This is a genomic window from Pseudomonas sp. ATCC PTA-122608 (assembly GCF_001952855.1).
Lineage (GTDB): Bacteria > Pseudomonadota > Gammaproteobacteria > Pseudomonadales > Pseudomonadaceae > Aquipseudomonas.
Genome location: NZ_LPNO01000035.1, coordinates 230,687 through 346,029 on the forward strand (window position 1 = coordinate 230,687; position 115,343 = coordinate 346,029).

A 115,343-nucleotide genomic window follows, 5' to 3' on the forward strand; every position below is an offset into this window, starting at 1 on the left:
TCGGCGGGCCCAATCGCGGCACGCTGTATGGCGATGACATGACCGAGCAAATGATCGGTATCCAGCAACAAGTGCCCAGCCGCGACAAGCGTAAGGCACGGGTTGAGTTGGCCTCGGCCACCGTGGACACGGCTGCCGCCGAAGGCCGGATCGAACGCTTGAACGTACGGCAGGCCACCGCCCAGGCGTGGATTCGCGCCTATTCGGTGGAACGCAAAGAGGCACTGTTCAAGGACTTCTATCAGCAGAATCGCCTGCTGCAAGACACCGTGCGTGCGCAACTGGCCGGTGGTCGCGGGCAGCCCTCCGACGCAGTGATCCCGAAGCAGGAAGCGGCTGACCTGGCCGAACGCGAAGATGAGCTGATCCAGCAACGCGCCCAGGCCCGCGCGGCGCTCAAGCGCTGGATTGGCCCGGCTGCCAGTGAAGCCCCCAGCGGGCAGTTGCCGAACTGGAAAATCGACACCACGGGCCTCACCCACAACCTGCATCAGCATCCGGTTCTGCAAGCCTTTGTACCGCGCACCCGCGAGGCCGAAGCCCGGCTGAACGAGGCCAAGGCGCAAAAGACCTCGGACTGGAGTTGGGAAGTGGACTATCAGCACCGTGGCCGTGAGTACGGCGACATGGTCAGCCTGCAATTCACCTTCGATTTGCCGATCTTCCCCGGTCGCCGGCAGAACCCCGGCATCGCCGCCAAACAGGCCGAACTCGACCAACTGGACGCCGAGCGCGAAGCCAAGACCCGTGAACACACCCAGGAACTCGAAGACGACCTGGCCAACTATCAACGCCTGGACCGCGCCGTGCAGCGCAGCCAGGACAGCCTGGTGCCGCTGGCCGAGGAGAAGGTGTCCCTGAGCCTGACGGGGTATCGCGCGGGCAAGGGCGACCTGATGAATGTGGTCAGCGCCCGCCGTGAGCTGGTCGAGGCACGCTTCAAACAGATTGATGCCATTGAGCAGCGCGCCCTGACCGGCGCCCAGCTGTATTTCGCTTACGGGGAACCCGCCAATGAATAACCGAATCGTGAATGTGGCCCTGCTGGGCGGCGTGTTGTTGCTGGGCCTGGGTGGCGGCTATTGGCTGGCGCAGATGCGCGCGGCACAACCGGCCATGGCCGGGGCGATGCAGGCGCCGGGAGAGGAAAAGGCGCTGTACTGGTACGACCCGATGTACCCGCAGCAAAAGTTCGACAAGCCGGGCAAATCGCCTTTCATGGACATGCAATTGGTGCCGCGTTACTCCGGTGGTGCCGAAGAGAGTGCGTCGATTCAAATCGATTCGAGCCTGACCCAGAACATCGGCGTACGCCTGGCGAGTGTCAGTCGCGGCGTGCTGGCGTCGAGTCTTGATCTGTCGGGGATCCTGACCTTCAACGACCGCGATGTGGCAGTGGTGCAGGCTCGCGCTTCTGGATATGTAGAGCGGGTTTACGCCCGTGCGCCGGGTGATGTGCTCAAGGCTCAGGCGCCCCTGGCTGACATTCTGGTGCCCGAATGGGCCGCCGCCCAGGAAGAGTTTCTTGCTCTGCGACATAGCGATCCAGGGTTGTTGACTGCCGCCCGCCAGCGCCTGCGCTTGACTGGAATGCCTGCCGGGTTGATCACGCAGATGGAGCGCAGCGGCCGGGTGCAATCGGTGATGACCATGACCACCCCGTTAGGCGGCGCGTTGCAAACCCTGGACGTTCGCGAGGGCATGACCGTTGCGGCCGGACAAACCCTCGCGCGAGTTAACGGCCTGGGCACCGTGTGGCTGCAAGTCGCTGTGCCTGAAGCCCAGGGCGCCGCATTGGCGGTCGGGCAAACCGTCGAGAGCCGTTTTGTCGGGCTACCGGGCCAGGTATTCAAAGGCACCGTCGCCGCAATCCTGCCTGCCACCGCCATGGACAGCCGCACCGTGCAGTTGCGAGTCGAACTGCCCAACCCTGACGGCAGGTTGCGTCCCGGCATGACCGCCCAGGTACGACTGGCCCAATCGACCGGGCAATCGGTGCTGTTGCTGCCGAGCGAGGCGTTGATTCGTACCGGCAAACGCGCGCTGGTGATGGTGGCCGAGGAGGGCGGACGTTATCGCCCGGTGGAAGTCCAGGTGGGCGCAGAAAACCAGGACCAGACCGTCATCCTCGCAGGCTTGCAGGAAGGCCAGCAGGTAGTCGCCTCGGGTCAATTTCTGCTGGACTCTGAAGCAAGTTTGAAGGGAATTACCACTCAGGCGTCCGACAGGTTTTCAAATGAAGGGTCCATGGACGGCATGAGCATGCAACCGGGAGCCCGGCCATGATCGCCCTGTTGATTCGCTGGTCGGTGGCCAACCGCTTTTTGGTGTTGCTGGCGACGTTATTCGTGACCGCGTGGGGCCTGTGGTCGATCCAGAACACTCCGGTGGACGCGCTGCCGGACCTGTCGGATGTGCAGGTGATCATCCGCACGCCATACCCGGGCCAGGCGCCGCAAATTGTCGAGAATCAGGTCACTTACCCGATGACCACCACCATGCTCTCGGTGCCGGGGGCGAAGACCGTGCGCGGCTTTTCGTTCTTCGGCGACAGCTACGTCTACGTGCTGTTCGACGAAGGCACCGACCTGTATTGGGCACGTTCGCGGGTGCTGGAATACCTGAGCCAGTTGCAGGCGCGCTTGCCGGCATCAGCCAAGCCGGCGCTGGGCCCGGACGCCACCGGTGTTGGCTGGATCTACCAGTACGCGCTGGTGGATCGCACCGGCAAACATGACCTGGCGCAACTGCGCTCGTTGCAGGACTGGTTCCTCAAGTTCGAACTCAAGACCCTGCCCAACGTCGCCGAAGTGGCGACCATCGGCGGCCAGGTCAAGCAGTATCAGGTACAGATCGATCCCCTGGCCCTGGCCAGTCGCGGTATTACCCAGGCGCAAGTGGTGGAAGCCATCGGCAAGGCCAATCAGGAAACCGGCGGCTCGGTGTTGAACATGGGCGAGTCGGAGTACATGGTGCGCGCCTCCGGCTACCTGAAAACCCTGGAAGACTTCCGTGCCATTCCCCTGCGGCTCGACGCCAACAACGTGCCAGTGACCCTCGGCGATGTAGCGACGATCCAACTGGGCCCGGACATGCGCCGAGGCATCAGCGAGCTGGATGGAGAAGGCGAGGCGGTAGGCGGCGTGGTCATCCTGCGCAGCGGCAAGAACGCCCGCGAGGCTATCGCGGCGGTCAAGACCAGGCTGGAACAACTGAAAACCAGCCTGCCCCCCGGCGTCGAAATCGTCACCACCTACGATCGCAGCAAACTCATCGACCGCGCCGTGGACAACCTCAGCCATAAACTGCTGGAAGAGTTTCTGGTGGTGGCGCTGGTGTGCGGGATTTTCCTGTGGCACCTGCGCTCGTCCCTGGTGGCGATCATCTCGTTGCCGGTAGGGGTGCTGATTGCCTTTATCGTCATGCGCTTCCAGGGGATCAACGCCAACATCATGTCCTTGGGCGGGATTGCGATTGCCATCGGCGCGATGGTCGATGGCGCGGTGGTGATGATCGAGAATGCCCACAAGAAAATCGAGGCCTGGCACCACGCACATCCGAATCGCGAATTGAAGGGCGAGGAGCATTGGAAGGTCATCACTGATGCGGCGGTGGAGGTGGGGCCGGCGCTGTTTTTCTGCCTGCTGATCATCACCCTGTCGTTTATCCCGGTGTTCACCCTGCAAGCCCAGGAAGGCCGGTTGTTCGGCCCGCTGGCCTACACGAAGACCTACGCCATGGCCGCAGCGGCAGGGTTGTCGGTGACCTTGATCCCGGTGCTGATGGGGTACTGGATTCGCGGGCGCATTCCCGACGAGCAGCGCAACCCGCTGAATCGCGGCCTGATCAAACTCTATGAACCGGCCCTCGAAGCCGTATTGCGCTGGCCGCGCATGACCCTTCTGGTGGCGCTGCTGATGGTCGCGAGTGCGCTGTGGCCGATGTCGCATCTGGGCGGTGAATTCCTGCCGCCGCTGGATGAAGGCGACTTGCTGTACATGCCTTCGGCGCTGCCGGGATTGTCGACGCAAACCGCAGGCGCGTTGCTGCAGCGCACCGACCGCTTGATCAAGAGTGTGCCGGAAGTCGCCCATGTGTTCGGCAAGGCCGGCCGCGCAGAAACGGCCACCGACCCGGCGCCGCTGGAAATGTTCGAAACCACCATTGAGTTCAAGCCGCGAGATCAATGGCGCCCCGGCATGACCCCGGAAAAACTGGTGAAGGAACTCGACCGCGTGGTGCAGGTGCCGGGGCTGACCAACATCTGGATTCCGCCGATCCGCAACCGCATCGACATGCTCGCCACCGGGGTCAAAAGCCCGATCGGCGTCAAGGTCGCGGGCACTAGCCTGATGGAAATCGACGCGGTAACCCAGGCCGTGGAAAAGGTCGCCAAGACGGTGCCCGGCGTCAGCTCGGCGCTGGCGGAACGCCTGACGGGCGGGCGCTACATCGACGTGGATATCAATCGCCCGGCAGCCGCGCGTTACGGCCTGAACATCAGCGATGTGCAGTCCATCGTCTCCGGGGCGATTGGCGGTGAAAACATCGGCGAGACGGTCGAAGGCCTCGCGCGTTTCCCCATCAACCTGCGCTACCCGAAAGAATGGCGCGATTCGGTGGCGGCGTTGAGCAACCTGCCGATTTATACGCCGTCGGGCAGCCAGATCACCTTGGGCACCGTGGCCAACATCAAGGTCACCGAAGGCCCGCCGATGCTCAAGAGCGAAAACGCCCGGCCTTCCGGCTGGGTGTACATCGACGTGCGCGACCGTGATTTGGCGTCGGTGGTGAAGGACTTGCGTGCGGCGATCAACCAGCAGGTGCAGTTGCAACCGGGCATGAGCCTCAGTTACTCGGGGCAGTTCGAGTTCCTGGAGCGGGCCAATGAACGCCTGAAGCTGGTGGTGCCGGCGACCTTGCTGATCATCTTCGTGCTGCTGTACCTGACATTCCGCCGGGTGGATGAGGCGCTGCTGATCCTCGCCACGTTGCCGTTCGCGCTGACCGGTGGGGTCTGGTTGCTGTACTGGCTGGGCTTCAACCTGTCGGTGGCGACCGGCGTCGGGTTTATTGCATTGGCGGGGGTGTCGGCCGAGTTCGGCGTGATCATGCTGCTGTACCTGAAAAACGCCTGGGCTGAACGCCAAGGAGGAGGGGACCAGGCCTTGCTGGAAGCCATCACCGAAGGCGCCGTATTGCGCGTGCGCCCCAAGGCGATGACCGTCGCCGTGATCATCGCCGGCTTGCTGCCGATCCTGTTGGGCGGCGGCACCGGCAGCGAAGTCATGAGCCGAATTGCCGCGCCAATGATTGGCGGCATGCTCACCGCACCCTTGCTCTCCCTCTTCGTCATCCCGGCGGCCTACCGCCTCATGCGCCGCCCCCGAACCTGATGGCTTACACATAACCTGTGGCGAGGGAGCTTGCTCCCGTTGGACTGCGCAGCAGGCCCATTTTTTGGGGCCGCTTCGCSCCCCAGCGGGAGCAAGCTCCCTCGCCACACTTAATCCTCTACAAATTCAGACCTCCTCAGTCCTGACCCACCGCTCCTCCTTGGCCGCCACCCGAATCGCCGCCGCCAACCGCTCAACCTCCCAAGCCGCTGCAAAATCCGTCCCATCGCTACCATTCCCAGCCAACGCCATCACCAACTCATGCACCTCCAGCGTCTTCAACTCGTTGTACCCCAACTGATGCCCCGGTGCCGGGCTGAACGCGGCATATCCGGGCAGCGAAGGCCCCGCCAGCAACCGCTGAAACCCATCCTGCCCAACCCGAAACAGCTGCAACTCATTCAACCGTTCCTGATCAAACAACAACGTGCCCCGCGTGCCACTGATCTCAAAGCTCAGGTGATTCTTATACCCATGCTTCAGCCAACTACTGCTCACCGTCCCCCGCGCACCATTGGCAAACCGCAGCAACGCATGCACCTGATCGTCCACCGCAATCTCCCGCAGCGTGTCACTTCCGGCAGTAGCAGGCCGTTGCCCATGCACCGTTTGCGTATCGGCACACACACTCAGCACATCCCCCACCAGGTACCGCGCCATCGACAGCAAATGACTGCCCAAATCCGCCAACGCACCGCCGGCATGCCCCACCTCACAGCGCCACGACCACGGCGACGATGCATCCGCCATGAAATCCTCGCTGAATTCCCCCTGAAAACTGATGATCTCCCCCAATTCACCACTGGCGATCAACTGCCGGGCCAGGCCAATCATCGGGTTGTGCTGATAGTTGTAGCCGACCCGCGTCACTACCCCGGCCTTGCTCGCCGCATCACGCATGGCTGCCGCCTGTTCCAGGCTCACCGCCAGCGGCTTCTCGCAATACACCGCCTTGCCCGCCGCCAGCGCAGCCATGGCCATCGGGAAGTGCAAATGGTTAGGGGTAGTGATGGCGACGACATCGACCTTGGGATCGTCGACCAACTGCTGCCAGTCGCCATGGGCCTGGGCAAACCCCCAGTCCGCGGCGCAACGTGTCGCGCGTTCGGTATCGGCATCGGCCAGGGCGGCCAGTCTGAGCTTCACCGGCAGCTCAAACACCGCCCGCGCGTTATTGAATGCCAGAGCGTGGGCACGCCCCATAAAGCCTGTGCCAATCAGGCCGATTCCGAGTTCGCGCATAGCCGGGTTCCTTCGAATTATTGTTTTGAGAAGGCTATTTATGGAATAAATATTCCCAAAACTCAATACATAGAATAAAAATTCATTTTCGAAGGTCACACTTCACCCCGTGGCGAGGGAGCTTGCTCCCGCTGGAGTGCGAAGCACTCCCAAGATATTGGGCCCGCTGCGCAGCCCAGCGGGAGCAAGCTCCCTCGCCACAACAGCCCCCTCCACGATCACCGCTGCTGATAGCGCTACATTCAGCAGTGGCTCAAACCCCCTCCAGTTAACAAAACATAACGTAGCGCCGATTGTCAGACGATTCCAAAGCCCGCTAGGATGGCCCAGCTTGCCCAAGGCGCTCTAGATTGCAGGTTTCAGGGCTCCCCGCGGCAAGACGACCTAACAATAATAAATGGGAGAAAGGTCTATGAGTGAGCCTGTCATGGGTGTGGTGTTTTTCCGCCCGAAGGCCACGCGCAGGGTCGCATTGCTGGCCACAGCGCTCTCGTTGCTGGGGGTTGTCGCGTTGTCGACACCGGCCCACGCCGCCACTGAAACCACCGCCGCAGCGGTGTTTGCCATTGATTCCCCCAAGGCTGCCAAAAGCCTGATGATCGACGTGGTGCACGCAGGCAAACGCCTGGTCGCGGTCGGTGATCGCGGGCACATCCTCTATTCCGACGACCAGGGCGCGACCTGGAGCCAAGCCAAAGTCCCCACCCGGCAACTGCTGACCGCGGTGTTTTTCGCCGATGACAAACACGGTTGGGCGGTGGGCCATGACGCACAGATCCTCGCCACCACCGACGGCGGCCTGACCTGGACTCAACAATTCCAGGACCTCAAGCGCGAAGCGCCGCTGCTCGACGTGTGGTTCAAGGACGCCAGCAACGGCTTTGCCGTGGGCGCCTACGGTGCGCTGATCGAAACCACCGACGGCGGCAAGACCTGGGATGACGTCAGTGACCGCCTCGATAACGAAGACCAATTCCACCTCAACGCCATCGCCCAAGTGAAAGACGCCGGGCTGTTTATCGTCGGTGAGCAGGGCAGCATGTTCCGCTCCCATGACGAGGGGCAAACCTGGGAAAAACTCGAAGGCCCCTACGAGGGCTCGCTGTTCGGCGTGATCGGCACGGCCCAGGCGCAAACCCTGTTGGCCTACGGCCTGCGCGGCAACCTGTTTCGCTCCACGGATTTTGGCAGCACCTGGGAACCGGTGGAGCTGAACGCCACCCGTGGCGCGCTGGAGTTCGGCTTGTCGGGCGCGACCCTGCTGGACGACGGCTCGATCGTAGTGGTGGGCAACGGCGGCAGCGTGGTGGTCAGCCACGATGACGGCCTGACCTTCAGCGTATTCAATCGCCCGGACCGCATTTCGCTGTCGGCGGTCACGGCGGCGGGCAACGGCAACTTGATTCTGGCGGGGCAGGGCGGCGTTCGCGTGGCGGGTCCAACTGGCGCCGAGCCGACAAAACAATAAGAAGGCGGGGACACCATGAGCAGTCATCACAACGACAAGGCCACGTTTCTCGAGCGCCTGATTTTCAACAACCGCCCGGCAGTGATCACGATCTGCCTGCTGGTGAGTATTTTCCTGTTCTGGCAGGCGACGTTGATTCGCCCGTCCACCAGCTTCGAAAAAATGATCCCGCTCAAGCACCCCTTCATCGAGAAGATGATGGAGCACCGCAACGACCTGGCGAACTTGGGCAACACGGTGCGCATCTCGGTGGAGGCCAAGGACGGCGACATCTTCACGAAGGAGTACATGGAGACCCTGCGCCAGATCAACGACGAGGTGTTCTACATCTCCGGCGTCGACCGCTCCGGGCTCAAGTCCCTGTGGAGCCCCAGCGTGCGCTGGACCGAAGTCACTGAAGAGGGCTTTGCCGGCGGTGAAGTGATCCCCCAGAGCTACAATGGCTCGCCGGAGAGCCTCGATCAGTTGCGCAACAACGTGCTCAAGTCCGGGCAGGTCGGGCGGCTGGTGGCCAACGATTTCAAGTCGAGCATCGTCGACATTCCGCTGCTGGAGTCCTACCCGGACCCGCAAGACCAGGGCAAGCTGCTGGCCCTGGACTATCGCAAGTTCTCCCATGAACTCGAAGACAAGATCCGCGACAAGTTCGAAGCACAGAACCCCAACGTCAAAATCCACATCGTCGGGTTTGCCAAGAAGGTCGGCGACCTGATCGACGGCCTGGTGATGGTGGTGATGTTCTTCGGTATCGCCTTCGTCATCACCCTGGTGCTGCTGCTGTGGTTCACCAACTGCCTGCGCAGTACCGTCGCGGTGTTGAGCACCACGTTGGTGGCGGTTATCTGGCAACTTGGATTGATGCATGCCCTGGGTTTCGGGCTGGATCCGTACTCGATGCTGGTGCCGTTCCTGATCTTCGCCATCGGTATTTCCCACGGCGTACAGAAGATCAACGGCATCGCCCTGCAATCCAGTGACGCCGACAACGCCCTGACCGCCGCCCGGCGTACGTTCCGCCAGTTGTTCCTGCCGGGAATGATCGCGATCCTCGCCGACGCGGTCGGCTTTATCACCCTGCTGATCATCGACATCGGCGTGATCCGTGAACTGGCCATCGGCGCCTCGGTCGGTGTGGCGGTGATCGTGTTCACCAACCTGATCCTGCTGCCGGTCGCGATCTCCTACGTCGGCATCAGCAAACGCGCCATCGAGCGCAGCAAGAAAGACGCACACCGCGAACACCCGTTCTGGCGCCTGCTGTCGAAATTCGCCAGCCCCAAAGTCGCGCCGGTATCGATTGCGTTGGCATTGGTCGCCTTCGGTGGCGGCCTCTGGTACAGCCAGAACCTGAAGATCGGCGACCTCGACCAGGGCGCGCCGGAGCTGCGCCCGGATTCGCGCTACAACAAGGACAACAACTTCATCATCAGCAACTACTCCACCAGCTCCGACGTGCTGGTGGTGATGGTCAAGACGCCGCCGGAAGGCTGCTCGCGTTATGAAGCCATGGCGCCCATCGACCAGTTGATGTGGAAGATGCAGAACACCGAAGGCGTGCAGTCGGCCATCTCGTTGGTGACCGTGTCCAAGCAGATGATCAAGGGCATGAACGAGGGCAACCTGAAATGGGAAACCCTGTCGCGTAACCCGGATGTGCTGAACAACTCCATCGCCCGTGCCGATGGCCTGTACAACAACAATTGCTCCCTGGCGCCGGTGCTGGTGTTCCTCAACGACCACAAGGCCGAAACCCTCGACCGCGCGGTGCATGCGGTGCAGGACTTCGCCAAGGAGAACAACAAGGAGGGCCTGGAATTCATCCTCGCCGCCGGTAACGCCGGGATCGAAGCCGCCACCAACGAGGTGATCAAGGAGTCCGAGCTGACCATCCTGATCCTGGTGTACCTGTGCGTGGCCACCATGTGCATGATCACCTTCCGCTCCTGGGCGGCGACCCTGTGCATCGTGTTGCCGCTGGTGCTGACCTCAGTGCTGGGCAACGCGCTGATGGCGTTCATGGGCATCGGCGTCAAGGTCGCGACCTTGCCGGTGGTGGCGCTGGGCGTGGGGATTGGCGTGGACTACGGCATCTACATCTACAGTCGCCTGGAGAGTTTCCTGCGCGCCGGTTTGCCGTTGCAGGAAGCCTATTACCAGACGCTCAAGTCCACCGGTAAAGCGGTGTTGTTCACCGGCTTGTGCCTGGCGATCGGCGTGGCGACGTGGATCTTCTCGGCGATCAAGTTCCAGGCTGACATGGGCCTGATGCTGACCTTCATGCTGCTGTGGAACATGTTCGGCGCGCTATGGCTGCTGCCGGCGCTGGCACGCTTCCTGATCAAGCCCGAGAAGTTGGCGGGGCAGAAGGGCAATTCGTTGTTCGCTCACTGATTCATCGCTGTTCGCCAAAACGCCGTGGCCTGTGCCACGGCGTTTTGCATTGCGCGGGCTTAGGTCGATGCAACGATTTGACCTATCATGGGGTCTTTCCTCTTGATGATTGATGGTTATGACTGCTGACACCGCTACCTTGCTCAATGCTTTTGAAGACTGCCAGATGGTTGAAATCGATGGCCTGCACACTTTCGATTTCAGCCTGGATGACCAGAAGTTGCTGATCATCTGCATGGACGGTCGTGACAAGAAGCACTGGAGATTCAGCCTGGAGCAGGTCAAGGCGGCGACCTTTGATCAAACCTTGCAAAGCTGGACCCTTACCGGTGACTCGGGCGAACACCGCCTGGTCTGCATGAGCGGCGTCACCGGCAACAATAATGACGAGGATGAAGCGGATGATGATGCGTAAATTCTGGCCCCTGCTGATGGCCGGCAGTGTAGGCGCGATGTCGGTCCAGGCCGCGCCGGTGGATACCTATGAATTGCTCGTCGGCAGCTACACCGCCGGCACCAGCGAAGGCATCTATCGCCTGCAGTTCGACAGCCGTACCGGGCAGTTCAGCGGCCAGCCGGTGCTCGCCGCCAAGACGGCCAACCCGTCGTGGCTGACCCTTTCCAAAGACCAGAAGCACCTGTTTGTGGTCAACGAAAACGGCCCGGGCCAAAAAGACCCGGTGGGGCGCGTCAGCAGCTACAGCATCGACCCGAAGAACCATCAACTGACCCTGATCAACCAGGTGCAGAGCCTGGGCAACGAGCCGACCCATTCCAGCCTGGCCAGTGACGGGCGCTACCTGTTCGTCGCCAACTATTCGGTGCTGGAAGACCCGGGCGGCAGCCTCGCGGTGTTGCCGGTAGATGCCCAAGGCAAGCTGTCGCCGCCAGTGCAGTTGAGCGGGCACCCGGCCAGCCGGGTCAACCCGGAGCGTCAGGCCTCCAACCACGTGCATTCGGTGGTGTCTTCGCCGGACGGCAAATACGTGTTTGTCCAGGACCTGGGGGCGGACAAGATCTTTGCCTACCACTACGATCCCAAGGCCAACCACGAACTGCCGCTGACCCCGGCCGATCCTGCGTTTGTGCAATTGCCACCGGGCAGCGGCCCGCGGCACCTGCTGTTCACCGCAGACGGCAAGCACGCGTGGCTGACCACCGAGATGAGCGCGCAAGTGGCGGTGTTTGACTACAACGATGGCAAGCTGACCCAAAAGCAACTGGTCAACTTTGCCGACGGCCAACCGGTGTCCGACAAGGCCGGCGCCGCGTTGCACACCTCAAGCGACGGCAAGTTCCTCTACGTGAGCAACCGAGGCACCGCCAACCAGATGCTGGTGTTTGCCATCGACCCGGCCACCGCGCAGTTGAAAGAGATCCAGCGCCGCTCGGTGGAAGGTGATCACCCGCGGGAGTTCGCCCTGGACCCCAGCGGCAAGTTCCTGCTGATCGCCAACCAGAAGAGCAACGAGATTGTGGTGGTCGAGCGCGACCCCAAGACCGGTCTTTTGGGCAAAACCGTGCAGAAACTGGCGATTGATGCCCCCAGCGACCTCAAGTTCCTGGTGCGACAATAAGCCACAGGCCCCGCACTGCGGGGCCTGACTTGCTGTATTAATACTATTAATAGCGGCTAGTGTTTCAATGAATTTCTAAGGCTAACCCCTCGGGCGTAAGTTTGGTTCCAAGGCCAACACAGGCCACCCAGCCAACCGAACACAAGGGTTACCGACATGAACTTCAATCTCTTCTCGATCATCGCCGCTTCCGCTGTTTCCGCCACCGTAGCGTTGCCAGCCAGCGCCAGCGTCGAAATCAGCAGCAAAAAAACCAGCACCAGCGCCTACACCCAGAAATACCTGCAACAAAGCGCCAACTTCTATGAAGCGCTGGACCACAAAATCCAGAACTGATCTTGAAGCTTACGAAGATCAAATGTGGGAGCGGGCTTGCTCGCGAAAGCGCCGGGTCAGGCTATACATGGGCTGACTGATACACCGCCTTCGCGAGCAAGCCCGCTCCCACATTTTGTCCTGCGACAGTCTCAGGGTTTTGCCATTACGGCGATGAACAAAGGCGATTCCAGGAAGCGCTGCAACCAGTCCTGCAATCGCGGATACGGCGCCCGTCCAAACCACTCCCGATCCACATGCGCAAACTGCCGCACAAACGGCGCCAGTGCCACATCCGCCAGGCTCAAGTGCCCGGTCAGCAAATACTCCCGCTGCGCCAGCAACCCCTCCAGCTTCGACAAAAACACCTCACCCTCTGCCCGATAATGCTCCATCGGCTGCTCCGGATAACGCTCGGCATACTTGTATCGATTCAATTGATGTTTGAAGCCCTGATCATTCTCTTCAATCAGCGCCTGCGTCGCCTCATCATCCCCAAGCAACCAACCCTCAGGATCGTTCTGCGCCAGTGCCCAGCGCATGATCGCCAGGCTCTCATCGATCACCCGGCCATCCACCCTCAGCACGGGCACCGTGCCTTTGGGTGACAGCGCCAGCATTTCAGCCGGCTTGGCCTTGAGACTGACCTCAATGATCTGCACCGCCACCCCCGAATACCGCAGGGCCATCCGCGCCCGCATCGCATACGGGCAGCGGCGGAACGAATACAACACCACTTCGCTCACTTGACCTCCAGGGTGCTCAAGCCATTGCCCTGGCGCTTGACCTGAATCTGCACCGGAATCCGCTCGTGCATTTCCTGCACATGGGAAATCACCGCCACCTTGCGGCCCTGGGCCTGCAAGCCGTCGAGGGCGTCCATCGCCAGTTGCAGCGACTCGGGGTCGAGGCTGCCAAAGCCTTCGTCGATAAACAGCGACTCAATCTTCAACGTACTCGACGCCATCGACGCCAGGCCCAAGGCCAGGGCCAGGGAGACGAGGAATGTCTCGCCACCCGACAGCGAATGCACCGAGCGCAGTTCGTCGCCCATCTCCGTGTCGAGCACCAGCAGGCCGAGCATGCTGCCGCCGCGTTTGAGGCGGTAGCGGCGCACCAGTTGGCGCAACTGCACGTTGGCGTGGTGCACCAGCAGGTCGAGGTTGTAGGCCTGGGCGATCTTGCGGAACGTATCGCCGGTGGCTGAACCAATCAGCGCATTCAGGCGTGCCCAGCGTTGCCATTCTTCGTAGGCCTTGGCGATCTCGGCCGCCAAGGCCTGATTAGCGTCCTGACGGCGCTGGTCGTCGGCCTGTTGGGCGCGCAGTTCGGCGCAATGTTTTTCGCCAATGGCCAGCGCGGCGTTGAGTTCGGCCAGGGCGCTGTCCAGGTGCTCGGCCTCAAGGTTGCCGTTGTGCAGTGCCTGGTGATCCTTGAGCCGCTGTTCGCGCTCTTGCAGCAACACCTTGGCCTGTTCGATGGCTTTTTCGCTGTGTTGCAGTTGCTGGCGTAGCTCGGCCACCTGCGGTTCATCGAAGGCCACCAAACGCGCCAGGCCTTCGTCATCGAGTTCCGGGAGCAACGCACGCCAGTCACTCAGGCGCGTGGTGAGTGCCTGGTGCTCGGTGTCCAGAGACTGTTGGCGTTCTTGCAGCGACTTGAGGTCGGCGGTCAGCTGGATCAGCTGGTTGCGGGTGTCCTGCAACTGTTGGTTGGCCTCGGTCTCATGCTGCCGCGCCTGGTCGACGGCCAGGTCCAGTTGCTGTTGCCAGTGTTCGGCGCTGGGGTATTCGCCCAGCAGGCCGGCGAGTTTTTCCTTGGCGGCGTGTTGCAGGGCGCTTTGTTCGGCGAGCTGTTTTTGCAAGGTCTCCAACTGTTGCTGACGATGCTGCTGGCGGTCCTGTTCTTTCTCGATGGCTTGCTGGCGCTGTAGCTGCTCGGCCAATTCTTCCTTTTGGTTATCCAACTGCTCCAGGCGCTGGCTGACCTGTTGGTCTAGCAGCATGAAGGTTGCCGCTGGCTCGCTGCGCAGGCCGTCGAGGGTCTCGGCCGGTAACAGGCTGGCGAAGGCGTTGAGCTCTTCGTCCAGGCGTTCGCGGTCGTTGGACAGTTCCCGTTGCTGGTCGATCAGTAACTGGCGCGCCTGTTGGCTGGCGTCCTGGGCGGCTTGCAGTTGTTGCTGCATGCGCCCGGCATTCTGTTGCAGGTTGAGCAGGGCACCTTGGCGTTGTTCATCCTGGGCGAGGCTCTGGCTGAGCTGGCTCAGTTGTTGGGCAAGCCAGGCATCACGCTTGGCCGCGTCCTGGTTGAACAACGAGGCTGACAACGGATGGGCTTCAAGAGCGGGCAGCAAAGCCTGCAACTGGCTGGCGAGTTGCTCCTGCTGTTGCAGGAACTCCTTTTGCTGGGCGATCAGGCCGCCCACTTCGCCGCGCAACTCAGTGAGTTTTTCCTTGAGTAGGTCGACGGCTTGCTGCGCGTTGGCTTCTTCGCTTTCGTCGTGGCGGGTCAGGCTTTGCAGCATCGCTTCGGGCTGGTGATACGGGTGCTCGACACTGCCGCAGACCGGGCATGGTTGGTCATCCTGAAGCTGGCCGCGCAATTCCTCGACACTGGCACTGCGGGCCAGGCGCTGGCGCTCCAGCAGTTGCTTGGTGACGGTCAGGGTCTGCTCGGCGACGGTCAGCTCGGCCTTGGCTTGCAGGCCGCTCTGGTTCAACAGTTCACGTTGTTGCTGGGCGACGGTCTGCTTCTGCGTCAGGGCCTGGCTTTGACTGTCCAGTTGCTGATGGCTGTCCCACAGCCGCGCCAAATCTTCAAACGCTCGATGTTGCTTGCGGTTGTCCTGAAGCAGGCTGCCCAGCAGCTGGATCTGTTCGGCCACCGCATGGGGTTCGGCGCCGGCTTCGTGGTACAGCAGGTCCAGCGCTTCGCGTTGCGCGGTCCACTTTTCGCCGAGGCGGGTGGCGCGTTCTTCCAGTTGCGGCAGTTCGGCCTGGCCTTTATTGAGGCGATTGCCGATCAGCATCAGCTGTTGCAAGCGGTCGCGGTAGGCGCTCCATGCATCGCTCAAGGGGGCGAGCGCGGCACTGCGTTCAAGCTCTGCGGCCAGCCGGTGCAGGCGCTCGGCGACGAGTTTTTGCTTGTCGAGCAAGCCGGTCAACGCAGCCTGGCCTTCTACACAGGCGGCTTCGCCCAGCTGTTTTTCTTCGCTGCGCTTGGCCAGCTCACGGGTCAAGTGGGCGAGGGTGGTTTGTTCCTCGAAAGCCTGACGTAGCAGGGGGACCGCATCGGCTTGTTGTTTCAGGGCCTGGGCGAGAGCGGCTTGCACGTCGGCCTGCTGCTGTTGCAGTTGGGTCTGGCGGGTGTGCAGCGCGGCTTGTTGCTCAAGGTGCTGCTGGATCTGCGCGGCGAGGGGCTGCAACTGCGTGGTCAGTTCAGCCTGGCGGGCGAAGTGATGACGTTGCGGCGCCAGTTGTTCCAGGCGGCTGAGGTCCAGGCGTTGCGGACCCTGGCTTTCCCAGTGTTGCTGGGCCTGGTGCAGTTGCTCGACCGCGCCTTGTTGGCGCTCCTGCCATTCCCGCAGTTCCTTGAGCCAGGTGTGCTGCAGCTCAAGCTGCTTGAGTTGCGCTTGCTGGGTCTTGAGTTGCGACTGCGCGGCAGCCAGCTGTGCGTCCAGCTCGGCGCGGGCCTCAGGGGCCAGCGGGGTGACGCCGGTGGCCTGGTCTTGCAGGTGTTTGTGGGCGTCCCGGGCGTCCTTGGCCTTATCGAAGGCGCGGCGGCCGAGTTGGGTGTAGAGCGCGGTGTCGGTGAGCTTTTCCAGCAGTTCGCTGCGCTCGTTGTCGTTGGCCTTGAGGAACGCACTGAACTCACTTTGCGCCAGCAACACGGCGCGGGTGAACTGCTCGAAGTTCAAGCCCAGGGCCAGCTCCAGCTGGGTCTTGTATTCGGTTTTCTGGCTGGCCAGCAGTTGCTCGCTGTCGAGGTCGATCAGGCTTTGGCGGCTGGCTTGCAGCTTGCCGCTGGCCTTGTCCCGGGCGCGGTTGGCTTCCCACCTGGCGCGGTAGCGACGACCACTGACCCCGACAAAGTCCACTTCGGCATAACCGCCGCCCGTGCCCCGACGTATCAGGGTGCGCGGGTCGCCGATGGAAATGTCGGTATCGGCATCCGGCATCTTCGCCTGGCCGGTATCGCCCAGGCGCGGCACGGCGCCAAACAGCGCCAGGCACAACGCATCAAGCAAGGTACTTTTACCGGCACCCGTGGGCCCGGTAATCGCGAACAACCCGGCACTGGCCAGGGGCTCGGCGGTAAAGTCGATTTCAAACGGTCCCGCCAGGGAGGCGAGGTTTTTCAGGCGAATGGCAAGGATCTTCATGGCTGTTCGCCCTCCTGTTGTACTTCCTGGAGCAGCACGGCGAAGTCCTTGAGGGTCTGTTCGTCCACTTCACTGCCGTAGCTTTCCTGCCAGGCGCGGCTGAACAATTCCTGGGGCGTGAGCTGGTCGAGCTCGATCAGGCGGTCTTCCTGGCTGTCTTCGCGGCCGCCCGCGCCTGCGTATTCAGCGGCGATGCGCACCAGGCGCACGGCCTTGCCTTGCAGGGCGTTTTCCACTTGCTGGCGCAGGTCGGGTTGCGGCTCGTCGAGGCGCACCCGCACTTCCAGCCAGGGTTGGCGCTGGGTTTCGGCCAGCAGGTCGATGTCGGGCAGGTCGGCCAGTTGCTTTAGGATGTCGGCCAGGGGCGCGGCTTCCAGGCGTTGCAGGTTGACCGAGCGCGGGATCAGGCGGGATTCGACGCTGACCAGGGTTTCGCCGTCCAGTTGCACGTCAAGGATCTGGTGCTGGTAGCCGATTTCCGAAAATGACAGTGGAATCGGCGAGCCACAGTAGCGAATACGCTCCTCGCCATTCACCCGCTGGGGTTTGTGCAAATGGCCGAGGGCCACGTAGCTGACGCTGGCATCAAACAGGCTGGCGGGCAGCGCTTCGGCATTGCCGATGATCAGGCTGCGCTCGGAATCTTCCGATACCGAACCGCCAGCCATGTGCGCATGGCTGATGGCAACCAGCGCCTGGCCCGGTTGGCGTTTGGCGTTAGCAGCGGCGATGAGCCATTCATGAACCTGGCCGATGCCCCGCAGGTAATCGTCCCCCAACTGCGCGCCGGTCACTTCGGCCGGGCGCAGGAAGGGCAGGGCCAGGCACCAGCCGGCGATTTCACCGTCGGCACCGGGCAATGGAATCAGCAGGCGTTCGACATCCAGTTGCCCGTCATCCAGCCACAGCACCCGCCCCAGGGCGTGGGTGCGCAGGCGGCGCATCAACGGTGCCGGCAGTTCGATACGCGAGCCGGAGTCGTGGTTGCCGGCGATCATCACGATGGTCAGCGCAGGGTTTTGCTCGTGGGCGCTGATGATGAAGTCATACAGCCGCTCCTGGGCCTTGAGCGGCGGGTTGACCGTATCGAAAATATCGCCGGCGATCAGCAGTACATCCGGGCGGTGCAGGCCCAACTGGCCCAGCAGCCAGTCGAGGAAGCAGGCGTGTTCGAAGTCGCGTTCCTGGCCGTGCAGGTTTTGCCCAAGGTGCCAGTCGGAGGTGTGAAACAGACGCAAGGCGATCTCCGTAAAAAAAGAGGGTGACCGCTCAAGACAGAGTGGCGGTACGCAGAACCGCCAATTCTACTTTGCAAATGAACCTATTGCGCGTACGCCCTGCTTTTTGTGGCGAGGGAGCTTGCTGTGGTGAAGGAGATTGCTGGTGAAAGGAGCTTGCTCCCGCTGGGCTGTGAAGCAGCCCCAAAACAGGCAAATGCGCTTCTTCCTGGAAAACCGCATCAGCCGGATAAGGGCCGCTTCGCGCCCCAGTGGGAGCAAGCTCCCTCGCCACAGAAAGCTGTCTCACCCTCATTGAGGTGTGTGGCGAAGTTAAACGTCGCGCATCAATAGTCCGAATCTCAGGTCCATCTCCGCCGGGATCGGCAAATACACCGTATGGCCGTCGCCCGGCGCCACCTCGATAGCCTCGCCCTTGGCGTTGTGCAGCGTGCTCAGGTCAAAGTGGAAATTCCCCGCCGGGGTCATCAGTTCCAGGTGATTGCCCACGGCAAACCGGTTCTTCACCTTGACCTCGGCCAGCTCGCCGCGCCGTTCACCGGTGAGCTCGCCGACGAACTGCTGGCGTTCAGACACCGAGCTGCCGTTCTGATAGTTCTGGTATTCATCGTGCACGTGCCGGCGCAGGAAACCTTCGGTGTAGCCGCGCTGGGCCAGGGATTCGAGGTTGGTCATCAAGCCGCGGTCAAAGTCGCGCCCGGCCACTGCGTCGTCGATGGCCTGGCGATACACCTGGGTGGTGCGGGCGCAGTAGAAGTGGGATTTGGTGCGGCCTTCGATCTTCAGCGAATGCACGCCCATGCGCGTCAGCCGCTCGACGTGCTGCACCGCCCGCAGGTCCTTGGCGTTCATGATGTAGGTGCCGTGCTCGTCTTCGAAGGCGGGCATCTGCTCGTCGGGGCGGTTGGCCTCCTGCAACAGGAACACCTGGTTGGTGGGGGCGCCGAGGCCCAGGGTCGGCTCGGGTGCGTACTGCTGCACGATGTCGCCGACGGCGTTTTCCACCGCCGGCGTCGCCTGGTATTTCCAGCGGCAGGCGTTGGTGCAGGTACCTTGGTTGGCATCGCGTTTGTTCATGTAGCCCGACAGCAGGCAGCGCCCGGAATAGGCCATGCACAGCGCGCCGTGCACAAACACTTCCAACTCCATGGCGGGGACTTGCTGGCGGATCTCGTCGATTTCTTCCAGCGACAGCTCCCGGGACAGGATGATCCGGCAGATGCCTTGCGCCTGCCAGAACTCGACGCTGGCCCAGTTCACCGTATTGGCCTGTACCGACAGGTGGATCGGCATGTGTGGGAAGTGCCGGCGCACCAGCATGATCAGGCCAGGGTCGGACATGATCAGCGCATCCGGGCCCATGGCGATCACCGGGGCGAGGTCCTTGAGGAAGGTTTTCAGTTTGGCGTTGTGGGGCGCGATATTGACCACCACGTAGAAGCGCTTGCCCTGGGCCTGGGCTTCCTGAATCCCGAGGGCGAGGTTGGCGTGGTCGAACTCGTTATTGCGCACCCGCAGGCTATAGCGCGGTTGCCCGGCGTAGACGGCATCGGCGCCGTAGGCGAAGGCATAACGCATGTTTTTCAGGGTGCCGGCGGGGGCGAGCAGTTCGGGGGCGATAACGGGGGGCATGGGTTCGGGTCGCAAAAGGGCGGCAGGGTAGCGGTGCCCGCCGCGACGTTTATTGATCCAGATCTAAGAAGTAGGGCACTCGCAGGATTTGCAGCGGACTAAGCATCAAGGTGCACACGAGTGTCCTGCGTTTTTTGAGATGGATCGGCCATGAATCAAACCAACCTGCAATTCAAAACCCTGCTGTTACTGCTCGCCTTGGTGACCATCGCGTTTATCTGGATCCTGCTGCCGTTTTACGGTGCGGTGTTCTGGGCGGTGATCCTGGGGATCATCTTTGCGCCGATGCAACGGCGCTTCCAGCAACGATTTGGCTGGAACCGCAACTTCACCTCACTGGCAACCCTGATGGTGTGCCTGGTGATCGCGATTCTGCCGGTGATTATCACCAGTGCCTTGCTGGTGCAGGAGGGCGCGACGCTTTACAAGAACGTCGAGAGCGGCAAGCTCGACGTTGCCGGGTATATCGAGCAGTTCAAGAACTTCCTGCCGCCGTATTTCCAGCACCTGCTGGACCGCTTCGGCATGGGCAACCTGGAAGGCCTGCGGGAAAAAATCGTCAAGAGTGCGATGCAGGGCAGCCAGTTTTTTGCGACCCAGGCGTTCAGCTTTGGCCAGGGCACGTTTGATTTCCTGGTGAGCTTTTTCATCATGCTGTACTTGCTGTTCTTCCTGCTGCGCGACGGTCCCGAGTTGGTGCGCAAGGTGCGCACCGCCGTGCCGCTGGCCGAACCGCAGAAGCGTCGCCTGCAATTGAAGTTCAACCGGGTGGTGCGGGCCACGGTGAAAGGCAACGTGCTGGTGGCGGTCACGCAAGGCGCATTGGGTGGTTTGATCTTCTGGTTCCTGGACATTCCCAGCGCGTTGCTCTGGGCGGTGTTGATGGCGTTTCTGTCGCTGCTGCCGGCAGTGGGCGCGGGGATTGTGTGGGGGCCGGTGGCGGCGTATTTCCTGTTGAGCGGGGCGATCTGGCAGGGCGTGGTGCTGGGGCTGTTCGGGGTGTTTGTGATCGGGCTGGTGGACAATGTGCTGAGGCCCATCCTGGTGGGCAAGGACACCCGTATGCCGGATTACCTGATCCTTATCTCAACCCTGGGCGGCCTGTCGATCTTTGGCCTGAACGGGTTTGTCATCGGCCCGTTGATTGCTGCGTTGTTTATGTCCAGTTGGGCGCTGTTTGTCGAAACCAAACCGCGGATTCAATTGCCTTAGGCATGAAAACAATGGGCCATTCTGACCGACAGGGCCTGGGCGGCTGGCAACGAGGTGAGTGGGCCGCTGACGGGTTCGCCATCGCGTACCAGGTACCAGCAGGCGAGCAGACCCAGCTCCCGAAGAGGGGCGGGAACGGCACTGCCGATGACGGACATGATTTGAATAGTGGGCATGACGACCTCCAATAAGTTATGGAGGTGACATTACGGGGTGCAGACCTTAAGTGAAAATTAACCTGCTCGATAGTCGACATCACTGTTATCGAGCGATCAATCAGTCGACAACCTGGTCAAGCATGTGCACCACTTCCTGTTCACTGAGCAGGCCCTTGCGCACCAGGTTTTCCGTCAGCAAGGACAGGAACTTGGCGTTGCGATGGCCTTCCAGGGCCTTGAGTTCGGTCAGTACGCTGTAGACCTTGCTGGAGGTGCAGAGGCCGGCGGTGCGATGGGGGTTTTGCGTGGGCATGGTCAATCGTCCTTGTTGTTATTGACTGGACAGTGTTGATAGTGGAGGCCTTTTAAGACACAAACATGACAGCGCAGACCCGGTTCGGGCAAGCGTCTATTGAGATCAATGATGTGGGATTTGGCCACAGCCATTGTCCTTATAACGACCTTGGCGAGATTTATTCAGACCAACAGGCCAAAAAAAGGCCCCGCTTTTAGGGCGGAGCCTGTTCGTGTGTGTGTCAGTTCATGCTTACCAGCCGCGACCGTAATAGCCGTGTGGAGGGCCGTAGTAGCCACGCGGTGGGCCGTAATAGACCGGTGCCGGGCGGTAATAAACCCGTTGCTGCACATACACCGGCGGTGGCGGTGCGTAGTAGACCGGCGGCGGAGCGGCATACACCGGCTGCGGCTGGACATACACCGGCTGTTGCACATACACCGGTTGCTGCTGGCTGGCGACAATCGAGCCGCCTACCACTGCACCGACTACAGCTCCCAGTGCAAGCGGGGCACCCCAACCACCACCGTGGGCGGAGGCCTGTCCTGCTATAGCGAGTGCACCGATAAGCAAGGCGATCTTGGGGAGTTTACGAATCATGGTCATTCCTCGGTTAGCCCCTGCGCTTGTGGTCTGCAATCAATAGACTCAAGGATTGTCGCGGGGATACTTTTAAGACAGCGTATTTCTGAAAAACAGCACAGCCGATAGGTAAAGGTTGTGTAAGGTCTGTATCGGCTGGCTTACACAAGCGGCCGGGCACAGTGCGTATGATTAACCACGACCCGCCGGCGCGGGTATTCCGTCTATCCGAAATCGCCTCTGGAATGGCTTCAAGGAGTTACCGATGCAGATGAACCCCAACAAGGACACCCAACTGTGCATGTCACTGTCGGCGCGCCCCGGGAACTTTGGCCTGCGCTTTCATAACCACCTGTACGAACAGTTGGGGCTGAATTTCTACTACAAGGCGTTCAGCAGCCAGGACTTGCCGGGCGCCGTTGGCGGCATTCGTGCGTTGGGCATTCGTGGGTGTGGCGTGTCGATGCCCTTCAAGGAGGCCTGCATTGCCTTGGTGGACGAGCTGGATGCTTCAGCGCAGGCCATTGCGTCGATCAACACCATCGTCAACACCAACGGCCATCTGAAGGCTTACAACACCGATTACATCGCTATTGAGCAACTGCTGAAGAAGCATGAAGTGCCCAAGGACTCGACCTTCGCCTTGCGTGGTAGTGGCGGCATGGCGAAGGCCGTGGCCAGTGCATTGCGCGATGGTGGCTACGCCAATGGCGTGATCGTGGCGCGTAATGAAGTGGCGGGCCCGGCGCTGGCCCGGAGCCTGGGTTATGAATGGCAGGCGGAGTTGGGCGCCTTGCGCCCGCAGATGCTGATCAACGTCACGCCGGTCGGCATGACGGGCGGGGCGGAAGCGGACCAGTTGGCATTTGAGGCCGACGCGATTGATGCGGCCGAAACCGTGTTTGATGTGGTGGCGATTCCCTCGGAAACGCCGCTGATCCTGCGGGGCCGCGCTCAGGGCAAACGCGTGATCACCGGTTTGGAAGTGATCGCCATCCAGGCCTTGGAGCAGTTTGTGCTGTACACCGGCGTGCGGCCGACGGATGAGCAGTTTCAGGCGGCGGTGGCGTTTGCCCGAAGCTGAGCATCACCGCTGACTGTATGGCGAGGGAGCTTGTTGTGGCGAGGGAGCTTGCTCCCGCTGGGTTGCGCAGCAGCCCCAAGAAAATGGGAGCGCTACGCACTCCAGCGGGAGCAAGCTCCCTCCAAACATTACTCCAGCCGCGACAGGCGCTCTTCCAGCGCCGCAATCCGCGCCTCCAACTCTTCGATACGCTCCAGGGAAACCCCGCTTCCGGCACTACGCTCCACCGAATTACCACGCGCCGACAGGATCGCTTCAATATCCGCCGGGTCGCCCAAGGCATGCATGTACCGGTCTTCCCGCTGTCCCGACTGACGGGGCACCAACAACGCCAACCCTCGGGCAATCAGGCGTTCCAGTTGGTGCACAACCTGCTCGGTGTCTTCAAATTCGTGCATGCGCCCGCTGCGGGTCAGCAGTTCGTTGACCGTCTGCGGCCCCCGCAGGAACAGCAGGCCGCTGAGAATCACCTGGGCCGGCACCAGCTCCAGCGCCTTGTCCACCCGATGCTCCCAGCGATCGGCGCGGCTGCCCATCACCAGCCGGGTAAACCCGCGACCTTCCAGGGCCCGCAGGCTCTGGCCGACCTGGCCCTGGCTGAGGTTCATCACCGGTTCGCGGCTGGTTTTCTGGTTGCAGGCGATCACCAGCGCGTTGAGGGTCAACGGGTAGGTTTCAGGGCTGGTGGCCTGTTTTTCGATCAGGCAACCCAGAATGCGGATTTCCGTGCTGTTCAGGCGCGGCTCTTCGGAAGTGGTGTCGTGCTCGGTGGTCATCGCGCTTTCCCTAATGCAGTGAGCCCACTAGCCTAATCCTGAAAAAATAAAAGACAAGCGGCGCTGGCGGCCGGCATGTCTATAATCGCGGCTGTTTCCAACCCTGCCACAACTGTCGAGACTGTCATGACTATTTCCCTGTACGCCGCTTCCCTCCCGGTCTTCAAGCAAATGCTCAACGCCCTGAGCGATGTGCTGAACAAGGCCGAAGCCCACGCCACCGCCAAGAACATCGACCCGAACGCCTTCCTGCAAGCGCGCCTGTACCCGGATATGTTCCCGCTGGTGCGTCAGGTGCAGATCGCCGTCGACTTCGCCAAAGGCGTTTCTGCCCGCCTGGCCGAGATCGAAGTACCGAAATACGACGATACAGAAGTGACCTTCGCCGACCTGCAAGCGCTGATCGCCAAGGTCCTGGCGTTTATCGACACCATCACCCCGGCCCAGGTCGACGGTAAAGAAGGCATCGAAATCGTCACTCGCCCTGGCACTCCTAAAGAGAAGCGCTTCAGCGGCCAGTCGTACCTGCTGAGCTACGGCCTGCCGCAGTTCTTCTTCCACATCACCACCGCTTACGCCTTGCTGCGTCACAACGGTGTGGAAGTGGGCAAGCGCGACTACATGGGCGCGTTCTAAGCCTCAGGCATAAAAAAGCCCGGGGCGGTTCATTCACGAACCGCCCCGGGCTTTTTTGTGCGCGTAAGGTTTACGCAGTCTGTTCTTCTTTGCCCAGGCACGCGGCAGCGGTGAACAGCACGTCGGTGGACGAGTTCAGCGCGGTTTCCGCCGAGTCCTGCAAGACACCGATGATGAATCCCACGGCCACCACCTGCATGGCGATTTCGCTGGGAATGCCGAACAGGCTGCACGCCAGCGGAATCAACAGCAGCGAACCCCCGGCAACCCCCGACGCGCCGCAGGCGCACACTGCAGCGACCACGCTGAGCAGCACGGCGGTGGGGATGTCCACGGCAATGCCCAGGGTGTGCACGGCGGCCAGGGTCAGTACGGTGATGGTGATGGCCGCGCCGGCCATATTGATGGTGGCACCCAGCGGAATCGACACCGAGTAGGTGTCTTCATGCAGGCCCAGGCGTTTGCTCAACGCCAGGTTGACCGGAATGTTGGCCGCCGAACTGCGGGTGAAAAACGCGGTGATACCACTTTCCCGCAGGCACATCAGCACTAGCGGGTACGGGTTGCGGCGCAGCTTCCAGAACACGATGGCCGGATTGATCACCAGCGCGACGAACAGCATGCAGCCGATCAACACCAGCAACAGGTGCGCATAGCCCAACAGGGCGCCGAAGCCGGATGTGGCGAGGGTCGAGGCCACCAGGCCGAAGATCCCCAAGGGCGCGAAGCGGATCACCATGCGCACGATCAGCGTGACGCCATTGGACAGGTCGCCCAGCACGGTGCGGGTGGTGTCGCTGGCATGGCGGATAGCTATGCCCATGCCGATTGCCCAGGCGAGGATGCCGATGAAGTTGGCATTCATCAGCGCGCTGATCGGGTTGTCCACCACGCTGAGCAACAGGCTTTGCAGCACTTCGCCAATGCCGCCGGGGGCGCTGACAGTCAGGTCGTGGGTGGCCAGTACCAGCGAGGAGGGGAACAGCGTGCTGGCGATCACCGCAACCACGGCAGCAGCAAAGGTGCCCAGCAGGTACAGGAACAGGATCGGCCGGATATGGGTTTCCTGGCCGTGCTTGTGGTTGGCGATCGAGGCCATCACCAGCACAAACACCAGGATTGGCGCCACGGCCTTGAGCGCCGAAACAAAGACCTTGCCGATAAACCCGGTGGCTTGCGCCACGTCGGGTAACAACAGGGCCAGCAGGATACCGGCGACCAGGCCGATGACAATTTGGGTGACCAGGCTGATAGACATCAGTCGCTGAAAGAGAGAAGGGGCAGCAGTCATAAAAAGGTTGTCTCTAGTTTTTTTAATAGATGCAGCTAAGGCAGCGTGAATCTGGCAGGGGCGAAGTCTAGCATCTGTAGGCAACGTCTTATTCGGGTGCGGCGTTCCGTCACCACGATGGGACACATTCTGTTAACATTGCCCATCCTCTTATTTCTTCTCTATCAGCGGGCCCTCCGGGCTGTCGTTGATGTCGCTGTTTTCTGGAGTTTTTGATGTTGTTTCCGATCCTGCTGTTGTCGGCAGCCGGTTTTACCGTGCTGACCACAGAATTCATCATCGTCGGCCTGTTGCCTTCTATCGCCCGGGACCTCGACGTGAGCGTGTCCCAGGCCGGGCTGCTGGTGACGTTGTTCGCCTTCACCGTGGCGGCGTTTGGCCCGTTCCTGACCGCGTATTTCGCGCGGTTTGAGCGCAAGCGGCTGTTTATCACGATCCTGATCATGTTCGGCCTGGCCAACACTCTGGCGGCTATGGCCTCGAATATCTGGGTCATGTCCCTGGCCCGGTTGATCCCGGCGCTGGGGCTGCCGGTGTTCTGGGCGCTGGCCAGCGAGACGGCGGTGGACATCGTCGGGCCGGATTTCGCTGGCCGTGCGATTGAAAAAATCGGCTTCGGCATCGTGTGCGCCACGGTCTTCGGGATCCCGGTGGGCACGCTGATTTCCGATATGTTCGGCTGGCGCACCGCCTTTGGCATTCTCGCCGTGGTGGCGTTTGCCAAGGCCTTGCTGCTGTTTATCTACCTGCCGAAGACCCGCGCAAAGAACGACCAGGTCAGCTTGCGCTCGCAGTTCAAAATCTTGCGCAGCCCGCTGATGCAGGGCCATATCCTGCTGTCGATCCTGGTGTTCAGCGGCATGTTCACCGCCTACACCTACCTGGCGGACATCCTTGAGCGCCTGGCGGGTTTCGATGGAACGGTGGTGGGCTGGTGCCTGATGGGCTTTGGCGCGGTCGGCCTGATCGGCAACTCATTGGGCGGGCGCATGGTCGACCGGCATCCGCTGATCGCGTCGATGGTGTTTTGCGGCTTCATGATCGCCGGCATGGTGGCGCTGGTGCCTGCCATCCATTCCACCGTCGGGCTGGCGGCGGCGATGGCCGTATGGGGCGTGACTCAGGCGGCTTTGTTTTTGGTCAGCCATGTGCGGCTGATGAAGGCCGCGCCTCATGCGCCGGCCTTTGCCGCCTCGCTGAACATCGCCGGGGCCAACCTGGGGATTGGCCTGGGGGCGTTGGTGGGCGGTCACGTGATCGACACCCTCGGCCTTGGCAGCCTCGGCTTTGCTGCGGCCGGTTTTATCCTGCTGTCGATCCTGCTGGCGCTGTGGCTGATGACTGCCAAGACCCGCGCCGTCTGCGCCTGAGTCCTCAGGGCAGGGCCGTAAACAGCTCCCGTCTTGCACCTTCGGTAATCGCCACGATGCCGGGGTGCTTGACCTTGCGCTCTACCGAGATCGCATAAAACGACTCGGTCACCGCATCCGTCTGGCCGATCAGCACCACGCCATATTGGCGTTCCACCTCATCGGCAATCACGCTGGGCGCGATAAAAATCCCGCTGCCGGATTGGCCAAAGGCCTGCATCAACGCACTGTCGTCAAACTCCCCGACAATCCGTGGCTGGATCTGCTGCTCGGCGAACCAGCGCAGCAAGCGGCTGCGCACTACGGTCTCCGCACCCGGAATCAACAGCGGCGCACCCTGCAGGCATTGTGGGAAATCGCCGCGATGCTGGTCAGCCAACGCCTGGGTCGCGAAAAAACTGATCCCGCATTCCCCCAGCTTCTGGCTGTAACCCTTGATGTCCAGGTGCGGGGGCATCGGGCTGTCGGAGATCACCAGGTCCAGGCGCTGGATCGCCAGGTCCGCCAGCAAGCGTTCGAGTTTGTCTTCACGACAGGTAATGCGGATCGGCTCGCTCAATTCCATGGTCGGCGCAATCAGCCGGTAGACGATGGACTTGGGCACCACATCCGCCACGCCGACCCGGAACAAAATCTGCTGCTCGTTGGGCTGGGTGCGCAGCATCGCCTCCAGCTCATTGCCCAGCTGGAACATCTGCTCGGCATAGGGCAGGGCCTGACGTCCGGCTTCGGTCAGTTCCAGCTGGCGTCCGAGCTTTTGAAACAATGCCACGCCAAACGTCTGCTCCAGCAGGCTGATCTGCCCGCTGATGGTTTGCGGCGTGAGGTTCAGTTGCTCGCAGGCGCGCACGATGCTGCCGGTCTTGGCGACGACCCAGAAGTAGTGCAGTTGTCGGTAATTGAGCATGGCGGCCAACAGTTCGTTAAAACCGAAGTATAAACGAAAAAAATACGAATTTTACTGAAGTGTTCATCTGCATAGAATGCGTCGCTATCGAGGGGCCACTACTTGGACCCAACGGTTCTAACGAGGAACGCATCATGAAACTCAATTCCCTGGGCGCAACGGCGTTACTTGGGCTTTCATTAGTCATGCTCAGTGGCTGTGACCAAGCGGAAAAAAGCGCGCAACAACTCCTGGGTAAAGCCTCCGAGTCAGCCAAGCAAGTGATTGACGACACTCATCAGGCCGCGGAGCAGGCGTTAAGTGACGCGACCAAAGGCTTGATTGCTCCGCCGGAACGCAAGCAGGACAAGCAGGACAACGAGGAACAGGAAGGCAACGCGCCTGAGTCCACCTCCCAAGAAACCTAATACCCGCACATCACACCAGGACTGACCTATGGAATACCTCTTACAACTGGCCGCCAGCCCGACCGCGTGGATCGCGCTGGCCACCCTGATCGTCATGGAGATCGTGCTGGGGATCGACAACCTGATCTTTATCTCGATCCTTACCAACAAGTTGCCGGTGCAACACCGGGCCAAGGCCCGTCGCATCGGCATCAGCATGGCATTGATCCTGCGTCTGGGCCTGTTGAGCACCATTGCCTTTATCGTGCAGTTGACCGAGCCGGTCATCGATATCCTGGGGCAGTCGTTCTCCTGGAAGGACATGATCCTGATCGCCGGTGGCCTGTTCCTGGTGTGGAAGGCGACCACCGAGATCCATCACAGCATGGACCCTGAGAAGGAGCATGTGGACAGCGGTGCACCGAGCGTGAGCCTGGGCTTCGCTTCGGCGATTGGCCAGATCCTGTTGCTGGACCTGGTGTTCTCCATCGACAGCATCATCACCGCCGTGGGCATGACCGAGCACTTGCCGATCATGATCATTGCCGTAGTGGTCTCGGTAATCGTGATGCTGGTGGCGGCCGAGCCGTTGGCCAAGTTCATCAACGAGAACCCGACTATTGTGATGTTGGCCTTGGGCTTCCTCATCATGATCGGCATGACGTTGATCGCCGAAGGCTTCGGCGCCCATGTGCCAAAAGGCTATGTGTACGCGGCCATGGCGTTCTCGGCGGCTATCGAGTGCCTGAACATGATGCGACGCAACCGGCATAAACGCCTCGCTGCCAAACAGTAAACGCTGACAAGAAAGGCCGGCTGCGCTCATCAGAGCCCAGCCGGCCTTTTGCTGTCTGATAGAATCCGTCCACTTGACGCCTTGAGGGATACCCATGAACGAGCCGATTCGCCTGACCCAATACAGCCACGGTGCTGGTTGCGGTTGCAAAATCTCACCTCAGGTACTGGAAGTGATCCTCGCCGGCAGTGGCGCGCAGAACCTCGACCCCAAGCTTTGGGTAGGCAACGCCTCCCGCGATGACGCCGCTGTATATGCCATCGACGACGAGCGCGGCGTGGTGTCTACCACCGATTTTTTCATGCCGATTGTCGATGATCCCTTCGACTTCGGCCGTATTGCTGCCACCAACGCCATCAGCGATATCTACGCCATGGGCGGCGATCCGTTGATGGCCATCGCGATTCTCGGCTGGCCGGTCAACGTGCTGGCACCGGAAATTGCCCGGGAAGTGATTCGCGGCGGTCGCTCCGTGTGTGACGCTGCCGGGATTCCCCTGGCCGGTGGCCACTCCATCGACGCCCCCGAGCCGATCTTCGGCCTGGCCGTCACCGGGCTGGTGGAAAAGCGCCACATGAAGCGCAACGACACCGCCACCGCCGGTTGTCAGCTGTACCTGACCAAACCCTTGGGTATCGGCATCCTCACCACCGCCGAAAAGAAGGGCAAGTTGCGCGAGGCTGACATCGGCCTGGCCCGTGACTGGATGTGCACCCTCAACAAACCCGGCAGCCGGTTTGGCAAGCTGGCCGGTGTCACAGCCATGACCGACGTCACCGGTTTTGGGCTGTTGGGCCATCTGGTGGAAATGGCCGACGGCAGCCAGCTAACGGCCCGCATCGAATACGAAAAAGTCCCACGCCTGCCCGGGGTTGAGTACTACCTGGAGCAGGGCTGCGTGCCCGGCGGCACCTTGCGCAACTTCGACAGCTACGCCAGCAAGCTGGGGCGCCTGAACGAACTGCACAAACGCGTGCTGTGCGACCCGCAAACCAGCGGCGGCCTGCTGGTGGCGGTCACGCCCGAAGGCAATGCCGAATTCCTCGCCGTGGCGGCGGAATTGGGCCTGAACCTTCAGCCGATCGGCGAACTGGTTGAGCGACAGACCAACGCGGTAGAGGTGTTCTGATGCCAATCGACATCACCGATTACCGCGACATCTTTCTCAACGACCGGCCGATGATGGATACCCGCGCGCCGATCGAGTTCATCAAAGGCGCGTTTCCCGGGGTGATCAACTTGCCGTTGATGACCGACGATGAGCGCGAACGGGTGGGCACCTGTTACAAGCAGCAAGGCCAGCAGGCGGCCATTGTTCTCGGTCACGAACTGGTGTCCGGGGCGGTGAGGGCGCAACGTATCGAACACTGGGCGCGCTTCGCCCGGGCCAATCCTGATGGCTTGCTGTACTGCTTTCGCGGCGGGATGCGTTCGCAGATTGCCCAGCAATGGTTGAAAACCGAGGCGGGTATCGACTATCCGCGAGTGGGCGGTGGCTACAAAGCCATGCGAACCTTCCTGCTCGACACCGTTGAAAGCGCCACTGCGCAATGCGACTTCGTGTTGCTGGGCGGCATGACCGGCACCGGCAAGACCGAAGTGCTCGGCCAGTTGAACAACGCCCTGGACCTGGAAGGCCACGCCAACCATCGCGGTTCCAGCTTCGGCAAGCGCGCCACGGCGCAACCCTCCAACATCGACTTCGAAAACCGCCTGGCCGTGGACCTGCTGAAAAAGCGTGCCGCCGGTATCGAGCAGTTCGTGGTCGAGGATGAGAGCCGCATGATCGGCAGTTGCGCGCTGCCATTGCCCTTGCACAAGGGCATGCAGGGCTTTCCGATGGTCTGGCTGGAAGACAGCGTTGAAGGCCGCGTGGAGCGCATCCTGAAGGATTATGTGGTGGACCTCTGCGCCGAATTTGTCGCGGTGTTTGGCGAGACTGGCCAGGAACTGTTTGCCGAACGCCTGACCCAGAGCCTGGGCAATATCCACAAGCGCCTGGGCGGCGAGCGCTTTGCGCGGTTGCACGCCATCATGCAGGACGCCTTGGCGGAGCAAGCTCGCAGCGGTGCGGTGGAGTTGCACCGTGGCTGGATTGAGGGGTTGTTGCGTGAGTATTACGACCCGATGTACGCCTTTCAGCGGGAAAGCAAAGGTGCGCGCATCGAGTTTGCGGGAGAGCAAGCGGCGGTGGTGGAGTATTTCCGGGACAGGCTCGCTCGGCGTAAGTAATTGATTGAGTTTGCCGGCCCTTTCGCGAGCAAGCCCGCTCCCACATTTTGACCGCATTCCTACTGGATAAACGCGGTCGAATGTGGGAGCGGGCTTGCTCGCGAAGAGGCCCTCGAACTCACCCACTCACTACAGGATAAACGCCCCGATCAGGCCACACACCACACCCATCAGCATGGTCAAGCCGGCCACAGTCACCAGCACCCGCGCATCGAAGTCCTTGCGCAGCATCAGCAGCGACGGCAGGCTCACGCTCGGCAGGGTCATCAGCAACGCCACGGCCGGGCCGGTGCCCATGCCGAGGGTCATCATGGTCTGCACAATCGGGATTTCGGCGGCGGTCGGGATCACAAACAACGTGCCGACAATCGCCAGCGGCACCAGCCACACCAGGCTGTTGGCCATGGCGCCGTCAACGTGGGGAAACAGCCAGACCCGCGCCGCGCCGAGGATCAGCACTGCCAGGATGTACACCGGAATCGTGCTCCAGAACAGCTGCCACAGGGTGCGCAGCCAGCGGCTCAGGAACGGTTCGGTTTCGGTATGGCTGGCCTGGGCCACCGCGTCCAGCGCCGCTTCAGGCACCTGCTCCGGCCGCGCGATGCGCTGCGCCACCAGCGACACACCCACCACCAGCACGATCCCGGCCACCAACCGCAGCGCGGTAAAGCCCCAGCCCAGCACAAAGCCCATGAACACCAGGGTTGCCGGGTTCAGCACCGGGTTGGCAATCCAGAACGCCAGCGCCGCGCCGACCGACACCTGTTGGCGGCGCATGCCGGCGGCCACTGGTGCGGCGCAGCAACTGCACATCATCCCCGGCAACGCGAACAGCCCACCGCGCAGGGTGGAGCCCAGCCCGGCACGACCAAACAGGCGCAACAGCCAGTCCCGCGGGATCAGCACTTGCAGCAATGAGCCAAGAATGACCGCCAGCACGGCGGCTTTCCAGATCGCCAGGAAATACACCTGGGCATAGGCCATTGCGGCGGCCAGTGGCGCGCTTTGCTGGTCATTGAGAATCGACGCGCCGATGCTGTGGTTGTCTGCCGCAATAAACGCCTTGGCGTAGTAGGGCGACCACTTCACGTAGTAGAGGCCGATGCAGGCCACCAGCAGGAACAGCGCTGGTTTCCACCAGAAGGACCAGCCCCGTGCAGGCTGGGTGGAGGAGAGGTTGGACATGTGGATGATCCGCAGCTGAGTCAATAGCGCAGCATCATACGCTGTGGCACTCAGATATCGGCGCTAACCTGCGTTGCATCCGGACAACTCTTCTCGCCGTTGTCCAGCCCTTGCTTGTAATTGCGGCTCAGCAGCGTGGCCTTGCCGTTGTGCCAGGTCAGCGTCAGCACGTACAAGGTGTCGAAATCACTGCCGGACCAATCGTCGGTAATCACATGCTTTTCGCCTACCGCTTCACTGGCCACCTTGTTGATCAACTCCGGCAGGTAGCCGTGGGACCAGGCGGTGTAGATGACGGCGTTGTGGTATTTGTCTTCCACCAGCTCGTCAGCGAGGGCGCTGGTGTCATTGGCCGAGAACTTGATGTTCACCGGCAACCCGAGCTTGATCGCGCTGGGGCTGATGGTCATCAATGGGCGAATGTAGCTGTAGGAGTTGTCTTTCTCGCCTTCCTCGACATTGCGGGTCGGGTTGGCGGCAAACACAAAGTCAGCTTTGCCGAATTTTTCCGGCAGGACGCTGGCCAGGTTCATCGCGCGGTTCAAACCCTGGCAATTGAGCTGGCCGAGGCCGCCGGCGGGTTTCTCGGCGTGGCGCAGGAACACCAGGGTTTGCACGCCGTCGACCTGCTGGGCGCGGCTGATTCTGGATTCCAGGGTCAGGCCGACCGCGGTGCCTACCAGCAATACCGGCAGCAGGATGTAGGAGTAGCGTTTCAGGCGTTTCGCAAGGCACAGAGGCTTGATAGTCATTGAGGCTCGAGTCTTCGTGCAGCGGGTTAAGGCGGACAAGCCAGGTGTTCCGTGTCGTGAAAGTGGCTTCCTTGGGGGCGCACTTAAGAGTGCGCCCGGGCACTTTGGTTCGTTCCGGGTGGACAATGGGGCGGCATCCCTGCCGATTGCAGGAGATTAACCGGCGGATGTTGCGGATTTAAGTCGGGTGCACGCCGACCGTTCAGCCACTACTATCAGGGTTTTAACAGGGCTTTTGCGATGAACTCACTGACAGACTTTCCCATCACCGCCAAATGGCCGGCCCGGCATCCCGAGCGCCTGCAGCTCTATTCCTTGCCGACGCCCAACGGGGTGAAGGTGTCGATCATGCTGGAGGAGCTCGGGTTGCCTTACGAGGCGCATAAGGTCAGCTTCGAGACCCAGGACCAGCTGTCCGCCGAATTCATGTCGCTGAACCCCAACAACAAGATCCCGGCGATCATCGACCCCAATGGCCCCGGCGGCCAGGCGCTGGGCTTGTTCGAATCGGGCGCGATCCTGATCTACCTTGCCGAAAAGAGCGGCGAGTTGCTGCCCGAAGACCCGGCGATGCGTTATGAGACGATCCAGTGGCTGATGTTCCAGATGGCCGGTATCGGGCCGATGTTTGGCCAGGTTGGGTTCTTCAACAAATTCGCCGGCGCGGCCTACGAGGACAAACGCCCGCGTGACCGCTACGTCGCCGAGGCGCGCCGCTTGCTGGAGGTTCTGGAAAAGCGCCTGCTGGGCCGCACCTGGATCATGGGCGACGAGTACAGCATCGCTGACATCGCCACCTTTCCGTGGGTTCGCAACCTGATTGGCTTCTACGAGTCCGGCGACCTGGTAGGCATCACCGACTTCCCGAACGTGCTGCGGGCGCTGGACGGGTTCGTCGCCCGGCCTGCGGTGATCCGTGGCTTGAACATCCCGGCATAAGGACCTGCATGCCTTCCTTCGACTTCAAACAGCTCGATGTCTTCAGCAACGTGGCCTTAAAGGGCAACCCGCTGGCGGTGGTGCTGGGCGCCGACAGCCTGAGCGACCAGCAAATGGCGGATTTCGCCAACTGGACCAACCTCAGTGAGACCACGTTCTTGCTCAAGCCCCGTGATCCACGGGCGGACTACCGCGTAAGAATCTTCACCACCCTGCAGGAACTGCCGTTTGCCGGCCATCCGACCCTCGGCAGTTGCCATGCCTGGTTGCAGGCCGGCGGCCAACCTGCAGGCGAAGAGATCATCCAGGAGTGTGAGATTGGCCTGGTGCGCATCCGCCGCCAGGGAGATGAACTGGCGTTTATTGCGCCACCACTGCTGCGCTCCGGCCCGCTGGAGAGCGAGTTGGTTGAGCGCGTGCGGCGGGGACTGGGCCTTGGCCCCGGGGCGATTGTGCGTAGCCAGTGGGTGGATAACGGCGCAGGTTGGCTGGCGGTCATGCTGGAGGATCGCGAGCAGGTACTGGCGCTGCATCCGGATTACTCGCAGTTGCAGGGTCTGGCCGTGGGCGTGATCGCCCCGTGGAACACCGGGCGGGACGGTGACGAGGCGCAATTTGAAGTGCGGGCCTTCATTGCCGGCGACGGTGCCCCGGAGGATCCGGCCACCGGCAGCCTGAACGCCGGTGTCGCCCAGTGGTTGCTCGGCGAAGGCCTGGCGCCCAGCCGCTATGTGGTCAGTCAGGGCACCGCCATGGGCCGCGCCGGGCGAATCCACGTCGAACAGAGCGGCGAGGAAATCTGGGTCGGCGGCGCGGTGGCCGTTTGCATTGACGGGCGTGTACAGCTCTAGATCAATGCAATTGTTACCGGGCCTGCAATAAACTGTTCCGCACTTGGCGTTTGTGCTCTGCGGTGCACGAGGCATAAGCTTTCGCCCCAACGTTTTTTCGTCCTGCCTTTTTCAGGAGCATCAATGTCCAGCCAGTTCCCCGAAGCCCGTCCACGCCGCCTGCGCCGCTCTCCAGAGTTGCGTGGCCTGTTCCAGGAAAGCGAATTCACCCTCAATGACTTGGTGCTGCCGATCTTCGTTGAAGAAGAAATCGACGACTTCGTACCGATCACCAGCATGTCCGGGGTGCAGCGCATTCCCGAGTCGAAACTGGCCGGTGAGATCGAGCGCTATGCGAAAGCCGGGATCAAGTCGGTGATGACCTTCGGTGTGTCCCATCACCTTGACGCCTCCGGCAGCGACACCTGGCAAGAGCGTGGCCTGGTCTCGCGCATGTCCTCGATCATCAAGGATGCGGTGCCGGAAATGATTGTGATGTCCGACACCTGTTTCTGCGAGTACACCGACCACGGCCATTGCGGCGTGATGCACGGCGCTGAGGTCGACAATGACCGCACCCTGGTCAACCTCGGCAAGCAAGCCGTGGCCGCCGCCCGCGCCGGTGCCGATGTGATTGCGCCATCCGCTGCAATGGACGGACAGGTCCAGGCCATTCGCCGTGCGTTGGATGAAGCAGGCTTCAGCCATATTCCGATCATGGCTTACTCCACCAAATTTGCCTCGGCCCTCTACGGCCCGTTCCGCGAAGCCGGCGGCAGCGCGCTCAAGGGCGACCGCAAGAGCTACCAGATGAACCCGATGAACCGCCGCGAAGCGGTGCGCGAGTCGTTGCTGGATGAGCAGGAAGGCGCGGATGCGCTGATGGTCAAGCCGGCCGGCGCGTACCTGGACATCATCCGCGACATCCGCGAAGCCTCGCGTTTGCCGGTGGCGGCGTACCAGGTGAGCGGCGAGTACGCGATGATCAAGTTCGGTGCCCAGGCAGGCGCGATCGATGAAGCCCGCGTGGTTCGGGAAACCCTGGGATCGATCAAGCGCGCTGGTGCGGACTTGATCTTCACCTACTTTGCGATGGACCTGGCACTCGCCGGGATCTAAGTAACCTGTGGCGAGGGAGCTTGCTCCCGCTGGACTGCGTAGCAGGCCCATTTTCAGGGCCGCTGCGCGCCCCMGCGGGAGCAAGCTCCCTCGCCACAAGAAGCCTGTTCGCGGCTGCTTGCAACTTAGCGCTGGGCAAACGCCAGGTTCAGCCCCAACCCCGCAAACGCCGCCGCAAAACTGCGGCGCAGCCAGTTCTGTACGCGTGGTGATTCGATCACTGCGCGGCGGAATACATTGGCCAGAAGGCCATAAATCACAAACACCGCAAACGTCATCGCCATGAACACACTGCTCAGCAACAGCATTTGCAGGGCGGGTGCGCTCGCGCCCGGGGTGACGAATTGCGGCAGGAACGCCAGGAAGAAAATCGTCAGCTTGGGGTTCAGGATATTCAGCAACAGGCCCCGCACCATCAGGCTGCGGGCGCTGGCAATCGTCGGTGTGTCGTTCATGGCAAAGGCCGAGCGGTCGCGCCAGGTGGCGTAGGCGAGGTACAGCAAGTAGGCGGCGCCGGCATACTTCAGGGCTTCGAACGCCAGGGCACTGGTGTGCAGCAGGGCGGACAGGCCAAGTACCGAGGCCAACAAGTGCGGGACGATCCCGGCGGTGCAGCCCAGCGCGGCGAACACACTGGCACGCTTGCCGGCGGTCAGCCCGGTGGACACCGTGAAGATGACGCCGGTGCCGGGAATCAGCACGACGATCAGGCAGGTGATCAGAAAGTTCAGGCTAAGCATGGCATCCAAACTCCTTGTAGGAGCGACGGGTGCCTGATCCTTTCACGTCCTGGTTTTTTTGGCGAGAGCAGCAGGTCGGCGAACCCCGGTTAGACTTACCGGTCGATATCTGCCAAGACTGGCCCATCGTCACCCAAGGAAGCCCCATGCATTCATCTCGCCTGATCCTGTGCCTCACCACCTTGCTGGTGCTGGCCGGCTGCTCCAGCCAGCGCACCCAGCAATTGCCCGAGCGCAGTGAAGCCGAGGTAAAGGCGCAGATCGTGCGGCTGATGCCGGCCAGCGTGCCGGATCGTGGCGGCTGGGCCCAGGACATCTTCACCGCCTTCAATACGCAGAAAATCTACCCCAGTACCGAAAACATCTGCGCCGTGCTGGCCGTGACCGAGCAGGAGTCCACCTATCAGGTCGACCCGCCGGTACCGAACATGGGCAAGATCGCCCAGGACGAAATCCTGCGCCGCGCCGCTAAAGTCCATGTGCCGGCGGTGCTGGTGCGCACGGCGCTGCAACTGCGCTCGCCCACCGGCAAGTCCTACGCCGAGCGCTTGAACGCTGCGCGTACCGAGCGGGATTTGAGTGGGATCTTTGACGACTTCATCAGCGTCGTGCCCTTGGGCAAGACGTTGTTTGGCGGCTTCAACCCGGTGCATACCGCAGGCCCGATGCAGGTCAGCATCGATTTCGCACAGAAGCAGGCGCGGGGCTATCCCTACAGCGTGGATGGCAGCATCCGTCGGGAAGTGTTTACCCGCCGCGGCGGCATGTACTTTGGCATCACCCATTTGCTGGGCTACCCGGTGAACTACGACCAGACGCTGTACCGTTTCGCCGATTTCAATGCGGGTTGGTATGCCAGCCGCAATGCGGCTTTCCAGGCGGCGGTCAGCCGGGTCTCGGGGACCACGCTGGCGCTGGACGGTGATTTGATCAACTACGGCTCGTTCCTGCCAGGCACCACCGAGCTGGCAGTGCGCTCACTGGGCAAGGCGCTGGACATGCGCAACCCGAGTATCCGCAGCCAGCTGGAGCAGGGCGAGCGCCTGGATTTTGAAGACACCACCCTTTACCAGCGTGTGTTCGCCCTGGCCGACAAGGCCGCCGGCAAACCGGTGCCGCGAGCCATCCTGCCGGGCATCGTGCTGAAGAGTCCGAAGATCACCCGCAACCTCACCACCGCCTGGTTCGCCAAGCGCGTGGATGAGCGTTATCAGCGTTGCATGAAGCGTTAGGGGCGGCGCTTGACCAACTTGCGCCACAGCCACACCCACAGCCACAGCACCGGGAAGGCCAGGATCACGAACGGCAATACATAGCTGGCGCGCTCCAGGGCGTCGGCGGTGCCGTCCACCAGGTTTTCGCCCAGGTTGCTGAACATGCGGCTCAGGCGTGACTGCTGTTGCAGGCCGTCGGAGGTGCTGAAATTCAGGGTCACGCGGTTGGTGTCCAGGCGACGCTTTTGGCCTGCGGCGGCCTGGGCCAGCTCCTGCAGGTCGTTTTCGATATTCGCCTGCTCCTTGCTCAAGGTGATCAGGTCGCCCACGGTGATGTCCTTGCGCTTGGCCAGTTCATCCAGGCGCTGCTGCTGGGCCAGCAACCGCTGCTGACGACGCTGCACATCGGCGACTGCATCGGCCAGGTCTTCGGCAGTGGTGATCCGCTGCCCCAGCTTGCCGCCTTCGGCCGCCATGGCCACTAACGGTTCAACGCCGGCAGGTGCAATGCGCAGCACCATCTGGCCGCCGTCGCTGTCTTGCTTGATACCGAGAATATTGCACGCGCCGAACCGCGCCGACTCGCAGGCTTCGCGGGTGGCCTGCATGCGCGGTGCGAGCAGGGCGACGGGCAGCGACAGGCTCAGCTCATGCTCGTAGGCCAGTTGCGCCCCGGCCTTGCCTTGTTCGCCGCTGATGACCGTGGCTTCGGAATGGCCTTTGGGCGAGCAGCCGGCCAAGACCAGCAGCATCAGTAGCAGAGAGGTTTTGCCGTCCGGATGGCGCATTGCAGTTCCTTGAGGTGTGCAAAAGTGGCGATTAAACCGGGTCCGGCAAATTAACGCAAAGTATCGTGAAGGATTTGCAGCGCTGATCTTGATAGTCGTCGCCCAAGGGCTGGGGTACACCTCAAGGCTCATTCCAGGGAAGAATTCGCCATGACCGCCCATGTTGTCCCCGAAGGTTTTGTCCCGTTGTCTCGCAGCAGCCCTTTGTTAGACCTGCTGGGCCCAGTGTACTGCCGTGGTGAAGGGGTGCAGCTGGAGATTGGCCTGCGTGCGGACAACCGCCATGCCAATGGGCGCGGCACCGTGCATGGCGGCGTGTTGGCCACCCTGGCGGATGTGGGGATGGGCTACGCCATGGCCTTTTCCAGTGAGCCGCCGCTGCCGTTGATCACGGCGAGCATGACTCTGGATTATCTCGGCGCGGTGCAGGTGGGGGAGTGGATCGAAGTGCGGCTGGAACACCACAAGCGTGGGCGGCAGATGGCATTTGCCACGGTCAGCGTGCAAGTCGGGGAAAAGGTGGTAGTGCGGGCAAATGCGGTGTTTGCGGTGCCCCAGGTGCGGGACTGACCGATCGCAGTCCTGTGGCGAGGGGGCTTGTCCCCCGTTGGGCCGCGCAGCGGCCCCTAAAACCCCGCGCTGAAGTTCTACCTGAAACACCGAGGTCAATGAACTGGGGTCGCTGCGCAGCCCAACGGGGGACAAGCCCCCTCGCCACAGCCGGGCTCGTCCATGTTGCTCGTTGAATCAGATGCGCTCGAGCGCCAGTGCGACGCCCTGACCTCCACCAATGCACAGTGTGGCCAAGCCTTTCTTGGCGTCACGCTTGATCATTTCATGCAGCAGGGTCACCAGCACGCGGCAGCCTGATGCACCAATCGGGTGGCCGATGGCAATCGCGCCGCCATTGACGTTGACCTTCGACGCGTCCCACTCCAGCTCTTTGCCCACCGCCAGTGACTGCGCGGCGAAGGCTTCGTTGGCTTCGATCAGGTCCAGGTCGCCCAGGCTCCAGCCGGCTTTGTCCAGGCAGCGGCGGGTGGCCGATACCGGGCCAATGCCCATGATCGCGGGATCGACGCCGGCGTTGGCGTAGCTGGCAATACGGGCCAGCACTGGCAAGCCGAGCGCTTTGGCTTTATCTGCGCTCATCAGCAGCACGGCAGCCGCGCCGTCGTTGAGGCTGGACGCATTGCCGGCGGTGACGGTGCCGTCTTTCTTGAAGGCCGGCTTGAGCTTGGCCAGGGATTCGGCGGTAGTGCCAGCGCGTGGTTGTTCGTCCACGGTGAAGGCCACCGGGTCGCCCTTGCGCTGGGGAATCAGGATCGGCGTGATCTCATCGCTGAAACGCCCGGCTTCAATGGCCGCCGTGGCTTTTTGCTGGGAGGCGGCGGCGAAGGCGTCCTGGGCTTCACGGCTGATGCCGTACTTGTCCACCAGGTTCTCGGCGGTGATGCCCATGTGGTAGTCGTTGAACGCGTCCCACAGGCCGTCGGTGATCATGCTGTCGATCATTTTCGCATGGCCCATGCGCAGGCCGGTGCGGGCGGCCGGCAATACGTACGGGGCCAGGCTCATGTTCTCCATGCCGCCGGCGATGATCACCTCGGCGTCACCGCAACGGATCGCTTGTGCGCCGAGGTGCAGGGCCTTGAGGCCCGAGCCGCAGACCTTGTTCAGGGTCAGTGCCGGTACGGCGTGGGGCAGGCCGGCGAGGATCGAGGCCTGGCGGGCCGGGTTCTGGCCGCTGCCGGCGGTGAGCACCTGGCCAAGGATCACTTCGTCCACCAGCGCAGGGTCGATGCCGGTTTGCTCCAGCAGGCGACGGATCACCGCAGCCCCCAGCTCCGGGGCCGGGATGCTCGCCAGCGAACCTTGAAAGCTGCCCACGGCGGTGCGGGTGGCAGCAACAATCACGACGTCTTGCATGGAATCTGTCCTCACTGGAAATGCATTTCTGGAACGTGGTCCGGGACGATCAGTTTACCGGCTGTCTTGCTGACGATCTCTTCAACACTGACGCCAGGTGCGCGTTCCTTGAGGACAAAAGCGCCATTTTCGATTTCCAGGTAAGCCAGGTCCGTCAGCACGCGCTTGATGCAGTTGGCACCGGTCAGCGGCAGGCTGCATTGGCTCAGCAACTTGGATTCACCGTCCTTGGACGCGTGGGTCATGATCACGATGATGTTCTCGGCACCGGCCACCAGGTCCATCGCGCCGCCCATGCCCTTGACCAGCTTGCCGGGGATCATCCACGAGGCGATGTTGCCTTGCACGTCGACTTCAAACGCGCCAAGCACGGTCAGGTCGACGTGGCCGCCGCGAATCATCGCGAAGGACTCGGCCGAGGAGAAGATCGACGCGCCAATGCGCGCGGTGACGGTCTGTTTGCCGGCGTTGATCATGTCGGCATCGATGGTTTCTTCAGTCGGAAACGGACCCATGCCCAGCAGGCCGTTTTCCGACTGCAGCATCACTTCCATGCCTTCGGGGATGTAGTTGGCCACCAGGGTCGGAATGCCGATACCGAGGTTGACGTAGAAACCGTCCTGCATTTCGCGGGCGACGCGTTGAGCCATTTGTTCGCGGGTAAGAGCCATTGTTTGTCTCCTTATTATTTGGGCTGGTGGATTATTTGCGGAGGGTGCGCTGTTCGATGCGCTTCTCGAAGGTGCCGCAAATGATCCGGTCGACGTAGATCCCTGGGGTATGGATATGCGCCGGGTCCAGCTCGCCCGGTTCGACGATTTCTTCGACTTCGACCACGGTGATCTTGCCGGCAGTGGCCGCCAGCGGGTTGAAGTTCTGGGCGGTGTGGCGGTAGATCACGTTGCCGAAGTGGTCGGCTTTCCAGCCTTTGACGATGGCGAAGTCGCCGGTGATGGATTCTTCCATCAGGTACGGGCGACCGTTGAATTCGCGGGTTTCCTTGCCTTCGGCGACTGGCGTGCCGACGCCGGTGGCGGTGAAGAACGCCGGGATGCCGGCACCGCCTGCGCGCAGTTTTTCGGCGAGGGTGCCTTGGGGGGTCAGGACCACTTCGATTTCGCCGCTGAGCAGTTGCTTCTCGAACAGCGCGTTTTCACCGACGTAGGACGCAAAGACCTTGCTGATCTGCTTGCCTTCCAGCAGCAAGCCCAGGCCGAAACCGTCGACGCCGCAGTTGTTGGAGACCACGGTCAGGTTGCGGGTGCCTTTGCGCTTGATTTCGGCGATAAGGTTTTCCGGGATGCCGCACAGGCCAAAACCACCCGCCAGCACCGTCATGCCAGCTTCCAGGCCTGCCAGCGCCTCTTCATAGGACGCTACGCGTTTATCAAAACCTGCCATATGCACCTCTTTTATTGTTTGTGGGCCAGCCATATGAACCGAGTGTTGCGCCGACGGATTGATTTGTTAAGTTGTTTTTTAAGGATGATTGATTTAAAAAACAGCATAGTCGTCAGCCATCGAGAGAAGCTTCATGACAGTTAAACAGATGCGCGCCTTTCTTGCCGTGGCCCAGACCCTCAGCTTTGCGGCGGCCTGTGAGCGTTTGCATCTTTCCCAGTCGGCCTTGAGCCTGACCATCAAAGGTCTGGAGGAAGGCCTGGGCGGGCGCTTGTTCAGCCGCAATACACGCAATGTCGCGCTGACCCCCGAAGGTGAATCCCTGCTGCCCCTGGCCCGGCGCCTGATCGCCGATTGGGACAATGCCGAGGATGAGTTGCGCCAGCGTTTCACCTTGCAGCGCGGTCGGGTGACGGTGGCAGCGATGCCGTCGTTTGCCGGGAACCTGCTGCCGCCGATCCTGAAGATTTTTCGGGCGCGCTATCCCCAGGTCAACGTGACGGTCAATGACGTGATCAACGAGCAGGTGCTGGAAATGGTCCGGGATCGCCAGGTGGAACTGGGCGTGGCGTTTGAGCCTACGGAAAGCTCGTCGCTCGTGTTTACCCCGCTGTATGTGGATCGCTTTGTCGCGGTAGTGCCCGGTGACTCGGCGTTGGCGCGCCGGTCCGATATCGACTGGCACACCCTGCTGGAACAACCCTTCATCACCTTGCAGCGCCCCTCCACGGTGCGGGTGATGCTTGAAGAACACCTGAAGGCGCTGGACATGAAGCTGCCGGTGGCCCTGGAGAGCCATCAACTGGCGACGGTGGGCAAGATGGTTGCCAGTGGCTTGGGTGTCAGTGCGGTGCCGGCGCTGTGTGCGCGACAAATGCAGGAGGCAGGTGCCCACTGCATCACCTTGAGCGATCCGGTGATTGAACGGCCGATTGGTGTATTGACCAAGCCCGGTCACGAACTTTCGGCGGCGGCCCAGGCCATGTTTGATATCTTTCGCGATGAAGCAGGGAAGGGGCGTTTTCCAGCTTTGCTGCAATAACAGCCGGCCATAAAAAAGCCTGCTCGTTTAAGCGAGCAGGCTCAAGTAATCAGTGCGTAGTTATCAGCAGTATCTGTCGATCACTTTAACTTGCGAATGGCCTTTAAGGTTCTGCCATTCGGTATTAAGCGTGTGAAAGACCTGCTCGATAAAGTTGCGATCGGCGGCGGCTTTCTTGCCGACATAACCCTGGCCGCGGCGGTACATCTTCAGGCGCGCTGCCAGTTCACGGTTATTCTTGTCGAACTCTTCTTCCACGGTATGGGGCGCCAGGCAGTCAATATGGACCTGGCCCGATTTACCAATCCAGAGGATATGGTCGTCGAGCGTGTCTTTCTGCGCTGCGAACATCTCAGCCAATTCATCGATAGTTGGTTGGTTGTTCAGATTCATGTGTAAGCCCCTTGACCAGTTGGCGATCTTTAGTTGATCCGTTAAAACTACTAAGTTGTCTCCGGCTCAGAAAACCGGGCGTCAGCGACTGTCTGCCGAATACGGGCAGGGTCTTGAACCGATGCATGTAGTCTTGCTGATGAACTGCTACGCAATGGTTTCATAACGAAGACAAGCAGCGTTTGAGCTCCTTGTACCGATCCTTTCGGGCCGGTCAGCTTCATCAATCTGCCTTGTGGGCAGTGCACATCCGGAAAAAACAGCTCGGCGGTCAGACGAGCTTGTTCAAAACGCTTGTTACCAACGCTCCCGATCCGGGAGACGCTTGAATCATGCAATTACAAAATGGTTACGTCAACGATTATGTAGTGATTATTTTTGAGCACTACATAAATCCCCGTGGGACGGGGATGAGAGCGGAAACCGTGACTTGAGCGTCATTTTCTGGAAGTCGAGTCGGGTATGAAAACTGTAGGAGCGAGCTTGCTCGCGAAGATATCGTCAACGATAACGCGGGGCTTCTGAGAGTCAGCGGGGCCCTCAGGTTTTTCGCGAGCAAGCTCGCTCCTACAGGAGGTGCTCCACCAACAACGGCAGCAGGCGCTCGCAGGAGGCCTCGATCTTGAGTTGCAGCAACTCATCGCCCCGTGTCTTGCCCAGATTGATGGCAATCACGGGCTTGCCCTGCTCAACCATCGCCTTGCACAACCGAAACGCTGAATACGCCATCAGCGACGAACCCACCACCAGCAATCCTTCCGCGTCATCCACCGCCGCCATCGCCTTGGCGGCGGTGCCCTGGGCGACGTTCTCGCCGAAAAACACCACATCCGGCTTCAGCCGTTGCCCGCCGCAATGGGGGCAGCGGGGCACCTGGAAGCGTCCTTCAAAGGCCGGGTCCAGCAGGGTGTCACCGTCCGGCGCCTGAACCGCGTCCACCCTTGCCAGGTACGGATTCTCAGCTTCCATCTGGCGCTGGATCAGATCCCGTTCGCTGGTCTGCTGGCAATCCAGGCACAGCACCCGGTGCAGGCTGCCGTGGAGTTCGATCACGTCATGGCTGCCGGCCTGGTCGTGCAGGGTGTCGACGTTCTGGGTGATAAGCCCGGTAATGCGCTGGCGCTGCTGCAAGCTGGCCAGTGCGATATGCGCCGCGTTCGGCTGTGCGACACGCACCCTCGGCCAGCCGAGCATCGCCCGAGCCCAGTAGCGGCGGCGTGCTTCCGGGGTCGCGAGGAACTCCTGGTACATCATCGGCGCCTTGCCCCGGCGCACGCCTTCGCTGTCCCGATAGTCGGGAATGCCCGAAGAGGTGCTGATACCCGCACCCGTCAGTACCAGGAAGCGCCGTTCGGCCATGGCCCGGTGCAAGGTAACGAGGTGGTCATCGACCTGATGTTGCAGGGTATCGAGCATGGGTTCCCCAATGATTATTCGCCGCGAATGTACTGCTCCAACTGCTTGATCAGGTCGGCCTGTTCGGCAATGGCTTCCTTGACCAGGTCGCCGATGGACAGCAAACCAAGCAACTCGCCGTTCTCCACCACAGGCAGGTGCCGCAGATGTCGGTCAGTCATGATAGTCATGCAGGTCTCTACAGTCTGGTGAGTGTCGACGGTGATCACCGGCGAATTCATGATCTCGTGGGCTTTGGTCGCCACCGAAGACAATCCATGGAGGATGACCTTACGGGCATAGTCTCGTTCACTGATGATGCCCACCACCTTCCCGTCCTGGAGCACTGGCAAGGCCCCGACGTTTTTCGAAGCCATCACGATCAAGGCCTCAAATACCGTATGGTCGTGGGGGATGGTGTGGACTTGCTGGTTTTGCTGGTCTTTGGACTTCAGCACTTGGGCAACGGTTTTCATGGAGGCCACTCCGGTGTTGTTATTGTTGGGAGGTTAGCAGGCCCTACAGAATCCTGGATGGCCTGCAGCAGGGCAAGGTCCAAAGCGGCATACATCCCGTCGAAAAACGTCATTGACGCGACTTTTCAGTGCCTCTCAGCCTTTGTTTGCCGGTTTCGCCGCCCGCTTCGGGCTGGTGGCTGTCTTGCGCTTGGCCGGTTTGCGTTTGTTTTTCCACGGTGCAGCGCCACGTCCTGCCGGGCTGGCCGGGCCGCTGATGGTCAGGCGCATGCCGGTGCAGCGGGTGACTTGCTTGCTCATCCACGCCGCTTGTTTGGCGACGAATTCTTCCAGGCTCATCTCTCCGCTTTGCACCATGTCCAGTGCTTGCTCCCAAATGGCCGTGGTGCCGGGGTCGGCGATTGCCCGGGGCACCGCATCGATCAGGCTGAACGCGGCAGGCGTTGCCGACAGCGCCTTGCCGTTTTTCACCAGGTAACCGCGATCCAGCAGGCCCTGGATAATCCCGGCGCGGGTGGCTTCGGTGCCGATCCCGGTGGTGTCCTTGAGCTTTTGCTTGAGCAGCGGGTCTTCCACCAGCTTGGCGACGTTTTTCATCGCCTTGATCAGGTCGCCTTCGGTGAAGGGCTTGGGTGGCTGGGTCCACAGGTCCTTGAGGTTGACCTTGGCCACGGGGTAGTCCTGGCCTTGAACCAATTTTGGCAAGGACTGCGGCGCAGGTACTTCACGGCCTTTGGCCGGTGCCAATGCTTCCGGCAATGCGCGTTTCCAGCCAGGCTCCACGATGACTTTGCCGACAGCCCGCAAGGCTTCACCGGCGCAGTCGAAATCGGCCTGGGTGCGGTCGTATTCATGGTTGGGCAGGAACTGCGCGAGATAGCGGGCGCGAATCAAGGTGTATACCGCGCGATGCTTGCCGGTCAGTTGCCCGACATCCTTGCCGGCGCCGGTAGGGATGATGCCGTGGTGTGCGCTGACCTTGGCGTCGTTCCAGGCCCGTGAGCGCCGTTGTGGGTCCATGTGCGGCATCAACGCGTTCACTGCCGGATCGGCCCGGCCCAGCGCCGCGAGAATTTTCGGCGCGTCGCCGTGCTGGCTAAGGGGCAGGTAGCCGCAATCGCTGCGCGGGTAAGTAATCACTTTGTGGGTTTCGTAGAGCGACTGCGCAACATCCAGGGTTTCCTGAGCGCCGAGGCCGAGTTTTTTCGAGCAGATTTCCTGCAAGGTGCCGAGGTCGAAGGGCAGGGGCGCCACGTCGCGCATCCGTTCGGTACGCAGTTTGATCAGGCGCGCACTGGCGGCGTTGCTCATGGCGTTGGCGGCGTCCCGGGCGACTTGAGGATTGAGGCAGCGGCCCTGATCGTCACAGGCGTCTTCTGTTGCGCGCCATTGCGCAGTGAAGGTGATGTTGTCGTGGAGCAAATCCACATCGATGGCCCAATAGGCGACGGGTACAAAGTCGGCAATGCTGCGGTCCCGGTCTACCACCAAGCGCAGGGTCGGGGTTTGCACCCGACCTACCGGTAATACGCCCTGATAACCGGACTGTTGGCCCAGCAGGGTAAACAGGCGGCTCATGTTCATCCCGATCAGCCAGTCGGCGCGGGAGCGGCCAAGGGCCGAATGGTAGAGGCTGAAGGTTTCCGCACCGGGCTTCAACGAGGCCAGGGCCTTGCGGATTGATGCGTCATCGAGTGCCGAGAGCCACAGCCGTTGGATGGGACCGCGATAACGGCAGTGCTCCACCAGTTCCCGGGCGATCATCTCACCCTCGCGGTCGGCATCGGTGGCGATCACCAATTCCTGGGCTTCCCCCAGCAGGCTCTTGACTGCCTTGAACTGGCTGGCGGTCTTGGGCTTGACCAGCATCTTCCACTTCTCGGGGATGATTGGCAGGTCGGCCAGCACCCAGCGCTTGTACTTGGCGTCGTAGCTGTCGGGCGGGGCGGTTTCCAGCAGGTGGCCGATGCACCAGGTCACGGTAACGCCTGAACCCAGCCAACAACCATCGCCACGCCGGGTCGCGCCGAGCACGGCGGCGATATCCTTGGCCTGGGACGGTTTTTCACAGAGGAACAGCCGCATGGTCACCACATTCGCTACGAAATTGAATGGGGAGCAGGATGGGCAATAAATCAGAATTGGGCAACTTTTATCTGGATGGATATACAGCAATTTGTGTGTCTGGTGCTAAACCCAATGTGGGAGCGGGCTTGCTCGCGAAGGCGGTGTGTCAGTACCAGACTTGTTGACTGACCCACCGCCTTCGCGAGCAAGCCCGCTCCCACACTGAATATCCAGTGTCAGCCGGATCGAAGTTTAGTTATTGTCGATATCCACGTTCTTGGTCTCTTTCAGGCAAATCAACCCGACGATCAAGCTCACCCCGGTAATTACCACCGGATACCACAGCCCATAGAAAATATCCCCGGTGTACACCACCAGCGCAAACGACACCGTCGGCAGGAACCCGCCAAACCAGCCGTTACCAATGTGGTAAGGCAGCGACAACGAGGTGTAGCGGATACGCGTCGGGAACAGCTCCACCATCAGCGCCGCCAGCGGGCCGTAGCACATGGCGGCGATCAGGATCAGTGCCACGATCAGCACCACCACCATGGTTTTGTTGACCTGCGCCACGTCAGCCGACTGCGGATAACCCGCCAGCGTCACCGCGCCTTTCAGGGCAGCCTCGTCGTAACCATCGATACGCACATCACCCACGCTCACCTGCACCGCACTGCCGGCCGGAGCGGCCGCGCTTTCGTACGGCAGGCCCTGTTTCACCAGGAAGGTCTTGACCTTGTCGCACGGGCTGTCAAAACGCGCCTTGCCTACTGGGTCGAACTGGAAGGTGCAGGTGGCTGGATCCGCCAACACCGTGATCGGAGACTGGCGGCTCGCGTGGTCCATCGCCGGGTTGGTGTAGTAGGCCAGGCCCTTGAAGATCGGGAAGTACAATGCGGTGGCCAGCAGCAGGCCGACCATCAACACCGGCTTGCGCCCCAGCTTGTCCGAGAGCCAGCCGAAGAAGATGAAGAACGGCGCGCCAATCACCACGCTGATGATCAGCAGCATGTTGGCCAGTGCGGGGTCCATCTTCAAAAATTGCGTGAGGAAGAACAGCACATAAAACTGCGCGGCATAGAACGTCACCGCTTGCCCGGCGTTGATGCTGAACAGCGCAATCAGCACGATCTTGAGGTTTTCCCATTTGCCGAACGACTCGCGGATCGGCGCCTTGCTGGCCTTGCCTTCCTCTTTCATTTTCAGGAACGCCGGCGACTCGTGCAGGCTCAAGCGGATCCAGGTGGAGATGCCCAGCAGCACGATCGACAGCAGGAACGGCAGGCGCCAGCCCCACACTTCGAATTGGTCACCGGTGAAGTAACGGCACGCCAGTACCACCAGTAGCGACAGCAACAGGCCGAGGGTCGCGGTGGATTGAATCCAGCTGGTGTGGAAGCCGCGTTTGCCCGCCGGGGCATGCTCGGCCACATAAGTGGCTGCGCCGCCGTACTCGCCGCCCAGCGCCAGGCCCTGGAGCATGCGCAGCGCTACGAGGATGATCGGTGCAGCGATGCCGATGCTTGAATAGGTCGGCAGCAAGCCCACGCAGAAAGTCGCCAGGCCCATCAGGACGATGGTGGCGAGGAAAGTGTACTTGCGGCCGATCATGTCACCCAGCCGACCGAACACCAGCGCGCCGAACGGGCGCACCACAAAGCCGGCCGCGAAGGCCATCAGGGCGAAGATAAACGCCGTGGTGTCGTTGACCCCGGCAAAGAACTGCTTGCTGATCACCGCCGCGAGGGCGCCGTAGAGGAAAAAGTCATACCACTCGAACACCGTCCCGAGGGAGGAGGCGAAGATGACTTTCTGCGTGTCGTTGCTCGAGCGTGCGCCGAGCGCCGGGTCCAGGGGTTGAGCGTGTTCTGACATTGGGTAGCCCTCACAGTGATTATTTATTGTTGTTCCACTGTCGGCGCCAGCATCAGCGCCGCTATTCCACTGTAGGAGCGAGCTTGCTCGCGAAGAATGCAAAGACACTGCGTTAATCCGGAATGCACGCGTTATCGTTGACGTTTTTCGCGAGCAAGCTCGCTCCTACAGGTCTAGCCGGTAAGGTAAGTTCAAGCCGGTAAGGTCAGTTCTTTCTCCGGTGCGAGGCTCCTTGTGTTCGGCGAAAGGATAAGCTGCGCGGCTTTTTCCGCGATCATCAGCGTGGGTGAGCAGGTGTTGCCGGAAGTTATGCGTGGCATGACTGACGCGTCGGCGATGCGCAGGCCGGGAACGCCGTGCACCCGCAGTTGCGCGTCGACCACCGCCTCCTTGTCGCTGCCCATGCGGCAGGTGCCCACCGGATGGAAAATCGTGGTGCCGATGCGGGCGGCGGCTTCCTGCAGTTGTTCGTCGGTTTGCAGTTCTTCGCCGGGCAGGTATTCCACCGGGTTGAATTGCTTCAGGGCCGGCGCCGAAACGATGCGTCGGGTCAGGCGAATGGCGTCGGCGGCCACCCGCAGGTCTTCCGGATGGCTGAGGTAGTTGGGGCGGATCAACGGCGCGTCTGCCGGGTTGGCCGAGCGAATGTCGATGCGGCCACGGCTTTGCGGGCGCAGGTCACACACCGAGGCGGTAAAGGCCGCAAAGGCGTGCAGCGGTTCGCCGAAGCGCTCCAGGGACAGCGGTTGCACGTGGTATTCGAGGTTGGCCGACGTCTGTTCCGGCCCGGAGCGGGCGAACGCGCCCAACTGGCTGGGGGCCATGGACAGCGGGCCGCTGCGGTCGTACAGATAGCGCAGGCCCATGCCCATCTTGCCCAACACGGTACCGGCGATCTGGTTCAGGGTGCGGGCGTTTTCCAGCTTGTAGATCAGGCGCAGTTGCAAGTGATCCTGCAGGTTGCCACCGACGCCGGGCAACTCGTGCAGCACCTCGATGCCCAAGGGCTTGAGCACGCTGGAAGGGCCAATGCCGGAGCGTTGCAGAATGCCGGGCGAACCCACCGAACCGGCGCACAGGATGATTTCCTTGCGCGCCCGCCATGTGACGGCCTGGCCTTGCTGGCGAGCAACCACTGAGGTGGCGCGCCCGTTCTCCAGCAGCACGCGGTCGACTTCAACCTCCGTCATCACCGTCAGGTTGGGCCGCTGGCGGATCGGTTTAAGAAACGCCTTGGCCGCATTCCAGCGCACCCCGGATTTCTGATTGACCTGGAAATAGCCGCAGCCTTCGTTGTCGCCCTGGTTGAAGTCGCTGATGCTCTCGATTCCACTCTGCTGCGCGGCATCGCGAAACGCATCGAGGATCGGCCAGTGCAGGCGCTGTTGTTCAACCCGCCACTCCCCGCCATCACTGTGGAATTCCGAGGCGCCGGCAAAATGGTTTTCGCTTTGCTTGAACAGTGGCAGCACATCTTTCCAGGCCCAGCCGGGATTGTCCTCGGCCCAGCCGTCGTAATCCCGGGCCTGGCCGCGCATGTAGATCATGCCGTTGATCGACGAACAACCGCCCAGCACCTTGCCTCGTGGATAGCTCAACGCACGGCCTTGCAGGCCTTCCTGGGCTTCGGTCTTGAAGCACCAGTCGGTGCGTGGGTTGCCGATGCAGAACAGGTAGCCGACGGGAATATGGATCCAGGGATAGTTATCGCGACCGCCGGCTTCAAGCAGCAGCACGCGATGGGCAGGGTTGGCAGACAGTCGATTGGCCAGCAGGCAGCCTGCGGGGCCGGCGCCTACCACCACGTAATCGTATTCAGCAGCTGCAGAATGCATCTGTGACCTCGCTTGTTTTTCTTATTGGCTCCATCCTAGTTGTTAGTTTTCGTCTTAAAAATGTTAGTTTTTACCCAGCTGCTGTGCGTTTTTAGACAGCGATGCTTTTGAGGTGGAGAGCGGAGGCGGCATGTTCGACTGGAATGATCTGCGGTTCTTTCTCGAGTTACAGCGTAGCGGACGCCTGCTCACGGCGGCACAACGTTTGAAAACTACTCACGCCACTGTGGCCCGGCACATCGAGGCCATCGAGAAAAGCCTCGGCACCGCGCTGTTCGTGCAGCACGCACAGGGATACGAACTCACGCCTTCCGGCGAAGCCCTGCTCAAACACGCCGAAGCCATGGAAAACGTGGCACTGCTGGCCGAAGAAGAACTGACCCATTCCGCCGCGCCCCTGGGCAAGATTCGCCTGGGCGTGGCTGAAGGTCTGGGGGTGATGTTTCTCGCCAGTCGCATGGGCGGCCTGTTCGAACGTTACCCGGGCCTGGAAGTGGAACTGCTGGCGGTGCCGCGCTTCGTCAGCATCCTCAACCGCGAAGCGGAAATCAGCATCCACCTGGAACGCCCCAGCGTCGACCAATTGGTGACCCGCAAACTCACCGACTACCGCCTGGCCCTCTACGCCAGCCGCAGCTACCTGGACCGTACGCCACCGATTGAAAAGCGCGAGGATTTGGCCGTCCATGCCTGGATCGATTACGTCGACGACTTGCTGTTCAGCCAGGAATTGAAATTCCTCAGCAGCTTCTGCCGCAACCCCAAAGTGGTGTTCCACAGCACCAGCGTGATCGCCCAGCACCAGGCCGCGCGCTCGGGGTTGGGGATTGCCGTGTTGCCGTGCTTCATGGCAGCAAGCGACCCGGATCTGGTGCCGCTGCTGCCGGGGGAGAGCATCCAGCGCAGCTACTGGATCAGCTCCCGGCGCGAGTTGCACAAGTCGGTAAGGTTGCGAGTGTTGTGGGATTACCTGGTGGAACTGTGCGCGCGGGAGCAAGGGGTTTTGTTGGGAGTTGATGTGTATTAAAACTCGCTCCCGGTTTGATCTGAAGCTAGTAAATAACTATTTACTTGCGCCCGCCGTGTTTTATAGTTGATAAATCAATGAGCTCCATAAGAGTAATGATTGATGATTGGTAAGCTTGAATTTCCTCGCTAGTCTTTTGCGAAATATTGTAAATGGTGAAGGGGGCAAATGATTTCATCTCAGAATAGAGCTTTGTTATTTCGCTCTTATCAATCCACGACGGGAGCAAATAGTAAGAAGGGAGCATGAATTTGTAATAAAGGCTGAGTGAGTTTTTTTATATCGTTCGTATTGTGCCCAGTCCTCTGGAGATTTTGTCCTGAGTTCTTCAAGTGTTTGATAAAAGCAATTTGTACCGACTTTAAGATCTCTGACGTAATGAATGTCAAAGAAAATTTCTGAAAGTAGAGTTCTGATTCGATGGGTTTCTTCGAACTGTGCTTTAGTAAGCTCCGATCCAAAAACTTCTTTGTTTTTTGATATAAAGAACAACGTACCAATGGCCAGCAATGCGACAAATAACTGACTAAGATTTCCAGCGTAGAGAGCAAAGGTTTCCATATTCTTCCTTGATTTGACGGTTAGGTATTGGTCGCCGTTGAGCGGGACAACCTCAACTGAGACATCGGACTTTGTCGAGGCCAAGCATAATGCCTTAAAGCGGAGGCTAATTGCCATCATTGCCTGTGTGATCCAGTCTCCTTAGACCTTTGCTCGCGGGGGTGATGTCAGCCCCTCAGCTCAAACTCGACACTTCCCAGCCGTTCGCCGTTCACCAGCACGTGCACCGCGTGCTTGCCGGGATAGTGCTTGCGTGTGGTCAATTCACGAATATGTTGGCCACGGCTGATGGCGTGATGTTCCCCGGCGCCCAGGGTAAACGCCTTGAGCTTGAACACCTTGGACGTACTGTGACCGGCGCTTTTCACATAGTCGATGGCGTAGTCGACCACCAGCTTTTGTGGGTTGTTGGCGATGGATTCCAGGCTGAAGGACAGGTTGATCCGGTCCCCCAGGTTAATCACCGCCGGTTCGACTTTCAGCTGATGGAGCTTCACCTCGGCCTTGGCCCCTGCACCCATGATCGTCAGCGCCCGGGTGTTGCCTTGCTTGATCAAACTGCGCAAGGCGTGGCGGGCGATCCAGGCGGTGTGGGGGTTGGCCAGGGACCAGCCTTCGATCAAGGTCAGCACCCAATCAGGATGGTCCTTGGTGATGTCGTTGAGGTGGTTGGCCACTGACTTGCGCACGTAGAGGCTGCTGTCGGCCTTGAGGTTATCGAGGATCGAGGCACACAGGTTAGGGTCGGCTTGCACCTCGGCCAGGCGAAACGACCACGGCAGGCGTGGCCGTGAACCTTCGCTGGCGAGGCGTCGTACGTGTTCGTTTTCATCCAGCGACCATTGCTGCATCACCGCCAGGGTGCGCTTGAAATCCTTCAGCAGAAAATACCGCACGGCAAACTCGGCAGAGCCGAAGGTGGTGAAGTACTTGAGCGCCGCCATGGAACGCTTGAAATCATCGCCGCCGTAGCTGGCGACGTAGTGGGGCAGGAACAGGCTGACAAAGGCACTGTTCAGCCGGGGCGCCAGGGCATACAGCAACTTCAGCGTTTGGGGGTAATCCAGCGGGATCACGGCGTGCAGGCTTTCGCTGACCCGGGCCATGCGCTGCATCACCGATAGGTCTGCCAACCCGGCCTTGGCGTGTTTGAGGAAGCCCTTGGCGTCGAACGCCGGGTACACCGCGGTCATTTCGGTGGCGATGTGTTGCAGGCGTTCGGCGTTGAAGATTTCCTTCAGGGCCGGGGCGCTTTGGTCGGTCATGGGCAAGTCCGCGGGTAGCCAGAGATGCCCAAGAGGCTAACCATCAGAGTCTAGAGATACCAGCGATATTCCCGCGCATGAATTTCCTGCTGGAATGCCAGGTGGTCCTGGCGTTTGTTTTCGCAATATACGTCGACAAACTCGGCGCCCAGGCCTTCGCGCAATGCCGGCTGATGCTGCATGGCGCGCACGGCCTCAAGCATCTCCAGGGGGAAATTCGTGCCGCTGTTGCGGTCTTCGTTCAGCGGTGCGATGGGTTCTTTGGCCGCCTCAAGACCGTGTTCAAGCCCCACCAGAATCGCCGCCAGTACCAGGTACGGATTGGCATCGGCACTCGCCAGGCGATGTTCGATGCGCAGGTTGCGCGGGTCGGATTCAGGGATTCGCACACATGCGTCGCGATCCTCGTAACCCCAGCACGCGCGGGTTGCCGCGTTGACCGTGCCGCCGAGGCGGCGGAAGGCGTTGTGGTTGGGCGAGAAGATCGGCATGCAATGGGGCAGCAGTTCCAGGCAGCCGGCCACGGCGTGGCGCAGCGGTTGCTGCTGATGGGCCGCCAGCAGGTTATTGCCCGCCGCGTCGTACAGGCTGACATGCACGTGCATGCCGCTGCCGGGGTGTTGCAGGTAAGGCTTGGCCATGAAGCTGGCGCGATAGCCGTGCTTGAGGGCCACGCCACGGGTGCTGCGGCAGAACAGGGCCGCCCAGTCAGCGGCGCGCAGGCCGTCTTCCAGGTGGCCGAAATTGATTTCGAACTGGCCGGGGCCGAGTTCGGCGGTGATCACCGTGATGTCGATGCCCTGGGCCTTGGCGGTCTCGACCATGTCGTCCAACACAGGGGCGAAACGCGACAGGCGCTCGATGTGCAGGTTGGGCTGGTCGTCGGCGTCATCGCTCAGCGGGTCGCGGGCGAATTGCGGCAGGCCGTCGCTGAGCTTTTTATCGAACAGGTAGAACTCCAGCTCAAACGCCACCACCGGGTGAATGCCTTTGTGGTACAGGCGCTCCAGCACTTTGGCCAGCACTTCTCGGGGTTCGAATTCGATGGGCGCTTCGGTGCCGTCGGAGGTGATCAGCATCTGCCCCAGCGGCTGGGCTTCCCAGCTCACCGGCTTGAGGGTGCCGGGCACCAGGCGGCGGTTGGCGTCGGGGTCACCGTCGTGAAAGCAATAGTCACCGATCTTGAACAAACCGCCCTGGGCACCCAGCAGCACTGCGTTCTGCGGCAGTTTCAGCGGGCTGCCGGCGGCGACCTTTTCCAGCATGTCCACCGGGTAGCGCTTGCCGTAGAAATGCCCGGGAATGTCCAGGGCAATCAGGTCGACATAACGCACATCGGGATGGTTCTGGCGAAAGGTCCGGACTTCGGCCAGCAGCGTGGAGGAATGGCTTTTCACGGATGACGCTCCTTGGTGTGCCTTCAGTTGTAGACCCACAGCACGCGGGCTGGCAGGTCAGTCAGGTTGCCGTAGCGGCAGTGGGCGAAACTGGCCAGGTGGAAGCTGTCACCCGGGCGCAAGGTAACCGAGTCGGCCTCGCCCTCAACCCACAGTGTTAACTCGCCTTCCAGTACATAACCGGCCTGTTCGGCACGGTCGCTCATGGTCTGTTCGCCACTGTTGGCGCCGGGGGCCAATAGGCTGTCGAGCATCGAGAACGCGCCGTGCATGCTCGGCGACACCAGGATGTCGGTGATGCCGTTGGCGTAATACACCGTGCGCCGTTCATTGGGGCGCGTGACCCAGTTCACGGCCTTCGGTTTGGACAAACTGTAGAAGTAGGTGGTGGGCACACCGAGGGCATGGCTGATGGCGGTCAGATCGGCCACGGTAGGGCGCGACAGGCCACGTTCAACCTGGGACAGGAAGCCCACGGAACGCTCGATCTTTTGCGCGAGTTGCGCCAGGGTGAGCTTCTTGTGCTTGCGCAGGTCGTGGATCAGGATCGCCAGGGCGTCGAGTTCTTCTTGCTTGTCCATAGGCGTTTCGTGAAATTCTTATTAAGAAATTTCATGAAAAATTACAGGATTAATTTCATGGAGGCAATGGGTATGGAGTTGGCGGAGCATTTACGCAGCCTGGAACAGGAGCTGCATCAATGCACCACCCGTGCAGATGCGGCGCGCTTGTCGGTGCTGCTGGCGGATGATTTCGTCGAATTTGGCGCCAGTGGCAATGTGTGGGCCAGCAAGGCCGAGGTGATCGAGGGGCTGCAGGATGAGATGTTTTCAGCCCGTAGTATCAGTGACTTTGCTCTGAAGATGCTGGCCGAAGGCGTGGCGTTGGTGACGTATCGCTGTCAGCGGGCGGCGACTGAGGCCAATGCGGCGGGGGAGTCGTTGCGCAGTTCGGTATGGCGCGTGAGCGGCGGGCAGTGGCAGATGGTGTTTCATCAGGGCACGCCGACGCGTCAGCGTGCACCTGTGTAAGTGTCGGCAGGTTCAGGCCGTGTGCTTGACCTCAAACCCGGACAGGCTGACATCATCACGATGCCCCAGCAGCTCGGCCACCACCGACGTCGGCGACTTGTGTTTGTAGGCGTTGTAGTTGTTAACCGAATCGTGGAACAGCTGCCGTGAGAACGCGACGCGGCTTTCCAGGCTGGTAATCTCCGCGGCGGGTGACGAGGCGTTTTGCGCGGTGGCCAATTGTTGCTCAGCCTCTTTGAATTGGCCGAAGGCTTTTTTGCAACGATCAAGCAGCGCCACCAGTTCCCGGTAGGTGCCGAACACGTAAAGCGCGAGCAAGGTGACAATAGTCACGAAAATGATGATGACGTGGGTACCAGTCATTGGACTTCCTGAGCAGCTGGAAAAAAGAACCAATCTTATCTGATTAATCGTCGCCTCGGTCGTTGGCCGTCCATCCATCCGCCGCTTCAATCACTTCGCTGAATGATTCTTCACGGCTGCGGTCGGAATCTTTACGCGTCATTCATTGAAGGAAGTGCCCATGAAGTCCAAATCCCTTGTTGCCTGCCTGCTGGTTGCCGCGAGCCTGTCCGCCGCGAGTCTCACCGTCCAGGCCGCGGATACCCCGCAAAAAACCGTGCAGCCTTCAAACATCAATACCCGCGACCTCAAGACGGGCGACCGCGCGCCAGACATTCTGATGCGTAAGGAATCGGCCATTGCCGACTGGAAGAAACGTGGCTTGAAGCAGCCGGAAGAAGACAGCCAGTGGGCCCGGGTAAACGACAAGTACGTGTTGCTAAAAACCACCAACGGCACGATTCTCGACATCACGCCGGTTAAAAAATAAGGCGTTCAGCGGGATGAGCGACCAAGTCCTTATCCCGCTGCATTTATTTTTTGCATAAATGCATAAATCAGCATTTATTTCGTCTCATCTTGCGTTAAGGTACATCCGCTTGCAGGCCGCAATGGCCTCGTTACCTTGATCAAAATGAGAGCAGGATGCTTGCCACAATAAGAAACTACCCACGTACCGTGAATCTGCTGCTGTCGGCCACGCTGATCCTCACGCTGGCCAAAGCCATCACGTTTCCGTACCTCGTAATCTACCTCACCAACCACTTCGCCCTCGATATCAGCCAGGTCGGCCTGGTGATCGGCAGCTCGCTGATCGTCGGTTCGCTGCTCAGTGTCTACGGCGGTTTCCTGGTAGACCGCATCAACAGTTATCGGCTGTTGCTCAGCCTGAGCGTAGTATTTGCCCTGGGGTTTATCGGCACGGTGCTGGCCCGGGAAATCTGGTCGTTCTATAGCTGCCTGATCCTGATCAACCTGGCGTACGCGGTGATCGACATTGCGATCAAGTCCGGGTTTGCCAGCCTGTTGCCGGAAGATGAACGCAGCGAAGCGTTTTCCATCAAGTACACGCTGACCAATATCGGTTATGCAGTAGGGCCGTTTTTTGGCGCGATGATAGCCAAGCTCGATATCAGCTTGCCGTTTATCTTGTCGGCCGTTCTGGGCCTTGGATTTTTCCTGCTGTATTGGCGTTGGGGCGACCGCACCTTGGCCACCGTCGACACCACGCAAAAGCCGGTGTCATTCCTCGCCGTGGGCCGCGTACTGCTGCGGGATCATCGGCTGGTGTGCTTCACCATCGGCGGCCTGCTCAGTGCCGTGGTGTTCGGCCAGTTCACCGCGTACCTCTCGCAATACCTGGTGACTACCACCACGGCTGAATACACCTACACGATTATCAGCGCGGTACTCACCACCAACGCCGTGTTGGTGATCACCCTGCAATACGCGATTGGCCGGCGGATTTCCCACCGTTACCTGAGCCAGTGGCTGATCTTCGGCCTGGGCATGTTCATGCTGGGGGTGATTGGTTTTGCCCTGGCGAGCAACGTGTGGTGGTGGATCCTTGCGATGGCGATTTTCACCGTGGGTGAAATCGTGGTGTTCCCGGCCGAGTACATGTTTATCGACCGCATCGCCCCGGACCATCTGCGAGGCATGTATTACGGCGCGCAAAACCTCTCCAACGTCGGCGCTGCCCTGGGGCCGGTGCTGTGCGGGCTGGTACTGGCCAGCCTGCCGGCCCACTACATGTTCTACATGTTGGCAGCGTTTATCGTCGGCGGAGGGGTGTTCTATTTTATCGGGGCGTCGTTGAAGGCCCGCTAAATACTGTAGGAGCGAGCTTGCTCGCGAAGGTCGTCAACGATAATGAGCCACGCCTGAATGAGCGCGGTGCCTGGGCGTTTTTCGCGAGCAAGCTCGCTCCTACAGTTACAGCGGGCGTAGCGGCAGGTCATCCAGCCTGAGTTTGCCAACGGTGTTGCTCTGCAATTCGTAACGCAACTCGTCGACCATCTTTTCCACTTCCTGCGGGGTCTGCAGCTTGTTGACGCTGATCCCGGTGACCACCAGGTCCACCCGGCCGCTTTCGGCATCGAAGACTTTGAGGGTCAACGAGGCGTCACGGCACAGGGTGAACTCGCAGGTCAGGGGCGACAGGGCCTCTTCAATGCAGTTGCGCAGTTGGGAGAGCGTAAACATTAGGGCGCTCCTCAGCGACGACGCAGCAACAGGCCCAGCAGCAGGCCGACACCGGCGACAATCGCTACGGTAGCCAAGGGTTTTTGCTTGGCAAAGTCGCCAACGGTGTCCAGCGCGTCACCGTAGGTTTGCTGCAATTGACCTGCGGCCTGGCGGGCCACACCTTCGGCCTGGAGACGTTCGTCACCGGTCAGATCACCCAGAAAACCTTGAGCCTTGCCGGCCACTTTTTCGACGGCGCCTTTGACTTGTTCGCTTTTCATGACGGATTCCTTAAAGGGCATGACATCTCAACAGCACAGGACCCAAAGCCCTGTGCCCACCCTTCAAGGTTAAGCAGTGCACCCTCGTGCAATAAGGCGAATTTGCACCGGTCGCACTAGTGCATTTGCACTCTATTTCGGTTTTTTAACCCGCAATTCACCGGCAAACAGCCCGCGCTCACGGGCCCAGACGATGGCTGCACTACGGCTATGCACCCCCAGCTTTGAGTACACCGTGGCCACATGGTTACGCACGGTGTTGGGCGCCAGTTTCAGGCGCGAGGCAATCTCCTTGTCGGCCAGGCCTTCGCAAATCAGGCCCAGTACATCGCGCTCACGGGCGGTCAGGTCGGTGAAGGAAATGTTCGGTACATTGGGGCTGTTGACGCTCTTGGCATTGGCCAGTTTTTCAATCAGCGTCTGGCTGAACCATGAGGCGTCCTGCATTACTTCCTCGATCGCGGCTACCAGTTCCAGCTCGGAGCGCTTGCGTTCGGTGATGTTCATCAGCACCAGCAGGTAGCAGGGCACGTCCTGGATGCTCACGGTGTCGGCAGACAGCACGCAGTCGATCAGCTCATTGCCTTTCTTGCGGATCTTCAGGTCGAGGCCGTCGAGGTTGCCGGCTTTTTCCAGGGTGGTGAACAGTTGCGTGCTCGCCTGGGGACTGTCGATAAAGTCGATGTCTTCGATGGATTTGCCGATCAGTTCTTCACTGGTATAGCCGGTGATGGTCATGAAGGCTTCGTTGATATCCACCACTTGGCGGTTGGCGGCGTTGCACACCAGGGTTGGCACCGGCGTCAGGCGGAAGGACTTGGCGAAGCGTTCCTCGCTCTGGCGCAGGGCGGTTTCGGCTTTGCGGCGCGGCTCCAGGTCGGTGAAGGAAAACAGCATGCAGTCTTCCTCATTCATGTCCAGCGGCTGGCCGGCCACGATCACCAGCTTGCTGCCGCCTTCGGGCAGTTTCAGCTCGGCTTGCATCTGCGGAATGGTCGCACCTTCCCCCAAGCGTTTCACGGCGAGGTCTTTGTTTTCGGCCTGCTCCAACACGTCCAGTTCGTACACTGAGCGGCCGATCACCTGGTCGCGGTTGTAGCCGGTCATCTCCAGGAAGCCTTGGTTGACCTTGATATAGCGCAGGTCGCTCAAGCGGCAAATCACCGCCGGCGCCGGGTTGGCGTTGAAGGTTTTTTCGAAGCGCTGTTCGGCGCTGGCCCATTCGGTGGCGTCGCTCAGGATCAGTACCAGCAACTCCGGCTCACCGGACGCGTCGTCGAGCACCAGGCTGCGCAGGCGGTGCACCCAGGTCTTTTCCTCGTCGCCGGCAGACGTGACTTCCACCACCACATCGCTGAACTCTTCACCGTCCGCCACCCGGCTTAACGGGTAATTCTCAAGAGCCAGGGGGTGATTGTTGCGATACCGCAAGGCAAAGCGCGCGGCGTATTCCTTGGTGTTGGCACCCAGGTCTTCGACGTTATCCACGCCATGCATCAGCAGCGCGGCTTCATTGGCCCAGAGGATGGTCTGGTCGGCCTCGGCGAGGATCACCCCATCGGACAAGCCGGAGATGATCTGCTGCAGTTGGCGGCGGTTGGTTTCTTTGGCGAGGACGGCCTGGCTCATGCTTTCTCCTGGGGTAAGTCGCATAGGAAGTACGACACCTGAGGCTCAGGATAGTGCAGAGAAAGTGCACGGCGCGGGGTGCGAATGCACCAGTGCGCCTAGTGCAATTGTGCCGAGACCGAAGGGTAGGTGCCTCGCCAAACTGGCCACCTACCCACTGTTCAAAGGATTTAACATGACCACTGTCTATGAAACCAACCGTTCGCTGTTTCGAGTCTCCTGGGGCTCGGTATTGGCCGGTAGTGCAATTGCCCTGGTGACCTATTTGGTGTTGAGCGTACTCGGCACCGCAATTGGCGCCAGTGCTGTAAACCCGATGGCGGCCGGTAACCCGCTGAGCGGTTTTGGTACCGGTGCCGGTATCTGGCTGTTCGTCTCGACGTTGCTGGCCATCGGTGCCGGTGCATTCGTGGCCGGGCGTACCGCACCGGATCGCGGCGGCCTGCATGGCGTGTTGAGCTGGACCATCACCACCTTGTTCACCACCTGGCTGCTCGCCGCGCTGGCCACCAGCGTTGTCGGTGCCGCGGGTAACGTCGTCGGTAAAGGGTTGTCGGCGGCCGGTAGCGGTATCGCCGCCGTGGCGCCGGGCATCAGCGACAGCGTCAAGCAGCAGTTGAATGAGCAGGGCATCAAGCTGGATTGGAACAGCCTGCAAGGCCAGCTCGACACGTTGCTCAAGCAGAGCGGCAAGCCTGAACTGGACCCTGCCAACGTCGAGCAAAAAGCCGATCAAGCCGCTGCGGATGGCAAGCAATCGGCCAACGATGCGGCGACCAACCCAGCCCAGGCCGGTGATGAACTGAAGCAGTGGTTCGAGCGCGTCAAGGCGTCCGGTGAGCCCGCCTTGAATGCAGCAGACAAGCAGGCGCTGGTTAACATCGTCGCTGCGCGTACCGGCAAGAGCCAGGCTGAAGCCACCCAGATCGTTGACAACTACGCCCAGGCCTACCAGCAGGCCGTGCAGAAGGTTGACGAGCTGAAGCAACAGGCTGAACAGAAAGCCCGCGAAGCCGGTGAAGTGGCGGCCAAGCAACTGTCCCGTGCGGCGTGGAGCACTTTGTTGATGTTGCTGCTGGGTGCGGCGTTGAGCTTCGGTGTAGGTCGCCTGGCGATCACTACACGTCGGGTGCCATTGGCCTGATCATGATGTGAGGTGCTGTCTGTGGCGAGGGAGCAAGCTCCCTCGCCACAATGCTTTCCCAGGCCATGTGGCTTCCTACGTCGACCCCGACTACATACACTACGCCTTGCGTGACTTGTCCGGTGACGCTAACCGGCCGCTCCGTGTACCGACCCCCGGCATCAGGGAAGCCTCCGCGCCGCTGCACCATCTGCTCCTGGCAAAAAAGTCTTTAGCTAACCCGACCTGTACATCGATCGCCGCCGCCAAGCGGCCCAGGCCGATCACTTGCAGCTGCTCGAATGCCTGGCGATTCCCCTCAGCCAGCCGAGCCTGCAACGCTCTTCCACCGAGCGCCGCGGCTGATGCCTTGAGCGTCTGAATAAAGAAAGGGCAGTTTTGGAAAGCGTCGCATTGTTGTCCTGACGAGCCACTCATTTCACGTTTCTAGCGTAAGACGAACGGTGTACCTACCTGTTAGATCTGACAGTAGACGGAGGGCAGTCATTGCCTTTAACTACATATGTCTTATAAAAATTCAATTCAGAAAATAGATTTTTTGTTTTCAGTTGATGAACGGTAGGAGATAACGTGATGAGTAATTCTTTATTGGCCGCTCCTAAAGCAACTAATGTAACTATTATTGGTGAGCTGATACCCGGCGGTTCAGTACGCGGCAGTTATTTCTTTGACGGTGCGGGAGCTGCTGAAGGAGACTCCAGTTATCGGTGGTATATTGATGAGGTTCCGTACGCACCAACCTCAAGATTGGACTTCCCAATTGGCTCAAATTTGGCGGGTAGAACACTGCGGTTTTCGGTGATTCCAAAGTCCGATTCAGGAGAGGCTGGGATAGAGGAAGTTTCGAATATATATAGAGTGGCGACGGGTTATCAAAATATCTCCGATGAGGAAAATAACAACAGCTTTATCAAGCAGCGTGGGAATTTTTCAATTTATAGTAATGAGCCAAGTGATCGAATATTTATTTCAAGTTCTGGCGCGTTCTCGGTTATGGATGGGGGCAGTCAGAGTATTATGGTTAAGGGAAGCGCTTCCTACGCTGGCACGCCAGCCCCAGAAATTTTACAGTACCTGAGAAATAATCCGGCTACCCGTATTTATTCGACCGAGAAGGATTTTGCCGCTCTTGTTCCGGTGTTGGGAAGCACTACGCGGTTGTTACTATGGGGCGCCAATATCGGTAGCATTCCACCTGGGTTGGAGTTGAATAACGTAAAGTTTGTATATGGCAACTCTTCCGCTTTTGCTTTCATTTATGATAATCCGCCTCCAGGAAAAAATACTATTGGTGCGTTTGGTGATCCCGCGAATGGCGGCGTAGTTCCAGATGATATTCAGCGAGCATTATTGTTCGATAAGCCCAAAGCCATTTATGCGACGTCGCTGTCTTTTACAGTTTTAACGGAAGCTGGACGTCTCTACGCATGGGGGAATAGGGATGATGGGGGATTTATATCGGCGACAGTTAGAACTCAGTTGGATCGAATTCAGGTTGAGCGAGTCATTAGTACTGCCGGCGCATTTTGTGCAATTGGCCCTGAGCGATTTTCTGACCCTAAAATCAAAAGTGTTGTGACGTGGGGCAATACCCTTACCGGGGGGGTTCTTAATCCTTCAGATATTGAAGAGATTCTTGATCAGGACGGAGTTGTCCAAGTTGTGGCCAGTCGTAATGCTTTTTGTGCGATCACTAAACGGCGTAGTAAAGCATTGGCATGGGGTGGAGCGGACGGTGGGTTGATGACTGAGGCGGCAAAGGCACTTGCCGCGCGTGGAGGCATCGTGATGTGCAAGGGGGCCGCTTGGGCGTTTTGTATGATTAACAGTTTTGGAGATGCCGAAGCCTGGGGCAGATCCGATATGGGGGGGGCCACGCCACCACTAGGTGTTGCGGCTGAAGGACCGAGAGATGCCGAACAGTTGCTTAACGAAAGTGGTGAAAAACCACGCATCGCGGCAATGTTTAAGGCGCTGAACGTGGATGGTTGGTACCAAAAAAGCTTAACGGCCGTCTCTCAGGCGTGCGTGTGTGACTCGGCAGGGAATGATGGGAATAGTTTGTATCGATTAACCACTGCTTCTGGAGTAATTACACTTTCCTCGAATGATACGAGTTTCTTTTTATGTGGTCAGAATATGGATGGTACGACTAATAGTTTGATTGCGTGGGGGAATGCAGGTTACGGTGGTTCGATTCCTCAAGCGACCAGACAAGTGCTAATGGCAAGTCAAATAGAAAAGATACATTGTTCAAATGGTGCGTATGGAATCATTAGTGCTCAAGGCAGTGTTACAGGGGTCGTAACTGTTTTTGGCGGGAACAATAATCAGAACGAAGCAGGGCAGATTCCAGATAACTTGCAGGCCTATGTAGAGTCTGGAGTTCAAGAGCTTTATTCCATTAAGCAAATGCCGCCACGAGCACCCACTACTGTACGATTGTCCTCCGCTCTCGTCGCTAGGCGCGTGGATGGAAGTTATGTTGTCTGGGGCGCGAAGAATCTTGTGGCCAACGAATTAATCCTGCCAAAATGATAATATCAAGTGAGTGGCGGTGTTTGGCATTTTTCGTGCGGCCTTGGTGTTTTTTTTGCATTAAGGCTTCTGCTCAGCCTGTCTTGTCTAAAATTGGCGGGAGGTCAAAATGATAATTAACAAAAAAACTGCGGCGGGCCCCATTGCCTCCAATCTGGAAGTTATTGGAGATGCATTAGTGAGAGCTACGGTGCACGGTACCTATACCTATGAAAGTAACGGTGGTAATCATGAGGGTGTCTCTCGTTTTTATTGGCACATAAATGGTGTTCGCTTAATTGAAGAGGGGCAGCTCGATATTAAGTTGAAAGCGTCTGATGTTGGTGGGTTTCTGCAGTTTTCAGTAGTGCCTGTAGCTTCGGGTGGGGTTGAAGGTGTGGAAGCCTTTTCGGATTATTATGAAATACGTTCTGGTTTTCAAGGCATAAGTGATGAGGAGAACGAATGGTGTTACTTGAAGCAGAGAGGTAACTTTTCGTTTCATGTGCCAGAACCTGAAGATAGGATATTTGTATCTACTGGGGGCGTATTTGCGTTACTTGAGCCTGTCAGTGGTGATGTGTTTTTGGAAGGTCAGAATGGTTGGGGATTGCCGGTGCCTCCAGAAATAATAAACTTTCTAAGAAATAATAAAGCGATCAAGTTGTTTTCCTCAGAGTTCAGCTTTGCTGCATTGGTGATAGTGGGTTCTACTAATCAGTTATTATGTTGGGGAGCGACGATCCCGGCGGTTCTACCTCCGCTTCAGGGAATCAAGTCCGTTTACAGCACACGCAGTGCCTTTGCTTTCATTTATGACAATCCTGTGCCGGGTGCGAATAGCATTGGAGCGATAGGTCCGCTGAACAACCCCGCTTCGACAGTGCCTCTGGAAATTCAGCAGGCACTGTGGTTTGACCCTCCTGAAGCTATTTACGCCGCCGATGATGCCTTCGCCGTACGAACCCGGGGAGGTCGCGTATATGCTTGGGGGCAGGCTAATAACGGAGGCTCTATTCCAGCAAATGTGCGCTCACAACTCAATAGGATGTTTATCACGCGAATCGTCGCAACAGCTGTTTCATTCTGTGCGATCAGTGATGAGGGCGACATTGCGGTATGGGGGCTGGCAGCGGGGGGAGGTACGATTGCTGCGGACCGTCTGGAGAGGATTCTGGATGACGGCGGAGTGCAGTCGGTCATTGCTGCCACTACTTCTTTTTGCGCGATAACCAAGAACCGTCGCAGGGCAGTGAGTTGGGGACGAGCTGCCGAAGGTGGTGATATGTCTGCGTCTGCTGCTGCACTGGCTTTGCGGGGAAATATCGTTATCTGCAAATCAACTCGATGGGCCTTTTTGATGGTTAACAGCAATGGTCAGGCGGAGGCTTGGGGGGATACCCGATATGGAGGGGCGCCGCTCACCTCTCAAATAAAAAGGGAATTCAAAGCTGCGTTCAAAGACACTCATCCGGTACCTGGTTTCCCCAATCGTAATTCGGATAAGGCTAGCGCCACAAGACGACATGGCAACGTTTCTTCAACTGTCACTACTGTTGATGGAAATATAAGTTTGTATTCCAATGATGTCAGTTTTTTCCTGTTGAGTCGCCATGATGATGGTCGGACCAATTCCATTGTAGTGACAGGCTTGAACACTCATGGAGGGGCAATGAGCCCCGCACTGCGGCAAGTCTTAATGGCAAGCTTGATTCGCGATGTTTATTGCACCAATGGTGCTTATGGTGTCATCACCACAGCCGGAGGAACAGATGGAGCAGTGTTGGTATGGGGGGCAACTCTGGCAATGGAGGATGCTGGCGAGATTCCCCCCGAGCTTGCGCCTTATCTGCGCAGCGGAGTAACAGAGTTGTACTCCATCAAACGCTTTCCCTATGTCCAAGTACCGCCGCCGCCGCCGCCTATTCCCCCGCGTCCGGATCCATCGTTTGCAGCGCGACGAGTGGATGGCACCTATGTACTTTGGGGCGGAAATGTAAGAAATCAGTATCTCGACCCACAGAAAGCAACATTAGTTACTCCCTAGCCTTCTTTCGAAAAAGCTTGGGGACGGCTGCAATAGCCCTCCCCAAGAGATCGAAGCTGGGAAGAATTATGAAGCACCTTACCGATGACGTTTTGCGCTTCGTTCCAGAACCTGGATCTCATCAAGGAAAAACGTAGCGGCGGTGTTAACGGAAAAATAGATGACTGCGTTCTGCGTTTGCGCAGGAGTTACTGCAGGAGTCGTAAAAGTATGGCTGAATTTTTCCCAGTTTCTGTTAGGCATGACCGTTTTAACGCTTGTCTCACCGGCAAAGGCAGTCGTGATACTTGACGGCGTGGTGCTGCCCGTCGTCTTGCAATAGAAACTAATTTCATACTGGGTACTGTTCTTTAAGCCAGCGTATGCTTTTTCTATTCCGGGCTCGATCAATTCGGCTGCTGTCTTGGAAGCCCGCCAACACACATTTTGCGCTCCATCAATGGCGAGTTCCCCCCGTACTGAAACTTTATTGGCCCAACTGTTCCAGTTGCGATTGTCGAAGCTCGTGAAGTCCCTGAGTGCTGGCGTCAGTTTCCCTACCTGTACTACGCGGCGTAGTGAGTTCATGGGTGAGCCCGTGCCTCGCGTGACGCTGTAAAACACCTCGGTAAGACGTTGTTGAAATCGCCGCAGCTGATTTCCTGGAACATCAAATGTCAGGTCGCTGCGCGGTGGTGAATCCCCTACAGGACGACTGTCAGTGTATTCGACAGTGTCGTCTTCGCTGCCTGACAACATCGCGATCGTCAGCGTGTCAGAAGGATGCCAGCTTGCTTGCCTGGGAAGACGAATGGTGATTATTGGGAGATTGGGGTCCAGTTCATTACCCATCTGCTGATCGATAGTTGGCGCCGGCCATTCGCTAACCTCACCAACTACCCTTAGGTGCAAGTTGTAGGAGCGCTTATCTGGTAAGTCACCAGCCTGTAGTAAGTAATGAACGACTACGGTTCCTTTGGCAATGGCGACGACCAGCGCATTGTCGATTTCGAAATCATAGGTACCAGCCTCTGATATAGGCTGGCTCGGTGTGGCCGGCACTGAGTTCCCATCCCTATCTTTGCCGGCCCAGATGAGGGATGCGAGCAAGTAATGCTGAGCATCTGATTCATCGATATCGATCTGGAGCCTCACATTCCAGCTACCCAGCTCTGCCAGACTGATAACGTCATGCTTAATGGCGGGAAATACTACACGAGGTGCATTGGGGCGTTGTACATTCAGGTGTACGTCCACTCTGGTTCGCGCCGACCAACGTGCCCATTCGTCCGGGTAGTTACCGGTCGGGCCAATGACCTGGAAAGCCACAGGTATGAAGTCACCGTTTCCTGCGAGAGCGATCAACGAGTAGTCAATGAGTACAGAGATATCTTCGTCGACTTCATCCACGGTAACTCGGCGTGACACAGTTTGAGATCCCCAGGCGACGAGGATGAGGTCGTATGCCGCCATATTTACCCAATGCCTGCAGACGATTTCTACACCTAATCTGGCGCGCTCATCGTTTACGCCATTCAGCACCACATCCTCAGGCAGTTCGAATATCAGATTCTGATTGCCTTCCTCATCGTCGTCGGGATCTCGTCCCCCGGGACGGCGCAGGTTGACTCGTAAGCGAAGCGGTTTGGTCTCACTCGGATTTCCACCGGGCCGCTTTACCTGGGCATATACCGGATCGGCCCAAAACTCACGTATGTAATGTGGGAATACAGTAAACGGTATGCAACTTAATTCCTCGTCACCCTCGTGAATGATGTTGGAGGCTACTGCTATGGGGTGGTCACCCCAGAACAGATGAAACTCTGTGCCGAGAGGACTGGAAGGGGGGCGTTGCATACGCACGGTCAAGGGATGTTCGACGTGCCGCAGACCAATACCACCATCGGCAGGGCCTGCGGGATTTTCAGGGGCGTCAATATCCTCCGCAATGGGGGGCTGCATTCCAGGAATCTCTACGGCTGGCAAAAGATCGATCTCTACAGGGGGAGTGGACATGATGGGATCCTCGGGATTCATAGGCTCCGGCTTATGGGCGGCTCGGCAAAATCAATCAGATACTTAAAGAAAAGTTCTGGCTACTGTCAGAACTTACAGGTGGCGATGAACAGAGGCTGTTGGCTTGAGTTGTTCGTCCTGATTTACGCGAGGCACCGAGTCCCAAGGGTGACTACGTGCCAGTGACGACTCATGGCGGTGTGTCCACCGGAATAGTGTCGCTTGCCCCTCTGCATCAAGCCCGCCGAACGAGTAAACTGCCCGCCTTTTTATCCTCACGATGAAACGGTGGGCTTTTGAACGCAGTAAAAACCACAGGGCTGTTATTACTCACCGCCTTACTGGCTGGATGCGGAACCTCGCCGCCCCGCACCCCCAACGACATCTGCGGCATCTTTCGCGAAAAGGATGACTGGTACGACGCGGCCAAAGTCACCCAGGCGCGCTGGGGCGTGCCGATCCAGGTGCCGTTCGCGATCATGTATCAAGAGTCCGGCTTCCGCCAGGACGCCAAGACCCCGCGTAAATATCTGTTATGGATCATCCCCTGGGGCCGCGTGTCCACCGCCTCCGGCTACGCCCAGGCCAAGGACGAAGTGTGGAGCGACTACCAGAAAAGCACCGGCCGCACCGGCGCCAGTCGCGAGGACTTTGACGACGCCATCGATTTTGTCGGCTGGTACATGGACAAGACCTACACCATCAACGGCGTGTACAAATACGATGCCTACGGCCAATACCTGAACTACCACGAAGGCTGGGGCGGTTATCGTCAGCGCACCTATGCGAGCAAAGCCTGGCTGATGCCGGTTGCCAGCAAGGTGCAAGCGCGTTCGCAGATGTATGCGGCGCAATATGCGGGCTGCAAGAATGATTTGGGGCGGGGGTTCTGGAGTCGGTTTTGGCATTGGCTTTGAGTGCGCGGGCATTCCATTGCCCGGCTTAAGGGAGGGTGGCTAAACGGCTAACCATCCCACCAATGGCACCACCATCAAGGTGCTCAACGCCATCGAGATGACGTTGCCGATATAAGGATGAAAGTGCGCGGGTAGCCGTCCTGCAATGGCGCAGGCCAGTGGCGGCGCAACCAGCGCGCCTAGCAATGCACTTGAACCCATCACCACCCAGCTGCCGCCATAGGTCAACACGGCCGCCGGGACCACCGACACCAGCGGAACATACGTGGGATACCAACCACGTTTGATCCACTGATGTCTCCAGATCACCACGCCCAGCGCAGACGTCAACGCTTGCGCGCCGATCAGATGCACTATCAGGCCAGATCCATAGGCCGGGCTCATCGGGTTCAGCGCATAAGCCAGTAACACGCCAGCCAATAAGCCAAGGCTGGCCAGCTCATTGCCAAAGAACGGCGCTTCGGAAAAGTCTGCCAATACCCTTCGCGCGCTCCACACCACGCCATAGCTCGGTGGCTTCAAGGGCGCAGGCTTTATCGGGGCTATGTAGTGGCTGCGCACCAGGATCGGCACGCGACGGCACAACACAAATGCAATCACACTGCCAACCGCCATCCCCAGCACATTTCCGATGACCACCGGCAAGCCCAGCGGTACGCAGATGTAATTGACGATCAACAAACACATCGGCGTGACCAGCAAGGCCCCTAGCACTGCGCCGTTGAGGGTGACTTTCCAGCCTCCGCCGAACATCAGCACCATGGCCGCCGGCAGCGAAACAAATGCTGCAAACGTCGGCTGCCAAGTGCTTGCAGTCACAGTCCATCCCCATAGCGCATTACTCAGCAGTAAACCGAGTAATGAGCTGGTCACCAGCCAGGGCCATAGCCCGGTGCCATACGAGATGGCAAAGCCTTGCCAGGACTTGCCTGTACGGCTGGCCCACCACGCCAGGTACGCGCCGCCAAGCAGGCCGAGTGAGGCCAGTTCATGTTTGTAGAACGCGACTTCGCTGATATCCCCCAGCACCCAGCGAAGCCAGGCGCTGGGGTGAGGAAGGCTGGTCACCATGTCGACATAGCCCGGCCAAGGGTGAGTCAGGGCTATCCATAGGATCAGCAATGCACTGGCAGCACCCAGGGCGATGACTGTCTTATCGGCTCGGGAGCAGTGTAGGGACGGTTTTTCTAAAAGGATTTCCATCATGGGCCCTCCGATCAGCGTGGCAGGGCGCGGTGCTGGGTATACCCGAGCATCTGGTCGTAAAGATCAGTACGCCGGTCCCGCTGCAAGTCGTTGAGGCTGTTCCAGATGGGTGCGCTGCGAGCGCTGGTGAGGTCAACATCGGCAAACAGGATCTCCTGCCGATTCGCCGAAGCCACCGCGCCGATGGGCCAACCGTTGGTTCCGGCAATCAGCGAACACCCGAGGTAACGTGCGTCGCGTTCCTCTCCGATACGGCTGGCAGCGGCGATAAACACGTTGTTGACGTGAGCAGCGGTCATCGTGAGGTACGACGCCATGCACTTCCCCGCGTCGTCGAACAACGGAGGCGGGGTCCATACCCAGTTGTTGAGGCTGCAAATAATATCGGCGCCTTGCTGGCTGAGGATGCGCGGCACCTCAGGGAACCAGATGTCCCAGCAGATCAACAGGCCTATGCGGCCTATGGGTGTTTCAAATACGGGGAACCCTACATCGCCAGGACTGAACCAGAGCTTTTCCAGGTTCCACAAATGGGCTTTGCGGTACTTGCCGATAAAACCGTCCGGCCCCAGCAGTACGGCGGTGTTGAACAACTGCATGCCGGAGATTTCGCTGAGGCCTGCCACCAGATACACCTGATGTTTACAGGCAAAATCCATCCAGGCTTGCACACTCGGTCCGCCCGGAATGGCCTCGGCGTGATCAAACGCATCCTGACGGCTGGAGAAGAAATAGCCACAGTTCGAGAGCTCTGGCAGCACGATCAGATTGGCACCACCGCCCGCTGCTTCCGTTGCCAACTCAAGGCTATGACGCAGGTTACGTTCCCGGTTTTCCATTCCGACCTGGGGATCGAACTGTATGACAGCTATGCGGACAGGGCTTGTTGGATCGCTCATTGCGGGTGACCTCTTATTTTTATGCAACCAAGGGTGGTTGTTTTTTTATAAGAGGTGAAATGATGAACGAGGGTAAGTCAGTTGCTTCCGCTTGGGTTGTAGGTCAGTTCCGGTAGGTAGTTTGCTAGAGGCATGGGGATCGTTCCCTCGCTCGGCGCGGGAACGATCGATATCCTTAACGCGGTTGTAAACAATCCACCGCCTGGTCAACCATCACGCGTGCCATATCCACCAGGTGCATTACTGAAATGACTAGTGCCCGCGACGTGCCATCCAACTGGTCGCCGGCTTGTTGGGCGGTGACTGATGCGCAGTGCAACAAGCTGCTGGTATGGGTGAGGGCGCTTTCAAAACTGGTATCGGGGTCAACGGAAAATAGCGCTGGTTCTTCAGTAACAATCTTGCTCATGGTTAAACTCCTAATCGACGTTAGAGAGCCGACACCATCGCTACTAAACGGGGTGGCGGCCGCACGCAGGTTAGTAGACCGGTGATTAGGACCCGGCGCACCCGTAGGTGCCCTACGCACGGCCACCATAACGCAGGGCCGAAAAAAAGCGCCTTGCAGAAGGGGGCGCCTTGCGCCTAATCACGTCGTGGGCTACTAAACCCGGTCACTGAATTGGCAGTGACCGCTGGAGACTAGCCATGTGATTTGAACGGCACAAGGGGGCAGAATTTTCTAGGAAGCTTCCTGCAAAGGAAAGAGAAATGTCACTGATTTGGCCTTTGACGGACGTGTAGTTGTCAGGAGTCAGGCATTCCATATCGGCATTCCTTCTCCTGAAAACGTAAACTGCCGTTCGTTTTTGGCCATTACCTGAATTAGCGCAAAGGGCGGCTGGCTTTCATCGATTAACCTACACCGGCTGCTGTGACAACGAGAGAACACGATGAGCAACGAACTTGAAATAACCGACGTCCGCCTAGGCGACGGCAAAGCCGTGGTCAAAGGCGCCCTGATCACCACGCAATACACCGGCACCCTCGAAGACGGCACGGTGTTCGACTCCTCCTGGGAGCGGGGTAAGCCGTTTCAATGCGTGATCGGTACCGGTCGCGTTATCAAAGGCTGGGACCAGGGGCTGATGGGCATGAAAGTCGGCGGCATTCGCACGTTGTTTGTACCGGCGCATCTGGCGTACGGCGAGCGATCGATGGGCGCGCATATCACGCCCAACAGTAATCTGCGCTTTGAAATTGAGTTGCTGGAAGTACTGACGCGCGACGATTGAGAAGGGATGAACATGGATGTTGTTGAAACGATGGCCTTGCCGCGCAGTTCGATAGCGGGCATTCGGGTGGTTGAGCTGACCCTTGAGGATGAAGCCGAGCTGCAGGGCTTTTTCGAGGCGGCGCCGGAGTATTTTCTCGCGGTCAACGGTGAGCCTGCCACGCCCACGGAGGCGCAGGATGAGTTGACTCTTCAACTGCCCGACACCTGGAGCTACACGCGGATGTACTGGATTGGCTATCGCAATGCCGAAGGGCAGTTGGTTGCGGTGGTGAATGTGGCGTCCGACCTGCTGGCGGCCGGGGTTTGGCATATCGGGTTGCTGTTGGTGGCCACGCCGTTGCATGGCACCGGTTTTGCGCGGCAGCTGCATGCGGATCTCCAGACGTGGGTGGTGAGCCAGGGCGCACGCTGGTTGCGGCTGACGGTGGTGGTGGGCAACGTCAAGGCCGAGCGGTTCTGGCCCCGGCTTGGGTATGTTCAGGTGCGGACTCGGGATGGGATCGAGATGGGGCGGCAGGTGAATCGGGTGTCCATTCAGGTGAAGGCCTTGGCGGGTGGGCAGATCAATGAGTATTTGGCGCTGGTAGAGCGTGATCGACCGTCCTTTGCGTAGCAGCTGTCGAGCCTGGGCGAGGCTGCGTTCGGCGCGACTCGGTGCTGTGTCTGGCTTGATGACCGCAGTGCGGCCGACGCTGCCTCGCTTAGGCTCGACAGCTGCTACGGGGGTGGAGGCGCCTACCTGAACCCTACCTGAAGAATCTTCCTAACCCTTTCGGGTGCGCTTTCCTACGGTTTACTCTCCTTAAATCGGAGCGTAAACTTCGCGCGTTTTCATCAATAGCGGAGACCCTCAGTGGGTACTTGTTCGAGTGACAGTCGTCGGCCGGTCTCGATAACCGGCACATACTTGGCAAGATAACGCGCATTTTTCCGATGCCGTTGTCTCGCCCAAAAGCGAGAAACGGCATCCCGGTAGCGGCCAGTCCTGGCCCGATTCCGAGTTCCCTCTCATCGACGCTGACCAGTACGTGATGCCCTGCATCGCGGTACTACGGACGCGCCTGTCGTTTGCGACAGGCGGGCCTGTCCTGTCGTGCCCGCCACTCGGCCACGGCACCGGACGGTCGTACCTGCCCGAAGGTTTCCTCGCGCAGGAGTGACACACCATGCAAGCAATCAACAACATCAACCTCAACTCACTGATCGACACGCTGGTCAGCCTCACCGCAGCCTTTATCCTCGGCGGCTTGATTGGTTTCGAACGTCAGTACCGCCAGCGCACAGCAGGCTTGCGTACCAATGTGCTGGTGGCGGTGGGCGCGGCGATTTTCGTCGACATGGCCAACCGTCTGGGCGGCGCGGAAGGGGCGGTGCGGGTCGTGGCCTATGTGGTCTCGGGCATCGGTTTTCTTGGTGCCGGCGTGATCATGCGTGAAGAGGGCAACGTGCGCGGGCTGAATACCGCAGCCACCCTTTGGGCATCGGCGGCGGTGGGCGCGTGTGCCGGTGCCGACCTGATCCTCGAAGCGCTGCTGGGCACGTTGTTTGTGCTGGCAGCCAACACCTTGCTGCGGCCGATCGTCAATAACATCAACCGCCAGCCATTGGACGTGGTGTCGGCCGAGGTCACCAACATTCTCTACGTGGTGGCCCGGCGTACCCAGCAAAAAGCGGTCTTGGCCTTGCTCGAAGCCGAGCTTGCGCGCTGCAACTACCCGGCCAGTGACGTGGACGTACGTCCCTTTGGTCCTGAAGAGGTGGAAATCGAGGCGACGCTGGCCGTGACCTCCGTAGACGGTGACGAACTGGACGCGCTGGTGGCGCGTATTTCGACCTCGACTCTTGTGGTACAGGCGTTCTGGAGCCCAAGTACCACCGACTAGACGACCTCCGCTCCCCGGCAGGCCGCTCTTTACTATGCTTTAGTGAGGAAAAGTCCTACATCGAGCTGGGACTATCCCTTCAGTTGCCGCGTCATTCCATTGGTAAGGTTGCGCGCTTGCGACTAGCCAGGCACGCCGGTGCCGCTTACCTATGGTTATGCGCGGTTCAAGTGGAGGGACCCGGCTATTGCTTGTAGGAATGTTCAGGGCCGTTCGTCGGAACTGTCATTTCTCACAGGTAGATAGGTCCCGTGTGATGTGTAACGGTGCTGAATTCTCCCAGGGGAGCCTTATGAGCAAAGCTTTAATCGTGGATGACCATCCATTTATCCGCGCAACCGTGCGCTATCTGCTGAGGCAGGAAGGTTTCGACACGATCTTCGAGGCCGGCAACGGCGCCGATGCCATGCAGATCGCCAGGGAAGAGCGCCCCGAGCTGATCATCCTCGACCTGGCGATGCCCAAATTGGGCGGCCTGGAGGTGATCAGCCGAATCAAGGCGCTGGGCCTGCCTTGCAAGATCCTGGTGCTGACGTCCTACCTGGCGGTGTTCTTCTCCACCCGCTGCATGCGGGCCGGTGCGATGGGGTTTGTCGCCAAGACCGGCGAGCTGGATGAACTGCAAAAAGCGATCAAGGCCGTGATGTCCAACTACAGCTGCTTTCCGAGCCTGCCCACCAGCTCGGTGCGGCGCGACGATTTGCAGTCCACCGAGCAGGACCTGGTGGCAGAGCTGTCCGACCGTGAGTTGACCGTGTTGCAGAAGCTGGCACTGGGGCTTGGCAACAAGGAAATAGCCGAGGACATGTTGCTCAGCCACAAGACCATCAGCACTTATAAAACCCGCTTGAAGGAGAAGCTGCGGATGTCGTCGGTGGTGCATTTGTCCAAGTTCGCCCAGCGCAATCACCTGATCTGAAATGAACAACTTCCGGGTCTTGTGGCTGAGTGCAAGTCTGCTGCTGGGCGTGTTTTGTACACAAGGCCTGGCCCTGGGTGAGCCACGCACCCTGTACCTGCTGGGGCACTCCATTCTTGAAAGCCCCACCGTAGAGCTGCAAGAGGCGGACTGGCGCTGGCTACGCGAACGGCGCCGCTTATTGATGGGGATTTCGGCGCCTGATTACGCACCTTTCGAGCTGAGCACCAGCGATGAGCTTGAGGGGATTACGGCGGATTACGCGGCGCTGATCGCCGATGCACTGAACATCACCATAGAAGTCAGACGCTACGACAATCGGGATGAAGCCATCAGCGCGCTCAAGCGCGGCGAGGTGGACTTTATGGGGTCTGCCAACGGTTACGAAGCAGCAGACTCGCAACTTGTGTTATCGCGCTCCTACGCCATGGATCAACCAGCACTTGTAACCCGCACAGGCGACAGCCAGACCTTGAGTGCCGACCTGGCCGGCAAGCGCGTGGCGATGTTCTATCACTACATGCAACCTGATGCGGTGCAGGCGTTTTATCCCCATGCCCGGCTACAGCTTTTTCCGTCGACCTTCGAGGGCATCGGTGCGGTGGCGTTTGGTCAAGCAGATGTTTACCTGGGGGACGCAATCAGCACCAACTACCTGATCAACAGAAACCACCTGAACAACGTTCGAATGGCGGATTTCTCGTCACTTGAAGTCAATCCCTTCGGGTTTGCATTCCCCCGTGACAACACGCGCCTGCAGTCGATCATCAACGCGGCGCTGGCCGTTATTCCGGTCAGTGAGCAGATGGAAATCCTGCGGCGCTGGAGTGCGGGTAATCTTGGGTTCCTGGGCGCGGACCGGTTGCGCTTGAGCGCCAGTGAACAGCGTTGGCTGGACAAGAACCCCAGGATAAAGGTCGCGGCACTCGACAAGTTCCTGCCGGTTTCATTTGTCGACAAGCAGGGCGCGTTCGAAGGTTTGAGCGCGGAGGTGCTGGCTCGCATCAGCTTGCGCACCGGGTTGAAGTTTGACTTCATCCCGGGCACCTCGATGCCCCAGCAAATCGACAAGGTCAGCGCGGGTGGCGCAGACATGATCGCGGTGGTCACGCCCAGCGCCGAGCGGACCGAAAAGGTGCGCATTACCCGACCTTACCTGATCAATCCGTTTGTGCTGGTCAGTCGCATTGATGACGGCACCCCCCTGACCCTGGAAGACATGGCCGGCAAGCGCCTGGCGCTGATTGGCAGCAATAGCCTGCAGGAGGGGATCGCCCGGGACTATCCCACCATCAAGTTCGTGGACGTCGAGAACCCTGAACACGCCATGGCGCTGGTGGCCAGTGGCGGCGCCGATGCTGCCGTCAATACCTTGATCAGCGCCCGCTACATGATTGCCCGCGAATACCGTGACCGGTTGCGGGTTACCAGCACGGTCGGCTCTGAGCCGGCCCGCATCGCTTTCGGTGTCAACCGCAGCCAACTGGAGTTGTATTCGATCCTCGACAAAGCACTGCTGAGCATCACGCCCCAGGAAATGGACGAGTTGGCCAGCCACTGGCGCAGCGAAGTGCTGGTTGAAGACAGCTACTGGGCGCGGCACCGCAATGCAATTATTCAAGGCTTCAGCCTCGCGGCACTGCTGTTGCTGATCACCCTCTGTTGGGCAATCTATCTGCGCCAGCTGATCCGCAAACGAGTCCAGGCCGAGCGCGCCCTGAGTGATCAGATGCGCTTTATGGGGGTGTTGATCGACGGCACGCCTCATCCGATTTATGTGCGGGATCGCCTCGGTCGGCTGATGGCATGCAACAGTGCTTACCTCGATGTGTTCGATTACAAGCTGGAGGATGTGACCGGTAAAACCGTGGTCGAGACCGACCCTGGCAATCGTCCCCAGGCCGAGTCTTTTCATCAGGATTACCTGCGCCTGATGGAGCGGGGCGAGCCGCAGATCCAGGACCGTGTGCTCAAGGTGCCGGACGGGACGGTGCTGACCATCTACCACTGGATGCTGCCGTACCGCGACGGTGATGAGCGGGTAGTGGGCATGATCGCCGGCTGGGTCGACGTCAGCGAAAGGCAGCACCTGCTGGGCCAGTTGCAGGAGGCCAAGGAGGATGCCGACGCAGCCAATCGCGCCAAGACCACCTTCCTCGCGACCATGAGCCATGAAATACGCACCCCCATGAACGCCGTGATCGGCATGATCGAACTGGCCTTGAAAGCCGCCGAGCAGGATCGGGCCGACCGTGATGCGCTGGAGGTGGCCGCTGATGCGTCGCGGGGCATGCTGGAGTTGATCGGCGATATTCTCGACATCGCACGCATTGAGTCGGGCCATCTGTCCCTGGCCCTTGAACCTTCAAACCTGCACGAGTTGCTGTCTTCCGTAGCACGGGTATTCGATGGGCTGGCGCGGGCCAAGGGCCTGCTATTGAAAGTGGAACTCGACCCGCTGATTGACCGATACGTGCTGGTGGACCCGATGCGTTTCAAGCAGGTGGTGTCGAACCTGCTGAGCAATGCAATCAAGTTCACTCCCCATGGCCAGGTACGGCTTGGCGCGTCCGGTTCGTCGGCGATTACCAACGGCTACCTGAGCCTCAGGCTGTGGGTGGAAGACACCGGCATCGGCATCAGTGTCGAAGACCAGAAACGTCTGTTCAACCCGTTTATCCAGGGCAACAACACCGCGCAATCGGCGCGCAGCGGTTCGGGCCTGGGCCTGGTCATCAGCCGCAACCTGTGCGAGATGATGGGCGGGCAACTGCAATTGAGCAGTCTGTTGGGGCAGGGCACCCGGGTGGACGTCACGCTGGAGCTGGAAGTCGCCGACGCGATCCTGAGACCGGCCGTATCCGTTGCCTTGGAAACTCCGCCGGTTCATGCACTGAGCATTCTGGTAGTGGATGACTACCCGGCCAACCGACTGCTGCTGGCCCGGCAGTTGAGCTTCCTGGGGCACCGAATCACCACTGCCGAAGATGGCGTCGAGGGGCTTGAGTTGTGGTTGTCCGGTCATTTTGACGGGGTGATTACCGACTGCAATATGCCGTTCAAGGACGGTTACGAACTGGCGCGGGATATCCGCACCCTGGAGCGTGAGCGTGGCCTGGCGCCTTGCCTGCTGTTGGGGTTCACCGCGAATGCCCAGCCCGAGGAGGCCGAACGTTGCCGGCAGGCGGGAATGGATGGCTGTCTGTTCAAACCCACCGGCCTTGAGGATTTGCATGCGGCTCTGGTGCTGCGAACGGCAACGCCTTCTGTGGCACCGGCCACCGCAGATGAGCCATCGGCAGACTTTGACTTGAGCCACCTGGAGAAACTGACCGGGGGCGATATCGACGCGGTAAAAGAATTGCTGGCGCCGTTGCTCGACAGCCTGGAAGCCGACCATGGGCAGTTGCTGATCCTGCAACGCAAGGCCGACTTTGCCGGCCTGCATGACTTGGCCCATCGCACCAAAGGCGGCGCGCGCATGGTTAAGGCCCAGGCATTGATGGAGTGCTGTGAGGTACTGGAAAACGTCTGTGAACGGCAAGCGCATAACGAGCTGGCCGGTACCGTCGACGACGTGGACGAAGCGCTCGCTCACCTGCATCACGGGTTGTCGGTTTATTGCAATCAGACTTGACCGGCGAGGGCTGTCATTCGAGCTATTTGGGACAACTCCTACATGAAGGTGGAACAAGCCTTATTTAGTCTTCGAGATATGTCTGGAAAATAGGCCGCCCAGTCCCTCACGAGCGCTCCTTGCTCAGGTGATCGCCATGCCAAACAAAGCACTGACCATCCTGATCGCCGATGAACAGCACCTTCAACGGCTGTACATCGAAAAAATGCTCAACCAATTGGGCTACTACCGCATCGTCCCGGTGCAAACTTTTGAAGAAGTGCTGATCCTCACGGCCATCCCGACGGAGCCGTTCGACGTGCTGATCATCAATGCCGGGTTGGCAGACAGCGAGGGCGGGGTACTGGCCTACCAGGAACAGCACCCGCAGATTCGCCATGTGCTGGTCTACGATATCCGCGACCTGGGCACGCCGGCCGCCACACCGACACTGCTGGTGCGCCTGCCGGGAGCGCCGGACAGCGTCAACCTCGAACACTTCATGGACATCATCGACCCGCCGCCAGCCACTTGTGGCTTGCGGGTACTGCCGTGGCTGCGGGAGTTGTCCCGCAGCCCTGCGGCTTAGTCCCAGTTCGGGGCGATGCCTTTGGGGCTGGTCAGCCGATGGTCACGCTCCAGGCCGGCGATCTGCGCCATATCGGCGTCGCTCAAGGTCAGCTCCAGCGCCTTGAGGTTGCTGGCCAGGTTGGCGCGCTTGGTCGACGACGGGATCACCGCGTAACCCAGTTGCATGGCCCAGGCCAGGGTCACTTGCGCCGGGGTTGCCTGATGACGTTCGGCGATCTGCTGGATCACCGGGTCCTTCAGCACTTCGCCGTAGGCCAGGGTCATGTAGGAAGTGATCTGGATGCCATGGGCCTTGGCAAAATCCGCCACGGTGCGGTTTTGCAGGTACGGGTGCAGCTCGACCTGGTTGGTCGCGATGTGCTCGGCACCGACGGCGGCAATCGCCTGTTTCATCAGGTCGACGGTGAAGTTGGAAATGCCGATCTGGCGGGTCAGGCCCTGGCGCTTGGCTTCCAGCAACTGGCCCATGAATTCGGCGACCGGCACCTGGTCTTCCGGCGATGGCCAGTGGATCAGGGTCAGGTCCAGGTAATCGGTCTGGAGCTTGCGCAGGCTCTCCTTGAGGCTGGGAATCAGCTGGCCTTCGGCGAAATTGGCGATCCAGATCTTGCTGGTGATAAACAGCTCGTCCCGTGGGATGCCGCTGTCGGCAATGGCCTGGCCGACGTCGGCTTCGTTCTCGTAGATTTGCGCGGTGTCGATGACGCGGTAGCCCAGCTCCAGGCCGGTGCTGACGGAGTCGATGACGACCTGGCCTTGCAGGCGGAACGTACCGAGGCCGAATGCGGGAATAGACATGAGTGACTCCTGAAGTGATGTGAACAATGGAGTCGAGTATCGACCCCTCGTTCCTTCAGAAAAACCGCTGAATCCGAAAAGGACTCTTTACCAAAAGTCATGAGTGGTGAAGAGCAAGAGCCAACACAGCTACCGTGACCACATAGGAAGCGACTGACGGATATTGCTAGAAATTTCCCACAGGAGTACAAATGTACTCCATGACGAATCTAACGCCCCGCCGTACCGCCATCCTGACCTTTATCCGCGACCGTATCGCGCAGCAAGGCCAGTCTCCCAGCCTCGCCGAGATCGCCGAGGCGTTCGGCTTTGCCTCCCGCAGCGTGGCGCGCAAGCATGTGCTGGCGCTGACCGAGGGTGGCTTTATCGAGGTCAACCCCAACCAGGCACGCGGCATTCGCCTGCTCAATCAACCGGCGCGGCCGGAGCTGCTGGACATCCCGGTACTCGGCCGGGTAGCTGCCGGCTTGCCCATCGGCGCCGACGCTGAAGTGCACAACCGCCTCTTACTCGACCCGGCCATGTTCGCGAAAACCCCGGATTACCTGCTGCGGGTGCAGGGCGATTCGATGATCGAAGATGGCATCCTCGATGGCGACCTGGTGGGTGTACGCCGCAGTGCCGAGGCCTTGAACGGGCAGATTGTGGTGGCGCGCCTGGACGGTGAAGTCACCATCAAGCGCTTCGAACACGTCGGCGAGCGCGTGCGCTTGCTGCCGCGCAACCCCGCTTATCAACCCATCGTGGTGCGGCCCGATCAGGACCTGGCCATCGAAGGGGTGTTTTGCGGTTTGGTGAGGCAAGGCTGATGGGCGCCGTCGTTGCACTGGACTCGCTGTTCAATGGCGGCCGGGTCTGGAAAGGCCGGCCCGCCGCGCCGCCTGCCAGCATCCATCCCACCGGGCTTGCGGCCCTGGATGCAGTGCTGCCCAGCGGTGGCTGGCCGGAAGCGGCGTTGAGCGAAATCCTGATGGCGAAGGAGGGCGTGGGCGAGTTGCAACTGGTGTGGCCGACCCTGGCGCGATTGGCGGCGGCCGGCGAGCGCATCGTGCTGGTTGCGCCGCCTTACACGCCGTACCCCCACGCCTGGCAAAACGCCGGGGTGGATGTGCGCCAGCTTTCCGTGATCCAGGCCGATGAACGTGACGCCCTGTGGGCCGTGGAGCAATGCCTGCGTTCCGGCAGTTGTGGCGCGGTGCTGTGCTGGCCGCGCAAGGCCGATGACCGGGCCTTGCGCCGCTTGCAGGTGGCGGCGGAAACGGGCCAGACCCTGGCCTTTGCCTGGCGTTCCTTGAACGAGGCCATCAACCCGTCACCGGCCGCCTTGCGCCTGGCGGTGGAGGCGAGCCCTGCGCAAGTGCGGGTGCTCAAGTGCCGGGGCGGCCTGGCCCATCCCGCGCCCATTGCGCTTGGGCACTGAGGTTGGCATGCGCTGGGTGTGTATTGTCTTCCCGCAATTGGCGCTGGACGGGGTGCTGCGTCTGCGCCCCGAACCGGATCAGCCATTGGCCCTGTTGGCCGGCACGCCCCAGCGGCGGGTGCTGCAAACCGTCAATGAGGCCGCCCGCAAACTCGGCCTGCGCCCCGGCCAATCCCTGACGGCGGCCCATGCCTTGACCAAGGCTTTTGCCTGCGCCGAATACGACCCGGCGCAGATCGAATACTGGCAGCAATTTCTCGCCGCCTGGGCTTACCGTTTCAGCTCCCAGGTCAGCGTGTATTACCCACGGGCGTTACTGTTTGAGATCGAGTCGAGCCTGGGCCTGTTCGGGCCCTGGCCATTGCTCGAAGCGCGCTTGCGCAAGGAACTGACCGACCTCGGGTTTCGCCACCGCATCGTCGCCGCGCCGAACCCGGCGGCGGCACGGATTCTGGCGAATGCCTACGACGGCCTGGCCGTGGCCGATGAGCAAGGCCTGCAACAAGCCCTGGCGCCGATCCCCATCGATCGCGCCGGCCTCGACCCGCAAGCCGCCACCGCGTTGTCGCGCATGGGCCTGCGCACCCTGGCCCAGGTGCAGGCATTGCCCCGGCATACCCTGGCCCGGCGTTTCGACGCGGCGCTGCTCAAACACCTCGATGCACTGTGCGGGCAACGGCCCCTGGCCCTGGCGTTCTACCAACCGCCGGACCAGTTCGATGTGCGCATCGAGCTGAATTTTGATGTGCTGTCCCACCAGGCTTTGCTATTTCCCTTGCGCCGTTTGACCGGCGATTTATCGGCGTTCCTGTGTGGCCGCGACAGTGGCGTGCAGCGCTTTGACCTGCACCTGGAACACGCCGCAGAACCCGACAGCGTGATCAAGGTCGGCCTGCTCAGCGCCGAGCGTGACGCAGCGATGCTGTTTGAACTGGCCCGTGGCCGCCTGGAGCAGGTGCAAGTCACCTCGCCGGTGCGTGGCTTTCGCTTGGTGGCTCAGGACCTGCCGGTGTTTGTGCCCCAGCGCCAGGACCTGTTCGACGAGCGCCCGCAACAAACCCTGCCGTGGGAACAACTGCGCGAACGCCTGCGGGCGCGGCTTGGAGACGAGGCGGTGCAAGGCCTGCGCTTTCACGCTGACCACCGCCCCGAATGCGCTTGGCAAGCCGGTGCTGATCTTCGCCCGTGCTCGCCCTCAAACAACGTGCAGCGCCCCGGCTGGTTGTTGCATGAACCGACGCCCCTGGCCGAGCAAGGTCTACACATCCTGATGGGCCCGGAGCGCATCGAATCCGGCTGGTGGGATGGCGCCGATGTGCGCCGCGATTACTACCTGGTGCGCACCCGCGCCGGCCAACAGGGCTGGGCTTACCGCACGGTAGGCGAAAACGGCGCGCTGTGGCTGCAAGGTTGGTTCGCATGAATTACGCGGAGCTGCATTGCCTGTCCAACTTCAGTTTCCAACGTGGCGCCTCCAGTGCCCGCGAGCTGTTCGAGCGGGCCAAGCAGCAGGGCTACGCAGCGCTGGCGATCACCGATGAGTGCACCTTGTCGGGCATCGTCCGTGCCTGGCAGGCGGCCAAGGAAGTCGAGTTGCCGCTGATTATCGGCAGCGAGATGCGCCTGGAAAACGGCCCCAAGCTGGTATTGCTGGTGGAGAACCTGGAGGGCTATCAGCACCTGTGCCGGCTGATCACCATCGCCCGCCGCCGTGCGGAAAAAGGTCACTACCGCCTGCTGCAGGAAGACTTCACATCCGTGCAAGGTTTGCTGGCGTTATGGATGGTCGAAGACACCGACACCCAGGCCCATATCCAATGGCTGCGCAGCACGTTTACCGATCGCCTGTGGCTGGCGGTGGAGCTGCATTGCGGTCAGAACGATGCCCGCCACCTTGAACAACGTTTGAACCTGGCCGCCAGCCTGCACCTGCCGGCGGTGGCCTGCGGCGATGTGCATATGCATGTGCGTGGCCGCCGTGCCCTGCAAGACACCATGACCGCGATCCGTCATCACGTCCCGGTGGCCGAAGCCGGTGCGCGCCTGCATCCCAATGGCGAACGGCACTTGCGCAGCCTCGATGCACTGGCCGCGCTGTACCCGGCGCACTTGCTGGAAGAGTCCCTGAATATCGCCCGGCGTTGCACCTTCGACCTCGGCCAGTTGCGCTATCAATACCCGAGGGAACTGGTGCCCGAAGGGCAAACGCCTGAGAGCTGGTTGCGTACCTTGACCGAAGAGGGCATTGCCCAGCGTTGGCCGCACGGCGTGGACGCCAAGACCCTTGGGCAGATCAACGATGAGCTGAAGCTGATCACCGAGCTGGGCTACGAAAGCTACTTCCTCACCGTGCACGACATTGTGCGCTTCGCCCGCAGCCGTTCGATCCTGTGCCAGGGCCGCGGCTCGGCGGCCAACTCGGCGGTGTGTTTTGCCCTGGGCATCACCGAGATCGACCCCACTCTGACGAGCATGTTGTTCGAGCGCTTCCTGTCCCGGGAGCGCAACGAGCCGCCGGACATCGACGTGGACTTCGAACACGAACGCCGCGAAGAAGTGCTGCAATACGTGTTCCAACGCTACGGCCGTACCCGCGCCGCGTTGACGGCGGTGGTCAGCAGCTACCACGGCGCTGGTGCGGTGCGCGACGTGGCCAAGGCCCTCGGGCTGCCGCCGGATCAGGTCAACGCCCTGGCCGACTATTGCGGACGCTGGAGCGATGAAGCACCACCCCTGGAGCGTTTGCGCGAAGGTGGCTTCGACCCCGACAGCCCGGTGTTGCGCCGGGTGCTGACCTTGACCCAACAACTGATCGGCTTCCCCCGGCACCTGTCCCAACACCCCGGCGGTTTCGTGATTTCCGAACACCCGCTGGACACTCTGGTGCCGGTAGAAAATGCGGCCATGGCCGATCGCACCATTATCCAGTGGGACAAGGACGACCTCGACGCCGTGGGCCTGCTCAAGGTGGATATTCTCGCGCTGGGCATGCTCAGTGCGATTCGCCGCTGCTTCGACCTGCTGCGCCGCCATCGCAATCAGGACCTCAGCCTGGCCACGGTGCCCAAGGAAGACGCGGCGACCTACGCGATGATCAGCAAGGCCGACACCATTGGTGTGTTCCAGATTGAATCGCGGGCGCAGATGTCGATGTTGCCAAGGCTCAAACCACAGACCTTTTATGACCTAGTGATTGAGGTCGCCATCGTGCGGCCCGGGCCGATCCAGGGCGGCATGGTGCATCCGTACCTGCGGCGGCGGAACAAGGAGGAAGAAACTACCTACCCATCGCCGGAACTCAAGGCCGTGCTGGAGCGCACACTGGGCATCCCGCTGTTCCAGGAACAAGTCATGCAGATCGCCATGGTCGCCGCCGATTACGGCCCTGGCGAAGCCGACCAGTTGCGCCGCTCCATGGCCGCCTGGAAACGCCACGGCGGCCTCGAGCCTCACCAGCAACGCCTGCGCACCGGCATGTTGAAAAACGGCTACAGCGAAGCCTTCGCCGCGCAGATCTTCGAGCAGATCAAGGGCTTTGGCAGCTACGGTTTTCCCGAGTCCCACGCCGCCAGTTTCGCCTTGCTGACCTACGCCAGTTGCTGGCTCAAATGCCATGAGCCGGCAGCCTTTGCCTGCGCGCTGATCAACAGCTGGCCCATGGGTTTCTACAGCCCGGACCAGATCCTGCAGGACGCCCGTCGCCATCATTTGCAGATTCGCCCGGTGGATGTGCAAGCCAGTGACTGGGACTGCAGCCTTGAACCGATCGAAGGCCAACAGCCGGCGATTCGCATGGGCTTGCGGATGATCTCCGGGTTTCGCGAAGAGGATGGCCGGCGCATCGAAACGGCGCGCCAGGCACGGGCGTTTTTCGACATTGCCGACCTGGGCGAGCGCGCTCGATTGGACACCCGCGCCCAGGAGTTGCTGGCGGATGCCGGTGCCTTGCGTGGCCTGGCCGGGCATCGGCACCGGGCGCGCTGGGAGGTGGCCGGGGTGCAAAAGCAACTTGGGCTATTTGCCGGTTTGGCCAGCCCCGATGAAGCGGTAGTGGAACTGCCGAAGCCGACAGTGGGCGAAGACCTGTATGCCGATTACGCCAGCGTCGGCACCACCCTGGGCCCACATCCATTGGCATTGTTGCGCGATGAGTTGCGCGCACGACGCTGCCGCAGTTCCAAGGAGTTGCTGCTGGTTGAGCATGGACGCAACGTCAGCGTCGCCGGCCTGGTCACCGGTCGACAACGCCCGGGCACGGCCAGCGGCGTCACTTTCGTTACCCTGGAAGATGAGTTCGGCAATATCAACGTGGTGGTCTGGCGCGACCTGGCCGAGCGCCAGCGCCAGGCGCTGGTGGGCTCGCGGTTGCTCAAAGTGGATGGGCGCTGGGAGGCCGTGGGGGAGGTTCGACACCTGATCGCCGGGCGCCTGACCGACCTGACCCCGCTGCTGTCGGGCATCAATGTGCGCAGCCGGGATTTTCGCTGAATCGGCCCTTGCCCCTTCATGCCGGCATAAGCAATATGCAATGAAACCAACTGCTGCCGCCGGGCTCAAAGTTTTCATCACCGCCCACCTTTTATCTTTTGCAGAGCCGACTGATGCAGTTTTTATCCGATAACCACGGCTGTGATGGCTGGGCTGGCGAAATGGCCCAGAGGATTCGTGCATTCGATTGGTCCACTACCGACCTCGGCCCGATTGGTGACTGGCCCTCCAGCCTGACCAGTGCCGTGCAGATGATGCTGGCATCGCCCATCCCGATGGTCATGCTGTGGGGACGGACGGGTTACATGATCTACAACGACAGCTATTCAGTGTTTGCCGGTGGCCGCCACCCCTACCTGCTGGGGGTACCGGTAGAGCTGGGCTGGCCGGAAGTCGCCGACTTCAACCGCAATGTGGTCGACACTTGCCTGGCCGGCGGCACCTTGTCCTACCGCAGTCTGCCCCTGGAACTGTTGCGCGACGGCCGCCCGGAAGAAGTCTGGATGGACCTGTATTACAGCCCCGTGGCCGGTGACGACCAGCAACCGGCCGGGGTCCTGGCGATTGTGGTGGAGACCACCGAACATGTGATCTCCGAGCGCCTGCGTCAGGAACTCACTCACAACCTGGAACAGCGCGTTGCCGCCGAAGTGCAGGCCCGTTCCTCCGCCGAAGAACAGTTGCGTCAGTCGCAGAAACTGGAAGCCATTGGCGGCCTGACCGGCGGCGTGGCGCACGACTTCAACAACCTGCTGCAAGTGGTCTCCGGCAACCTGCACCTGCTGGCCCGGCATGAACCGGACAACCTCCAGGTGCAGCGCCGCGTCAGCGCCGCCATCGCGGCAGTGGAACGCGGGGCCAAACTGACCTCGCAACTGCTGGCGTTCGCCCGTCGCCAGCCGCTGTCGCCAGCGGTGTACAACCCACTGCGCATCTATGAAGGCCTGGGTGAGTTGCTGCAGCGGGCGCTGGGAGAAACCATCCAAGTGGATGTGCAACTGCCCCAGGATCCCTGGTGCATTAACGTCGACCGCAACCAACTGGAAAACGCCTTGCTCAACCTGGCGATCAACGCCCGGGACGCCATGAGAGGCGAGGGCGTGATTCGGATCACCGGCGAAAACATCATCCTCAACCCCCCGGATTGCGCCGGCAAAAGCATCAGCCCCGGCGAATATGTGCGCCTGGCCGTCGCCGACAGCGGCGCCGGCATGTCACCGACGATCCTGGCACGGGCCTTCGAACCGTTTTTCACCACCAAGCCGAATGGGCACGGTACCGGCCTGGGCCTGAGCATGGTGTTCGGGTTCGTGCGCCAAAGTGGCGGGCATGTTGAGGTCGAGAGCGTGGAGGGCAGCGGCACTGTGGTGCAGATGTATTTCCCCCGCAGCCTCCGGCCGGAAAGCCAGGAAGCACCTGTCGCCCTTACGCCACAGCACTGCGGCGGCCAGGAGACCATTCTGGTGGTCGAAGACAATGAAGGCGTACGCGCGGCCGCAGTGGAATTGCTCGAACAATCCGGCTACACCGTGCTCACCGCCGAAGACGGTGACAGGGCCATGCAGATGCTACACGGCGGCCTGCAACCGGACCTGATCTTTACCGACGTCGTGATGCCGGGCCGGGTCAAAAGCACCGACCTGGCCGAATGGGCGCGTGAGCAAGTGCCGGCGATAGCGGTGCTGTTCACCTCCGGGCACACCCGCGACATTCTCTCCAGCAACCACCTGCTGAGCGCCGATATTCACCTGCTGAGCAAACCCTACAGCCCGGATGAGTTGGCGCAACGGGTGCGCTCGGTGCTGACTTCCCGAATGATGTGACGAATGGAGATCTAACCCGCAACGCCAATCCACTGTGGGAGCTGGCTTGCCTGCGATGGCGGTGTATCAGACCCCCATCTGGCAACTGACACACCGCCATCGCGGGCAAGCCCGGCTCCCACAGTGGATCTTCACTGCCTTGAACACACCGATAAGGTTACCCATGACTTCCCAGCGCAATCTGCCCCCAGACACCTCACTCACCACCCAACGCCCAGGCTTCGTGCGGGTGCGGGGTGCCCGGGAACACAACCTGCGCAACGTCGACGTGGACATTCCCCGTGACGCCCTGGTGGTGTTCACCGGCGTGTCAGGCTCCGGCAAATCCTCGCTGGCATTCTCCACCGTCTACGCCGAAGCCCAGCGCCGCTACTTCGAATCCGTCGCGCCCTATGCGCGCCGCCTGATCGACCAGGTCGGCGTGCCCGACGTCGACTCCATCGAAGGCCTGCCACCTGCCGTGGCCCTGCAACAACAGCGCGGCACACCCAGCACGCGCTCATCGGTGGGCAGCGTCACCACCTTGTCCAGCCTGATCCGCATGCTCTACTCCCGCGCCGGCAGCTACCCGGCGGGGCAACCGATGCTGTACGCCGAAGACTTTTCCCCCAACCTGCCCCAAGGCGCCTGCCCACAATGCCACGGCCTGGGCCGCGTGTACGAAGTGACCGAAGCGTTGATGGTGCCCGATCCTTCCCTCACCATCCGCCAACGCGCCGTGGCGTCCTGGCCACTGGCGTGGCAAGGCCAGAACCAGCGCGACATCCTCGTCACCCTCGGCTACGACGTCGACATCCCATGGCGAGACCTGCCGAAAAAGCAGCGCGACTGGATCCTCTTCACCGAAGAAACCCCCACCGTCCCGGTGTACGCCGGCTTCACGCCTGCCCAAACCCGCGACGCCCTCAAACGCAAACTCGAACCCAGCTACCAGGGCACCTTCACCGGCGCCCGGCGCTACATCCTGCACACCTTCACCCACTCCCAAAGCGCCCTGATGAAAAAGCGCGTGTCGCAATTCATGCAAGGCAGCCCATGCCCGCTGTGCGAAGGCAAGCGCCTGAACAAGGCCGCGCTGTCGGTGAAATTTGCCGGCGTAGACATTGGCGAACTGTCGCAAATGTCCCTGCTGCAACTCGCCGAGCTCCTGCGCCCGGTGGCCGAAGGGCAGGGCGATAAAAAACTCTCCGTGGAAAAACGCCTGGCAGCCCAACGCATCGCCCAGGACCTGCTGGAACGCGTCAGCACCTTGACCGACCTCGGCCTCGGCTACCTGGCCCTGGAGCGCAGCACACCGACCCTGTCATCCGGTGAACTGCAACGCCTGCGCCTGGCCACCCAGCTGGGCTCGCAACTGTTCGGCGTGATCTACGTACTCGACGAACCGTCCGCCGGCCTGCACCCTGCCGATGGCGAAGCCCTGTTCGCCGCCCTCGACCGCCTGAAGGCCGCCGGCAACTCACTGTTCGTGGTGGAACACGACCTTGAAACCATGCGTCGCGCCGACTGGCTGATCGACGTCGGCCCGGCTGCCGGCGAACACGGCGGCCAAGTCCTGTACAGCGGCCCACCCGCCGGCCTGGCACAGATCGAAGCCTCGCAAACCCGCGAATACCTGTTCGCCGAAAAGCGCCCGGTCAGCCAACCACCGCGCCAACCCACCGGCTGGCTGAGCCTGGAAGGCGTCACGCGCAACAACCTCAACGACCTCAGCGTGGACTTCCCCCTGGGCTGCTTCACCGCCGTGACCGGCATTTCCGGCTCGGGTAAATCCAGCCTCGTCAGCCAGGCGCTATTGGAACTGGTAGGCGCAGGCCTGGGCCGCGTGGTGGAAACCGAAGACGAACCCAGCCTCGAAGACGACGCCCCGCAAACCAGTGGCGGCCGCATCAGCGGCGGGCTGGAACACATCCGCCGCCTGGTGCAAGTGGACCAGAAACCTATCGGCCGCACACCACGTTCCAACCTCGCGACCTACACCGGGCTGTTCGACAACGTGCGCAAACTGTTCGCCGCTACACCGGCGGCGAAAAAGCGCAATTTCGATGCCGGGCAATTCTCTTTCAACGTCGCCAAAGGCCGCTGCCCGAACTGCGAAGGCGAGGGTTTTGTCAGCGTTGAATTGCTGTTCATGCCCAGCGTGTACGCGCCATGCCCGACGTGCCATGGCGCGCGGTACAACCCGGAAACATTAGCGATCAAGTGGGAAGGGCTGACCATTGCCCAAGTGCTGGGGCTGACGGTTGAACAAGCGGTAGAGGTATTTGCCGAAGAGCCGGGTGTGCTGCGCTCGCTGCAAGTGCTGCGGGATATTGGCTTGGGGTATTTGCGCCTTGGCCAGCCGGCGACCGAGTTGTCAGGCGGGGAGGCGCAGCGGATCAAGCTGGCAACCGAGCTGCAGCGTAATGCTCGGGGCGCGACGTTGTATGTGCTGGATGAGCCGACAACCGGGTTGCATCCGCGGGATGTGGATCGGTTGTTGAGCCAGTTGAATCATCTGGTGGAGGCGGGGCATACGGTGATTGTGGTGGAGCATGAAATGCGTGTGGTGGCGCAGAGTGATTGGGTGATTGATATCGGGCCGGGGGCAGGGGATAGAGGCGGGAAGGTGGTGGTGAGTGGCACGCCGCAGAAAGTTGCGAAGAGCAAGAGCAGCCGGACTGCGCCGTTTTTGGGGCGGGAGTTGGGATGAGTTTTGCTCGACGTGCGCCATGTTCGCCGGCAGCTTCGTGATTGCCCGAGCGTTCGGTAGACTGCAGCGGTTGGCTGGATGATCCGGCCTGTCGCTAGATCTGGAACTTATGGACACAAGTACACCTCAGGTACGAAACCCCTCACGCCCGGCGATGGTCACATTCTCGGTGGCTTATTGCTTGATTCTCACAATAAAAATTGCCTACTGGGTGGTCAGTGACGGCTGGGGTATGGCCAGGACGGGTGATATTTCGATCATCATGCTGCTCCCCGCTGCATTGACCTGCATTCTGTTGGCCGTGGGCAGCTTGTTGCTATGGTTGCGCAGTGCAAAATCTTCGTGGTTTCTATTGGGCTCGTTACTTTTCGGGCTGATGCTAATCCCGCTCATGCTTCCGGAAGTTTTCCTGGTATCGGCCAGCCAATATGTGCAGGTTGCCTGGTTCGTACTGCCGGCCGCCCTACAAGCAGCCTTGCTGATTGCCGTTTGGGTCTACAGCCTGCGGATACGCCGCACAGGCTATTTCAAGTAGCCTGTTCACGCTCAAAGCCCCGTCCTATGGAAAAGGGCTATGCAAGGTGCAGTAACGCCGGATAGTTTGGCGTTGTCCGCTGCTTTTGGCTGAGAGCGGTATTTTGTGAGGGCAGCTTTTGTCCGATTGCTACCCTTGGTGACTGGCGGCAATCGGCCAGGAGCAGACCTTCCTTAAATCTCCAAATAGGTTTACAAGCCAGATACGTTCACAAGTTTAGGCAAGACGGCATGACACTTTCCAAGGGCAGTATCATAAAACTGATCACTATTGACCGGGCGGCGGTGGTACTCAGGGACTGGATGAGTTCTCGGGAGGCGGCTCCTGGAGATATCGCCGTGGTGGAAAGGGTTTCAATGGGGGAGGCTGGATGTACCGTTCTCTTGTTGTGCGAGCCAGAAGTAGGATTTCTTGAGTGGAGAGCATCATATTTTGAGGCTGGGTTGACCTATGAGGTGCTTAGTAGCAGTCCCACTGACGTCGCCTCTTGAATGTCTGCTCAAGGCCGATTTCTACCTGCCGCCACCGTCCGCTTTGGGTCGATAGCAGCCGGTCGTTCCATAGTCTGCACGCCATCTGTTGAGCTGGCAGTATCGGCCCGAGGAGGGGAGATCAAGGTTGATCCAGGCGCGGCCATTTGCATGTAAAACAGCAGGATCATTCATATGATTGCCCTTATCGGCTCGCACTGTCCGCCTTCAATCGTCAATTGTCCTGGTTCTAACCGGGACGTGCTTAACCACCATTAGCCCGGTTGAACTGCCAACGCGTGGAACGACCCGCTATGCCGGTAAGTCTACCTGTATCTACTCATGGGTAAGGTACAGCGCAATGGATAAGACAATCACCGTCGATCAACTAGCGACCACCGACCTTGGATCAATCAACGAAATATGGCTCGGCGGGACGCATACCCAGCTATGCCTATGGCGTGGCGAACAGGTCTTCACCCACGAGATGATGAGCGAGGGCACCCACGATCAGAATGTCCAACGCCTGTGCTTGCAGTTGGTCAACCCTGACGATCAAGCCGCCGTGGTCAGCGTTGAGGTAATTGTGCGCGAGCGGCTGAAAAAAATAGGGAAGGAGGGCGAGTTTTACCCCGCAGAGGAGGCTGATACTCATCAATAAGAAAAGGAGTATCGGCCATTCATGGGGAGTTGATCCAAGGCCTGTTGTCGCTTGGAAGCGTATCTTCCGATGATGATCCAGGATCGCTTAGGATGACTCACTCAATTCAGTAACCCCATGAAGCAACCAACAGGTTATGGATATCGAATTTCGCGGTAATGGCATGCGTGATAACCCGTCTGTGGGTACATGAATCGCCCCTGATTTCATAGGCGCGTTATGGATTCAACCGGTTTGTATAGCCATCCAGGTCAAAAAACGATGGAGCTGAGTCGTAAACTTCTTCGGCTTGGCATCCGTATTCCTTGCCTGGGACGAGAAAAAAGAGATCTGCATTCTCATACTCGGGTAATGCTGAACAAACTGCTCTACCAGCTCTTCCAATGTTTGCGGCCACATCAGGTCCTGTTCAGAGCGAAGCACTTGAGTTGACCGGATGAGTTTGCGCGAAGCTTCGCGCTGCAAGCGCAGCGATTGCGTCGGTGTGGTCGCCTGGTCGATAAGGTCGGCATACCGGGTCAGTACGAATTCAAAGTCACCATTCACGGCAATGGCGATATCGCGCGACGGCTTGAACCGGTCGAAGCGTTGGGTCAGATCATTGCCCCATAAGCAACGACAGTGATGCTTGAGCCAATACCCCCAGCTCAATCGATTGTCAGCCGCCATTACTTCAGAAAGCGTACCGATATCGAAATCGATCTTGGTGACTTCGGCATGCCGACTTTCCAGCGTGCGCCTTTTCGACTCCAGCATTTCCAGATCCTGCGACGTAGGAGGGCTGTGCAGAATAAGGGTTAGGTCAAGGTCAGAAACCCCCGGCACGGCGTCGCCTCTCGCGACACTGCCATAAAGATAAATCCCGTCCAGCACAGGTTCCGGCTGCGCGAGCGTCATGCAAACGTCCGTCAGCAAAGCCTGAAACTGTGGCTGCATCTCGACGTTGGACACGGTGAGGATATAACCGTCCGCATCAATGCCACGAGGATGGAGTCGTTCCATGAAGCCGTCCGTGAGTTGTGTTCAGAGAGAGACGTTAACAGAGCCAATAGTGAATGCTTCCGGCCCAGAGTGTGTAAATACGTAGCCGAAACGTGCGGCACTGAGATAAAGCTCCTCTGTAGATCTCAAACAGAAGGGATGCCATCGAGTGACGGAATCTTTTAGAACCAATACTCGTGCATTTTCGAGAGAAATTCAGGGGTAATCGGCAAGCTGGATGCTGAACCGATAACCGAGTCGATCCCGCACTTCGGACACAAAGCGGTGCCATCTAGGTCAACCCATTCAGTGATTTCTGAAGGCGAAAACACACCTAAGCAGTAAAAACAGCCACAGCGATCGCTTGCTTCAATTTGAGTGCGGTGATTTGTAGAAAATAGGTGCGCTGAAATCACATCCATGGGTTAGTCCTTAAACTCCAAATTTACTAGAAAAAATCGGGGTCAATCGAGCGTCCGCTCACTGATGAAACCGACGCCCCAACGCATCCAGCCGCACCGCAATCGGCGGCAAGCGCTCACTGCTCCGGGCCAGCGTCTCCACATCCTGCGCCGTATTCTGCGCAATGCTCTGCACCGACTGCAGCCGCCCCACAATCTCCACATTTGCCGTGGATTGCTCACGGGTGGTCGACACAATCCGCCCATTCAACTGATCGATCTGCGAAATATCATTGCCCACCGCCCGCAGCATCTCCACCGCCAGCTGACTGTCTTCCACGCAGCGCTCCACCCCTTGGCGGCTGTCGTGCATGGCTTCAACCGCTTGCCGGCTGCCGTGTTGCAAGCCTTCAATGATCGTCTTGATTTCCTGGGTCGACACCGCCGTGCGTTGCGCCAGGCTGCGTACCTCATCGGCAACCACGGCAAACCCGCGCCCTTGCTCACCCGCGCGGGCGGCTTCGATGGCGGCGTTAAGTGCCAGTAGATTGGTCTGGTTGGCGATGCTGCTGATGACTTCCAGCACCGAGCCGATCTGTTCGGCTTGCACGGCCAGTCCCTGGACCGTCTCGTTGGTGTCGTGGAGGCGGGTGGCGAGCTGGGTGATTTCCTGCTGGGCGCGGCCGACGCTTTCCTGGCCACGGATGACTTGCTGACTGGCTTGCCCCGCGTGTTCGACGGCATGCTCCACGTGTACCGCGATATGGCCCATGGCGTCTTCCATGCGTTGCATGGAGTCGGTCATCTGGGCAATTTCCGCCAACTGGTGGCGCGCGCCTTTTTCCAGGGTGCCGCTGGCGTGGGCCAGTTCCTGGCCGAGTTGGCCGAGGCCGTGGGAGTCGCGGGCGACGCCGTCGATCAGGCCGGTGATCTGGGTCAGAAAGTGGTCGAAACGCGTCGCGAGTGAGACATGAACTTTTTCCGCGCTGCCCTTGACGGCCTCACCGCTGAACTGGGTTGTGACGGCGAGCATCTTTTCGAGCATTTCCTGGCTTTCTACCGCTTCTTTCTGACTGTGTACCGCGAGATAGAGCAGGGCGACCGTCTCCATCACCACGTAGAACGCATGGACGAAAATCATGCTCCAGCCGCCGTGATGCTCCATCACAAACACCGGGAAGCCCTGGTGCTGTAAGGCATGAAACACCACGTGGTGCACCGCGATGGTAGCCGCGGCCACCAGGATAGGCAGCCAGTCGCGGTAGAACGTCAGCACCGCCAGCAGCGCGAAGATACCGAAGTGTGATTCGATGACGCCCTCGGCCTGGTTGATGTGCAACGCCGCCATCACCATCAGGCCAACGCCCAGCGCACAGCGCATCAGGCGGGTGCCGCCGATGACGCGATAGGCCAGGGTCAGCACCACACTGGTGCCGCCGCCTATGATGAGCGCTTGCAGCAGCGTGTCGTGCCAAAACGCCAGGCCCAGGGAGAACAGCGTCATCAGCCAGATCAGGGCGAGCATGATGCGGTCGGCTTTACGGTAGTGCTCGATGAAACGGGCTTGCGCAGGCATTCACTCGTACTCCATGTGGACAGGCCGGGGTGAGGCAAGCATGCGACGTGCCATACGGGCATGCGGGGAGCGAATCAGGTGTAGGGGGGCGGGGATTGATTAGTGGTAGGAGGTTATCGGCGTTGTTGGGCGGGGCTTTAGGTTGGAAACGGCGAATAGAGGCTTGTCACGAGGGGCTGCAATCGGCCAATAGCGGCCAATCGCAAGTGGTGGTTTCCGCCCTTTAGCCGCCGTTCGTCTTTGGCTCGTTTGAAGAGTTTTAGGCTTATGCACTCGGTAGATCTGTCTTGCAAAGAGGTTGCCACCGAATTTTCAGCTTGGTTGGGTAACACAAGACTGGATCGCAGCGACGACCAAGCTTACAGGCTCGTCCTGTAAAGACAGATTGAGATCGGGTGAATCAAGTAAATGCCGCATAGTGGCGATTCCGATTACGTAGGACGCTATCAACGCAGCGCGAGCACTAGCATTTCTACCGCCTATTCGGAGCGCTAGCGGGTGCACGAACTCTTGTTTAAAGCGGCTTGATACGACCGACGAAGTCTCTGGGCTAGCTGCCGCCAGTAACAGCAAGCGCAGCGGGTTGAAGCCATCATTGTCAGCCTCAGATTTGTCATTTAACACCTGCCCTACGAGGAAAGCGCCAATGTCCTCCAGGTTTGCAGGCAGGTGCTCGTCGACATTGAATGCATTTTGAATGACGTGTTCGAACAATTGTTCCTTGCTGCCGAAATAGCGACTCACCAGCGCAGCGTCTACCCCAGACTCTCTCGCAATCTCGCGTATGCCAACGTTTTCGTAGCTCTTGGATGAAAAGCATCGCCGTGCGGCGTCGAAAATGCGTTGTCGGGTTTGCAACGCATTACGTGAGGGAGAAGCGGCTTTTGGAGTAAGCATGATTGAGGCGAGGACCGTTAACTGCTGTCGTGGCGACATCTTGTCATCAACTGTTGACATACACAAATCCATCGCGGAGTATCTAAGTCATCACTTGATGACAAAATACTGCGTGGGATGATTTTATGGCTGAAATAGTTCTTAAATTATCGGGCAAGGTCGCTCTGATAACGGGTGGCTCCAGCGGAATTGGCTTGGCTTCGGCGCAGCTGATGCATGAGCACGGTGCTCAAGTGGTTATCGTTGGGCGCGACGCCAAAAAGCTGAGCGAGGCCGTCAAGCTCATAGGGTTGCAAGCATCGGCGGTGGCGGCCGATATCAGCAAACTGGAGGATATTGACCGCGTGATGAGCGTTGTATCCGCGCGTTACGGCCGCATTGACGTTCTGTTGGTGAATGCTGGGACTTCACACAGTCCACCGTTGAGGGAAGTAGACGAATCAGCATTCGACACCATGATAGATCTCAATTTCAAAGGTGCTTTTTTCACCGTCCAGCGTGCATTGCCGTTACTGGCGGCAGAGGCGTCGGTGATCCTGACAGGCTCAGCGGCTGCAGACCTGGGGCGCTGGGGTGACCCTTTGTATGCGGCGTCCAAAGCTGCTGTGCGAAGCCTGGCTCGTACATTCGCCAACGATGAGGCAATGGCTCTCCGGCAAGTGCGGTTTAACGTGCTGAGCCCAGGTGCAGTCAAGACCCCGCTGACGCAATTGGCTTATGAGCAGCCTGACGTGGACGCCTATGTCTGCGCCGCCGTGCCGTTGAAACGCTGGGGGGCGGCAGAGGAAATTGCCCGCGCAGCGTTGTTCCTCGCTTGCTCCGATTCGTCCTACATGACGGGAAGTGTTCTGGCCATCGATGGCGGCATGGCACAAGTCTGAATGACCTACATCAGAGAATACGCCAATGCTAAATAACAACTTCCCATATTCCGACGCTGTACAGCCTGAGAAGGCAGTAGCGCTTTCAGCAATGCTATGGCCACTGATGCTGGTCTTGTTTATTTCGACACTCGACCAAACCATTATTGCCACCGCGCTCGCCCGCATGGGTGAGGATCTGCACGACAGTATTCACGCATCATGGGTCGCCACAGCTTTCTTGCTCACGAGCGCAATAAGCACGCTGATTTTCGGCAAGCTGGGTGACATGAAGGGCCGTAAAAAAGTGCTCCAGGTGGCTATCGCATTATTTGTTTTGGGTTCGGTGCTGTGCGCGCTTGCCCCAACAATGCTTTGGTTGATCGTTTTTCGTGCTTTCCAAGGCATCGGTGCAGGAGGGCTCAGCTCCCTGGTCATGGCGATTGTCGGCGACCTGGTTCCGGCACGGGACCGAGGGCGCTATCAGGCCATTCTCGGGGTAGTCCCTGCTTTGGCGATTATCGTCGGCCCGCTGTTGGGTGGGTTCATTGTGGACCAATGGAGCTGGCCCTGGATTTTTCTGATCAACGTTCCGATCGGAGGGCTAGCCTTCTATTTGATCGCCGTTCGCTTGCACTTGCCTGCTCGTTCAATAGCACACCAGTTGGATGTAGGTGGTGCACTCCTCGCGACCCTCTTCACGGGTTCATTTCTACTGCTGATGGTGCAAGGAGGACACGCGTTTGGATGGGGCTCATGGCAAGCACTGGGGCTGACGGCTATAAGTGTGATCGCCCTATCGGCGTACGTGCAGGTACAGCGCTTCGCTGCGGAGCCAATCACGCCGCTTAGACTGTTTGCCAATGACATTTTTTCGGTTTCATCGGCTTTGTTCTTCCTGTCTACGGCAACACTTTTTGTTGGCTTGCTCTTCGTCCCGCTCATGCTGCAAAACGTGTTCGGACTGTCCGCTCTAGGCGCTGGCAGCAGCATCATTGCCCTTTTATCAGGTCTGATCGGTGCAACCATGTTGACCGGTACGATCATTTCTGGAACCGGTCGTTACAAAATTTTCCCCATCCTGGGCGCACTGCTTGCGGGGCTTGGGCTTTACCTGCTGGGGCGATTGCATGTGGGCACGGCGCTATGGCTCATCGTGCTTTTCCTCGCGGTACTGGGCATCGGCCTCGGGTTCTTCATACAAGTTGTGGTTGTGGCAGGGCAGAACGCGGTTGCCTACGACGATCTGGGTGTCGCAACTGGCGCTCTGAACTTCTTCAAAACCCTTGGTGGAGCTACTGGCGCGGCCATATTTGGTGCCGTGCTCGCCCCCCGCATGGCACACGCGGCAACTGCCGAAGCGATGTTGGCGGCTTTTCACAGCGTATTCCAAGGCGCGATGATTTTAATGGTGCTTGCGTTGGTATTGGCTTTGCTGCTCAGGGAAAAACCACTATCACCAGAAATGGTCGCCGTAGCAGAGGGGCGCGTCGATGTTCCTGAATATTGAACTCACAACGGAGCGCGCGCAGTGACCTCTGAGCTTTTGGCATGGATGTGTGCAGCGACCATCACATTGTCAGTAACGGTATTGTTACTAATAAAGGGTAATACCGTTGTTGCACGGGAGGGTGTCGAACACATCACGGTGATCGGATGGGCGAGGGTGCTATTACTGCGTTGCGCTGCTCCTTTTTTCGTGGGCGTAGGCGGCACACTAGGCATCAGGAAACTATCCGCTCATGTGGTAAGGAAGCGGATAGAAACCCACCACGGAACGGTGACTATTACTGAGTATCGACCGCAGGGAGTGGAGGACGCACTGCCGGCGCATTTCAATTTCCATGGTGGTGGTTTCGTGGTCGGCTTTGCTCGGCAGGACGATTTGATCTGTCGACATATTGCTGTCAAAGCCTGCCGCGCGGTGATTAATGTGCACTATGCGTTAGCACCTGAGGCGCCTTTTCCAATTGCAATCATGCAAGCCTGCGATGTCATTGAGCGAATGATGACCTCACCGCACGAGTATAGGCTTCTTGCGGACACCCCCACACTCAGTGGGTTTAGCGCTGGAGGCACCATTGTCGCGGCCGTGACTCAACAGTTGAAAGATCGCAAGGATCTTGCACCTCGCCTGCAAGTGTTGATTTATCCAGGACTGGATTTTTCGTGGGACATCAATGAGCCCCTGGTACCGGTCGGGAATGCATCAGTGCTAACGCCTTCAATGATGAACTTTTTTCAAAGCCTGTACTTGCCAAAGCTGGCGGACCGCGTGCTACCGCTGGCATCCCCGGTATTAGCCGATAGCTTTAATAGTCTTTCGCCAACGCTCATTCTGACAGCGCAGAACGACTTGGTGAGGTCGGGTGGACAATATTATGCAATGCGTCTTGCGGCCGCCGGGGTAGACGTGCGTCATTTGGATTTCGCCAATTGCGATCATGGATTTACGCATTCCGGACCCGGGCAATCGGCCGTCGAAGCACTCGATATCATGACCGATGCAATCCGCACTGCGTAACGAATATGCAGTCGTTCAATGGCAGCTTTTGGCCGACTGCTGCCTCTCACACACTCCGTGACCACTGGTACAGCCGGAGCCGTACCGGGTTCCCACGCCGACGAGCACGCCCGCAATCACCAAGGTCAAGAAGAAACAACGCTTTCTCGCCTAATGACGTCCAAGGCGTAAAGTTGATCCAATCAATGCTCATTTTTTCAGTTCCTGCACAGAAGGGTGGGTGAAGGCTGTTGATCAGCGAACAGTGACCCCGCCATTTACACAATCGTGAATGACGCCTTCAAGCTTGCGACACAACATAATCAGCACAGCCGAAATATCTGGGTCGCAAGGGTCTATCGCCACGCCGAGTGTAGAGACGGTTATCGACGATCCGTCACTGATGACCTGGTCTGGGGTGGTCGACTGGATGGCCAGTCGGGCATCACATTGAGCGATTTTTTGCGCGATCTCCGCATTCTGATCGAGGTTTTCCCATTCGATGATTTCCTGAATTTCCCCAGGTACCCAATCAGGGTCGTCCTCTATCTGAATCAGAAAAGGGACAGGGGTATGGACAAGCAATTGTGGGATGACCATCCCATAGCCGCTCCACTCCGTTACCGAGACGCGCCACGAGGCGTTTTCTCGCAGATGTTTGGCAACGTCTGACAACGTCAAACCAGTGTGTTTTGAGTTGTAGCAAATGTGTGCAGAGCTAGTCATCGCGGCGCGCCTGTCGACCATCGGTTATGGGCCGACGATGCTAAAGCGCTTGTGGTTTATAGACAATTCAAATGACCGCTCTGGGCCGATAGGTCGCATGCCCGCCTTGTTGGGGCCGTTTGCCTCCCAGTACTAAAGGAGGAGCCGATGCCAGCTAAAGGACCATTTCAGCCTGACGCCATAGGTTTAGGCTCAACCCCGTGAACAAAAGAAACCGCCTGCGACGGCCTGTCCACGATTGCAGCGTAAACGCGCCGCATCACCTGCGAGATGAGTAGAAAACCTCACTGACTCCCGTGTCTCCATAATAAAAAGAGGATTTATCATGAGTAGCACCTTCTTCATTCCCTCCGTGAACATGATGGGCATTGGCAGCCTCGACGAGGCGATGCTCGCAATCCGCAAGTACGGATTCCGCAAAGCCTTGATCGTCACCGATGCCGGCCTGGCCAAAGCCGGCGTGGCGGCCAAGGTCGCCGGCCTGTTGGCCCAGCAAGACATCGACTCTACCCTGTTTGATGGCGCCAAACCGAATCCGACCGTCAGCAACGTGGAGAAGGGCCTTGAACTGCTGGCCCGCAGCGACTGTGATTTCATTATTTCCCTGGGCGGCGGTTCACCCCACGACTGCGCCAAGGGCATTGCCCTGTGCGCCGCCAACGGCGGGCACATCAGTGATTACGAAGGCGTGGACCAATCCGCCAAACCACAAATGCCACTGATCGCCATCAACACCACCGCCGGTACGGCGAGTGAAATGACCCGTTTCTGCATCATCACCGACGAAGTCCGCCACGTGAAAATGGCCATCGTCGACCGCAACGTCACACCCCTGTTATCCGTCAACGACCCTTCGCTGATGGCCGCCATGCCCAAAGGCCTGACCGCCGCCACCGGCATGGACGCACTGACCCACGCCGTCGAAGCCTACGTGTCGACCGCGGCCACGCCCATCACCGATGCCTGCGCACTCAAAGCCATCGAACTGATCTCGGCCAACCTGCGCACCGCCGTTGCCCAGGGTGACAACATGACCGCCCGGGAAAACATGGCCTACGCGCAATTCCTTGCCGGCATGGCCTTCAACAATGCTTCGCTGGGTTATGTACACGCCATGGCGCACCAACTGGGCGGTTTCTACGACCTGCCTCACGGCGTGTGCAACGCGATCCTGCTGCCCCATGTATCGAGCTTCAACGCCAGCGTATGCCCGGCCCGGTTTAAGGATATCGCCCATGCGATGGGGGTTGAGACTCAGCAACTGGATGCGGAGAAGGGTGCTGCGGCGGCTATTACGGCTATCCGTAAACTGTCTGCGGATGTGGGGATTCCGAGCGGCCTCGTTGAGCTGGGTGTGAAGGCTGACGACATTCCGACACTGGCAACCAATGCGATGAAAGATGCCTGCGGTTTTACCAATCCGCGTCCTGCCAATCAGGATGAGATTGAGCAGATTTTTCATACGGCGATGTGATTGATGTGAAGTGATGCTGGAGAGAACGCCCCGCCTTTGGTTGAAGTGCGGGGTGTTTTTGTTGGCTGACCGATAGGGTTGAAGTGGCTCACTGGCTGGCCGGCGGGCTATCACGAGGGGCTACTGTCGGCCAAAAGCGGCCGCTCAACAATTGCGTCGTGCACGTCCTGTGACAGGGCCCAAAGCGCCTTCGGAAACACTTCGCTTTAGCTAGCGCTGCCTCGTTGTATCGATTCTCGCGAGCGGCGTTGGAGCATTTCCAAGCTCTTCGACCATACAATCTATGAAACACCTGACACTGGCCTCCAGAAGACGCTTGCGGGGATAGATCGTCCGTATCCTTAGCTCGTCGTCAATCTCGACCCATGACGATTTGGCAGACGACCCTGGCGGCAACTACACTGGCATTATTGCCTACTACCGCGACGCTAAATCCGGTACCGAGAAATCCATCACTGCAGGCGACCAGAGCAAGCCGCAGTGCTACGGAATCTCTATAGCAGCAAGAACAGTGCGCAGCGGGCTATAGATCGAGAATGGACGAATCAGTAGAGCCGAAGGTAGGTTGGTATTGGGTTTAGCATGCTGAGCCTGATGGATGCCCTATACGTTATCGCGGGAATCAAAATTTTATGTCGAAGGGAATCAAATGAGGCTGGAAAGCGAATTTAAAAGAACTGGATTTTTCTCTACACCAAATAACCCTGAGAAACAGTTCCAGGGCACTCTCACAATAAGTGATGGTGGCGATATTGAGCTTGAAATAACTACAATAGAAACAGATCTAATGACCTTAGATGATTATCATATTGGTCGACTTATTGGGAATCTGGAAAAAGCTGGTGCCGTAACTCTCGACGACTGCTTCTATATAAATAGAAACGTAGCATTCGGAGCGCCCGCTACATCTCGCATACGGGTCGGTCGCGCTACCATAGGAGCCGTCTATGAAGCAGAGGAAGAGACAGTCTTTTCAGAGTTCAGCTTTAGCATTGAAGGCATTGATGATTGGCTTCGAACCAGCGGCATCAAGGTAGAACACAGTGAAAACACTGCAACGATAATGTACGAACCACAACAACCGATTATTGTATACAGTGAATCCGGTTGCGAAATATCAATTTGCTTTGCTTACACAATCCCAGGGTTCCCCACATACAGCGAAGCAAAGATCACCCAATCTGCGTACATCAAGATCTCAACCTCAGAGCCTCAATGCTTTAGTTATTTCACAGACATCGCTTATAAAATAACTAACCTGCTTTGCTTCGCCACAGCCTGTTCACTATCCATGCACTCTGTGAACGCCAAGGTTCCAGGTAGCTCGACAGATAGCGGCGAGTCTATCAAGGTAAAGCTTTTCTACCCCAGCCTCCCTTTTTCAGAATCCAAACCAGACGTCAAACGGCACGGCCTACGCTTTGCCTACCCTCAAATTCGCGATCGTTTCCCTGATATTCTTAAAAAGTGGCTAGATGATTATGAATTATTGTCCCCTGCTTTTAACCTTTATTTCTCAACTCAGAATGGAACGCATAAATATTTAGACTCGAAGTTTTTATCACTAATGCAAGGATTGGAGACGTTCAGTCGGCGCACACATACAGCGACTCAAATGGACCCGGAGCACTTTCATGCGCTCACCCTACAACTATTAATATCTTGCCCATCAGAAAAACACGATTGGCTATTTGGTCGACTACAGCATGGTAATGAGATTACTCAAGCCAATAGAATCAAAAAACTAATCGAACCCTTCGAATCCCATTTCGGAGACAAAGCTACAATCAATAGCATTGTTCGCAAAATCGTAGATACCAGAAATTATCTAACACATTACGACTCAGCTGCAGAAAAGCGGGCCGCTAAAGGTCGAAACCTTTGGATTCTAGGGCAAAAACTAGAGTCCATATTCGAACTGAACATTTACAAGCGCTTATCATTCAGCGATGAAGACATCGTGAATATCTGCAAATTCGGAAACCTTAAACAAAAACTCTGCCTGTTACTCGAATAACCTCATCCCAGCGCGTGGTATAGCACTGACGCTTCATATCCCGCAGCATGCCCCGCTCCAGTTCGTCGGGCACATAGCCTGCGCGTATAGGACCGCGCAGCAGCGGTAATCCGGCCGCATTAAGCGTTCAGGCTGAAGGTACACATGGTCTGAACCGCGTTTTCGTCCAGAAGGGAAATTGGCTCTGGCGCGATGGGCTGCTTCTGGCCGTTTCCTGCTTGTCGTGACTGGCTGAAAACGGCCACAAGCAGCTCTTCATGAGAGTTGTAGACCGACCTGTAACAGACGATGGCGAAGGCTAGAAGCAGACCTCCTCCCTGACTACATTTGGCAAAATGGGGCGTCCAGATGCCCATTACACATAAACTATCGAACGACCGACGTCGAGCGAGACAAATACTGTACGACGATTTACGGGCGCGGGGAGATCATCAACGCCTGAATCAAATAGTTATTAACTATTATTTCTGATCGCTGACGTGTTTCGCATAACTCTATGGGCTGTCATTTTCATTATCTTATCAGCATCAATATGTTCCAATCCTAGAAAGGCAATGCCGTTGAATTGGCTTGACATGTACTGTGCCCACCCGCCAAAGTGTTTTTTCCCTAGTGGCTTCAATAAGGAGTACTTCTCGGCATAGTACTTTAAATCTGTACCGTAAGGTCCGAGGCAGTTAATCTGCAGTAGTGCCATCTCTGAGTCGCTTAGCTGGGCACGTACAATATTGGTATAGCTTCTTTTGCGCAGATAGTCTGTATATCGTCTTCTTTTATTTGACGTTAAAATATCTAAATCTTTACTGTCAATTGGTGTATCTTGACTAGAGTCAATCATTTTCATAATCCAGTAGAGATTTCGAAAGTAATGGCCGACTGAGCTTTTCCACTGAGTGCAAAATTGTTCAATTTGGTTTTGAATTTCTTCATCAGTTACTAACTCGGGAAAAAAGGATCCTGCCTTGTAGTCTTTGGTTTCTTTGAAGCTTTTTGCAATCCTCTCAATTGCATATCGACCTTCGCTAATATCGTTTGCCGATCCTGTATATTTGATATCGGCCAGTATTTTCGAATGCACATCTAGCATACCGAACAATGTTGATTCAAACATTTGTCTTGAGTAGACGGCCGTTTGCTGCCGTTGTTCCTGAGTAGCGGTTTTGGCCTCTTGCTGGGCAGCCTTCATCTCCGCTCTCTGTAGGGACATGGTTTTTAAAACTGCCATTAGCGCTAAGAAACTTAGCAACGGATTCAAAAAACCACCAGCAAAGTCACCAAGCTGACCCCAATAACTTGCCGATTCGTGGTTGGCAACCGCTAATATAGGTATGTTAACGCTTTCAAAAAATGAAGATACAAAGCACCAAATACAGCACTACATGCAAGCACTGCAAACAACGCTACGCTAACAAAAAAACGGTTGTTTTTTGCATATACAATAATGTAACCGATGGAAGTTTTAGAATGCATATAAAAATCTTTAAGCGACATGATGGCTCCATATAATGCGGAGAGTTCTCCACTAATCTTCTTCCATGCTCAGGCGAAAATTTATCGCTGCAATTAAAGGATAGTGGCATAGTGCCTCGCGTACGGGCAAGATGTTTGAATTTTTCCTGAATATGCAAAGACATTTGAGTGGCTTCTTTTGGCCGAAATCCGACATTCAGTATAGTCGGAGAAAAGCAGTGCCTTGGCACGTGTGCCGTCGCTGAGCCGCTGTAGATGCCTACAACGCCCCAGCGGCTAATCTATTGCGTGCACTGAACGGTAAGTGCTATTGGACTACGTCTGATTTCAGCTACACGGCACCTCCCGATCCATCAGCTTCCCCATCAACAGCACCCCCAACTCACTAAGCTGGTGAATCGCCAACGCCACATCACGGTCTTTCCCGCTCAGCTCATCCGACAGATCAAGCAGCAACGCGCTGACCGAGGCGAAGGTTTCATAACTATTGGTAATCAGGCTTTCACTGCTGGCATCACCAGCCACACTGAACAGCGTACCCGACGGCGGGGCGGTCTTGGCGGAGGAGGGATTGAGATAGTGATGCAAGGCGCGGTGCGCGGCTTGGTTGAGTTTCAAATCGGGAGATCCCGGAGGATTCGGCGTTACCTTGAACATATCAGTAGTTTTCCTGAGCTGGGCCGCCACCACATCGCTACTAAACGAAGTGGGGTGGCGGCTGTACGCAGGTTAGTAGACCGGGGAAACTACAAAAGCCGGCGCGTCCGAAGACGCCCTGCGCACAGCCACCATCAAGCACAGACAAGAAGGTCTGATAGATGCTGCTTATGCACTTGCAGTTAACCTCGGGCTACTAAACCCGATCACTGAGGTTTCAGCGACCGAGCAACCTTAGAGACGCCCACCCAGGTGCACAAGCCGGCGGATTCTGACGCAACTGTAGGCAATGGAGCAAGGCGCCGTGCTCACTGCTTCAAGCCACGGGACTGAAATCAATCAGTCCCGTTTTTCTTTCTCAGGCCGGTTGCGCCGCCAGGCTATTACTCACCTTGCGCCCCAACACCAGCACCGTCACAAACCCAGCGCCCACCAACGCCGTCGCCAAACTCAACAGCACCGACGTCCCCATCTTGTCGACGATCTGCCCGCCAAAGAACGAGCCCACGGCAATGATCACCTGGAACAACGCCACGAACAGCGGCATGCCACGTTCCACATCCTTGGGCGCGACCACGAACATCCAGATACTCGCGCAGGCCGGGAAGGCGCCGAAGGCGAACCCCCACAGTGCGATCAGCATCACGGCGCCGCTCATGCCGGTGGCGAAGTAGGGGAACAGGGCGGTGCTGGTGCCGATCATCAGGGCCACCAGCAACAAGGTGTGGCGCACGCTGCGGTTGGCGGCGAAGCCGGCGAAGACGTTGCCCATTACGCCGGCCACGCCGTAGAGCAGCAGCAGGGAACCAATGGTCGGGCCGTCGAAGCCGGAGCTGTTTTTGAAGAACGGCGCGACGTAGGTGTACGCGGCAAAATGCGCCAGGCCGATCAGCAGCACGGCGATCAAGCCGACCCGGGCTTGTGGGTTGATGAACAGGGCCGGCAGGTCGCTGATACGGATGGCCTTTTCCGGTTCGAGCCGGGGCAGCAGGAACATCTGTGCCAGCAGTACCGGTATGCCGACCAGCGCGGTGACGAGGAAGGTCATGCGCCAGCCCATCAGGCCGCTCAGCCAGGTGCCGACGGGTACGCCGAGGACGGTGGCCAGGGTCACGCCCATCATGATGATCGAGGTGGCCTTCGCTACGCCCACGCCCTTGGGCGCCAGGCGGCCGCTGAGGGCGATGGCCGTGGCCCAGAAGCCGCCGATGCTGATGCCCAGCAATACGCGGCCGAACAGCAGCAGGCTGAAGTCGCTGGCGTAGGCCACCACCATGTTGGCGATGATCATGATCAGCGTTAGGCCGATCAGCAGGTAGCGACGGTCCATGGCGCCAATGCCCACCGACAGCAACGGGGCGGCGAGGGCGGCCATGATGCCGGGCAGGGTGACCATCAGGCCGGCGTGGCCGGCGCTGATGCCGAGGTCGGCGGCGACGTCGTTGAGTACGCCCACCGGCAGGAATTCGCTGGTGACCAGGGCGAAGGCGCCCACGGCAACCGAGAGAATCGCCAGCCACTGCTGCAGGACGGTTTGTTGATTATGTTCAGGGAGGCCGCTAGGGGCCCGGCTTGCGCTTGGCATGGTGTCGGGTTCCGGGAGGATATTTCGCCTGAGGGCAGACGGGAGGGGGAAAGTGGAGGCGATTATAGGAATGGGTTTTGGTAAGCCAATAGGCGACCGGTTCGATAGTAATCATCAGTCTCGTTGATAAGACGGCCTGAGTTGAGCGGTTGCTTCTGTGTCGCCCGCTGAGTTCCCAGTGGGCCAGTGAGGGGGGAGCGGTTACGGGGGAGGGGACTGCTGCGCAGTCCAACGGGAGCAAGCTCCCTCGCCACAGGTTATTGGGTGACCCTCTCGCGTTGGTGTTCAGGCGTGGATTTAGCGTGATGCTTTCTCCACTAAGGCTGAACCCTCAGCGCCCGGATGATAAACGCATGCAGGCTGTTCACCGCTTTAGAGCTGCGAGAGGCCCGGCTACGCAAAATCGAAACGTCCATGGGTTCAATGGCCGCCAAGCCGTGCTCCTCACCCAACACCTGAAGCGATGGCTGCACGGTGCACTGAGTGATAGCGGCAATCGCCAGGCCACCTTCGACCGCAGCCACCTGGCCGGCAAGGCTGGAGCTGTTGTAGACCACCTTGAACTCGCGCCCTTGTTGGGTCAGTGAATTCACCGCATAACGCCGCGCCAGGCTTGCGCTTTCATAGACGGCGATGGGAAGCGGGTCGCGTCGCCACAGTTCGAATTGGGGTGAGCCGACCCAGACCATGGGTTCCTTGAACAGAAATGTGCCGCTTTGGGGCGAATCCCTGGACACCAGCGCCAGGTCAAGGTCGCCGCTTCGCAACTGCGGGATCAGCGTGGTCGACTGTTCACAAGTCAGTTCGATTTCCACCCCTGCGTAGCGCGGCGAATAACGCTTGAGCAGCGGCGTGAGGTACCTGGCTGCGTAGTCTTCCGCGACGCCAAGGCGGATGCGCCCGGTCAGCTCTTCACCGTGGAACGCCGCCTGGGTTTCAGCGTGGAGGGCGAGCATGCGGCGGGCGTAGCCCAGCAGTGTCTGGCCGTCGGCGGTCAGTTGCAGGTGCCGGGGGCCTCGACTCAACAATTGCCGTCCAAGGGCAGCCTCGAGTTTTTTCATCTGCATGCTGACGGCGGACTGCGAGCGGTTGACCTCATGGGCGGCACCCGACAAGGAGCCGGCATCCACCACGGCCACAAAGCATTTGAGCCAATCGAGTTGCAAGTCACTGGCCGGCATCGCGCTTACCTCTATTCGTTAATCGAATGGCTGTGACGTGAATTATGCGCTTTTCATGACTGTTTGTTCACCCGCAAGATTCTGGCCTGGATCACACCTACTGGATCGGACCATGCCCTTTGATACCTGGCTGCTTTACCTGGTTACCTGCTTCGGCATCGCGGTGGTGCCGGGGCCCAATGCGTTATTGGCGCTGACCCATGGCGCGCTTCACGGCAATCGGAAGACGCTGTTCACCATCACCGGTGGCGTGCTCGGTTTTGCCATCGTGCTGTCGCTTTGCGCCTTGGGGTTGGGGGCGCTGATCCAGGCGTCGGCCAGTTGGTTTTTTGCGTTGAAGGTGGCCGGCGGGCTGTATCTGATCTGGTTGGGCTTCGGGTTGTGGCGGGCGGCACCGGTCAGCCTTGAGGCGACCGGCGCGACCAGCTCGCGGAGCTGGTCGCTGTTCCGCCAGGGGCTGGTTTCGGCGATTTCAAACCCCAAAGCCTTGCTGCTGTTTACGGCGTTTATTCCACCCTTCCTGGATTCCCACCGAAGCATCATCGCGCAGACCATCACCATCGCGCTGACCTACGCCGTGGTGGAGTTCATCGTTGAATACCTGGTGGCCAGCGCTGCGCACCGGGTCCGGCCCTGGCTGGCTCGAACCGGGCGCCGGTTCAATAAAGTCTGTGGCGGGTTCTTCGTACTGTTCGGGTTGGCCCTGCCGATCCATGCCTGAGGGCACATGCCCGCGCGTCAGGGGTGTTCGATCACCATCACCGCGGTGGTATCCGCTTCAAGCGCCTCAAACATATGGGGCGCATTCGCCAGGTAGCTGATGTAGTCGCCGGCGTATAGCAGCACGGGCTCATTGGCCGGGCCGATATTCGCGCTGCCGCTGCACAGCACCACGTGCTCGACGGTGCCGGCCGGGTGCGGCTGTGACAGGCGCACCTCACCAGGCTGGACCTTCAGCCGGTAGATATCGCGCCGCACCCCCGCCGGGCAATCGGCAAGCAGTGTCGCCGCATAGTTGGCGGTTTCGGCATAGGTGGTCATGCCTTCGTTGGCACGAATCACCCGCAGGTTTTGCTGGGGCTGTTCGAAGAACCGGGTGACTTGCAACCCCATCGCCATGGCCAGCGACCACAACGTTTCGATGCTGGGATTGCCAATGCCGGATTCCAGCTGGGACAAGGTCGACTTCGCCACGCTCGCGCGTTTCGCCAATTCGGTCAACGAGAGCCCGGCAGCCAGACGTTCGCGCTTGATAGACAGGGCCAGCAGATCAATTCGACTCGGATTGTTGCTGAACAGGTTGTTCGTTATGTCGTTCATTTGTTTTATAGATCATCCTAAAATGGGTTGACGCTCTGTTACACCTTGTTCAGTATAGTGGTCATTAGTTCATTATAAAGTTCGTATTGCCGAACCCTGGCCAGCAAACAGGTGGCTTAGGTTACGGCAATGCCTGCCGCAAGGAAGCAGTGTGTGATGAAGTCGCAAGCCCGTGGAACGCTCGAAATGATTTCGGCCATGGTGATCTCCGGCACGGTGGGCTGGTTTGTCATCATGTCGGGCCAGAGTCCCGAAGCCGTCGTGTTCTGGCGCTGCCTGTTTGGCGCCATGGCGATGCTGGTGGCGTGCCTGGCGCTCGGCGTACTGCGGCGTTCCCGGATCACTGCCCGGCAATTCATCCTGGTGTGCCTGGGCGGGGTGGCGTTGATTCTCAACTGGGTGTTGCTGTTCAGCGCTTACCGTTATTCCTCCATTGCCATCGCGACGGTGGTCTACCACATTCAGCCTTTCATGCTGGTTGGCCTGGGTGTGCTGTTCTTTGCTGAACGCCTGAATGCCGCCAAGGTAGGCTGGCTCCTGGTGGCCTTCGCCGGCCTGATGCTGATCGTGTCCGCCAAGGGCAGCGGCCAGGCCACCGGCGCCGATTACCTGCTGGGTGTTTGCCTGGCCCTGGCTTCGGCCTTCTTCTACGCCGTGGCCGCGGCGATCACCAAGCGACTCAAGGATTTGCCCGCGCATCTGATCGTGCTGATCCAGATGGTGGTGGGCGTCCTGGTGCTGGCGCCGATCGTGGATTTCTCCACGGTGGACGCGATCGATGGGGCCTGGACTTACGTGATCATCATTGGCGTGGTTCACACGGGGCTCATGTCGACCCTGCTGTACAGCGCCATTCAAAAAATTCCCACGGCATTGGTGGGGGCGCTTTCGTTCATCTATCCGATCGTTGCCATCGTGGTCGATTGGGTGGCCTTCGCCCATCCACTCGGCGTGCTGCAGGTGGTTGGCGCGGCCGCCATCCTGTTGGCGGCGGCCGGCATGAATTTCGGCTGGTCGCTGGGTAAGGCGAGACGCCAGGAAGTGACTTAGGGCCTGGCGCGACATCGCAGGCCGTCTGAACCATCGTTGAATCAAGGGAGTTGATCGTGACTGTGATCCTGTGTGGCCTGGGAGGCTGTCTTCCGCCTCAGATAATTGACAATCAGCAGATTTCCGACGGGCTCGATACCACCCCCGAGTGGATCGAATCGCGCACCGGCATCCGTGAACGAAGGATGGTCAGTGACGGTTTGAGCGTACGCGACCTGGCGATCAAGGCCGGTGCCCGGGCGCTCGCTTCGGCGGGTGGGCGGGCGGTGCAAGCGGTGGTGGTCGCGACCACTTCCCCAGACCGCATCTGCCCGGCGGTGGCGCCGGAAGTGGCGTCGGCACTGGGTTTGGGTGATATCGCCGCCTATGACATGACCTCCGCCTGCAGCGGTTTCGTCTACGGGCTGGCGACCGCTTCCGGGCTGATCGCTGCGGGCATTGCCGACAGCGTCTTGTTGATCGGCGCGGAAGCGTTTACCACCTTCGTCAACCCGGATGACCGCGCCACCCGGCCGATCTTCGGTGACGGTGCCGGGGCGGTGGTGTTGCGACGTGGCGAGGCTGACGAAGACGGCGCGCTGGGTTGCTTCGACCTGGGCAGTGACGGCGCACGTTCGGACTTGCTGGCGATTCCGGCGGGCGGCTCGCGACAGCGTTCGGCCAGCGTCGGGCTGGGCCATGGCACGGTAGCGCCAAGCGAGTTCTACCTGCACATGGACGGCCGCGCGGTCTACGAACAAGCCGTCGCCCGCATGTCTACCTCGGCCCAAAGCGTGCTGGACCGTACGCAATGGTCGATGGACCAGGTGGACTGGTTCGTCGGTCACCAGGCCAATGTGCGCATCCTGCAATCCGTGGCCTTCGAGCTGGGCCTGCCCGCTGAAAAAGTGGCGGCGAATATCCAGCGCCTGGGCAACACCCTGACCGCCTCCATTCCGCTGCTGCTCAATGACCTCGCCCTGAGCGGCGACCTGCAGGCCGGCCAGCGGGTACTGGTGAGCGCATTCGGTGCGGGGCTTTCGTGGGGTTCTACCGTGCTGCGCTGGCCGCAACTGACCACCCGCAACAGTGAGTGGCAAGACTGATTCAGATTTTTCCCAACCTACAGTTCCACACAACAGGAGTCATGTGATGACCGTAAGTAACGAAGCAATCGCCCAAGCCATTTCCGCGCGTTTCAACATCGAAGAAAGCCGTATCGTTCCCGAAGCTTCGCTCGAAGACCTGGGGTTCGACTCGCTGTCGCAGGTCGACCTGGCCCAGTTGCTGAGAAAGAAACTCGGCGTGCAAATCAGTGATGCACAGCTCTCGGACGTCGCCACGGTCGGTGACGTTCTGGCGCTGGCCAACGGTAAGGTGTGATGGGCGCCGAGGCTGTGGTGGTGACCGGCATCGGCCTGGTCACGCCGGCCGGCATTGGCATCGAGGCGAACTGGCGGCGGGTGTTGGCAGGTGAAGCCACCGCCGCGCCAGACAAGACCCTCGAAGCGTTGCCGGTGGGGATCTCTTGCCGAGTACCGAGTTTCGACAGCGCCCTGCTGGGGGTGAAAAGCCCCTGGCAGTGGGACCGTTACGCGCAATTCGCGCTGCTGGCTGCGCGCCAGGCCCTGGAGGATGCAGGGCTCGAGGCGGGTAACTGGAAAGACGAGAGTCGCGTGGCCGTCATCATTGGTTCGGGCGCGGGAGGCACCGCCACCCTGGAGCAACAGCACGCCGTGCTGATTGCCGAAGGTGCCGATGATATTTCCTCGCTGACCCTGCCCATGGGCCTGCTGAACATGGCTGCCGGCCAGGTGGCCATTGAGCTGGGCGCCCGCGGCCCGTGCCTGGCGCCGTGTTCGGCCTGCGCTTCCGGCGCTTCGGCGCTGGGCATGGCTAAGGACCTGATCAACCGTGGGGTTTGCGACATTGTAGTGGCCGGCGGTGCAGAAGCCCCGATCACCCCGCTGTATGTCGCGGCGTTTGCGAAGATGCGGGCGTTGTCGCGCAACACCGATGCGGGCGGCGCATCGCGCCCGTTCGATGTGGCGCGGGACGGCTTCGTCATCGGCGAAGGCGCGGGGATATTCGTGCTCGAGTCCGAGGCGCATGCCAAGGCCCGTGGTGCGCGGAGCAGGGGACGCCTGCTCGGCTACGGCGCTTCTGCCGACGCTCACCACGTGACGACGCCTCACCCTCAGGGGCTCGGCGCGCGGTTGGCGATGCAAGGTGCGCTGCGTGATGCGGGCATCGAGGCGGGCGCTGTGGATTACGTCAACGCCCACGGCACCTCGACGCCGGGTAACGACGTGACCGAGTCGAAGGCCATTGCCGAGCTGTTCGGGCCGCAGATTCTAGTCAGTTCGACCAAGGGCGTTACCGGACACCTGCTGGGCGCCGCTGGTGCCATCGAGGCGGCCTACACCTTGCTCGCCCTGGAGCACGGGCAAGTACCGCCGACGGCCAACTTGCGCAACCCCGACCCGTTGATCGCGGTTGACCTGGTCCAGGGCCAGGCCCGCACTCAACCGATCAAGGTGGCGCTTTCCAATTCGTTCGGATTTGGCGGCCAGAACGTCTCACTGGTGTTCGTCGCCTGAGACGCTGCCGCTCACTGCACAGGACATGTCATGACTGATTCAAGCATCCCGGGCGCTGACGCCCTGAAAGCGCGCGATGAACTGCGCGACGTGCTGTTTGGTGGCACGTTCGAAAGCCATCACCAGAGTATCCGCAAGGTACTGCTCGACCCGATCTTTGACCCGCAGTCGGGCCTGAACATGGAGCAGGCCGGGCGGCTGGCCTATGCCCGCAGCCGCCACGTGCATGGGGCGCTGGAACGCCCGCTGGAGATTCTCGCCAACCCGCGCCGGCTGTTTGCCCTGGCTGAATGGCCGAGCCTGCTGGACGTCGCCAGCTTCTCGCTGCTGATGGTCCACTACAACCTGTGCCTGGGCACGGTGTTCGACCATGCCCGGGACCGTTCCGACATTGCCGACCTCACCGAGGCACTGGACGGCCTGACCTCGTTCGGGCCCTACATGGCGACCGAACTGGGCTTTGGCAACAACGTCGCGGCGTTGCAGACCGAGGCCGTGTACGACCGGCAGAGCCAGACCTTCACGCTCAATACGCCGAGTGTGAGTGCGCAGAAGTACATGTCTTACAGCGGGTTTGGCGACATTCCGAAAGTCGCCACGGTGATGGCGCGGCTGAAGATCGAGGGCAAGGACTACGGTGTATTCCCCTTTCTCGTCAGACTGTCGACCGAAGCCGGCCTGTGCCCGGGTATCCGCGCCGCGCTGTGCCCGGAGAAACCGGTGCAAGGGCTGGATAACGGCCTGACCTGGTTCGATAACGTGCGGGTGCCACGCAGCAGCTTGCTGCATGGCGACATGGGCCACTTCGCGGAAGACGGCCACTTTGTGGTCGGCGCGGGCAATGCGCGGTCGCGTTTCCTGCGGGCCATGTCGCGGATCGTGCCGGGCCGTCTGTGTGTGGCCAGTGCCGCGCAGGGTGCAAGCCGTGCCAGCTTGTACATCGCGTTGCGCTACGGCCAGCAGCGCCTGACCAACGCTCCGGGCACCAATGACATGCCGGTCATCGAGTACCGTAGCTACCAGGTGCCGCTGTTCTCGGCGCTGGCCAGTACCTATGCGATGACCCTGCTGCTCAACGAGGCCAAGGCCCGCTTCCTGGCCAACACGACTGAGCCGGCTGTCGATGTCGTCAGCCTGATCAAT

At 59.6% G+C, this 115,343-nt stretch carries 102 protein-coding genes and 2 pseudogenes (2 of these 104 running past the window's edge); 56 read left to right on the forward strand and 48 right to left on the reverse strand.

Annotation, left to right across the window (positions count from 1 at the left end; translation table 11 throughout):
- The 3 genes in view from AU074_RS24220 to AU074_RS24230 are tightly spaced (each overlapping or abutting the next) and all read left to right on the forward strand, a layout consistent with a single transcriptional unit that may run on beyond the window.
- Positions 1-1,022, forward strand: partial view of a TolC family protein gene (locus AU074_RS24220; RefSeq protein WP_076016853.1) — the 3' portion only. 217 nt of this gene lie to the left of the window's left edge; the window shows 1,022 of its 1,239 coding nt (coding positions 218-1,239); the start codon falls outside the window, past its left edge; the stop codon is at positions 1,020-1,022.
- Positions 1,015-2,286, forward strand: a complete 1,272-nt coding sequence (locus tag AU074_RS24225; RefSeq protein ID WP_076016854.1) for an efflux RND transporter periplasmic adaptor subunit — start codon at positions 1,015-1,017, stop codon at positions 2,284-2,286. The genes AU074_RS24220 and AU074_RS24225 overlap by 8 nt, the downstream gene beginning before the upstream one ends.
- Entirely contained in the window at positions 2,283-5,396 is a 3,114-nt protein-coding gene (locus tag AU074_RS24230; RefSeq protein WP_076016855.1) for an efflux RND transporter permease subunit, read from the forward strand. Before AU074_RS24225 ends, AU074_RS24230 begins: the two co-directional genes overlap by 4 nt.
- A gap of 126 nt (positions 5,397-5,522) precedes the next feature.
- Here the strand turns inward: AU074_RS24230 and AU074_RS24235 are convergent, their stop codons facing one another.
- On the reverse strand, positions 5,523-6,638 hold the full coding sequence (locus tag AU074_RS24235) for a Gfo/Idh/MocA family protein (RefSeq protein ID WP_076016856.1): 1,116 nt from the start codon (positions 6,636-6,638) through the stop codon (positions 5,523-5,525).
- Between the two features lie 427 nt (positions 6,639-7,065).
- Here AU074_RS24235 and AU074_RS24240 point away from each other — a divergent pair, with 427 nt between their 5' ends.
- The 5 genes from AU074_RS24240 (at position 7,066) to AU074_RS24260 (ending at position 12,410) form a co-directional block, all read left to right on the forward strand.
- Positions 7,066-8,106, forward strand: coding sequence for a YCF48-related protein (locus AU074_RS24240; protein WP_076016857.1), 1,041 nt, complete (start codon positions 7,066-7,068; stop codon positions 8,104-8,106).
- Between the two features lie 15 nt (positions 8,107-8,121).
- Positions 8,122-10,497 carry an RND family transporter gene (locus AU074_RS24245; RefSeq protein ID WP_076016858.1) on the forward strand — a complete coding sequence of 792 codons (2,376 nt, stop codon included), beginning with the start codon at positions 8,122-8,124 and terminating at the stop codon, positions 10,495-10,497.
- Positions 10,498-10,615: 118 nt separating this feature from the next.
- Entirely contained in the window at positions 10,616-10,912 is a 297-nt protein-coding gene (locus AU074_RS24250) for a DUF5629 family protein (RefSeq protein WP_076016859.1), read from the forward strand.
- The gene (locus tag AU074_RS24255) at positions 10,899-12,074 is read left to right on the forward strand and encodes a lactonase family protein (RefSeq protein WP_076016860.1); all 1,176 of its coding nucleotides are present in this window, start codon (positions 10,899-10,901) and stop codon (positions 12,072-12,074) included. Before AU074_RS24250 ends, AU074_RS24255 begins: the two co-directional genes overlap by 14 nt.
- A gap of 156 nt (positions 12,075-12,230) precedes the next feature.
- On the forward strand, positions 12,231-12,410 hold the full coding sequence (locus AU074_RS24260) for a hypothetical protein (protein ID WP_076016861.1): 180 nt from the start codon (positions 12,231-12,233) through the stop codon (positions 12,408-12,410).
- A 131-nt stretch (positions 12,411-12,541) separates the two neighbouring features.
- Here AU074_RS24260 and AU074_RS24265 read toward each other — a convergent pair whose 3' ends face one another.
- The 4 genes from AU074_RS24265 to yegQ all read right to left on the reverse strand — a co-directional run bounded on the left by AU074_RS24265 (position 12,542) and on the right by yegQ (position 19,640).
- Complete coding sequence (locus AU074_RS24265; protein ID WP_076016862.1) at positions 12,542-13,135, reverse strand: glutathione S-transferase; 594 nt, start codon at positions 13,133-13,135, stop codon at positions 12,542-12,544.
- Positions 13,132-16,770 (reverse strand): AAA family ATPase, encoded by a 3,639-nt coding sequence (locus AU074_RS24270; protein WP_076016863.1) that lies wholly within the window; start codon positions 16,768-16,770, stop codon positions 13,132-13,134. Before AU074_RS24270 ends, AU074_RS24265 begins: the two co-directional genes overlap by 4 nt.
- Entirely contained in the window at positions 16,767-18,008 is a 1,242-nt protein-coding gene (locus AU074_RS24275) for an exonuclease SbcCD subunit D C-terminal domain-containing protein (RefSeq protein WP_076016864.1), read from the reverse strand. Before AU074_RS24275 ends, AU074_RS24270 begins: the two co-directional genes overlap by 4 nt.
- Before the next feature lie 312 nt (positions 18,009-18,320).
- Positions 18,321-19,640, reverse strand: a complete 1,320-nt coding sequence (gene yegQ, locus AU074_RS24280) for a tRNA 5-hydroxyuridine modification protein YegQ (protein ID WP_076016865.1) — start codon at positions 19,638-19,640, stop codon at positions 18,321-18,323.
- 150 nt (positions 19,641-19,790) lie between these two features.
- Between yegQ and AU074_RS24285 the strand changes: the two genes are divergently transcribed.
- Positions 19,791-20,852 (forward strand): AI-2E family transporter, encoded by a 1,062-nt coding sequence (locus AU074_RS24285; RefSeq protein ID WP_076016866.1) that lies wholly within the window; start codon positions 19,791-19,793, stop codon positions 20,850-20,852.
- On the opposite strand, the gene AU074_RS24290 is transcribed toward AU074_RS24285, so the two are convergent.
- The 3 genes from AU074_RS24290 to AU074_RS24300 all read right to left on the reverse strand — a co-directional run bounded on the left by AU074_RS24290 (position 20,849) and on the right by AU074_RS24300 (position 21,911).
- Complete coding sequence (locus AU074_RS24290; protein WP_076016867.1) at positions 20,849-21,028, reverse strand: hypothetical protein; 180 nt, start codon at positions 21,026-21,028, stop codon at positions 20,849-20,851. The two genes, AU074_RS24285 and AU074_RS24290, sit on opposite strands and share 4 nt — an antisense overlap.
- 100 nt (positions 21,029-21,128) lie before the next feature.
- Positions 21,129-21,323 (reverse strand): hypothetical protein, encoded by a 195-nt coding sequence (locus AU074_RS24295; protein ID WP_003211226.1) that lies wholly within the window; start codon positions 21,321-21,323, stop codon positions 21,129-21,131.
- A gap of 234 nt (positions 21,324-21,557) precedes the next feature.
- Complete coding sequence (locus AU074_RS24300; protein ID WP_017475503.1) at positions 21,558-21,911, reverse strand: hypothetical protein; 354 nt, start codon at positions 21,909-21,911, stop codon at positions 21,558-21,560.
- 241 nt (positions 21,912-22,152) lie between these two features.
- On the opposite strand from AU074_RS24300, the gene AU074_RS24305 reads away from it, so the two are divergent.
- Positions 22,153-22,971 carry a shikimate 5-dehydrogenase gene (locus AU074_RS24305; RefSeq protein ID WP_076016868.1) on the forward strand — a complete coding sequence of 273 codons (819 nt, stop codon included), beginning with the start codon at positions 22,153-22,155 and terminating at the stop codon, positions 22,969-22,971.
- A 128-nt stretch (positions 22,972-23,099) separates the two neighbouring features.
- Here AU074_RS24305 and AU074_RS24310 read toward each other — a convergent pair whose 3' ends face one another.
- Positions 23,100-23,747, reverse strand: coding sequence for a YceH family protein (locus AU074_RS24310; RefSeq protein ID WP_076016869.1), 648 nt, complete (start codon positions 23,745-23,747; stop codon positions 23,100-23,102).
- 126 nt (positions 23,748-23,873) lie between these two features.
- On the opposite strand from AU074_RS24310, the gene AU074_RS24315 reads away from it, so the two are divergent.
- Positions 23,874-24,383 (forward strand): DUF1993 family protein, encoded by a 510-nt coding sequence (locus AU074_RS24315; protein WP_076016870.1) that lies wholly within the window; start codon positions 23,874-23,876, stop codon positions 24,381-24,383.
- Positions 24,384-24,453: 70 nt separating this feature from the next.
- On the opposite strand, the gene sstT is transcribed toward AU074_RS24315, so the two are convergent.
- Entirely contained in the window at positions 24,454-25,674 is a 1,221-nt protein-coding gene (gene sstT / locus AU074_RS24320; protein WP_076016871.1) for a serine/threonine transporter SstT, read from the reverse strand.
- 215 nt (positions 25,675-25,889) lie between these two features.
- Between sstT and AU074_RS24325 the strand changes: the two genes are divergently transcribed.
- Positions 25,890-27,044, forward strand: a complete 1,155-nt coding sequence (locus tag AU074_RS24325; RefSeq protein ID WP_076016872.1) for an MFS transporter — start codon at positions 25,890-25,892, stop codon at positions 27,042-27,044.
- A 4-nt stretch (positions 27,045-27,048) separates the two neighbouring features.
- Here the strand turns inward: AU074_RS24325 and nhaR are convergent, their stop codons facing one another.
- A complete protein-coding gene (nhaR, locus tag AU074_RS24330) occupies positions 27,049-27,951 on the reverse strand; it encodes a transcriptional activator NhaR (RefSeq protein ID WP_076016873.1) in 903 nt (300 codons plus the stop codon).
- Positions 27,952-28,085: 134 nt separating this feature from the next.
- On the opposite strand from nhaR, the gene AU074_RS24335 reads away from it, so the two are divergent.
- The 4 genes from AU074_RS24335 (at position 28,086) to mnmH (ending at position 31,365) form a co-directional block, all read left to right on the forward strand.
- The gene (locus AU074_RS24335; protein ID WP_076016874.1) at positions 28,086-28,358 is read left to right on the forward strand and encodes a hypothetical protein; all 273 of its coding nucleotides are present in this window, start codon (positions 28,086-28,088) and stop codon (positions 28,356-28,358) included.
- A 28-nt stretch (positions 28,359-28,386) separates the two neighbouring features.
- Complete coding sequence (locus tag AU074_RS24340) at positions 28,387-29,133, forward strand: TerC family protein (protein ID WP_076016875.1); 747 nt, start codon at positions 28,387-28,389, stop codon at positions 29,131-29,133.
- 94 nt (positions 29,134-29,227) lie between these two features.
- Positions 29,228-30,262: a selenide, water dikinase SelD gene (gene selD / locus AU074_RS24345; protein WP_076016876.1), complete on the forward strand. Its 1,035-nt coding sequence runs from the start codon at positions 29,228-29,230 to the stop codon at positions 30,260-30,262.
- A complete protein-coding gene (mnmH, locus tag AU074_RS24350; RefSeq protein ID WP_076016877.1) occupies positions 30,262-31,365 on the forward strand; it encodes a tRNA 2-selenouridine(34) synthase MnmH in 1,104 nt (367 codons plus the stop codon). The genes selD and mnmH overlap by 1 nt, the downstream gene beginning before the upstream one ends.
- Before the next feature lie 129 nt (positions 31,366-31,494).
- On the opposite strand, the gene AU074_RS24355 is transcribed toward mnmH, so the two are convergent.
- Complete coding sequence (locus AU074_RS24355) at positions 31,495-32,550, reverse strand: permease (RefSeq protein ID WP_076016878.1); 1,056 nt, start codon at positions 32,548-32,550, stop codon at positions 31,495-31,497.
- 50 nt (positions 32,551-32,600) lie between these two features.
- On the reverse strand, positions 32,601-33,302 hold the full coding sequence (locus AU074_RS24360; RefSeq protein WP_076016879.1) for a histidine phosphatase family protein: 702 nt from the start codon (positions 33,300-33,302) through the stop codon (positions 32,601-32,603).
- Between the two features lie 240 nt (positions 33,303-33,542).
- Between AU074_RS24360 and AU074_RS24365 the strand changes: the two genes are divergently transcribed.
- From AU074_RS24365 to hemB, 3 genes are all read left to right on the forward strand, one after another.
- Positions 33,543-34,241, forward strand: coding sequence for a glutathione S-transferase N-terminal domain-containing protein (locus tag AU074_RS24365; RefSeq protein WP_076016880.1), 699 nt, complete (start codon positions 33,543-33,545; stop codon positions 34,239-34,241).
- 8 nt (positions 34,242-34,249) lie between these two features.
- The gene (locus AU074_RS24370; RefSeq protein ID WP_076016881.1) at positions 34,250-35,092 is read left to right on the forward strand and encodes a PhzF family phenazine biosynthesis protein; all 843 of its coding nucleotides are present in this window, start codon (positions 34,250-34,252) and stop codon (positions 35,090-35,092) included.
- A gap of 123 nt (positions 35,093-35,215) precedes the next feature.
- Entirely contained in the window at positions 35,216-36,190 is a 975-nt protein-coding gene (hemB, locus tag AU074_RS24375; protein WP_076016882.1) for a porphobilinogen synthase, read from the forward strand.
- Positions 36,191-36,315: 125 nt separating this feature from the next.
- On the opposite strand, the gene AU074_RS24380 is transcribed toward hemB, so the two are convergent.
- Positions 36,316-36,930, reverse strand: a complete 615-nt coding sequence (locus AU074_RS24380) for a LysE family translocator (RefSeq protein ID WP_076016883.1) — start codon at positions 36,928-36,930, stop codon at positions 36,316-36,318.
- A gap of 146 nt (positions 36,931-37,076) precedes the next feature.
- Between AU074_RS24380 and AU074_RS24385 the strand changes: the two genes are divergently transcribed.
- Positions 37,077-38,162 (forward strand): DUF1615 domain-containing protein, encoded by a 1,086-nt coding sequence (locus AU074_RS24385; RefSeq protein ID WP_076016884.1) that lies wholly within the window; start codon positions 37,077-37,079, stop codon positions 38,160-38,162.
- Here AU074_RS24385 and AU074_RS24390 read toward each other — a convergent pair.
- Positions 38,159-38,932 carry a DUF4349 domain-containing protein gene (locus AU074_RS24390; RefSeq protein WP_076016885.1) on the reverse strand — a complete coding sequence of 258 codons (774 nt, stop codon included), beginning with the start codon at positions 38,930-38,932 and terminating at the stop codon, positions 38,159-38,161. The genes AU074_RS24385 and AU074_RS24390 overlap by 4 nt on opposite strands.
- A gap of 150 nt (positions 38,933-39,082) precedes the next feature.
- Between AU074_RS24390 and AU074_RS24395 the strand changes: the two genes are divergently transcribed.
- Entirely contained in the window at positions 39,083-39,502 is a 420-nt protein-coding gene (locus AU074_RS24395; RefSeq protein WP_063031245.1) for a PaaI family thioesterase, read from the forward strand.
- A 177-nt stretch (positions 39,503-39,679) separates the two neighbouring features.
- On the opposite strand, the gene AU074_RS24400 is transcribed toward AU074_RS24395, so the two are convergent.
- The 3 genes from AU074_RS24400 to AU074_RS24410 are packed head-to-tail and all read right to left on the reverse strand — an operon-like array spanning position 39,680 to position 42,262.
- On the reverse strand, positions 39,680-40,861 hold the full coding sequence (locus AU074_RS24400) for an acetyl-CoA C-acetyltransferase (RefSeq protein WP_076016886.1): 1,182 nt from the start codon (positions 40,859-40,861) through the stop codon (positions 39,680-39,682).
- Between the two features lie 11 nt (positions 40,862-40,872).
- On the reverse strand, positions 40,873-41,532 hold the full coding sequence (locus AU074_RS24405) for a CoA transferase subunit B (RefSeq protein ID WP_003211625.1): 660 nt from the start codon (positions 41,530-41,532) through the stop codon (positions 40,873-40,875).
- 31 nt (positions 41,533-41,563) lie between these two features.
- On the reverse strand, positions 41,564-42,262 hold the full coding sequence (locus AU074_RS24410; RefSeq protein ID WP_076016887.1) for a CoA transferase subunit A: 699 nt from the start codon (positions 42,260-42,262) through the stop codon (positions 41,564-41,566).
- Positions 42,263-42,395: 133 nt separating this feature from the next.
- Between AU074_RS24410 and AU074_RS24415 the strand changes: the two genes are divergently transcribed.
- Positions 42,396-43,304: a LysR family transcriptional regulator gene (locus tag AU074_RS24415; protein ID WP_076016888.1), complete on the forward strand. Its 909-nt coding sequence runs from the start codon at positions 42,396-42,398 to the stop codon at positions 43,302-43,304.
- Between the two features lie 63 nt (positions 43,305-43,367).
- On the opposite strand, the gene AU074_RS24420 is transcribed toward AU074_RS24415, so the two are convergent.
- The 6 genes from AU074_RS24420 to AU074_RS24445 form a co-directional block, all read right to left on the reverse strand.
- Complete coding sequence (locus AU074_RS24420) at positions 43,368-43,697, reverse strand: hypothetical protein (protein ID WP_076016889.1); 330 nt, start codon at positions 43,695-43,697, stop codon at positions 43,368-43,370.
- Positions 43,698-44,264: 567 nt separating this feature from the next.
- Positions 44,265-45,113 (reverse strand): NAD-dependent protein deacetylase, encoded by an 849-nt coding sequence (locus AU074_RS24425; protein ID WP_076016890.1) that lies wholly within the window; start codon positions 45,111-45,113, stop codon positions 44,265-44,267.
- A gap of 14 nt (positions 45,114-45,127) precedes the next feature.
- On the reverse strand, positions 45,128-45,568 hold the full coding sequence (locus tag AU074_RS24430) for a CBS domain-containing protein (protein WP_010172262.1): 441 nt from the start codon (positions 45,566-45,568) through the stop codon (positions 45,128-45,130).
- Between the two features lie 135 nt (positions 45,569-45,703).
- Entirely contained in the window at positions 45,704-47,653 is a 1,950-nt protein-coding gene (locus tag AU074_RS24435; RefSeq protein ID WP_076016891.1) for a DNA topoisomerase III, read from the reverse strand.
- Between the two features lie 234 nt (positions 47,654-47,887).
- Positions 47,888-49,510: an MFS transporter gene (locus tag AU074_RS24440; RefSeq protein ID WP_076016892.1), complete on the reverse strand. Its 1,623-nt coding sequence runs from the start codon at positions 49,508-49,510 to the stop codon at positions 47,888-47,890.
- Between the two features lie 191 nt (positions 49,511-49,701).
- Positions 49,702-51,345, reverse strand: coding sequence for a GMC family oxidoreductase (locus tag AU074_RS24445; RefSeq protein ID WP_076016893.1), 1,644 nt, complete (start codon positions 51,343-51,345; stop codon positions 49,702-49,704).
- 130 nt (positions 51,346-51,475) lie between these two features.
- Here AU074_RS24445 and AU074_RS24450 point away from each other — a divergent pair, with 130 nt between their 5' ends.
- Entirely contained in the window at positions 51,476-52,372 is an 897-nt protein-coding gene (locus AU074_RS24450) for a LysR family transcriptional regulator (RefSeq protein ID WP_076016894.1), read from the forward strand.
- 195 nt (positions 52,373-52,567) lie between these two features.
- Here AU074_RS24450 and AU074_RS33680 read toward each other — a convergent pair whose 3' ends face one another.
- The 4 genes from AU074_RS33680 to AU074_RS24470 all read right to left on the reverse strand — a co-directional run bounded on the left by AU074_RS33680 (position 52,568) and on the right by AU074_RS24470 (position 56,176).
- A complete protein-coding gene (locus AU074_RS33680) occupies positions 52,568-52,933 on the reverse strand; it encodes a hypothetical protein (protein WP_143503663.1) in 366 nt (121 codons plus the stop codon).
- Between the two features lie 167 nt (positions 52,934-53,100).
- Positions 53,101-54,198: a DNA alkylation repair protein gene (locus AU074_RS24460; protein ID WP_076016896.1), complete on the reverse strand. Its 1,098-nt coding sequence runs from the start codon at positions 54,196-54,198 to the stop codon at positions 53,101-53,103.
- Positions 54,199-54,248: 50 nt separating this feature from the next.
- Entirely contained in the window at positions 54,249-55,595 is a 1,347-nt protein-coding gene (locus AU074_RS24465) for a glutamine synthetase family protein (protein WP_076016897.1), read from the reverse strand.
- A gap of 23 nt (positions 55,596-55,618) precedes the next feature.
- On the reverse strand, positions 55,619-56,176 hold the full coding sequence (locus AU074_RS24470) for a helix-turn-helix domain-containing protein (RefSeq protein ID WP_076016898.1): 558 nt from the start codon (positions 56,174-56,176) through the stop codon (positions 55,619-55,621).
- Positions 56,177-56,233: 57 nt separating this feature from the next.
- Between AU074_RS24470 and AU074_RS24475 the strand changes: the two genes are divergently transcribed.
- The gene (locus AU074_RS24475; protein ID WP_256576955.1) at positions 56,234-56,626 is read left to right on the forward strand and encodes a DUF4440 domain-containing protein; all 393 of its coding nucleotides are present in this window, start codon (positions 56,234-56,236) and stop codon (positions 56,624-56,626) included.
- A 12-nt stretch (positions 56,627-56,638) separates the two neighbouring features.
- On the opposite strand, the gene AU074_RS24480 is transcribed toward AU074_RS24475, so the two are convergent.
- Positions 56,639-56,989, reverse strand: a complete 351-nt coding sequence (locus AU074_RS24480; RefSeq protein WP_076016900.1) for a LemA family protein — start codon at positions 56,987-56,989, stop codon at positions 56,639-56,641.
- 160 nt (positions 56,990-57,149) lie between these two features.
- Between AU074_RS24480 and AU074_RS24485 the strand changes: the two genes are divergently transcribed.
- Together AU074_RS24485 and AU074_RS24490 are read left to right on the forward strand one after the other, a co-directional pair.
- Positions 57,150-57,458, forward strand: a complete 309-nt coding sequence (locus AU074_RS24485) for an RcnB family protein (protein ID WP_003211589.1) — start codon at positions 57,150-57,152, stop codon at positions 57,456-57,458.
- Between the two features lie 155 nt (positions 57,459-57,613).
- A complete protein-coding gene (locus AU074_RS24490; protein ID WP_076016901.1) occupies positions 57,614-58,798 on the forward strand; it encodes an MFS transporter in 1,185 nt (394 codons plus the stop codon).
- A 105-nt stretch (positions 58,799-58,903) separates the two neighbouring features.
- On the opposite strand, the gene AU074_RS24495 is transcribed toward AU074_RS24490, so the two are convergent.
- The 3 genes from AU074_RS24495 to AU074_RS24505 all read right to left on the reverse strand — a co-directional run bounded on the left by AU074_RS24495 (position 58,904) and on the right by AU074_RS24505 (position 61,065).
- On the reverse strand, positions 58,904-59,173 hold the full coding sequence (locus AU074_RS24495) for a DUF1652 domain-containing protein (protein ID WP_003211585.1): 270 nt from the start codon (positions 59,171-59,173) through the stop codon (positions 58,904-58,906).
- An 11-nt stretch (positions 59,174-59,184) separates the two neighbouring features.
- A complete protein-coding gene (locus AU074_RS24500) occupies positions 59,185-59,436 on the reverse strand; it encodes a CsbD family protein (protein WP_003211583.1) in 252 nt (83 codons plus the stop codon).
- A 132-nt stretch (positions 59,437-59,568) separates the two neighbouring features.
- Positions 59,569-61,065: a PAS domain S-box protein gene (locus tag AU074_RS24505; RefSeq protein WP_076016902.1), complete on the reverse strand. Its 1,497-nt coding sequence runs from the start codon at positions 61,063-61,065 to the stop codon at positions 59,569-59,571.
- A gap of 175 nt (positions 61,066-61,240) precedes the next feature.
- Here AU074_RS24505 and AU074_RS24510 point away from each other — a divergent pair, with 175 nt between their 5' ends.
- The 3 genes from AU074_RS24510 to AU074_RS33695 all read left to right on the forward strand — a co-directional run bounded on the left by AU074_RS24510 (position 61,241) and on the right by AU074_RS33695 (position 66,773).
- Positions 61,241-62,209 carry a hypothetical protein gene (locus tag AU074_RS24510; protein ID WP_076016903.1) on the forward strand — a complete coding sequence of 323 codons (969 nt, stop codon included), beginning with the start codon at positions 61,241-61,243 and terminating at the stop codon, positions 62,207-62,209.
- A gap of 573 nt (positions 62,210-62,782) precedes the next feature.
- Positions 62,783-64,747, forward strand: coding sequence for a hypothetical protein (locus AU074_RS33690; RefSeq protein ID WP_076016904.1), 1,965 nt, complete (start codon positions 62,783-62,785; stop codon positions 64,745-64,747).
- A gap of 109 nt (positions 64,748-64,856) precedes the next feature.
- On the forward strand, positions 64,857-66,773 hold the full coding sequence (locus AU074_RS33695) for a hypothetical protein (protein WP_076016905.1): 1,917 nt from the start codon (positions 64,857-64,859) through the stop codon (positions 66,771-66,773).
- Between the two features lie 78 nt (positions 66,774-66,851).
- On the opposite strand, the gene AU074_RS24530 is transcribed toward AU074_RS33695, so the two are convergent.
- On the reverse strand, positions 66,852-68,768 hold the full coding sequence (locus tag AU074_RS24530; RefSeq protein WP_143503665.1) for a hypothetical protein: 1,917 nt from the start codon (positions 68,766-68,768) through the stop codon (positions 66,852-66,854).
- Positions 68,769-69,064: 296 nt separating this feature from the next.
- Between AU074_RS24530 and AU074_RS24540 the strand changes: the two genes are divergently transcribed.
- Positions 69,065-69,685: a hypothetical protein gene (locus AU074_RS24540; protein ID WP_076016908.1), complete on the forward strand. Its 621-nt coding sequence runs from the start codon at positions 69,065-69,067 to the stop codon at positions 69,683-69,685.
- Positions 69,686-69,724: 39 nt separating this feature from the next.
- Here AU074_RS24540 and AU074_RS24545 read toward each other — a convergent pair whose 3' ends face one another.
- From AU074_RS24545 to AU074_RS24555, 3 genes are all read right to left on the reverse strand, one after another.
- Positions 69,725-70,888, reverse strand: a complete 1,164-nt coding sequence (locus tag AU074_RS24545; RefSeq protein ID WP_173860407.1) for a hypothetical protein — start codon at positions 70,886-70,888, stop codon at positions 69,725-69,727.
- Positions 70,889-70,902: 14 nt separating this feature from the next.
- Positions 70,903-71,790 (reverse strand): nitrilase family protein, encoded by an 888-nt coding sequence (locus AU074_RS24550; RefSeq protein ID WP_076016910.1) that lies wholly within the window; start codon positions 71,788-71,790, stop codon positions 70,903-70,905.
- A gap of 175 nt (positions 71,791-71,965) precedes the next feature.
- On the reverse strand, positions 71,966-72,199 hold the full coding sequence (locus AU074_RS24555) for a DUF6124 family protein (RefSeq protein ID WP_076016911.1): 234 nt from the start codon (positions 72,197-72,199) through the stop codon (positions 71,966-71,968).
- A 484-nt stretch (positions 72,200-72,683) separates the two neighbouring features.
- Between AU074_RS24555 and AU074_RS24560 the strand changes: the two genes are divergently transcribed.
- The 6 genes from AU074_RS24560 (at position 72,684) to AU074_RS24585 (ending at position 80,034) form a co-directional block, all read left to right on the forward strand.
- On the forward strand, positions 72,684-73,025 hold the full coding sequence (locus AU074_RS24560) for an FKBP-type peptidyl-prolyl cis-trans isomerase (protein ID WP_076016912.1): 342 nt from the start codon (positions 72,684-72,686) through the stop codon (positions 73,023-73,025).
- A gap of 12 nt (positions 73,026-73,037) precedes the next feature.
- Positions 73,038-73,640, forward strand: a complete 603-nt coding sequence (locus tag AU074_RS24565; protein WP_076017138.1) for a GNAT family N-acetyltransferase — start codon at positions 73,038-73,040, stop codon at positions 73,638-73,640.
- Positions 73,641-74,193: 553 nt separating this feature from the next.
- Positions 74,194-74,910 carry an MgtC/SapB family protein gene (locus tag AU074_RS24570; RefSeq protein ID WP_076016913.1) on the forward strand — a complete coding sequence of 239 codons (717 nt, stop codon included), beginning with the start codon at positions 74,194-74,196 and terminating at the stop codon, positions 74,908-74,910.
- Positions 74,911-75,202: 292 nt separating this feature from the next.
- The gene (locus tag AU074_RS24575; RefSeq protein WP_076016914.1) at positions 75,203-75,829 is read left to right on the forward strand and encodes a response regulator transcription factor; all 627 of its coding nucleotides are present in this window, start codon (positions 75,203-75,205) and stop codon (positions 75,827-75,829) included.
- 1 nt (position 75,830) lies between these two features.
- Positions 75,831-79,466 carry a transporter substrate-binding domain-containing protein gene (locus AU074_RS24580; RefSeq protein WP_076016915.1) on the forward strand — a complete coding sequence of 1,212 codons (3,636 nt, stop codon included), beginning with the start codon at positions 75,831-75,833 and terminating at the stop codon, positions 79,464-79,466.
- A gap of 136 nt (positions 79,467-79,602) precedes the next feature.
- Positions 79,603-80,034 carry a chemotaxis protein CheY gene (locus AU074_RS24585; protein WP_076016916.1) on the forward strand — a complete coding sequence of 144 codons (432 nt, stop codon included), beginning with the start codon at positions 79,603-79,605 and terminating at the stop codon, positions 80,032-80,034.
- Here AU074_RS24585 and dkgB read toward each other — a convergent pair.
- Complete coding sequence (gene dkgB, locus AU074_RS24590) at positions 80,031-80,834, reverse strand: 2,5-didehydrogluconate reductase DkgB (protein ID WP_076016917.1); 804 nt, start codon at positions 80,832-80,834, stop codon at positions 80,031-80,033. The genes AU074_RS24585 and dkgB overlap by 4 nt on opposite strands.
- A 191-nt stretch (positions 80,835-81,025) precedes the next feature.
- On the opposite strand from dkgB, the gene lexA reads away from it, so the two are divergent.
- The 8 genes from lexA to AU074_RS24635 all read left to right on the forward strand — a co-directional run bounded on the left by lexA (position 81,026) and on the right by AU074_RS24635 (position 92,923).
- The gene (gene lexA / locus AU074_RS24595) at positions 81,026-81,643 is read left to right on the forward strand and encodes a transcriptional repressor LexA (protein WP_076016918.1); all 618 of its coding nucleotides are present in this window, start codon (positions 81,026-81,028) and stop codon (positions 81,641-81,643) included.
- A complete protein-coding gene (imuA, locus tag AU074_RS24600; protein ID WP_076016919.1) occupies positions 81,643-82,254 on the forward strand; it encodes a translesion DNA synthesis-associated protein ImuA in 612 nt (203 codons plus the stop codon). Before lexA ends, imuA begins: the two co-directional genes overlap by 1 nt.
- A 7-nt stretch (positions 82,255-82,261) precedes the next feature.
- On the forward strand, positions 82,262-83,677 hold the full coding sequence (locus AU074_RS24605; RefSeq protein WP_076016920.1) for a DNA polymerase Y family protein: 1,416 nt from the start codon (positions 82,262-82,264) through the stop codon (positions 83,675-83,677).
- Entirely contained in the window at positions 83,653-86,742 is a 3,090-nt protein-coding gene (locus AU074_RS24610) for an error-prone DNA polymerase (protein WP_218191624.1), read from the forward strand. The genes AU074_RS24605 and AU074_RS24610 overlap by 25 nt, the downstream gene beginning before the upstream one ends.
- A gap of 113 nt (positions 86,743-86,855) precedes the next feature.
- Positions 86,856-88,565, forward strand: coding sequence for an ATP-binding protein (locus AU074_RS24615; protein WP_076016922.1), 1,710 nt, complete (start codon positions 86,856-86,858; stop codon positions 88,563-88,565).
- A 163-nt stretch (positions 88,566-88,728) separates the two neighbouring features.
- The gene (uvrA, locus tag AU074_RS24620; protein WP_076016923.1) at positions 88,729-91,257 is read left to right on the forward strand and encodes an excinuclease ABC subunit UvrA; all 2,529 of its coding nucleotides are present in this window, start codon (positions 88,729-88,731) and stop codon (positions 91,255-91,257) included.
- Positions 91,258-91,366: 109 nt separating this feature from the next.
- Positions 91,367-91,792: a hypothetical protein gene (locus AU074_RS24625; RefSeq protein WP_143503667.1), complete on the forward strand. Its 426-nt coding sequence runs from the start codon at positions 91,367-91,369 to the stop codon at positions 91,790-91,792.
- A gap of 831 nt (positions 91,793-92,623) precedes the next feature.
- Positions 92,624-92,923 carry a hypothetical protein gene (locus AU074_RS24635; protein ID WP_076016926.1) on the forward strand — a complete coding sequence of 100 codons (300 nt, stop codon included), beginning with the start codon at positions 92,624-92,626 and terminating at the stop codon, positions 92,921-92,923.
- A gap of 225 nt (positions 92,924-93,148) precedes the next feature.
- Here the strand turns inward: AU074_RS24635 and AU074_RS24640 are convergent, their stop codons facing one another.
- The 4 genes from AU074_RS24640 to AU074_RS24655 all read right to left on the reverse strand — a co-directional run bounded on the left by AU074_RS24640 (position 93,149) and on the right by AU074_RS24655 (position 96,838).
- On the reverse strand, positions 93,149-93,925 hold the full coding sequence (locus AU074_RS24640) for a nucleotidyltransferase domain-containing protein (protein WP_076016927.1): 777 nt from the start codon (positions 93,923-93,925) through the stop codon (positions 93,149-93,151).
- A 161-nt stretch (positions 93,926-94,086) separates the two neighbouring features.
- Positions 94,087-94,326: a cytoplasmic protein gene (locus AU074_RS24645; RefSeq protein WP_076016928.1), complete on the reverse strand. Its 240-nt coding sequence runs from the start codon at positions 94,324-94,326 to the stop codon at positions 94,087-94,089.
- Positions 94,327-94,384: 58 nt separating this feature from the next.
- On the reverse strand, positions 94,385-95,881 hold the full coding sequence (locus AU074_RS24650; protein WP_076016929.1) for a methyl-accepting chemotaxis protein: 1,497 nt from the start codon (positions 95,879-95,881) through the stop codon (positions 94,385-94,387).
- Between the two features lie 312 nt (positions 95,882-96,193).
- Positions 96,194-96,838, reverse strand: a complete 645-nt coding sequence (locus AU074_RS24655) for a TetR/AcrR family transcriptional regulator (RefSeq protein ID WP_076016930.1) — start codon at positions 96,836-96,838, stop codon at positions 96,194-96,196.
- Positions 96,839-96,903: 65 nt separating this feature from the next.
- Between AU074_RS24655 and AU074_RS24660 the strand changes: the two genes are divergently transcribed.
- Genes AU074_RS24660 through AU074_RS24670 form a run of 3 tightly spaced genes read left to right on the forward strand, consistent with a single transcriptional unit; the run spans position 96,904 to position 100,162 of the window.
- A complete protein-coding gene (locus AU074_RS24660) occupies positions 96,904-97,659 on the forward strand; it encodes an SDR family NAD(P)-dependent oxidoreductase (protein ID WP_076016931.1) in 756 nt (251 codons plus the stop codon).
- A 25-nt stretch (positions 97,660-97,684) separates the two neighbouring features.
- The gene (locus AU074_RS24665; RefSeq protein WP_083676720.1) at positions 97,685-99,148 is read left to right on the forward strand and encodes an MDR family MFS transporter; all 1,464 of its coding nucleotides are present in this window, start codon (positions 97,685-97,687) and stop codon (positions 99,146-99,148) included.
- A 21-nt stretch (positions 99,149-99,169) separates the two neighbouring features.
- Positions 99,170-100,162 carry an alpha/beta hydrolase gene (locus tag AU074_RS24670; protein WP_083676721.1) on the forward strand — a complete coding sequence of 331 codons (993 nt, stop codon included), beginning with the start codon at positions 99,170-99,172 and terminating at the stop codon, positions 100,160-100,162.
- A 48-nt stretch (positions 100,163-100,210) separates the two neighbouring features.
- On the opposite strand, the pseudogene AU074_RS34975 reads toward AU074_RS24670, so the two are convergent.
- Together AU074_RS34975 and AU074_RS24680 are read right to left on the reverse strand one after the other, a co-directional pair.
- A pseudogene (locus AU074_RS34975) lies at positions 100,211-100,291 on the reverse strand (YeeE/YedE family protein); the annotation flags it as partial.
- A 105-nt stretch (positions 100,292-100,396) separates the two neighbouring features.
- Complete coding sequence (locus tag AU074_RS24680) at positions 100,397-100,867, reverse strand: hypothetical protein (RefSeq protein WP_143503669.1); 471 nt, start codon at positions 100,865-100,867, stop codon at positions 100,397-100,399.
- Positions 100,868-101,192: 325 nt separating this feature from the next.
- On the opposite strand from AU074_RS24680, the gene yiaY reads away from it, so the two are divergent.
- The 3 genes and pseudogenes from yiaY (at position 101,193) to AU074_RS24695 (ending at position 104,358) form a co-directional block, all read left to right on the forward strand.
- Complete coding sequence (gene yiaY / locus AU074_RS24685; protein ID WP_076016933.1) at positions 101,193-102,341, forward strand: L-threonine dehydrogenase; 1,149 nt, start codon at positions 101,193-101,195, stop codon at positions 102,339-102,341.
- A 370-nt stretch (positions 102,342-102,711) separates the two neighbouring features.
- Positions 102,712-102,893 (forward strand): annotated as a pseudogene (locus AU074_RS34630) (phage late control D family protein); the annotation flags it as partial.
- A 46-nt stretch (positions 102,894-102,939) separates the two neighbouring features.
- Entirely contained in the window at positions 102,940-104,358 is a 1,419-nt protein-coding gene (locus AU074_RS24695; RefSeq protein WP_143503671.1) for a HEPN domain-containing protein, read from the forward strand.
- A 454-nt stretch (positions 104,359-104,812) separates the two neighbouring features.
- Here the strand turns inward: AU074_RS24695 and AU074_RS24705 are convergent, their stop codons facing one another.
- From AU074_RS24705 to AU074_RS24720, 4 genes are all read right to left on the reverse strand, one after another.
- The gene (locus AU074_RS24705; RefSeq protein ID WP_159442640.1) at positions 104,813-105,544 is read right to left on the reverse strand and encodes a putative phage abortive infection protein; all 732 of its coding nucleotides are present in this window, start codon (positions 105,542-105,544) and stop codon (positions 104,813-104,815) included.
- 611 nt (positions 105,545-106,155) lie between these two features.
- Positions 106,156-106,485, reverse strand: a complete 330-nt coding sequence (locus AU074_RS24710) for a DUF6124 family protein (protein ID WP_076016937.1) — start codon at positions 106,483-106,485, stop codon at positions 106,156-106,158.
- Positions 106,486-106,843: 358 nt separating this feature from the next.
- Complete coding sequence (locus AU074_RS24715; RefSeq protein ID WP_017475280.1) at positions 106,844-108,070, reverse strand: MFS transporter; 1,227 nt, start codon at positions 108,068-108,070, stop codon at positions 106,844-106,846.
- A gap of 317 nt (positions 108,071-108,387) precedes the next feature.
- Positions 108,388-109,251 (reverse strand): LysR family transcriptional regulator, encoded by an 864-nt coding sequence (locus AU074_RS24720; protein ID WP_017475279.1) that lies wholly within the window; start codon positions 109,249-109,251, stop codon positions 108,388-108,390.
- Positions 109,252-109,363: 112 nt separating this feature from the next.
- On the opposite strand from AU074_RS24720, the gene AU074_RS24725 reads away from it, so the two are divergent.
- The gene (locus AU074_RS24725; protein ID WP_076016938.1) at positions 109,364-109,972 is read left to right on the forward strand and encodes a LysE family translocator; all 609 of its coding nucleotides are present in this window, start codon (positions 109,364-109,366) and stop codon (positions 109,970-109,972) included.
- Positions 109,973-109,989: 17 nt separating this feature from the next.
- On the opposite strand, the gene AU074_RS24730 is transcribed toward AU074_RS24725, so the two are convergent.
- On the reverse strand, positions 109,990-110,571 hold the full coding sequence (locus tag AU074_RS24730) for a helix-turn-helix domain-containing protein (protein ID WP_076016939.1): 582 nt from the start codon (positions 110,569-110,571) through the stop codon (positions 109,990-109,992).
- Between the two features lie 156 nt (positions 110,572-110,727).
- Between AU074_RS24730 and AU074_RS24735 the strand changes: the two genes are divergently transcribed.
- The 5 genes in view from AU074_RS24735 to AU074_RS24755 are tightly spaced (at most 56 nt apart) and all read left to right on the forward strand, a layout consistent with a single transcriptional unit that may run on beyond the window.
- A complete protein-coding gene (locus tag AU074_RS24735; RefSeq protein WP_076016940.1) occupies positions 110,728-111,621 on the forward strand; it encodes a DMT family transporter in 894 nt (297 codons plus the stop codon).
- Positions 111,622-111,677: 56 nt separating this feature from the next.
- Positions 111,678-112,706, forward strand: a complete 1,029-nt coding sequence (locus AU074_RS24740) for a beta-ketoacyl-ACP synthase III (protein WP_083676730.1) — start codon at positions 111,678-111,680, stop codon at positions 112,704-112,706.
- Positions 112,707-112,752: 46 nt separating this feature from the next.
- Positions 112,753-112,983, forward strand: a complete 231-nt coding sequence (locus tag AU074_RS24745; RefSeq protein WP_076016941.1) for an acyl carrier protein — start codon at positions 112,753-112,755, stop codon at positions 112,981-112,983.
- Positions 112,983-114,200: a beta-ketoacyl synthase gene (locus AU074_RS24750; RefSeq protein WP_076016942.1), complete on the forward strand. Its 1,218-nt coding sequence runs from the start codon at positions 112,983-112,985 to the stop codon at positions 114,198-114,200. Before AU074_RS24745 ends, AU074_RS24750 begins: the two co-directional genes overlap by 1 nt.
- A gap of 30 nt (positions 114,201-114,230) precedes the next feature.
- Positions 114,231-115,343: the 5' portion of an acyl-CoA dehydrogenase gene (locus AU074_RS24755; protein ID WP_076016943.1), read on the forward strand. Its footprint extends 717 nt past the window's final position; only the first 1,113 of its 1,830 coding nucleotides appear in the window; the start codon lies at positions 114,231-114,233; its stop codon lies beyond the right edge, outside the window.

Coding starts and splice junctions, on each gene's coding strand:
- AU074_RS24260 (WP_076016861.1), top strand. CDS start 12,231: ATGAACTTCAATCTCTTCTCGATCATCGCCGCTTCCGCTGTTTCCGCC.
- AU074_RS24705 (WP_159442640.1), bottom strand. CDS start 105,544: ATGAAGGCTGCCCAGCAAGAGGCCAAAACCGCTACTCAGGAACAACGG.
- AU074_RS24410 (WP_076016887.1), bottom strand. CDS start 42,262: ATGGCAGGTTTTGATAAACGCGTAGCGTCCTATGAAGAGGCGCTGGCA.
- AU074_RS24305 (WP_076016868.1), top strand. CDS start 22,153: ATGCAGATGAACCCCAACAAGGACACCCAACTGTGCATGTCACTGTCG.
- AU074_RS33680 (WP_143503663.1), bottom strand. CDS start 52,933: ATGGAAACCTTTGCTCTCTACGCTGGAAATCTTAGTCAGTTATTTGTC.
- AU074_RS24380 (WP_076016883.1), bottom strand. CDS start 36,930: ATGCTTAGCCTGAACTTTCTGATCACCTGCCTGATCGTCGTGCTGATT.
- AU074_RS24505 (WP_076016902.1), bottom strand. CDS start 61,065: ATGAGCCAGGCCGTCCTCGCCAAAGAAACCAACCGCCGCCAACTGCAG.
- AU074_RS24605 (WP_076016920.1), top strand. CDS start 82,262: ATGCGCTGGGTGTGTATTGTCTTCCCGCAATTGGCGCTGGACGGGGTG.
- AU074_RS24510 (WP_076016903.1), top strand. CDS start 61,241: ATGACCACTGTCTATGAAACCAACCGTTCGCTGTTTCGAGTCTCCTGG.
- AU074_RS24240 (WP_076016857.1), top strand. CDS start 7,066: ATGGGTGTGGTGTTTTTCCGCCCGAAGGCCACGCGCAGGGTCGCATTG.
- AU074_RS24435 (WP_076016891.1), bottom strand. CDS start 47,653: ATGCGGCTGTTCCTCTGTGAAAAACCGTCCCAGGCCAAGGATATCGCC.
- AU074_RS24415 (WP_076016888.1), top strand. CDS start 42,396: ATGACAGTTAAACAGATGCGCGCCTTTCTTGCCGTGGCCCAGACCCTC.
- AU074_RS24225 (WP_076016854.1), top strand. CDS start 1,015: ATGAATAACCGAATCGTGAATGTGGCCCTGCTGGGCGGCGTGTTGTTG.
- AU074_RS24355 (WP_076016878.1), bottom strand. CDS start 32,550: ATGTCCAACCTCTCCTCCACCCAGCCTGCACGGGGCTGGTCCTTCTGG.
- AU074_RS24270 (WP_076016863.1), bottom strand. CDS start 16,770: ATGAAGATCCTTGCCATTCGCCTGAAAAACCTCGCCTCCCTGGCGGGA.
- AU074_RS24385 (WP_076016884.1), top strand. CDS start 37,077: ATGCATTCATCTCGCCTGATCCTGTGCCTCACCACCTTGCTGGTGCTG.
- AU074_RS24575 (WP_076016914.1), top strand. CDS start 75,203: ATGAGCAAAGCTTTAATCGTGGATGACCATCCATTTATCCGCGCAACC.
- AU074_RS24250 (WP_076016859.1), top strand. CDS start 10,616: ATGACTGCTGACACCGCTACCTTGCTCAATGCTTTTGAAGACTGCCAG.
- AU074_RS24480 (WP_076016900.1), bottom strand. CDS start 56,989: ATGACTGGTACCCACGTCATCATCATTTTCGTGACTATTGTCACCTTG.
- AU074_RS24300 (WP_017475503.1), bottom strand. CDS start 21,911: ATGACCATGATTCGTAAACTCCCCAAGATCGCCTTGCTTATCGGTGCA.
- AU074_RS24640 (WP_076016927.1), bottom strand. CDS start 93,925: ATGGAACGACTCCATCCTCGTGGCATTGATGCGGACGGTTATATCCTC.
- AU074_RS24460 (WP_076016896.1), bottom strand. CDS start 54,198: ATGACCGACCAAAGCGCCCCGGCCCTGAAGGAAATCTTCAACGCCGAA.
- AU074_RS24400 (WP_076016886.1), bottom strand. CDS start 40,861: ATGCAAGACGTCGTGATTGTTGCTGCCACCCGCACCGCCGTGGGCAGC.
- AU074_RS24680 (WP_143503669.1), bottom strand. CDS start 100,867: ATGACTAGCTCTGCACACATTTGCTACAACTCAAAACACACTGGTTTG.
- AU074_RS24735 (WP_076016940.1), top strand. CDS start 110,728: ATGAAGTCGCAAGCCCGTGGAACGCTCGAAATGATTTCGGCCATGGTG.
- AU074_RS24470 (WP_076016898.1), bottom strand. CDS start 56,176: ATGGACAAGCAAGAAGAACTCGACGCCCTGGCGATCCTGATCCACGAC.
- AU074_RS24715 (WP_017475280.1), bottom strand. CDS start 108,070: ATGCCAAGCGCAAGCCGGGCCCCTAGCGGCCTCCCTGAACATAATCAA.
- dkgB (WP_076016917.1), bottom strand. CDS start 80,834: ATGTCTATTCCCGCATTCGGCCTCGGTACGTTCCGCCTGCAAGGCCAG.
- AU074_RS24235 (WP_076016856.1), bottom strand. CDS start 6,638: ATGCGCGAACTCGGAATCGGCCTGATTGGCACAGGCTTTATGGGGCGT.
- AU074_RS24440 (WP_076016892.1), bottom strand. CDS start 49,510: ATGTCAGAACACGCTCAACCCCTGGACCCGGCGCTCGGCGCACGCTCG.
- imuA (WP_076016919.1), top strand. CDS start 81,643: ATGGGCGCCGTCGTTGCACTGGACTCGCTGTTCAATGGCGGCCGGGTC.
- AU074_RS24695 (WP_143503671.1), top strand. CDS start 102,940: ATGCCCTATACGTTATCGCGGGAATCAAAATTTTATGTCGAAGGGAAT.
- AU074_RS24495 (WP_003211585.1), bottom strand. CDS start 59,173: ATGTTTACGCTCTCCCAACTGCGCAACTGCATTGAAGAGGCCCTGTCG.
- AU074_RS24390 (WP_076016885.1), bottom strand. CDS start 38,932: ATGCGCCATCCGGACGGCAAAACCTCTCTGCTACTGATGCTGCTGGTC.
- AU074_RS24615 (WP_076016922.1), top strand. CDS start 86,856: ATGCAGTTTTTATCCGATAACCACGGCTGTGATGGCTGGGCTGGCGAA.
- AU074_RS24420 (WP_076016889.1), bottom strand. CDS start 43,697: ATGAATCTGAACAACCAACCAACTATCGATGAATTGGCTGAGATGTTC.
- AU074_RS33695 (WP_076016905.1), top strand. CDS start 64,857: ATGATAATTAACAAAAAAACTGCGGCGGGCCCCATTGCCTCCAATCTG.
- AU074_RS24310 (WP_076016869.1), bottom strand. CDS start 23,747: ATGACCACCGAGCACGACACCACTTCCGAAGAGCCGCGCCTGAACAGC.
- AU074_RS24730 (WP_076016939.1), bottom strand. CDS start 110,571: ATGAACGACATAACGAACAACCTGTTCAGCAACAATCCGAGTCGAATT.
- yegQ (WP_076016865.1), bottom strand. CDS start 19,640: ATGCCCCCCGTTATCGCCCCCGAACTGCTCGCCCCCGCCGGCACCCTG.
- AU074_RS24745 (WP_076016941.1), top strand. CDS start 112,753: ATGACCGTAAGTAACGAAGCAATCGCCCAAGCCATTTCCGCGCGTTTC.
- AU074_RS24655 (WP_076016930.1), bottom strand. CDS start 96,838: ATGTCAACAGTTGATGACAAGATGTCGCCACGACAGCAGTTAACGGTC.
- AU074_RS24665 (WP_083676720.1), top strand. CDS start 97,685: ATGCTAAATAACAACTTCCCATATTCCGACGCTGTACAGCCTGAGAAG.
- hemB (WP_076016882.1), top strand. CDS start 35,216: ATGTCCAGCCAGTTCCCCGAAGCCCGTCCACGCCGCCTGCGCCGCTCT.
- AU074_RS24585 (WP_076016916.1), top strand. CDS start 79,603: ATGCCAAACAAAGCACTGACCATCCTGATCGCCGATGAACAGCACCTT.
- AU074_RS24580 (WP_076016915.1), top strand. CDS start 75,831: ATGAACAACTTCCGGGTCTTGTGGCTGAGTGCAAGTCTGCTGCTGGGC.
- AU074_RS24290 (WP_076016867.1), bottom strand. CDS start 21,028: ATGCCCACTATTCAAATCATGTCCGTCATCGGCAGTGCCGTTCCCGCC.
- AU074_RS24360 (WP_076016879.1), bottom strand. CDS start 33,302: ATGACTATCAAGCCTCTGTGCCTTGCGAAACGCCTGAAACGCTACTCC.
- yiaY (WP_076016933.1), top strand. CDS start 101,193: ATGAGTAGCACCTTCTTCATTCCCTCCGTGAACATGATGGGCATTGGC.
- AU074_RS24335 (WP_076016874.1), top strand. CDS start 28,086: ATGAAACTCAATTCCCTGGGCGCAACGGCGTTACTTGGGCTTTCATTA.
- AU074_RS24230 (WP_076016855.1), top strand. CDS start 2,283: ATGATCGCCCTGTTGATTCGCTGGTCGGTGGCCAACCGCTTTTTGGTG.
- AU074_RS24370 (WP_076016881.1), top strand. CDS start 34,250: ATGCCTTCCTTCGACTTCAAACAGCTCGATGTCTTCAGCAACGTGGCC.
- lexA (WP_076016918.1), top strand. CDS start 81,026: ATGTACTCCATGACGAATCTAACGCCCCGCCGTACCGCCATCCTGACC.
- AU074_RS24530 (WP_143503665.1), bottom strand. CDS start 68,768: ATGTCCACTCCCCCTGTAGAGATCGATCTTTTGCCAGCCGTAGAGATT.
- AU074_RS24485 (WP_003211589.1), top strand. CDS start 57,150: ATGAAGTCCAAATCCCTTGTTGCCTGCCTGCTGGTTGCCGCGAGCCTG.
- AU074_RS24285 (WP_076016866.1), top strand. CDS start 19,791: ATGAATCAAACCAACCTGCAATTCAAAACCCTGCTGTTACTGCTCGCC.
- AU074_RS24425 (WP_076016890.1), bottom strand. CDS start 45,113: ATGCTCGATACCCTGCAACATCAGGTCGATGACCACCTCGTTACCTTG.
- AU074_RS24430 (WP_010172262.1), bottom strand. CDS start 45,568: ATGAAAACCGTTGCCCAAGTGCTGAAGTCCAAAGACCAGCAAAACCAG.
- AU074_RS24750 (WP_076016942.1), top strand. CDS start 112,983: ATGGGCGCCGAGGCTGTGGTGGTGACCGGCATCGGCCTGGTCACGCCG.
- AU074_RS24315 (WP_076016870.1), top strand. CDS start 23,874: ATGACTATTTCCCTGTACGCCGCTTCCCTCCCGGTCTTCAAGCAAATG.
- sstT (WP_076016871.1), bottom strand. CDS start 25,674: ATGACTGCTGCCCCTTCTCTCTTTCAGCGACTGATGTCTATCAGCCTG.
- selD (WP_076016876.1), top strand. CDS start 29,228: ATGAACGAGCCGATTCGCCTGACCCAATACAGCCACGGTGCTGGTTGC.
- AU074_RS24710 (WP_076016937.1), bottom strand. CDS start 106,485: ATGTTCAAGGTAACGCCGAATCCTCCGGGATCTCCCGATTTGAAACTC.
- AU074_RS24405 (WP_003211625.1), bottom strand. CDS start 41,532: ATGGCTCTTACCCGCGAACAAATGGCTCAACGCGTCGCCCGCGAAATG.
- AU074_RS24635 (WP_076016926.1), top strand. CDS start 92,624: ATGGATAAGACAATCACCGTCGATCAACTAGCGACCACCGACCTTGGA.
- AU074_RS33690 (WP_076016904.1), top strand. CDS start 62,783: ATGAGTAATTCTTTATTGGCCGCTCCTAAAGCAACTAATGTAACTATT.
- AU074_RS24255 (WP_076016860.1), top strand. CDS start 10,899: ATGATGATGCGTAAATTCTGGCCCCTGCTGATGGCCGGCAGTGTAGGC.
- AU074_RS24560 (WP_076016912.1), top strand. CDS start 72,684: ATGAGCAACGAACTTGAAATAACCGACGTCCGCCTAGGCGACGGCAAA.
- AU074_RS24395 (WP_063031245.1), top strand. CDS start 39,083: ATGACCGCCCATGTTGTCCCCGAAGGTTTTGTCCCGTTGTCTCGCAGC.
- AU074_RS24325 (WP_076016872.1), top strand. CDS start 25,890: ATGTTGTTTCCGATCCTGCTGTTGTCGGCAGCCGGTTTTACCGTGCTG.
- AU074_RS24450 (WP_076016894.1), top strand. CDS start 51,476: ATGTTCGACTGGAATGATCTGCGGTTCTTTCTCGAGTTACAGCGTAGC.
- AU074_RS24565 (WP_076017138.1), top strand. CDS start 73,038: ATGGATGTTGTTGAAACGATGGCCTTGCCGCGCAGTTCGATAGCGGGC.
- AU074_RS24720 (WP_017475279.1), bottom strand. CDS start 109,251: ATGCCGGCCAGTGACTTGCAACTCGATTGGCTCAAATGCTTTGTGGCC.
- uvrA (WP_076016923.1), top strand. CDS start 88,729: ATGACTTCCCAGCGCAATCTGCCCCCAGACACCTCACTCACCACCCAA.
- AU074_RS24570 (WP_076016913.1), top strand. CDS start 74,194: ATGCAAGCAATCAACAACATCAACCTCAACTCACTGATCGACACGCTG.
- AU074_RS24500 (WP_003211583.1), bottom strand. CDS start 59,436: ATGAAAAGCGAACAAGTCAAAGGCGCCGTCGAAAAAGTGGCCGGCAAG.
- AU074_RS24475 (WP_256576955.1), top strand. CDS start 56,234: ATGGAGGCAATGGGTATGGAGTTGGCGGAGCATTTACGCAGCCTGGAA.
- AU074_RS24340 (WP_076016875.1), top strand. CDS start 28,387: ATGGAATACCTCTTACAACTGGCCGCCAGCCCGACCGCGTGGATCGCG.
- AU074_RS24365 (WP_076016880.1), top strand. CDS start 33,543: ATGAACTCACTGACAGACTTTCCCATCACCGCCAAATGGCCGGCCCGG.
- AU074_RS24445 (WP_076016893.1), bottom strand. CDS start 51,345: ATGCATTCTGCAGCTGCTGAATACGATTACGTGGTGGTAGGCGCCGGC.
- AU074_RS24660 (WP_076016931.1), top strand. CDS start 96,904: ATGGCTGAAATAGTTCTTAAATTATCGGGCAAGGTCGCTCTGATAACG.
- AU074_RS24490 (WP_076016901.1), top strand. CDS start 57,614: ATGCTTGCCACAATAAGAAACTACCCACGTACCGTGAATCTGCTGCTG.
- AU074_RS24295 (WP_003211226.1), bottom strand. CDS start 21,323: ATGCCCACGCAAAACCCCCATCGCACCGCCGGCCTCTGCACCTCCAGC.
- AU074_RS24550 (WP_076016910.1), bottom strand. CDS start 71,790: ATGAGCGATCCAACAAGCCCTGTCCGCATAGCTGTCATACAGTTCGAT.
- AU074_RS24645 (WP_076016928.1), bottom strand. CDS start 94,326: ATGGATGTGATTTCAGCGCACCTATTTTCTACAAATCACCGCACTCAA.
- AU074_RS24650 (WP_076016929.1), bottom strand. CDS start 95,881: ATGCCTGCGCAAGCCCGTTTCATCGAGCACTACCGTAAAGCCGACCGC.
- AU074_RS24725 (WP_076016938.1), top strand. CDS start 109,364: ATGCCCTTTGATACCTGGCTGCTTTACCTGGTTACCTGCTTCGGCATC.
- AU074_RS24545 (WP_173860407.1), bottom strand. CDS start 70,888: ATGGAAATCCTTTTAGAAAAACCGTCCCTACACTGCTCCCGAGCCGAT.
- AU074_RS24625 (WP_143503667.1), top strand. CDS start 91,367: ATGGACACAAGTACACCTCAGGTACGAAACCCCTCACGCCCGGCGATG.
- AU074_RS24245 (WP_076016858.1), top strand. CDS start 8,122: ATGAGCAGTCATCACAACGACAAGGCCACGTTTCTCGAGCGCCTGATT.
- mnmH (WP_076016877.1), top strand. CDS start 30,262: ATGCCAATCGACATCACCGATTACCGCGACATCTTTCTCAACGACCGG.
- nhaR (WP_076016873.1), bottom strand. CDS start 27,951: ATGCTCAATTACCGACAACTGCACTACTTCTGGGTCGTCGCCAAGACC.
- AU074_RS24555 (WP_076016911.1), bottom strand. CDS start 72,199: ATGAGCAAGATTGTTACTGAAGAACCAGCGCTATTTTCCGTTGACCCC.